Raw genomic sequence first — 115343 nt, 5'->3', positions numbered from 1 at the left:
CTATGCGCAACAAGGCATTATTAGCATGTTTAGCATGAATGGGTTTTATGAAAAGGCCAAAGTAGAACGCGACGCGCTAATTAAAAAAATGAAAAACCTTGGACTAAATGAATTTTTGTCGAACGAATATTACAATCAAGCCCTCGATTATAAGAAAATGGGCAAGGACAAACTTGAATACCAAATGCTTCTTTTAGCCGAAGAAAAATTTGACCACAGCGCTTCAAATCAATCAATTTACATTGGCATTATTTCTAGGATTATAGAATATTATTGCGACCAAAATGAATTAATTAACGCCAAAAAATATGTAGGCATTTTAGAAAACTTAGATTTTGATGTTTCGGGAAATCCGGTTGCCGAACTTAATTATTTAAGTGGAAAAGCAAAATACCTGCAAACCACAGGAGATTTGGAAAAAGCTTTGGCACTTACCCAAAGAAAACTCAATATCGCAAAAAAGCTTAAAATTGAAGATGAAATTATGCAAACCTATTCTCTTTTATCTGAAATTTATTACGATATGGGTGAATACGAAAAAAGTGTAGCCAACCTTAAAACAACAACAACTTTAAAAGATTCTATTTACAACCGAAGCAATACGTTTGCCCTCGCCTATTTCCAGACACTCTACGAAACCGAAAAGCAGGAAAAAGAGTTGGTGAAAAAATCAACCAATATTAGCCTTCTTAAAAAAGACAACGAAAATTTTAAAAAAGTTATGCTTTTCGGTGGAATTTCTACCTTATTGTGTTTCGGGCTTATTTTGCTAACTAGAAATCAAAGGCATTTAAAAAGCAAGAAGGTGCTTCAAGAAAAATTTAGTCAGGAATTACTTATTTCGCAGGAACGCGAGCGCAGACGCATTTCAAAAGACTTGCACGATGGGATTGGCCAGCAACTATTAGTTTTAAAAAACAAACTGAACACCAGCGGCAATACCGATGCTAAAAAAATGGTAAACGATGCTATTGAAGAGGTACGCGCCATATCGCGAGATTTACATCCTTTCCAACTTCAGGAACTCGGGATAACCAAAGCCATTGAATACAACATAAATTTTATTGATGAAAATTCCGATCTTTTCATCTCTGCCGAAATAGATAATATTGACAATATATTTAGCACTGAAGATGAGGTAAACATCTATAGAATTATTCAGGAAAGCTTGAGCAATATTTTAAAACACTCCAATGCCGAAGCTGGAAAAGTATCAGTAAAAAAAATTGCAAATACTGTATTAATCTCTGTCCGCGACAACGGACTAGGTTTCAATTTTGCCGAAAAATACCAAGACGACAAGTCTGTGGGTTTAAAAACATTATTTGAACGTACCAGATTTTTAAAAGGACAAGTAAAAGTAACTTCAATAAAAGACACCGGCACCGTGCTGGAATTTCAATTTCCATTATGAACAATTCAAAACCATCCATTATAATCGCCGATGATCATCCCCTTCTTTTAAAAGGGTTAAGCGACTTTTTATTAGAAAAAGGCTATAATCTTTTAGGAAGCGGTACCGACGGCAGAGAGGCTTATAACCTGATAACCCAAAAAAAACCAGACATCGCCATACTGGATATTCAAATGCCATACATGTCAGGTATAGAAATTGCTCAGCAATGTAAAGGAGCCAACATCAGTACAAAAATTGTGTTAATTACCCTTCACAAAGAAAAAGAATTGTACCAAAAAGCTAAGGAATTAAACATATTTGGATACATTTTAAAAGAATTTGCCTTAGAGGAAATAGAAAATTGCATAAAAACAGTAAAAGAAGGCTCACCCTTTTTCAGCGAAAAAATAAAAGAATTTATAGGCGTGGTGCAAGCAGAAGTTAGCGAGCTCGATACCCTTACACCTTCAGAAAAAAAGATTTTAAAGTTAATTGCGCAAGATAAAACCAATAAAGAAATAGCCTCACAACTCTTTATTTCGTACCGAACCGTAGAGAAACACCGAAGTAATATAATTACAAAACTTAAAATTGAACCCAAAACAAACAGTTTGCTTATTTGGGCAAAAGAGCATCACGATAAATTGCTTTAACCATTATTCGTCCGCATCCACAAAATTACGTGTTAACACGTATTTCATATTTCTATTGATTATAAGATATTTACAATATGAAGGATTCGGTATATTCAGAGAATAAGAAAAATAATTACAGCAGCTTATTTACTGGTAAAAAACCAGCAGTTCTCGTGCTAATAATTTCGATTGTTATAATTCTTTTACTGAATCTAATTAATACAATTCTTTTTAATTAAAAAGTTGAATACTAGCTAACCAAAAAAAATCCGGCTCTACAGGCCGGATTTTTTATTGCAATCTATTTATATTTTTGATTTACAACTCCAACGCACGTTTAACATCGTTATTCATTAGTAAATCTTCAGGGCTTTCCAATGCTTCTTTAATAGCCACTAAAAAACCAACAGATTCGCGACCATCAATTATTCTATGATCGTATGAAAGGGCCACGAACATAACGGGTGCTACAACAATACCGCCATCGCGTACAATAGGACGCTCTACAATATTGTGCATTCCTAAAATTGCAGATTGCGGCGGGTTAATAATTGGAGTTGAAAGCATGCTTCCAAAAACGCCACCGTTAGAGATGGTAAACGTACCCCCCGTCATTTCATCTACGGTAATTTGTCCATCGCGTGCTCTAATTGCCAATCGTTTCACTTCGTTTTCAACACCTCTAAAACTTAAATTTTCAGCATTTCTTATTACAGGAACCATCAAACCTTTTGGCCCTGAAACAGCAATCGAAATATCTTTAAAGTCATAGGTTATCATATAGTCTCCATCAATCATAGAGTTTACATCTGGGTATAGTTCTAATGCGCGTACAACCGCTAACGTAAAGAAGGACATAAAACCTAAACCAACGCCGTGCTTTTCTTTAAACTGTTCTTTATATTGGTTTCGCAATTCAAAAATTGCGGTCATATCTACTTCGTTAAAAGTAGTAAGCATCGCAGTTTCGTTTTTCGCCGAAACCAAACGTTCGGCAACCTTTCTACGCAACATAGAAAGTTTTTTGCGTTCGCTACCACGGCTGCCAGTTCCAGGAGTTCCCATTGATGGCGTTGCAGCATTATTTGCATCGTCTTTAGTAATGCGACCATCGCGACCCGAACCTTTAACATCTTTGGCATCTATATTTTTTTCGTCAAGGATTTTCTTGGCTGCTGGGGATGGCGTACCAGTAGCATAGCTTTTTTTATCCTGCATCTGGTTTGGTGTAGTAGATTTTGAAGGAGTTTCTTTTTTTGCTTCTCCTTTTTTTGAAGTGTCCTCCTGTTTTTCTTCAGTAGTTTCCGCATCTTTTTCCTTCGACTCCTTCTCTTTGGTTTCACCTGGTTTTTCAGCAGATGTATCGATTAAACATACTACATCGCCAACGGCTACCAAATCGCCTTCTTCAGCTTTTAGTGTGATAATACCACTGGCTTCCGCTGGAAGTTCTAGCGTAGCTTTATCGCTATCCACCTCAGCAATGGCTTGGTCTTTTTCAACATAATCGCCGTCTTTAACTAGCCAAGATGCTATTTCAACTTCGGTGATGGATTCGCCCGGAGATGGGACTTTCATTTCTAATGCCATATTGCTATTTATTTATTGCAACCTAGTGGTTGCTTTTCTTTATTTTTTAATTCAAGTCGTTTTTTAAACGATATTAATAATTTTCAATTCTTTTCTGTTCTATCTGTGTTTTTTCAATTTCATCTTTGCGTCTCAAATACTTTGAACTCAAACACAAAACCGAATCTATAATTTGTGCAATTTCATTAAGTGAATAACACTTTTAAAAGTAATAAATTCATTTTAAGAAAACTAATCCATATTTTTATCAAACACGTTTTCAATCACTTTGGCGTGGCGTGCTTTTGACCTCACCGTGCTACCAGCAGCAGGAGCAGCATACATTTTTCTGCTACAAACTCTAAAACTTCTGGCTTCTTCAAAATGCATCATAATATGCGAATAGGCTCCCATATTTCTTGGTTCTTCCTGCGCCCAAACCACATCGTCTGCATTCTTGTACTTTTTAAGTATCTTTTTCATTTCGTCAATAGGCAATGGGAATAATTGTTCCACACGTACCAAAGCAACATCGTCTCTTTTTAGTTCTTCTCTTTTTTCAAGCAAATCATAATAGAATTTACCAGTTACAAAAACTAATGATTTCACTTTCGTCACTTTTGCTTCGGGATCGTCAATTAGCATTTGGAAACTTCCTTTTGCAAATTCTTCTTTTGTTGAAACCACTTTTGGGTGACGGAGCAGACTTTTAGGAGTAAACACAATTAAAGGCTTGCGATAATCGGTTTTTAATTGTCTTCTAAACAGGTGAAACAGGTTTGCTGGGGTTGTTACATCTGCTACAAACATATTGTCTGTTGCACATAATTGAAGATAGCGCTCCATTCGTCCCGAAGAGTGTTCTGCTCCTTGTCCCTCATAACCGTGCGGCAGTAACAATATTAACCCATTTTGTAATTTCCATTTATCTTCGGCCGCCGAAATATATTGGTCTATCATGATCTGCGCTCCGTTGCTAAAATCGCCAAATTGGGCTTCCCATATTGTGAGCGAATTTGGACTGGCCATAGCGTAACCATAGTCAAACCCAACGACACCGTATTCAGAAAGTAATGAGTTGTAGATGTAAAAATCACCTTGGTCGCCCTTTAAGTGGTTTAGCAGCACTACCTCTTCTTCACTATCTTCCACTTTTATAACGGCATGACGGTGCGAGAAAGTTCCGCGCTCCACATCTTGTCCGCTCATACGTACATCGTGACCTTCATTAAGGAGCGATCCGTACGCCAAAAGCTCGCCCATGGCCCAGTCTAGTTTGTTATCCTCAAAATACATTTTATGTCTCGCTTCTACAAGTCTGCTAATTTTTTTGAGGAATTTTTTATCTTCTGGTAAATTTGTTATTGCTTCGGCTATTTCGTCTAGTTTTTTTAAACTGAAAGTGGTATCAACCGGCTGCATCATTTTATCTTCTTCGGCATAGTTGTACCCTTCCCATTCGTCTTGCATAAAGGCGGTAATAGCCGTTTTATCTTCCTTCCTAGAGTCTTCCAGATTTTCTTCCAGTTTATTTTTGTAATCTTGCTCTAGTTTGTCTATATAACCTTTATCAATTACTCCTTCAGCAATTAATTTTTCGGCATAAATATTACTCGGGTTTTCGTGCTTAGCGATTGCTTTGTATAGTTTAGGCTGTGTAAAACGGGGCTCATCGCCTTCGTTATGCCCGTATTTTCTGTAGCCCAACAAATCGATAAATACATCGCGGCCAAATTCCATTCTAAAATCTAATGCAAAAAGCATAGCGTGCACTACAGCTTCAACATCATCTGCATTCACATGTAAGATAGGCGAAAGGGTCACTTTTCCAACATCGGTACAGTAAATTGAAGAGCGTGCATCTAAATAATTAGTTGTAAAGCCTATTTGATTGTTTACAACAATATGAATGGTTCCTTGCGTTCTATAGCCGTCTAACTGTGCCATTTGTACAATTTCGTACACTATGCCTTGCCCTGCAATTGCCGCATCGCCGTGAACAATAATTGGCAGCACTTTATTGGGATGCTCCTTATGATGGTCGTCTTGCTTGGCTCGCGCAATTCCCTGTACCACTGCGCCCACCGTTTCTAAATGCGAAGGGTTTGGTGCAATGTTTAGGTTTATTTCTTTGCCAGATTCTGTTTTACGCTTTGAAGTCCAACCTAGGTGGTACTTTACATCGCCATCAAATATATCTTGTGCATAATCTTTTCCGTCAAATTCGCTAAAAATATCTTTTGCGCTTTTTCCGAAAATATTTGTGAGGGTACTTAAACGGCCACGGTGAGCCATTCCCATCACAAATTCTTCAACACCTTTTTCGGCAGCATTTTCAATTAGAGTATCTAATGCAGGAATTAAACTTTCGCCGCCCTCCAGTGAAAATCGTTTCTGACCAACGTATTTTGTATGTAAAAAACTTTCAAAAGCAACAGCTTCGTTCAACTTTTTAAGAATATGCTTTTTGTGTTCGTTTGAAAAACTTGGTTGATTATCATTGATATTCAACTTGTGTTGAATCCATTGAATTTCGTCTGGTTTGCGGATGTACATATATTCAATTCCTATAGAATCGCAGTATATGCTTTCCAAATGTTTGATGATATTTTCGAGGGTGGCATCGCCAATGCCGATAATTTCACCCGCCCTAAAAGTTGCTTTTAAATCGTGTTGTGAAAGACCAAAGTTTTCAATAGCTAAAGTAGGCGTATATTTTCTACGGTCTCTAACCGGATTTGTTTTAGTGAAGAGATGGCCACGCGTACGGTATCCATCAATTAATTGTATTACTTGAAACTCCTTAATTACATCTGCACAGATGGCGCCAACATCGTATTCAGGGGTTTCAGCAGGTTCTGGCGAGCCAAAGAATTCGGCAACGGTATTTTCAGAGCCAAAGTCGAAACCTTGGAAAAAAGCGCGCCAACTAGGCTCAACACTGTCTGGGTAATGTAAATATTTTTCGTAAAGTTCAGCGATTTGAGATGGGTGAATCGCGTTTAAAAAAGAAAATTTATCCATGATAAATGTACAAAAGGGTCATTTTGATAAAACGGTACAAAAATACAACAATTACACAAACTACTCGACTTGATTCTATATATTTATAGTTAGAAAATCTTAAAGTATTCATAATGAAAAAGACTGAATTTAGGTATGTTAACAAATTATTTTGCACATTGCTTTTTCTTTTTTGCATTACTGCAGTTTTCAGTCAAAAAAATAAAAACGAATTTTGGCAACATGTGCGTTTTGGCGGCGGATTTGGTCTAAGTTTTGGCGATGGTTTTTTTAGCGGCACCATCGCGCCAAGCGCCATTTATCAATTTAACGACCAGTTTGCTGCGGGAGTAGCATTTAATGGTACGTATGCCAGTTTAAAAAACGACACCAATGCTACAATACTAGGTGGTAGCGTGCTAGCACTTTACAATGTTGTACCCGAAATTCAACTTTCGGCAGAGTTTGAAGAATTACACGTGAGTAGAAAATATAAATATTTAGGAAGCCCAGATGTTATGCGCAACTATTGGTATCCGGCCTTATTTTTTGGCGTGGGTTTCCGTAGCAATAACTTTACAGTTGGCATTCGTTACGATGTGCTTTATGATGCAGATGAGAGTATTTACGCAAACGCTTTTGCACCGTTTGTACGTATGTATTTTTAAACAACGCGCTCCATCAAATCTTTCCCAAACTCGCGTAGCATTGACTTTTTTTCTTCTGAAATTTCAATATCATTTAAAAACGAATCGGCTAAATGACTAAATTTCTCTATCTCACGTTGCGTCGCTTGGGCCGCACCAGATGTTAAGAATATTTCTTTTACCGTTGCAATTTTATCAGTAGGATCCTTAGGATTTATGCTAAAAAGGTGTTCCAATTCATCTGCTTGTGTAGATGTGCCTTCCCCTACAGCCATTAAGTATAAAAACGTTTTTTTATTCGAAATAATATCGCCTCCCACTTGTTTTCCGAAAGTTTCGGGGTTTCCAAAAACATCTAAATAGTCGTCTTGCAATTGAAATGCAATGCCCAAATTTCTTCCAAATTGATAAATTTTGTCCTGATCGCTTTGTGAAGCCTCCGCTACAATAGCCCCCATTTTCATAGCCGCGCCCAACAAAACTGCAGTTTTATGATCTATCATTTTAATGTATTCTACCAGCGATACATCGTCGCGGGTTTCAAAATCCATATCGTGTTGTTGTCCTTCACAAACCTGCAAAGCCGTTTCACTAAACAGTTTCGCCAATTCGCGAAACATTTTGGGTTCGTAGTTTTCAAAAAATCGATACGCCAAAATAAGCATCGCATCGCCAGAGAGAATGGCCGTGTTTACATCCCATTTTTCGTGCACAGTCCTTTTTCCCCTTCGCAACGGGGCGTTGTCCATAATATCGTCGTGGATAAGTGAAAAATTATGAAATAACTCTACAGCCAGAGCCGCGTTCATCGCTTTGTTAAAATCGGTTTCAAAAAAATCGCACACCATTAATGTTAATGCTGGTCTAATACGTTTTCCTCCCAGGGCCAGAATATAGTTTATGGGGTCGTAAAGTTGATGCGGGCCTCCTTGTGGAACAGCTTTTTGGAGCTGTGTTTTTAGCGCCGTGCTATATTTCAGTAAAATTTCCATTCGTCAAAAAAAATTTCGGCTAAAGTAAAACAAGCAAAGCAAAAGCGCACAGTATTCCGTCGAAAAATAGCGTTGCTGTTAAGCTTCTGTTAATAAAATAAAACTTTGGAAACTAAGATTGTTTTTAAAGTTTCCGCGACATATCTTTGTCACCCTTTATGAAAAATAAAATTGTTGAAAAGGCCACTGAGCTTTTTCTGAAACTTGGTTTTAAGAGTGTAACGATGGATGACATTGCCAACGAAATGGCGATATCAAAAAAAACCATTTACACTCACTTTAAAAATAAAACCGCATTAGTGGAGGAGTGTACCTGCACTGTAATGCACAGTATTACTGATGAAATAGACAAGATACGCTCACAAAACCAAAATCCAATCGCAGAACTTTTTGAGATAAAAAAATTTGTGATGTACAAAATTGAGGATGAGCACGCTTCGCCTCAGTTCCAATTACAAAAATATTATCCCGAAATAAGTGAAAGTCTAAAAGCGAATCATTTCGAAAAAATGATGGAATACACGCGTAATAATTTGCGCAGAGGTATTGAGCAAGGGCTTTACCGAAATAATTTGAACATAGAATTTATTGCCAGAATGTATTTTCTAGGTATTCACGGCATTAAGGATCAAAGTCTTTTTCCACCAGTAAATTTTTCTGTAAAATTTGTGAACGAGGCATATCTTGAATATCATTTAAGAGGAATTGTAACAACTGAAGGATTTAACACACTAAATAAATACATTAAAGCGCACCAAACCAATGATTAAAAAACTATTAATTTTCAGTTTTATAACAACTGTTACTTTCGGCTTTACGCAACAGCAGCAAGATTACCGTTTTAGTTTGCAGGAGGCCGTAACCTTTGCGCTAGACAGTAATTACGCTTCTATAAATGCACGCCGCGACATTGCCAAGGCCATAAAACAAAAATGGGAAACCACAGCACAAGGCCTTCCACAAATTGATGGAAACATTAGTTATCAAAACAATTTAAAACAGCCTGTAACACTTATTCCCAGTGAGTTTGGCGGAGGCGAACCCGGCACCTTTACCCCAGTAACTTTTGGCACAAAACAAAATGCAAATGCTGTGGCCACACTAAACCAACTTATTTTTGACGGCAGCTATTTGGTAGGACTCCAAGCTGCAAAAGCATTTTTAAGGTTTTCTGAAAATGCAAACGAAAAGACCCGTCTCGAGGTTAGAAAAGGTGTAATTAATGCTTACGGAAGCGTACTTTTAGCTCAGGAATTGGTCGCCATTTTTGAAAAAAATAAAACAAATCTTGAAGACAACCTTTTTGAAACCAGAAAGATTTTTGAAAACGGTTTAACCGAAGAGGAAAGTGTAGAGCAACTGGAAATCACCTTGCTAGATATTGAAACCCAACTCAATAATGCCCGCCGTAGCCAGAAAATAGCAAAACAAATGTTTAATCTTGCGTTGGGAATTGACGTAGAAACCCCAGTAACACTAACAGACAATCTAGACCAACTTGCAGACAATAACATAAGTCTTGCTTTATTGAACGCTCAATTAAATCTTGAAGAGAATGTTGATTATAAAATTGCTTACAATCTCACCGAGCAGCGCTATCACGAAATGAGGCTTGAAAAAAGTAAATATTTACCAAGACTATCGGCATTTGTAAATTATGGAACATCGGCCAATAATAATGATTTCAGTTTTTTAAATGGTGACCAAAAATGGTATCAGTCTTCGGTTTTGGGCGTGAGTTTAAACATACCCATTTTTAGTAGTGGTATGCGCAGTGCTAGCACACAACGCGCCCAAATTGCACTAGATCAAGCAAAAACCGAGTTTGAACAAAGTAAGCAACAAATAAAACTGGACCTTACTTCGGCTAGAAGCAATTATCAATTTGCTATTGAAAATTATGAAAACTCAAAGAAAAATCTCGCCTTAGCAGAGCGCATTGAAAACAAAAACCAAATAAAATTTACTGAAGGCTTAGCTGCAAGTTTCGATTTACGGCAAGCTCAAACACAACTTTATACTGCGCAACAACAATATTTTCAGTCGATGTTGCAAGTAATAAACGAAAAAGCAAATCTTGAAACTGTGCTTAATATTCCGCAGCTTCGAATAGATTCAGCAACCATCAAAAAGCAATATTAAAAAACCAATTTCAACATAAAGCGAAAATTCAATCCAATGAAAAAAGCACTTCTATTTTTAATAATCCTCGCCACTTTTGCTTCCTGTGGTCGTGATAATAAATCGGTAGATTCTGTTATCGACTCTGGCGACCTTTCCGCAGTAAAAGCTAAAAGAACCGAGCTTAATAAGCAACAGCGCGAATTAAAAAGTGAAATTGACAAACTCAACCAATTTATAGACAAGCACGAGAAAAAAGAACGTCCAACCTTAATAACTGCAGAAGTTATAAAAGACACCATTTTTAAACACTATGTAGAAGTTCAGGGCAATGTGGTTACAGACCAAAACGTGGTGCTGAACGCAGAATATTCCGGAGTGCTCACTAATATCTATGTAAAAGAAGGTCAAAATGTTTCAAAAGGGCAACGTCTCGCAAAAATTGACGACGGTGGGCTTTCAAGTCAAGTGGCGCAACAGGAAGCACAAATGGCTTTGGCAAAAACTACCTTTGAACGTCAGCAAAGACTTTGGGAACAGAAAATTGGTTCCGAAATTCAATATTTACAAGCCAAAACTAGTTATGAAGCCGCCAAAAATCTTACAAATCAGTTGCGCTCCCAATTGGCAAAAACTGTAATTACCGCACCCTTTAGTGGTGTTGTGGACGAAATAATTACAGATCCCGGACAAGTTGTAATTCCTGGCCAAAGTCCTATTATTAGATTAGTAAACTTGAGCAATATGTATGTGAAGGCTTCCATTCCCGAAACCTATCTTCGAAATATTAAAAAAGGGACGCAAGTAAAAGTAAAGTTAGCTTCAATAAACGAAGAATATAAAGGAACCGTTCGCCAAGTAAGTAATTATATAAACCCCAATAACCGAAGTTTCGACATTCAAGTTGAAATACCGAACGAAAACGGCTTGGTAAAACCAAACCTAATTGCTACGGTAAAAGTGAACGATTATAGCGCCGAAGATGCAATCACCGTTCCTGAGAATATTTTGCAGGAAAATGCAGCTGGCGAAACAATAGCATATCTCTACAAACCAGTAAATGATTCCGTAGGGGTTGCAAAACGCGTACTGCTAGAAACAGGGCTTTCTTATGAAAACCACACAGAAGTTAAAGCTGGAATTAAAAAAGGCGATACCATTATTAAAGAAGGTGCAAAAACCCTTCGCGATGGTCAAAAAGTAACCATCAAAAACTAAGAAACCCTTTGCACCATGAGCAAAAACCCGTACAAAGAATTTAGTATTTCGTCTTGGGCCATAGACAATAAAATGACGGTCTATGTAATTATGGCCATTGTCCTTTTTTTGGGGGCAATTGCTTATTACACGATGCCGCGCGAAGCTTTTCCCGAAATTATTGAAACCAAAATCTACGTGAGCTCTGTCAACCCTGGAAACTCCGCCGAAGATGTTGAAAAATTTATTACCGAACCCTTAGAGGAAGAATTTAAAAACGTTGGTGGTGTAAAGGAAATTACCTCAACAACGCTTCAAGATTACTCAATTATAATTGTTGAATTTGAAGAATCTGTAGATATTCCTGTGGCCAAACAATTGGTGAAAGACAAAGTAGATCTAGTAAAAGCCGAAACCACATGGCCCACACTAACCAATGGTGGAAAAGTAGAACCCAATGTTTTCGACTTAAACTTTTCTGAAGAAATGCCAATCCTAAACATCAATTTAACAGGCGACTACCCTGTACAACAGTTGAAGGATTATGCCGAATATCTTCAAGATAAAATAGAATTGCTGCCACAAATAAAAGAAGCCACCATTCGCGGCGCCGAAGAAAAGGAAGTTGAAGTTGCCGTTGACATCTATAAAATGACGGCTTCGCAAGTAAGTTTCGACAATATTATAAATGCAATAAAGGGAGAAAATAGTACCATTTCTGGGGGGAATATTATCACCAATGGCGTTCAGAAAAACATCCGTATTACAGGCGAAATAAAGGACCCAAAAGAACTGGAAAAGGTTGTAGTTAAAAAAGACGACGGAATCATTTTCCTAAAAGACATTGCCGATATAAAATTTAAGGAAAAGGACGCTACCACCTACGCCCGCGAATACGGCGAGCCAGTAGTAATGCTCGATGTAAAAAAACGTGCGGGAAAAAACATGATTGAAGCCGTTGAGCAAATTAAGGACATTGTAGCAGAAGAACAGGATAGTTATCTTCCAAAAAGCCTAGACATAACGCTCACTAACGATCAATCAATAAAAACCGAAAACCAAGTAAACGATTTGGTAAACAACATTATTTTCGGAGTTATTTTAGTTGTACTCGTTTTAATGTTTTTCTTAGGATTTAGAAATGCATTATTTGTAGGTTTCGCCATTCCGCTTTCCATGTTAATGTCGTTAGTTATTCTTTCGGCATTGGGCTTTACGCTAAACACAATGGTTCTTTTTGGGTTGGTCATGGGGCTGGGAATGCTTGTTGACAATGGCATTGTAGTGGTTGAAAACGTATATACTTTAATGAGTGAAGGCATGTCGCCCCGAAAAGCCGCCAAACAAGGTATGGGCGAGATTGCTTGGCCAATTATTGCCTCTACTGCTACTACATTGGCAGCGTTTTTCCCACTTGGTTTATGGCCAGGAACCATTGGAAAATTTATGATTTATTTCCCTATAACGCTTTCAGTTGTGCTCTCGTCGTCGCTTTTTGTAGCGCTGATTATTAACTCCATGCTTACTTCAGAATTTATGAAAACTGAAGAAGAACCAATGACAAAAAAGAAATTAATTCGTTGGAGTTTAATTTTGCTGGGAGTTGGTATTTTACTGGTAGTCGTTGGTTTTGCAATTGATATTGCAGCATTCCGTGGTTTCGGAAACTTGGCTATTCTCGCTGCAATTATGTTATGGGTTTACAAATACATCTTAGCGGGTGCAGTTGACTACTTTCAATATAAATCGCTTAAAAAACTTGAAAATTTTTATGAAAACACGTTAAAATATGCCTTGCGCGGTAAAAAAGCATACGTGTTCTTTTTCGGTACAATTGCGCTTTTATTAATGTCGTTCGTTTTGGTAAGATTGGTACAGCCAAAAGTACTTTTCTTCCCAGAAAATGAACCAAACCAGATTATAACATACATAGAATATCCACAAGGAACAGATATTGAAAAAACGAATAAATTAACCAAAAAAGTAGAACAGCGGGTTTTTGATGCTATTTCAAAATACAACGATAACGGTTATAATTATATGGTAGAATCTGCTATTTCGCAGGTTGGCCAAGGTGCCGGAAACCCTATGACCGACGGTGGCCAAAGCAACGACATGCCACAAAAAGGTAAAATCACCCTTTCTATGCGCGACTACCAATTGCGCCGCGGTGTAAAAAGTAGCGATGTTTTAGAAGAAGTGCGCGAGTCTGTAAAAGGTTTTCCCGGCGCTTCCATTATTGTTGAAAAAGATGCCGCAGGTCCGCCCGTGGGCTATCCCATTAATATTGAATTAGTGGGTGAAAATTACGAAGAAATGCTGCGTCAAGCCGAAAATCTACGTTCGTATATTGAAGGCTTGGGCATTAGTGGTATTGAAGAACTGAAAATAGACGTAAACAAAAGTAAACCCGAAATGGACGTGACCGTAGATCGTGAAAAAGCGGGACAACTGGGTATTTCCACTGGGCAAATTGGACTAACGTTACGACGTGCAATTTTTGGGGAAGAAGCATCAACCTATAAAGATGGCGATGATGATTATGAAATTAACGTACGCCTTTCAGACAAATCTCGTTATGATGAAAGTGCCCTCTTTAACCAACCAATTACGTTTAGAAACAATCAAGGAAAAATTGTGCAAGTGCCAATTTCGGCAATGGTTACAAAAAATAATACAGCATCTTTTAGCTCCATTAAAAGAAAAGATTTAAAGCGCACTATCACCCTTTATTCCAATGTTTTGGGGGGTTACAATGCCACTGAAATTGTAAACGATCTAAAAGCCGAATTACAAAATTATGAACTTCCCAAAAATATAAACCTCGCATTTACTGGCGAACAGGAAGAACAAGCAGACAATATGGGTTTTCTGTTGTTAGCACTCTTTTACGCCATGGGAGGTATTATGCTAATTCTGGTGGCACAATTCAACTCTATAAGTAAACCCTTAATAATTTTAACCGCCATCGTACTTAGTTTGGCAGGAGTGTTTCTAGGCTTGGTGATTTTTCAAATGGATTTTGTAATTATAATGACGATGATGGGTATTATTTCCCTCGCGGGAATTGTGGTAAATAACGCCATCGTGTTAATAGATTACACCCAAATTCTCATCGATAGAAAAAAATACGATCTGCAAATGGAAGATGATCAAATGCTCACCAAACGCCAGTATTTCGATTTGATAGTTGCGGGCGGAAAGTCGCGTTTACGTCCTGTTTTGTTAACTGCTATTACAACTGTACTTGGACTAATTCCGTTGGCAATTGGATTTAATATAGATTTCTTTGGCCTATTTACAGATTACAGCCCAAATATTTATATAGGTGGAGACAACGTAATTTTCTGGGGGCCGCTTGCGTGGACGGTAATTTTTGGATTAATTTTCGCCACATTCTTAACCTTGATTGTGGTACCTGTAATGTTTTATTTGGTAAACCGCGCCAAGATTAGATTCAGAAAAAAGCGCAGGATGAAGGAATTGATGAAGCTACGGGCGAATGGAGCTTCTAATAATAATCGTATTGTCTAAATAATATTGATAAAAGTAATTTAACAGATCTGCAAGGTTTACAAAACCTTGTAGGTCTTTTCTATTTAAATATTCCTGTACTTACCAATTGGCAGGTTCGTGGCAATCAAATAATCCCTTCAAAACCACAACAATTCATTTAATACTTGTTAAATTTGCACCCTCAATTTTTTTCAGAATAAAATGTACAGAACGCACAACAATGGTCAGCTTCGCGCTGCAGATATCAATAAGGAAGTAACCCTTGCAGGGTGGGTGCAAAAAACCCGCGATAAAGGTTTTATGGTCTGGGTAGACCTTCGCGACCGCTACGGCATTACGCAACTTATTTTTGATGAAGAAAGAACTTCAAAAGAAGTAATTGAAAAAGCTGCAAAATTGGGTCGCGAGTTCGTGATTCAAGTAAAAGGAACCGTAATAGAGCGCGAATCCAAAAACCCAAATATGCCAACCGGCGATGTAGAAATTTTGGTTTCGGAATTGAACATTCTAAACGAATCCCTAACCCCACCTTTTACCATAGAAGACGAAACCGATGGGGGCGAAGATTTGCGAATGAAATATCGCTATTTAGACATTCGCAGAAATCCAGTGCGTGAAAACCTTATTTTTCGCGCCAAAGTTGCCATTGCAGTACGCAATTATTTAGCAAACCAAGGTTTTGTTGAAGTAGAAACCCCGTATTTAATAAAATCGACTCCCGAAGGTGCGCGCGATTTCGTAGTACCTTCACGAATGAATGAAGGTCAGTTTTACGCGCTTCCGCAATCGCCTCAAACATTTAAACAATTGCTAATGGTGGGAGGATTGGATAAATATTTCCAAATAGTAAAATGTTTCCGCGACGAAGATTTGCGCGCAGACCGTCAGCCGGAATTCACACAAATAGATTGCGAAATGGCCTTCGTAGAACAGGAAGATATTTTAAATGCTTTTGAAGGATTGACAAAACATCTTTTAAAGGAAATTAACGGAGTAGAAATCTCCGAATTCCCAAGAATAACGTACGATGATGCCATAGCGAAATACGGAAACGACAAACCAGACATTCGTTTTGGGATGGAGTTTGGCGAGCTAAACGCAGTTGCACAGCACAAAGACTTCGGTGTTTTTAATCAAGCCGAATTGGTTGTAGGAATAGCAGTTCCTGGCGGAAATGCTTTCACGAGAAAAGAAATAGACAAATTAATAAACTGGATAAAACGCCCACAGATTGGCGCTTTGGGAATGGTTTATTCGCGCTGTAACGAAGATGGAACCTATAAATCTTCCGTAGATAAATTTTACGATCAAGAAGATTTGGCGAAGTGGGCAGAAGCAACTGGGGCTAAACCTGGCGATTTAGTTTGCGTACTCTCTGGAGATAAAAACAAAGTGAGAACGCAATTAAGTGCATTGCGTATGCATTTAGCCGAAGAACTTGGTTTGCGAAAAAACAACGAATTTGCTCCACTTTGGGTTGTAGATTTTCCACTTTTAGAATGGGACGAAGAAACAAATCGCTACCACGCTATGCACCATCCTTTTACTTCTCCAAAGCCCGGACAACTAGAACTTTTAGACACCAACCCCGGCGATGTTAAAGCAAACGCCTACGATTTAGTTTTAAACGGAAACGAAATAGGCGGTGGTTCTATAAGAATTCACGACAGAAAAACACAAGCAAAAATGTTCGATTATTTAGGGTTTACTCCTGAAGAAGCGAAAGCACAATTCGGTTTTTTGATGGATGCTTTCCAATACGGTGCGCCACCACACGGTGGGATTGCTTTTGGACTTGATAGATTGGTTGCAATTTTAGGAGGCCAAGAAACAATTCGCGACTTTATTGCTTTCCCGAAAAACAATGCTGGCCGCGATGTAATGATAGATGCACCAGCGCCAATTGATAAAAAGCAGTTGGAAGAACTTCATTTAAAAGTTGAAATAAAATCTTAAGAAAAAAATCCTGCAAAAGCAGGATTTTTTTGATAGCTTTAAAGATGCCTACGCAACAACGAAACATACTAACGCGCTTCCTAATCTGGAGGATTAAGCATATCCCTCAAAAGCAGTTTGTATATATAATGAGTATTGCGGTTGGCCTTTTAGCGGGAATTGGTGCCGTAGTTTTAAAAAACCTTACGCACCTGATACAAAATTTGTTGCAGGGTAAATTAATTGCTCATTATCAAACAGCTTTTTACTTTATTTTTCCATTAATAGGGCTTACACTGGCATTTTTGGCAATGCGTTATATAATTAGAAATAAAGTGAGCCACGGCATACCATCAACGCTTTATGCAATTTCAAAACGCAAAGGTTTTATGCGGCCTTTTCAAATGTTTGGCAGCTTAATCACTGCGCCAATCACTGTTGGTTTTGGAGGTTCGGTAGGGCTTGAAGGACCAACGGTCGCCACGGGCGCTGCAATAAGCTCCAACCTATCGCGGCTTTTTCATATGAATCAACCTACCAGAACGCTATTAATAGGTTGTGCGGGTGCGGGTGCGATGTCTGCCATTTTTAAAGCACCAATTGCGGCAATTATTTTCGCCGTTGAAGTTTTTAGTTTAGATCTTACGTTAATTTCAATGGTGCCACTTCTATTGGCTTCAGTTTCGGCTATAACTACTTCGTATTTCTTTCTTGGTACTGATATTTTGTTGCCGTTTAACATTACCGAAAAATTTACAATTAACGATATTCCTTTCTATATTTTATTAGGATTAGTAGCATCCATGGTTTCCATTTATTACACGAAAATGTATTCCAACATTCAAGATTTTTTCGAAAAAATAGCATCGCCAATCAAACGACTGTTAATTGGCGGGATTGGGTTGGGCATTCTTGTTTATTTTATTCCTCCACTCTATGGCGAAGGTTTCGATGTAATAAATAATTTGGTGCAAGGAAATCCGCAAGCTGCTTTAGAAAACAATTTTTTCAATTTAGATCTTTCCAGTATTTGGGTGGTAATACTGTTGTTAGCGGGTTTGGTGGTATTCAAAATTATTGCGAGTGCACTTACTTTTGGTGCCGGCGGAGTTGGCGGTATTTTTGCACCTACCCTATTTATGGGAAGTATCATGGGAAACTGCTTTGCAAAAATAATCAACAATCTTGGACTGTTGAACAATCCCGTTTCTGAAAGTAATTTCACGCTAGTAGGAATGACTGGATTAATGGCAGGAGTTCTCCATGCCCCACTAACAGCAATATTTCTCATTGCCGAGGTAACTGGTGGTTACGAATTGTTTATCCCTTTAATGATTACAGCAGCCATTTCATTTTCATTGACAAAATTTTTTATTCCACATTCCGTTTACACGATGGAATTGGGACGTAAAGGCGATTTAATTACGCACGATAAAGACCACGCAGTATTGACCTTGATGGATATAAAGACGGTTATAGAGCGTGATTTTATAGCTATTTCACCCAACATGACACTGGGTGATATGGTACACCAAGCTGTAATAAAATCTAAAAGAAACCTCTTCCCCGTTCTCGATACAAAGACGAACAATTTGGAAGGTATAATTTTGCTGGATGATCTTCGGCCAGTTATGTTCGATCAAAACTTATACGATAAAATAAAAGCTGCAGAATTAATGCACAACCCACCAGATATTATAGATTTAAACAACGATAAAATGACCGAGGTAATGCGAAAATTTCAAGATACAGGAGCCTGGAATTTACCCGTAATAAATGATGGGAAATATTATGGATTTGTGTCAAAATCTAAATTACTAACCGCATATCGCCGAAAACTAATTGATTTCTCTTCCAAATAAGTTTTAAAAAAATACTGAAATGAAATACGTTCTAACAATATTGTTCTTTCTTGTACTAATTAGCCTCGGCACTGGTTTTTACATAAAATCTGGAGATGAAGGCACGGGAAACTTAATTATCGGCCTTAGTTTAATGGTTGGCTTTTTTATATTAATGCCTTTATTTATCTATCACCGATGGAAAAATAGAGATGTAAAAGAATATATGCTTACTAAAGAAAACATTAAAAAAATGAAAGAGTATCAAAAAGAAAGAAAGATTTAACCGTGCCGCTTAACTGAGAATTTTTTGATTTTATTAACACTTAAATTCAAAAAATTATACATTTGTATTTAATTAATAATTTATTTTTTATTTAAAATGGAAGGAACAGTAAAGTTTTTTAATGAATCTAAAGGTTATGGTTTTATCACGAATGATGAAACCGGAAAAGACATTTTTGTACACGTTACCGGCTTAAACGGCGAAGCCCTTAACGAAGGTGACAAAGTAGAATATGTTGAAGAAGAAGGCCGAAAAGGACTTGTAGCAGGTCAAGTACGCGTTATTCACGACTAAAAAAATACTTGAGATTTGTTAAGAGCCTTTCATTTTTGGAAGGCTCTTTTATTTTTTAGAATTGCCAAAAACGACAGCATCGCTTATTCAGATCTTTTTTCAATAAAAAATTGTTTAAGTAATTGCGAAGCTTCTTGAGCCATCACCCCGCCCGTCATCACAGTTTTAGGGTGTAATTTTGTATTTAGTGCTATACACCCCCGCTGTTCATCTCGAGCGCCGTACACAATCTTAGAAATTTGACTCCAAAACAGAGCTCCTGCGCACATTTGGCAGGGTTCAATAGTTACATACAAGGTGCAATCTATTAAGTACTTTCCTCCTAAATAATTCGCTGCGGCAGTAATTGCTTGCATTTCGGCGTGAGCCGTAACATCGTTTAAAGTTTCTGTCAGGTTGTGTGCGCGTGCAATAATTTGGTTGTTAATAACCACAACGGCGCCAATAGGTATTTCCTTTTTTTCATAAGCAGACTCAGCTTCTTGCAGAGCGCGTTTCATAAAATAGGTGTCATCAAAAGGTTGTATTATACTCAAGGAATTACGTTTTAAAACGAAATTACAAATAAACGAATTCTCCGAGTAACAAATTCGCAATAACCGTATCTTTGCATCGTGCAAGAGAACATTTTAAATACCATAAAATTTCCTAAAGATTTACGAAAAGTTTCAGAGAAAGAATTGCCACAATTAGCAAAAGAGCTTCGTGAATTTATTATAAATATTATTGCTACAAAAGAAGGACACTTGGGTGCCAGTCTAGGCGTGGTAGAACTTACTATTGCCCTTCATTATGTTTTCAATACACCCGAAGATATTTTGGTTTGGGACGTTGGCCATCAAGCGTACGGGCACAAAATTTTAACGGGCAGAAAAGAAATTTTTCATACCAATAGGCAATTAGGTGGTATAAGCGGTTTCCCCAAAAGAGCTGAAAGCGAATACGATACTTTTGGCGTTGGCCATAGCAGTACTGCAATTTCAGCGGCACTCGGAATGGCTATCGCTTCAAAATTAAAAGGCGAAACAAACAAACAGCATATTGCTGTTGTTGGCGATGCCTCAATTGCCAGCGGAATGGCTTTCGAAGCTTTAAATCACGCAGGAGTTACAGACACAAATTTGCTGGTAATTTTAAACGATAACGCAATAGGAATAGACCCCAGTGTCGGGGCTTTAAAAGATTACTTCACCAAAGTAAAAGGCAATGGTGCCAAAGATGCCGATAATATATTTGAAGCATTAAACTTTAATTATACGGGGCCTATTGACGGCCATAATTTGCATTTGGTGATTTCAGAATTGAACAGATTAAAAAATGTTTCCGGGCCAAAAGTACTTCACATAATTACAACCAAAGGGAAAGGTTTGCGGCAAGCCGAAGAAAATCAAGTGGTATATCACGCGCCCGGCAAATTTGATGCACTTACAGGTGATCTCGCACCAAAAAGTAACAATGTTCAGCCGCCAAAATTTCAAGATGTCTTCGGAAAAACATTAGTTGAACTTGCCACAAAAAACGAAAAAATTATAGGCATTACCCCTGCAATGCCAACGGGAAGCTCTCTAAAATTTATGATGGATGCTTTCCCCGAACGCGCTTTTGATGTTGGCATTGCTGAACAACATGCAGTAACTTTTGCAGCAGGTTTGGCTACTCAAGGGTTTACTGTTTTTTGTAATATCTATTCCACATTTTTACAGCGGGCGTACGATCAAGTAATTCACGATGTGTGCTTGCAAAAAATCCCTGTGATTTTCTGTTTGGATAGAGCTGGAATTGTAGGTGAAGATGGCGCCACGCACCACGGAATATTCGATTTGGCATATTTAAACTGTATTCCGAACCTCATTCTTTTCGCTCCTCGCAATGAATTTGAATTGCGAAATATCATGTTTACAGCGCAAGAAGGGTTGGAATTACCAATATTTATAAGATACCCTCGCGGTAGAGGAACCCTTTTAAACTGGCAAAATCCTTTTAAAAAAGTTGAAATCGGGAAAGCTCATTTCCTTCAAAAAGGTACTGAAATTGCTGTTTTGACTATTGGAACTATGGCAAACAACGCTTTGGAAGCAATAGAAAAACTAACTACTTTACAACGAGAGAAGGTGGGATTGGTTGATGTACGCTTCCTAAAACCTATGGATGAAAGCTTGCTTCACGAAGTTTTCAGCAATTACAAAACAATCATCACGATTGAAGATGGTACCGTAGTAGGTGGTTTGGGATCTTCGGTCGTGTTATTTGCTTCAAAGCATCACTATAAAAACCCAATTGAAATTTTGGGTGTTCCAGATGTATTTCCTGAACACGGAACGGTTTCAGAATTACAGGAACAGTCGGGTATTTCTTCAGAAAAAATATTTATAAAACTTCAGAAATATTTATAAAAAAAAGAGGCTCTTTCAAGCCTCTTTTATATTTAAATCTATAAAACTTCTTAGTTAATAATTAACTTAGTTGTTTGAGAGCGATCTGCACTTTCAATCTGCATTAAATAAATACCAGTATTAAGTTGGCTCGCATTAACATTTGCAGTTGCGTGAAGTTCTATTTGTTGGGTGAAAACTTTTCTACCATTCATGTCGAAAATAGAAACTGTTGTTTCACCTACATCAACACGAGATTTTATAGTAATCTCTCCATTAGATGGATTAGGATAAACTACAAAATTGTTTTCTGTGTTGCCGTTATCAGCAGTTCCAAGAATACAATCTACTGGAACGTCGAATGCTTCAGTACCATCAGATCTGCTGTTAGAGCTTCCTTGAACAGCGCTTAAACCAAGACCTCTTTTAGCGAATGCTCTCCAGATAATACATCTGTTTGCTCCGCCATTGGCAATTAAATCGGCTTCAAGAATTGCATCACGACCGTCAATAAACCCTGGGCTACAAGGTTGTAATTTCATACCATCAAGAACGAGTTGCATAGAAATATTGTTTCCTCCAGTACCATTGTAAAGATCTGCATCAAAACCGTGCTCATCAATTAAATCCCAAGTAAGGTCCCACAACATCGTGGCCCAAACCGAACCAACTCCATGAGGAACTGATTGTGTTTTAATATCGTTATAAGTAAAGTCGTTAACCGCAAAATCTGAACTATACGGATTGGTTCTTAAACCTGCACCAGCTATACCTTGTCCTAAAGCATAGGTTCCAGTTCCACGAGCATCGAATCTAGTATCGCCTGGCTTCATTGTTAATATAAAGCCTAAATAATCACTCCAGCCTTCACCCATTTGTTCTTGGTTTTGAAGACAACCTGCAGAAAGGCGACCACCTGTTAATCGATTTGAAACACCATGGCCGTATTCGTGAGCTACAATACCATTATCTAAATCGCCATCGCGTCGAAAGTTATCGGTTCCAGATCCATCATCAACTAGAGTAGCGTTTATAGTATCTCCATTTAGAAGCGATGCGATAATTGCTTCTCCGTCAGATTTGTAGATCATAACAGCTGGGATAGTAATTTGTGCACCATTCCCACCCATTGAAATAGGATCAGTAGGTGTATCGTTTACAATAATTACAGCAATAGCACCTTCGTTCTGTGCATTAAGCACTTTTACGGTAAAGTTACATTCACCTCTTCTTATTACGGCTATTTTGCCAGTAATATCCGAACCATTGGTAATGTTATCGCAACCGTCATTTGCGTCTGTTGAAGGCCCTGAGTTATCGTCTTCTACTACAACAAGATCTGCTGTTATAGGTGTAGTTGTTAGAGGTGGCGCAAAATTAGAATCCATTGCATAATACTGTCCAGATAATGGACCATTATTAACGGTCAAAAATGTGCCCAATACTGTTCCTGGTGCGGTCCATAGGTACATTTGCATTCTTGGTGCACTACCGTCTGGAGGTGTTCCAAAGTTTGCGTTGTTCATTCCGCTTCCGTCCTGTGCATCTGCAAAAACATAATCACCTTGGCCTGGTGCTCCCGTATAGTTTTTAACTTGGAAGTTACCACTAGCTTCATCAAAACCATAATGATACATTACATCGTGCATCATATTATTCATATAAAATAAGTTGGTAATAGAACCATCTGTAAAACCATTTGGATCTTGCGGAAGGTTGAATGGAAAATCAAAAGTTAAGGTTGGACCACCTTCTGCTCTCGCACCAGAACCATTATTACCATTTTTATCTTCTTGAGCAATCACATTATTACCGCGAGTATACGTAAATTCTTCTCCTGCAACTCCATCAATATCGTGCCATCCAAAAGGAGAAGCAGCAGCGTCTGATGGGTCATTTATTAATTGGTCTGATCCATCGTGCGGACCAAGTTGTGGCAATGGAAACACGCGATAGGTTGCATTTGCCAACGTTGCGATAGGCATAAAAGCATCACTTTTAGTTGCTTCCAAAATGCTTTTAGTACTTGCGTGAGAATGTGCTTCGTCGCCAAAATTACAGCTAACAACCCAATCCATTGTTTCTAATAATGCACCCGTCATAGCATCTATGCGCACACTGTAATAATGTGATGCATCTAAAAGCGAAATGCTTAAATCCCAAGCTAGCTTTAAAGCGCCGGTATCTTCCATTTTTTGATACACTAGCTCAACAGGAATATTTTCTAAAGAAATGGATCCATTTGAAAAAATGTAGCTGTGATCGGAAGTTGTTTCTATCAAGTTTAAATTTGTAGGACTTTGCAAACCAAGTGCAGTTGCCGCTTTTCCTATTGCGCTTACCGCAGAGATTGATGGCGTAGTGCTGTTTACTTTTGCAGAGATATTTTCTGTAAATGAAATTTTAGCACTGTAGACGGCTCCATCTTTAATAACAAAAGGCGAAGTAGAATTATAAACCTTTATTCCTTGGTAGCGCTGTTCTACATATATATTATCCGCCTGCAAGCTTTTTGAAAAACTTTGTGACACAATTGATACATCTGTTATATCCTGTGGTTGCAACGAGTGCTGCGATCGATTTTGTTGAAGGTACGTTTTTACCAAATTACTGTAATCCTGCGCAAAGGATACGTTTACAGTTAAAATGATAAGTAAGTAAAGAACTTTTTTCATAAATTTTAAATTAAGTTTTAGGTGGTTTTTGTTTAGATATACTATCTAGAAAATTATGTTAAAATTTTCTCAAAAAGGAGAAACGATAAAAATATCATAAAATTGAGAATATAACCATCAAAAGTTTCACTTTTAACATTTAACGACTGTCATATTTATGAATTCTAAAGATTTCCCTTTATTTTCTGAAATATTTGAAGGGCATTTCCGTCAGTTAATCGTGAAATGTAATTGCAGCACTCCATCAAATAATTATATACTGTAGGTGTATTACTTAATTCAAAATCAATGGTTCGCAACAAAAGTTTGTCGTAATGACGCATTTGGTTGTTATGCTGATTTTCAAATGCCGTAGTGAAGGTTTCTAATAATGTTGATAGAATATTATAGCCGGCAATTTCCTTTTCTGAAACCTCTGCGCTTTGGTAAACTTTTTCAACACTAATTTTAATAATATCGGCAATTTGAACTTTGTACTCACTTTTGTCGAGCAAGGCTTCAGAAAATGTACCTTTTAATATTTCTTCCTCATTTTCAATAAAAATTTTTGCCGCTTCTGCAATCAAGGTATTTATGGCAAGTGCCCGTAAATATGCCAATCTATCCTGCGGTGTTTTTAATGAGGAATAAACTTCCTTTTTTAAAGTTGTGCGCACCAAATTAATTAAATATTCCAACGCCATGTCTTCATCAATCAAACCTAGGTTTATGCCATCTTCAAAATCTATCAATGTGTAGCAAATATCGTCTGCAGCTTCTACTAAGTATGTAAGTGGATGACGCGAATACCTGTTTTCGCCTTGGTTTAAAAGTCCCAATTCTGAAACTACTTCATTAAAAAAAACCGTATCACTTTGAAAAACCCCGTACTTTTTATCGGCAACATGTGCTGTAGGCTTTTTTGGAAGTGATTCTTTTGGGTATTTCATAAACGCACCCAAGGTGGCAAAAGTAAGCCGAAGGCCTCCTTCAACTCCATTTTTAGATTGCGTTAAAATTTTAAAACCGTTCGCATTTCCTTCAAAATCTACTAAATCTTGGTATTCTTTATCTGTGAGCTGTTCTTTAAATCGCCTTCCATTTCCGTTTAAAAAATAATCGCCAATCGCTTTTTCGCCACTGTGACCAAAAGGTGGATTGCCAATGTCGTGTGCCAATGCAGCCGCAGCCACAATAGCTCCAAAATCGTTAAAATGATAGCCGTGTACCTTTTGCAATTGTGGGCGTTTTTTAAGAATAGCTTTCCCCACCGTTCTACCCAAGGAGCGACCTACAACCGAAACTTCCAAACTATGCGTTAAGCGCGTGTGCACAAAGGATGTTTTAGACAAAGGAATAACCTGCGTTTTATCCTGTAAACTTCGGAAAGCCGACGAAAAAATTACGCGGTCGTAATCTACTTCAAAGCCCAAACGGGTGTCATTTTCTTCAATCCTGAGTCTTTTGTTTTTATCGCCTTGCTTCCGTAGCGAAAGCAGTTGTTCCCATTGCATCATAACGTGTGAAAATTTTGAAGGCAAGATACTATTTTCAGAAGGCAAATCAATCATTTTTTTTCATTCGCCTTAACCTTCAGCTAACCCTAATTTGACTAATTGGTAACCGCCAATTAACACCTTCTTTACACAAGCCTGGTTTCTTTGCACCAACAAATCAAACGACAAAAATGAAAACAATTTTAAAACTAACCTTCTTCTTTTTTACCGCAATAACCATTGCGCAAAATGGAACAATAGCAGGAATACTTACAGACAGCGAATACAATAATGAACCGCTCCCTTTTGCAAACGTATTTATAAAAAATACTACTATAGGTGTAACTTCAGATTTTGACGGTTTCTATACAATCAAAAATCTAAAACCCGGAATTTACAACGTTGTATTTAGTTATGTGGGATACGAAACGGTTGAAATACCAAATGTAGAAGTAACTGCAAACAATATTACAAACATAGATTTGCCAATGAAAGCGAGTGCCGCTGCCTTAGATGAAGTGGTAATTAAAACAACGGTACGTAGAGAAAGCGAAATGGCTTTATTACTGGAACAAAAAAAGGCAACGACCATTAAAGAAAGTATTGGCGCCGAACAATTATCAAAACTTGGTGTTTCGGATGCAGCGGGCGCCACAACAAAAATTTCGGGAGTTTCAAAAACTGATGGCAGTGGTGATATTTTTGTACGCGGATTGGGCGATAGATATTTGTACACCACGTTAAATGGGCTTCCAATTCCATCAGATAATATTGAGCGAAAAAATATAAACCTCAACCTTTTCCCTACGCGACTAATTGAAAGTATTGACGTTAGTAAAACTACGTCGCCAAACTTATCTGCAGATCAAGCTTCGGGAAATATTGATATTAACACTAAAGAGCTTTCGGGGAGTAGTTTATTATCTGCAAGCGCCAGCACCTCTATAAATACAAATGTATCGCGTAATGGTGTCTTTAAAAATTTTAAAATTTCACCAAATTACCAAGATGTATCCTTCGGGTTTTACAAGAAAAACGTGCCAACAAATCGCGCAATTGTAACACAAAGCTGGAGTCCTGAAATTGTAGATTTCCCACTAAACAGATTGTTTTCAGTAAGCGCGGGACAAAGAATTGGCGATAAACTAAGCGTTCTTTTTACTGCCGGTCAATCTCAAGAATTTGAATACAGCGAAGGAGCTTTTAAACAATACCGCTCCAACTATTTAGACGACAAAATTCCTGATGCAATTACGTGGAAAAAAGAAGTGGCAACTTCTGGATTATTTCATCTAAGATTTAGAGCAGATGATAACAACGATATTAAGTTTAATACGCTTTTAATCAATAAAATTGAAGACGAAGTATTTGAAGGCGGGCGTTCTGGCGCAGCGGTAATTTATGAAGAAACCGATCCAGAAGAAGGACTGTCGCAATTTATTCGCGATCAAAATTTAAAGAAAACACTGCTTTTAGTTACTCAACTTAGCGGAGAACATAATTTAGGCGAAAAGAATGAACTGGAATGGGCTGCGGGTTACAATTTTTTAAGCGCCGATGAGCCTAATCGTATTCGTAACGAAGTAAACTTTAATAGCGAAACTGTTCAACTTGGAAGAACCGGTGGTTTTCAACAGCGAAAAAGCGTCCAAAAAATTGAAGACACTGAATACAACGGTCGCTTAAACGATTTAATTAAAATCATTGACGAGGACGAGAACTTATTTCATATAAATATTGGCGGAACTCACCGAAACAAAACACGCGATTTTGGGTCGCAGTTTTTTGGAGTGGAGGAAACAATTACCAATGCTGTCAATCCGTCGTCAATTGATGAAATTTCAGAAATTTTTACACAGCAAAATTTCAGCAATGGACTTTTAAAAAGAAACACTCTTTCACCAGACTTTTATAAAGGTGAATTACAATCTACCGCTGGCTATACCAATTTCACAGGAGTACGAGGCAAATTAACGCTTCAGGCAGGGCTTAGATTTCAAAGCGATAATATTGATGTGAATTGGAACGTAAATAACTTCCCAGGCAGAAAAGGAAGCGTTACAAAAGATTACAATAGAGTATTTCCATCCATTAATGTGAAATATAATTTAAACGAGAAACACAGCATCCGTTTTGCAAATAGTTACACTACTACCCTCCCAGAATTTAAAGAAATCGCTCCTTTTGAATATGTTTCTCCTGTGGGGCAGGTTACACGTGGCAACCCGAATATTGAAGCTTCATTAAACCGAAATTTCGATTTAAAGTGGGAGTTTTTTCCATCACGAAACCAGCTGTTATCCCTCACCGGATTTTACAAATTAATTGAAGACCCTATCAATAAAGTTCAAGATAGAGGTTCAGCGGGCGTGTTTTCATATTTCAACGCAGGCGATGAAGCTGAAGTTTACGGTTTGGAAGTGGAAGGTCGCGTAAACCTTATTTCTGGCGATGAAAGACCAAATTTAAAACTGAATGTGAATGCTTCAAGAATGTGGCACAAGCAAGATTTAAAAGAAGTGTATGACAATGACGGAAACTTTGTAAGAACTTTTAGATATAAAGGCTTAACTGAAACAGGCCTGGAAGGAGCTTCAAACTGGATTGTAAACGGCTCTTTAAACTTCAACACAAATAATAAGAATCCTTTTGAAGCAACGCTTTCCGCCAATTATGCTTCCGATAGAATTTACGCCTTGGGAGCACCAGAATTTCAATCATCGGGAGATGTTAATTACAACGATGCTATTATTGAAACAGGAGTTGTTTCTCTCGATTTAATTCTAAACAAAAAGATAACCGACCATTTTAAAATAGGTATTTCAGGAAAAAATATTTTAAACCCTGAAATAAAAAGAACACAATTAATAAAACCGACTACCACAAATATTGAAACCGAAGAAACTGTTCTTTCTTACACGCGTGGTGCGCGCTTAGGCTTAAATCTTAACTATACTTTTTAACAACAAATGTTTAATTTAAATTAAAACCAAAAAATGAAAAACTTTAAAAAATTTGCAATTACCATTGCCGCATTAAACGCTTTATTCTTTATAGGATGTAGCAGTGATGATGACTTTACCCCAACCGAAGAAGAACAAGTAGAGAACACTCAACTTAGCGGAGTTTTAAATTCTGACAGGATTTTAGATGCTAACGTACAGTATTCAGTTACTGGGCCATATTTAGTAAAATCTGGCGCTAAACTAACCATTCCTGCTGGAACTGTGATAGTTTCTCAAAATGGCACTGACAGATATATTGCCGTAGAACAAGGTGGAAAAATTGATATTCAAGGTACATCTTCAAGTCCAGTTGTAATGCGATCAGAAGGAAATACTGCCGGTGACTGGGGAGGATTATTACTTTGCGGAAAAGCGACTACCACAGAAGGCGTAAATGTAACCGCTGAAGTAGGCGGACTAATTTACGGCGGAACTGATGATGCCGATAATTCTGGAAGCATTAAATATTTAGTTATTCGCGGGGCGGGTGCTCAAATAAATTCAGAGTCGCAATACAATGGGCTTACGCTTTACGCTGTTGGTTCTGGAACTTCAATTTCAAATGTTGCCGTTATTGATGGTGCCGATGATGGTATTGAGTTTTTTGGAGGAACGGTTTCAGCATCAAATTTATATTTTGAAAATAATGAAGATGACTCCGTAGACTGGACTGAAGGCTGGAACGGTACAATTACAAATACGTATGTAAGCAATACAAAGCCATTCTCAACTGCAATTGAAGCAGACGGCGACAACAAAAACCCTAAAATAATAAACTTTACAGCAGTTTCAACTGTTGGCGGAACAGCGCTTCAGTTTAAAAAACAATCTGGTGGAACATTTACAAATATCGCTTTAAGTGGATACACTAAAAATGTAGACATGAAAGATAACGGACCATTAGAAAATGTTATTGTAGATAACACGCCATTAACTTCACCTGAAGACGAAGTGTTCAATGGTACTCGAGTAGATATTACAGCATGGAATTGGATTAGCAACTAATCGTAACGTAATCTACGTTAACTGAAAAAGGGTCTCTTAAATTAAGAGGCCCTTTCAGGGTTTATAGAATATGGGAAAATCTTGATATCATCAATGATTAATATTTCTGGTTGTTACATTGGCAATTCGAGAATCTACAAATGAAACCTCTTGTAAAATAACACCTCGATAAAAAAACCATGTTCCTACTTTTTCACCATTTTTATAAGTAGCAATGGCGGTTTTGTCGCCTTGTAAATCATAACTTATCCATTCACCAGTAAGTTTATTGTCTTTTGTATAATAGCCAGTTTGTGCAAGCGTTCCATCCTGATTATATAGCGTAGCTTGAATTACATCACCTTCCAAAATGTAGCTATTATTTTTAGTGTTTTGTGATACCGCAACACTTGAAATTAAGACTAGTAGTAGCAAACTGATTATCTTTTTCATCTAAGTGATTTTTAATTGTTTATAATAATCAAATTTAAAGAATTAACACTTAAGATACAATTCGGTAACCTTAACTTAACATTAAAGCTGCAATTAGCTTATTTACAATTGTTTATAGTTTTGCGTTTAAAGTAAATTACTCCTTAATAATTTAATAACGTTCAATTCATTTAAAACAATCCACAATTCATTTTATTTGTAGACACCTATTTTTATAGGCACTTTTTGAAATCGTTTAGTTTTTGTCGACTAGATTTTCAAGCAAGGCTGTTCGTTCTGGACAGCCTTTTTTTTATCGTTTTACAAATTTAAAAACTGTATGCTTAACATTACGGAAACATTAAATTGCGGTTAAATTAAGTTCTTTGTACCGACATACAACCAAAATAAATTTCAAAATGCAACGCAAGCATTTCTATTTAAGCACATTGCTTCTTTTTTCTACAGTTGTGTTTTCACAAGAAACGCAAACGAATCCCTTTTCATTTAAATGGGATAACGGTTTTAAACTTACTAGCCAAGACCAGCAATTTGCATTGCAATTTGGTGGGCGAATAATGGTGGATCACGCCTATATTTTTCAGAATAATTCACTCACAGAAAACTATGGTCCATTAGTTTCTAAAAGCGGTACCGAATTTAGACGTGCGCGTATGTTTATGGCGGGCGATATTTATGAGAATACACATTTTAAATTTCAAGTAGATTTTTCAGGAAATAAAACTTCAATAAAAGACATGTTTATTGGCTTCAGCAATTTGCCTGTAGTTGGAAAAGTACTAATAGGACAATTTAAAGAACCATTCCGACTTTCTTCATTAAACAGTAGCAAATACACCACTTTTATGGAAGTTGCACAGAACGAAGCATTTGCCCAATCGTACAACAATGGTATTATGTTGCTGAATAATTTTTTAAACAACAGACTTTCCGCCCAACTTAGCAGTTTTAGAAATGCCAATAATAACAGTGACGATGCTTTTGCCGATGACGGATATATTGTAACAGGAAGAATTACTGGCTTAGCACTAAAAAATACTGAAAAAAACCATCTGCTGCATTTAGGCGTAGGCTATAGCTACAGAAAACCTGAAAGTAAAGAATACCAGATTGCCGCAAAACCCAGTGCTAATCTCGCTCCAAAATATATTAACACCGGAACATTAAAAAATGTTGACGAAATTAAACTCATTAATTTTGAAACAGCCTATGTTTACAACTCGTTTTCGTTTCAAGGTGAATTTTTAAAAGCTACCGTAAACACCGATATTGATGCCCTAAATTTTTCAAATTACTATGGCGAAGTAAGCTATTTTTTAACGGGTGAAAGCAAAAATTACAAAGGTTCGTATGACGGTTTTGGACGCGTAAAACCCAATAGAAACTTTAGTGGAAAGAACAAAGGAGCAGGCGCTTGGGAAATTGCGCTTCGCTATTCAAACACCGATTTAACTGATAAAACCATTTTTGGCGGAAAGCAAAATGACATCGCTTTAGGCTTAAACTGGTATTTAAATCCCGTAACGCGATTCATGATAAACCATATTTGGGTAGACATTGAAAATGAAGGCACTGCAAACATTTTACAAGGCAGACTCCAAGTTGATTTTTAAAGTACAAATAACAATTTGGTAACATTAAATACTATATTAAATAGGAAATTTGCACCAAATTAACTAATTATAGAATGGATAACATTTACTTATTAATGATAGTGGCCCTGGTGGCTTTGGCCATTGCAGACTTAGTTGTTGGGGTAAGCAACGATGCTGTTAATTTCCTAAACTCCGCCATTGGTTCAAAAGCAATTCCGTTTAAAGGTATTTTAATAATTGCAAGTTTGGGAATTTTCATCGGAGCCGTCTTTTCAAGCGGGATGATGGAAGTAGCCCGAAAAGGAATTTTTGTGCCCAGCGAATTCTACTTCGATGAAATAATGATCATTTTTATGGCAGTAATGATAACCGATATCCTGCTGCTCGATTTTTTTAACACTATTGGCCTACCTACTTCAACCACGGTTTCAATTGTATTTGAACTTTTGGGAGCAGCGGTAATAATGGCTCTAATAAAAATTAGCCATACCGATGGCGAATCATTTTCGGCACTCACAAAATACATAAACACCGAAAAAGCAGTCGAAATAATTATAGGTATCGTGCTGTCGGTCGTCATTGCCTTTACCATTGGGGCCATCGTTCAATATCTATCCCGACTTATTTTCACCTTTCATATTGAGCAAAGGATGAAATATTTTGGCGCCATATTTGGCGGGTTGGCTCTTACTGCAATTAGTTATTTCATTTTTATGAAAGGCTTAAAAGGCACACCATTCTACGGAAACTTTAAAGGAATTGTAGACAAAAATACACTCGTTTTAGTTGGAAGTAGTTTTGTTGTTTGGACAATATTTTCGCAACTGTTTATGATGGTCTTTAAAAAGAGCATTTTAATAGTTGTAATTGCCGTGGGAAGTTTCAGTTTAGCCCTAGCCTTTGCAGGTAACGATTTAGTAAACTTTATAGGTGTGCCAATGGCGGCTTACCATAGTTATATAGATTGGGCAGCATCTGGGGTAGCGGCATCTGCCTACAATATGTCTAGTCTTGAAGAAGCAGTTCCTGCCGAACCGTTTTTACTCTTTGCCGCTGGAGCAATTATGGTGCTTACATTATGGTTTTCCAAAAAAGCCAGAACGGTTTCAGATACCGAAATAGACCTAGCGCGTCAAGGCGAAGGCCACGAAAAGTTTAATCCAAATATGCTGTCAAGATTTTTTGTGAAAACAAGCACCCAAGTAGCCACCTATTTTGAGTTTGTACTTCCTAAATCACTTCAAAAGAAAATAGACAAACGTTTCGAAAAACCGGTTATCGACCTCCCAAAACACAAAACATACGAGCTTCCGGCTTTCGATATGATTCGAGCGTCTGTAAACCTTGTTGTAGCAGGTATATTAATTGCTTCGGCAACTTCTATGAAACTACCACTTTCAACTACTTATGTAACTTTTATGGTGGCTATGGGTACGTCTTTGGCAGATAGGGCCTGGGGACGCGAAAGTGCCGTGTACCGTGTTGCCGGTGTATTAAACGTAATTGGCGGATGGTTTTTTACAGCGTTTGTGGCTTTCTCAGCAGCCGGTACGTTAACCTATTTAATTTATATTGGTAGAGGTGCCATGATCGCCGTATTGCTATTGTTGGCTATTCTATTGTTAGTTAGAAATTACGTTTCGCATAAAAATAAGGTGAAACAGAAGCTGGAAAAAAACGGCTTGAAGAAAACCGAAAGTAAAACCGTTCAAGGTATAATTCAGGAGAGTGCCGAAAATATTAGCAACGTAGTTTCGCGTTCAAACAAAATTTATACAGATATGCTCCGCGGTCTCGCCAAGCAAGACACCAAGAAGCTAAAAAAGAGCAAAAAAGGAGTTAAAAAACTAAACGATGAAGTTGAAGAATTACGCGACAACATTTTCTATTTCATAAAGAATTTAGATGAAACCAGCGTGCGCGGAAGCAATTTCTACATTGTAATTCTGGGCTATTTAACAGATGTTGTGCAATCGTTGGAATTTATTTCAAAAGCGAGTTACAAACACGTAAACAACAATCACAAAGCGCTTCGTTTTAACCAAATTAAAGATTTACAGGAAATAGACCGACACCTGGAGCAACTCTTAAATGAAATTGAAGACATTTTTGACAAAAAAGAATTTCAACGCATTGGAAATTTACTTGAAAATAAAGATGAAATTTTTGGCAGCCTTTCAAACAAAATTGAAAAGCAAATAGCTCGTACCCGCACCGAAGAGTCGAGCCCTAAAAATACAACCTTATACTTTAGCCTCTTGTTAGAAACCAAAGATTTAGTAAAGGCGTTAATGAGTTTAATGGAAGAATACTACAGCAGTTATAAGAAGAAGTAGTAGTAAATACCAACTCTAATTAATTAAAAAACCCCAAAGATTATTAAGACCTTTGGGGTTTTATTTTTGAAAAAATATACGTGAATTCGCAATCTAAAAAATTAATTTATAAAATCAAACCCACAATACGGAACCAAAACTTCCGGAATTTTAATTCCATCTTCGGTTTGGTTATTTTCCAGTATTCCTGCCAAAACTCGTGGCAATGCTAAGGAACTTCCGTTTAGGGTGTGTAAAAGTTTGTTTTTACCATCTGTGTCTTTAAAGCGAAGTTTTAATCTATTCGCCTGAAAAGTCTCAAAATTTGAAACTGAAGAGATTTCTAACCAACGATCCTGCGCTGTTGAAAATACTTCAAAATCATAAGTCAATGCCGATGTGAAACCCAAATCGCCACCGCAAAGACGAAGAATTCTGTACGGTAATTTCAACTCGCGAAGAATATCTTTAACGTGTTCTACCATTCCGTCCAACGCTTTATAGGAATTGTCTGGGTGCTCAATTCGCACAAGCTCCACTTTATCAAATTGATGCAGTCTATTTAAACCGCGAACGTGTGCCCCGTAACTTCCTGCTTCTCTTCTAAAACAAGGTGTGTAGCCCGTACAAGTTATTGGCAAATCTGAATTATTCAACAATTCGCCACGAAACATATTAGTAATTGGCACCTCAGAGGTTGGTATCAAGTACAAATCGTCAACGCCAACGTGGTACATCTGCCCTTCTTTGTCTGGCAATTGCCCAGTTCCGTAGCCCGATGCTTCGTTCACCAAATGTGGAACTTGAAATTCGGTATAACCTGCAGACGTGTTTTTATCTAAAAAGTAAGCAATCATTGCTCGTTGCAAACGCGCGCCTTTCCCTTTATAAACAGGAAAACCGGCGCCTGTGATTTTTACACCGAGTTCAAAATCTATTAAATCGTATTTTTTGGCGAGCTCCCAATGCGGCAATGCACCTTCAATAAGTTTTGGGATTTCACCTTCTTTAAAAATTTCTTCATTATCTGCTTCATCAGTTCCGGTGGGCACCAAATCATTCGGAATATTTGGAAGCGTGTACAGCAATTGCTGAAGCTTTTCGGAGGCAGTGAGCATTTGCTCATTCAGTTGTTTTGAAGATTCCTTCAATTCAACCGTTTTTTCTTTCAGCTCGTTTGCTTTTTGTACGTCGCCACTTTTAAAAAGTTTCCCAATTTCTTTTGAATAGGAATTGCTCTGCGCCAAAACCTCGTCTAACTGTGCTTGCGACGAACGGCGTTCCTCATCTGCTTTTAAAACTTCTTCTAAAGTTGAAGCAGCATCAATACCGCGTTTGGCAAGGGCTTTTACGTATTTATCTTTGTTTTCGCGAATGTCGGTTACTTGTAGCATGTACTTATTTTTGGAAGCCGCTAAGTTACAACAGACCTCGCAAGTTTTCAAAGCCTGGGTGGCCTTATTTTGAAGATAAAATATATTTGTTTTTCTTTGGATTTTGACCAGTATCAAAAACACGAACAACATGCATTTTTGTATTACCAATCCGATACGTGATTTTGATAGTATTAATGATTAATTTTCTATAATTTCTTTTCAAATAAAAACGCCTCATCTTTAGCTCCAATTTTGGTGAAATCATATTCCCGGTTTTCTAAAACTTCTAAATATTCAAACAAACCATTAATAATCTCGCTTGCTATTTTTTCTCCGTGAGGATCGGTATTGAATTTCTTGGTTTAAACAATGTTTTTAATAGCTCGTTTGGTTAACCGGATACGTTTTACATTTCTTTCCAATTTGCAACCATTTTTTTTGCCTCATCTATAGAATATGGCCTTCCAGCTTTTATATCTGCTTCGGCTTCTTCTATCAGGGAGTCATCTTCCAAACCTTTTTCAGAATTCATCTTCAATATATTTTCCAAATCGTTAATTATGCTTGGCTCTTCAACCTATAGAAGCGCTTCAATAATTTTATATTTCTTTCCTTTTAAGTCCATAAAAGAATTAATTACATTTAAGGATAATTATTTTTCCACAGACTTCTCATTATAATCCTTCGGCGATGGCAAAATCCATTCGCTGTGTTTAAAATGGTGCCATTCTTCAGCAGCTAAATCTACATCGGGATTGGTAAACGGATGAAACTTTCCACGGTTTACTCGAACTCTCGCATCCATATAAACCGCCACATCGCGGCCTTTTTCAGCTTCAATAGTTTTTATTTTTTGTGCGAGCTGCCACATAATATCAGGTTTTGTAGCAACCGAGCCTTGTTGTTTGCGGCCTAATAATTGGCTGTAATTATAAATTGCTTTCACCCCATCTTCTTTATCGGCCACGTAAACCGTTAACGACCCGCTTTTTGCGCGAAGCATCATGCGCCAACTTAAACGGTGGCCTTCTTCTGTCCACAGTACATCGTCTTTAAAAAACCAGTGGCGCAACGGCAGCGCGAGTTGAAAGATGAAGTAAATTGAAAATATGCCAATAAGTACGTTTTTATATTTTGGAACGATAACTTCGTTGCCACCGTACAATTTTTTCTTCGGAAGAAATCGTTTTTGAAGTATTTCTGGAGAAAAGAAAAACAAAGCAAAAGCAATAGACATATACGGGAATATCCCAATTTGAAAAACGATGGAATTAAAAAGATGAAAAAACACCGAAATCACAAAACCTAATAGGCGCGTGCGTTTCCAAAGCAATAAGGGCACAATTAACAAATCGAAAAGAATTCCTGTGTACGCAATAGTCCAATGCACCCAATTTTGCTGTAGTAAATCGCCAATGAGCCAGTAGTGTTTTCTGCCTTCCATCAACAATGCCGCCATAGAAGCATCGAGCCAATCTGGATACAGTTTTGCTACCGAGGCGTAGGTATAAACTATCCAAACTTGAAGAATTAAAACCAATAAAACCCACCGTGGCATTGCGGGATTTTTAAGTTCGGGGTTTATTTTAACATCGAGCGAAAACCAGCGGTTAGCAGGTAAAAAAGCCATAATCCAGCACAGCAACATCATTAAATAATAGTGATTGTTGTAGCTAGATTTCTGCATTAAATATACAGCCGTCCACATAATTGCGTAGGCAATCATGCTAAATCTATATTTGTAACCTAGCATCACAAAAACGCCAAAAATGCCCATTATTACAAAATAATAGTACATTAAATCGCCTTGCAGATACTGCAAAAAATTAAAGCCAATAAAGTTGAATGTAAATGGCGGCTCTACCAAAGTACGGCGAAGCCAGCCAGTTAAAATTGCACCAAACGCTTCCGTAGCAATTAAAAGACCAAACACTGCCCTAAAAAGAACAAGCCCTATATTGTCTATTTGTTTGAACAGAATTTTATTCACGTGCCTTTAAATATTGTAATGCGAAGTTTTCATCTTTTAAAATTTCCTTTCGAAGCGCTTCCAAAGAATCGAAGGTTTCTTCGTTGCGAATAAACTTTAAAAACTCTACAGTGATATCGGTGCCGTATAAATCTTGGTTGAAATTTAAGAAATGGGTTTCAATAGTTTTCTCCTTTCCACCAACAGTTGGATTGGTGCCAATACTCGTTATTCCGAAGATTTTCTTCCCTTCAATATACGATTGCACAATATAAACACCGTTTTTTGGAACCAATTTGTATTTTTCTTTCAGCTTCAGATTTGCCGTTGGGTAATTGATGGTTCGGCCAATTGCCTTTCCTTTTATTACTTCGCCAGTAATCATAAAATTGTAGCCTAAATAGGTATTGGCAGTTTCAATATCGCCAGCGTCTAATGCTTTTCGAATTTTGGTGGAACTTACGGCAACGTCGTCAATTTCCTTTGCAGAAATTTCTACCACTTCAAAATTATAGGTTTGTCCAAATTCTTTTAAATCTTCAATATTGGCATTTCTATTTCTTCCAAAACGGTGGTCGTAACCAATAATTATTTTTTTCGCCTTTAGGCTATTTACCAAAATATCGCGCACGTATTCTAAAGCCGTCAATCGTGAAAAAGCGTGCGTAAATGGATGGATCACCAAATTATCGAGCCCCGTATTTTCAAGTAATAGAGTGCGTTCTGTAATGGTATTTAAAAGTTTAATATCTACATTTTGTTGCAGCACCATTCGTGGATGTGGAAAAAAAGTGAGCACGGTGGAATCTAGATTTTCCTTTTGGGCAGTTTCTACGAGTCGCTTCAAAATAGCTTTGTGGCCAATATGAACCCCATCAAAAGTGCCAATAGTAACCACACTTTGGCGGTCATTTTTATAGGTGGAAGCTGCCGAAAATTTCTTCAAAATTATTTACCGTTAAATGTATTCATAGTAATATTCATTCCCGCGAGGGCAAAAGATTCAATAATGTTACAACTTATTTCTAAACGTTCGGGTAATTTTTCTTCTTCTTCGGGCTCCCACTCGCCCAAAACGTAATCTACTTGCCTTCCCTTTGAAAAAGTGTCGCTTATCCCAAACCTAAAACGATTGTAATTTGTGGTTTGCAGCGTGTTTTGAATGTCTTTCAAACCGTTGTGACCTCCATCGCTACCTTTGGTTTTAATGCGAATGGTACCGAAAGCCAAATTTAAATCGTCTGTAATTACAAGCAGATTTTCCAACGGAATTTTTTCTTTTTCCAGCCAGTAATTTACGGCCTTTCCGCTTAAATTCATATACGTACTGGGCTTCAAAAATATTAGGGTTCTGCCCTTTACTTTATGCGAAGTAACATCGCCCAATTTGGCTGTTTCCCACGTAAGTGATTTTTTTTCGGCATAAAAATCGACCACTTTAAAGCCAATGTTATGGCGGGTATTTGCATATTTTGGCCCAATATTGCCCAAGCCTACTATTAAAAATTTTTTCATTGGATCTTTTTCTTCTGAAATAATACGGGTTGTTTTTGCCGAAAAAAGGTTTTTAAAAAATGAAAACATATTGCTATTAATCTTCGGTAAAAATAAAAAAAGCACCCTGAATTAACAGGATGCTTTTTACTTATCTTAAAAAAGAAATTATTCTTTTACTGCAGCAACATCGTCTGTTTCTGTAGCTGGAACTTCTTCTCCTTCTGCCCCTTCAGCTGTTTCAGCCTCATCGTCAACCTCATCAACAATAGCCGTACGCGACGTTCTTACTTGACAGATTACTGTATTTTCTGGGTGCATAATTTTAAATTTGTCACTTTCAACCGACTTGGTGTACATTTTGCTTCCAATTTTCATTTCGGTAATATCTGCTTCAATAAAATCTGGAAGATTTTCTGGCAATGCTTTTACACGAAGTTTTCGAGAAACAATACGCAATGTACCCCCGTTACGCACACCACGAGAGTTTCCTGTGGTACGTACTGGAATTTCCATCGTTACTTCTTTATCATCAAAAATTTGGTAAAAATCGATGTGAAGAATACGGTCTGTTACTGGGTGAAACTGGATGTCCTGTAGAATGGCGTTTACTTTGGTACCATCTAAGTTAATTACAACTGTGTGTACGTCTGGAGTGTAAACCAAGTCTTTAAATGCAATTTCATCTGCGGTAAAGCTAATTGGTTCTTCCCCTCCGTAAACTACGCAAGGAACCATTCCAGCATTACGTAGGGCCTTCGTTGCTTTTTTGCCCACGCTTTCTCTTTGTGATCCTTTAATTGTAATAGATTTCATTTTTTCTAAAAGTTATTTATTAATAAACATTCCCTAAAAAGCTGTTTTTAAGGGAGTGCAAAGATAGATTTTATTTTGGAATTAATGTTTTATGAATTATGATTTTTTTAACTCGGCACTTATACCGCTTCAATATTATTGTTTGCAGATGTACTGACCAATTGCGATTCTATTAAATTTTCACTTTAAAAAAGAGGCAGTTTTATTTTGACTGCCTCTTTTTTTATCTAAAATTATTAGAATTTAAGGACCTTTTGGTTTCACCATTTCAACAGTTAATGGGTTTTCAAGTGCCCATTTATCTTGGCGAGTACCAGTTATTTGCCAGCTAACCATTATTTCTGGGCTATCTGTTTTAATTACAAAGGAATTTGTTTCGGTATTTATCGTTTCCCAAATAATAGCTTGCGCAAAAGATTTATCTATAATAGTTAGTTGATATTTAAAATCTTTGTTTAATACACACATATATTCTGGCAAAATAACTGTTGCAAGTCCTTCAGAATTTGTAACAATATTACCGCTATACATATTGATGCGCTCATCACTTTCTATTGAATTGTGAATTAAAAATTTGTTCTCTGGATCAAGTGGGTGATCTATTTTAAACGATTTTGCTGCTGCAGTGAAACTTCCACCCACGAGCAAATCTGAAGTAATTTCAACATCTCCTGAGAAAACAGCTGCCAATTTTGTTGGATCCGCAGCTATGACTCTCAAAGCACTATGTCCGCCCGATGTAGCGCCAGATCTAATGAGCACAGCTGCATCTGCAGCTGTCGTAGCAGGATGAAGGTCAAAAACCGCAGTACGGCCCAAAGTAGAAACGGATGATAAATTACCTTGTTCAACATAAAGTGTAGATTCTACATCTACTCCAGGATTGTCATAACTATCTATATGTGCACCATGACCTGACCCATTATTTTTTATTTCTAATGTAGCAGCGGTGTTAAACCCATTGTCCGTTTCCAAAAAAGCACCTTCACCATATCCTTTATGTCTTACCCTTAGTGCGGCCTCCACATTGGAATCTAACCCAACTTCAAGATTTCCTAGCTCTATTGCTACGCCCTCTCCCATACCGTTGGAAACTACATTAATTACTGGGCTATCGTTTGCCTTACTTGTTAATTCGTCTGTTATAAAAAATTCGCCTGCGCTACCACCACCGTTATTATTTGCTATAATAGTAGATTCAAAATTTGTATTATTGTCTTCGGTAATAAACATTCCAACATTTCCTATTCCAGCGGTGGTAGCTAAAAGTACTTCGGATGGATTCCCTGGAACACCATTGATAAAATGAGCTGCTTTTCCCGGTCCTGCATTTTCCACCAAAAGCGCTGTACCACTACCAATTTGTTCAATTTTTTGTGCTGGGGCGCCATTGATTGGGTTTCCATTTATAATATGCAGGCTTTTTCCAGTCCCAGCATTATCAACAAAAAGAGCTGTTTTAGGTGCAGCCTGAAAAATTTTTACTGCTTCACCCGTTCCTGCAGGATCACTATTTGCTATGCCTAAGCCAAAGCCAGTACCATCGTTCATTATATCTACTGCATTTGCAGCGCCGTCCTGGGTAACCAAAATTGCGTTGCCGCCACCAGTATTATCAACAGCAAAGGCAATGCCGCCACCATCGTTTAATAGGTCAATTGCTATTCCACCCCCATCATTGTTTACAGAAACGGCAATGCCCCCAGTGCTATCTGTATTATCTATAAAAAGCGCATCGCCAGCTCCTGCATTGTCAATAGTAAGGGCATCTCCGCCCCCATCGTTCGCAATATCTATTGCATCGGCACCACCTGCATTATCCTCATTGTTAATTAATAGGGCTTTTCCTGCGCCATCATTATCTATGTCTAAACCATTTCCTGTTGCACCTACGGCAACATTTAAGTCTATCCCAATGCCTACACCTGCTTGATCTACAAGAAGTGCTTTACCGCCGCCGCCCGCAGCATTATTTATCACTACAGCATCGGCAGCACCAGCTTGAATAACTTCTATCATATTGCCACCACCAACACCTAAGTTTTGTAGGAATAATGCATCGCCTGGACCAGTCTGATCTACTCGAAGACCATCACCTGCACCTGTATTGTCTATATAAACACCATCGCCAATACCATCTTGAACGGCATGTATGGCATCACCTCCTCCCACATTATGTATTACGTAAATACCATCGCCAACACCTACTTGGGTTACGCTAATAGCATCTCCTGCCCCTCCGAAGGGAGCTAGTGTATTATCAACAAAGATACCATCGCCCGCACCTGCGGATTCTACTCTTAACACATTAGCATCACCCATTCCAGTTACTAAGAGACTTGAAAAGTCTGGGTCTCCTGAAATTTCCAGCCCAAGATTATCTGATGCGAGAATTTCTATTTTACCGTCATCTGCAAAAATAGTCCGAGCCGTGGGGGTGGTAGTCATTTCCTGATTATAAGCTTGATCTAGCGTATTACCTCCTCCACCAGATTTTGCATAGAGCGCATAGGGCACACTTAGTAATTGACTGGTACCACTAATAGAATAGCTTGTGCCTCCAGTAGGATCTGTTTCGGTTTTAATAAAGTATGCATCCGTGCCCCAGCCAATGGTTGAAAAATCACCGCTTAAAACGGTCCCCGCGCCAACTTCTAATGAAACAAGTCCGTTAGCATTGGTTGTAGCTGTCTGGATTTCCTCGTAAACGGGAGTCCCCACTGCTGTTGTTTTTAAAATACTAATTTTCATTCCAACAGTTGTGTTCGTTACAAGCACATCGCTTGCATCTCTAATGACGGCCTGATAGCTCATTTTTTCGGGTGCTTGTGCCCAAACAACCATGGTTGCTAAAAGCATTACACTGAGTATAAAATTTTTCATAATTATAAATTTTAGTTTTTGATTATTTTAAAGGTTTTTAAAAGGAGATTGTTTTTGGAGATCGCCAAAAAATAGGTTGCAGCGGAGAGTCCTTCCATAACAATAGTTGTTTGTGAGTTTTTAAGTAAATTGGTTGCTAGCACTCTTCCGGAAAGGTCATATAATGAATAAGACAGCTCATCATACTCCATGTTAGTTAGTTCAAGTAAAACGTTGTTCACTGTAGGATTTGGATATACAATCGCACTCAAGTTGATATTTTCAAACTCATCATTTCCAAGGATAAAAATTTCAAAAGGTTGCTGTACACCTTGATTAGCAGTGCCGCCAGAACCAACGGCTTCAATATAATCTACTTGTCCCACCGAATAACTCACAGAACCACCGCTGCCTGTTCCGTTACCACCTGAAGCCGTAGTATTGTTTTGCGCAATTAAGCTTCCGCACAATAAACAAAACAGTACTGCGAACCACGGTTTGTTTGTTAGTTGTTTCATTTTTTTTTGTTTTAAATGGTTAATATTCTTTTCAATTTCACATGAAAACTCAGATAGCATCATTCTGATTGATTAAAATTCAGAACACAAAAATTTCTGATATTAGAATGCTATTTATATACCTATGTCATTTTCAAAATTGCTTATGTAACCACTTTTTACTTTTTTTTTGATACTTTTATTACAAATCGCACTTTAAAACTGACTAACTATCAAACAAGTACACTCAGACATAGCACTTGTATCGTTATTAAAAGGCACGACTAATGAAAGAAACCGAGCCTTAAAGTTTGTTTATGGAAGCAATCGCGCAAGGTTAGTGGCAATGGTAGTGGCCAATAATGGCAGCGAAGATGAAGCGGAAGATATTTTTCAGGAAACGATTATCGCTTTTTATGAAAACGTAATTCGAGGAGTTTTTAAAGGGGATAGTGCTATTGGCACTTACTTATATTCTATTGCGAGGTTTAAATGGCTCAATCAAATTAAAAAAGACAAAGTGCGAAAAAGCCACAATATTGCCGACAATCAAAAAGCTAGAATACAGGAAAACGCATTGACGAAATATATTAGAAATGAAAGGCAAGAAAAAATACAGGAAGTCCTTGCTTTATTAGGCGAAAGCTGTAAAAACTTATTGATTGCTACCATATACCACAACCAAACTATGCGAGAAATAGTAGCAAATTTTAATTATAGCAATGAGCAGGTTGCACGTAACAAAAAATATAAGTGTCTTAATACTTTAAGAAAATTACTTGAAACTAGACCTGCACTTTTAAAAATATTGAATCCTCATGAATGAAGCAGATACTATATTAATTGAAAAGTACATTCAAGGCGTATTAACTGCTAAAGAGAGAATGCTTTTCGAAAATCGGTTAGCAAATGAAGCATCATTATCAGAAGCCTACCAAAGCACCTTGGCAGCATACGAGTTAATAAATATAGCTGGAAGAACGGAATTGAAGAACAAACTAAAGTCTTTTCAAAAAAATAATTCAAAATCAAAAAAATCGCTACTGAGCTTCAAATACTTTTATTACGCAGCAGCCCTATTTATTTTATTAATCGGTTCGTATGTTTTCAATAATTATTTAAACACAATGAACTCTTCGCAGGTTTTTAAAACTTATTTTAAAGCCTATCCAGCACCCTCTGTATTACGAGGAAATGATACAATTGAAAACGTAAATTGGAATTCCGCTATTCTATATTATGAACAAGAAAATTATAAAGAAGCAATTGCAAATTTTGAAAAAACTGAGAATACGATTCCCCAGTATAAAGTAGATTTTTATAAGGCAATATGTTATTTGCAGTGGGACGATACGTATTTAAATTCTGCCATTAATTCATTTAAAAAAATAAGTCAACAGAAATCAGATTTTCAGGAACAGGCTCTTTGGTATTATGGCCTAGCTCTTTTGAAGGATGGCGACATAACAGAAGCAACAAAAACATTTGAATTTATTGTAGAAAATAAAACATTCAATTACAAATTAGCTTCTGAAATTTTAAAAATTAGAGTGAAAGATTAAGTAGCGTTTTTTCTTCTATAAATTATAATTCCCAACAGTAATAGAAGCAATCCCGCTCCTCCGATAATATAATATTTTTCAAAATTCCTTTTAAGCGGAGCGGTATTTCCTGAAAGTTTAAAACTGCTCCAATAAAACGGATGTACTTTTTCGGGATTTGCAGTTTCAATAAATGCAAGTTTTGCTTGTTGTAGCGCCACATCTTTAGATTGACCTGTTTTTAAGTTTATTAGAAAATTTTGGGTAATTTCAAAACTTGCAGCATCATCCACACTCCAAAGTGTTGCTACCATAGATTTGCTTCCAGCATATTGAAAAGCCCTTTCTAAACTTAAAATACCCTCCCCGCGCTGTAATAAGCCCGAAGCGGTGTTGCATGCACTTAAAATAACCAATTGAGCAGGAATGTTAAGGTTATAGACTTCATAAGTGTTAAGCAAACCATCTTCATTTTCCGAAGTATTAAAATACAGTTTAGAGAGTAACGGGTGTTCATCTTCTACCTCTCCGTGCATAGCTAAGTGTAAAATACCTGCATTTCCTGAGTGTTCTTTCAACAAATCTTCTGTAACATTTTCACCTGTCCAACTTTTACCCTTAAACAATTGCGCAGCGAAGGTTACTTCGGGCTGATTATAGTTCAGTTTCTTTTGCTTTTTTCGAAGTGAGCTAGTTATATCCATATCATATTCTGGTGCGAATCCATAATAATCGATTGAATGTGTTTCATTTTCATAAAAATGTAATGCAACCGAAGTAGATGGACAATATGAAACTGCCGTTTGTTTTAATAAATACGGTAGCCTGGCATATTGAGGGTTTTCAATTTCCACGTTTTCAGTCAAAAGCGTTTCAAAAGGAATATAGGCAAGTACTCCGTCGGGTATAATTATAAGTTGTTCAGGAATAGATTTTTTAAACTCGGGTTGAAGTAATTGCTGATATAATAGAAAAGCATTTTGAATATACTTTTTATATAGTTCGTTATTATTTTTCGAATTAATATCGGTAGAACCAACGAAATTTAATAATGCTTTAGCTTGGTTATTTAGTTCCGGTTTATTTGTTATTCTGCGAACAGTAATATCTTCGGGGGTTATATAAAATACAAAACTGTTTTCTATACCTAAAAAATAGCTAAGCAAGTTTCTAGATTTTGTAAGCAATTTTTCCTGTATTGTCGTTAAACCAGGTATTTCAGAATCATATTTTAACTGGTAATAATCTGGATAGTTATGTTCAATTTCAATAATAAATGCATCATATTCATCTTGCAGCGTATTCAACCTATCTGTATACAGTTTCAGCATTTTTTCGCGAACCTCAGCACAGCGTTTTTCTTCGCTCTCAATTCGGCCTGCATACTGAGTTATTTCTTGTTTCAATTGATTTTCAGTTTCAACTAATTTTTCTGGAAAATTGACGAATGAAGATATTTCACGGCTGTTAAGAGTGGCCAATAACAAAAGTGCTTTACTGCGTTCACTAAAATTGAGGGCTTTTTCAAAATACTTATTATCTCCTGTTTTCTCTTGAACCAACAAGGCAGTATCAATAGCATTTTCAATAAGCGAGATTGTTTTATTACTCCAAAACAATTTTGAGCTTTCAGACATTTGATTGTTTTTGATTTTTTCTAAAACTTGAATTGCTAGTTCTTGCGTTTCTAAGGCCGCCATTAAGTCTCGCATTTCCTTATTTTGATGATATAAATCCTTTAGCAAACTTCCTTTCGCCATAAGCGCTTCTAACAAATATTGAGGAGACTGAATACGCATATTTACCGTAGGATTAGCGTACCATGATAAGTCTTCAAAATCTTTAACCAGAATTATGATTGCTTCTTGGTATGCGGTTAAAGCATCTTCTTTATTACCAGCAGAATTAAGCGCTCTCGCTACAAAATTTTTACACGCACCTGTGAGAATGTGGTTTTTACCATACGTTTGTTCTCGCCATTTTACAGCCTCTTCATAATAATTAATAGCCGCAGCATACTCTCCGCTATTTAAAAGACTGTCGCCTGCGTTTAGTGCACCTTCACTGGAATCATTATTTATCATTTCTTCATATACCACAGCATAGTTAAAATATTCCAAAGCCTTTTTAGGATCGTCTAATTCCCAATACATATCTCCCATCGCTTCATTGAGGCCACGCATACGAGGATTTTCGGGCTGATATACATTTTTCCATACCTTATGGGCTTTTAGGTAGTGGTCTAACGCATTTTGATATTCTAACTTTTCATAATAAACGCAGCCAATACTATAGTGGCTTGTAGCAATATTAAAATGGTTGGTATTATACACCTTACTCCAAACAGCAAGTTCTCGATTATAAAAATCTAACGATTTATCAAAATCGCCTTGGGTTCTGTAAAAATGACCAAGACTTCTTAAAATAAGAGAACGGTGGTAAACAGGCACCTTTTCATCGGCTTCAAAATAGGATAGCGCTTTATAGATATGATCCATGTGTTGTGATGAATAACGGTCTCTATCCATATTAAAGCTTTTTACATATTCGAAATGCCCAAGTTTAAAATTATCGTCAACCTTAACTTGAAGCATTTCCGCTTCAATCTTTGGAAGTAATTTTCGGTAGTTTTCTATTTCGCCATTAATAGCAAAGCTTTCAGCAAGTAAGAGGTTGAAAGAGATGGGCGGTTCCAAACCTATTTGTTTATAAAGTAGAGAGGCTTCTATCAAATAGTCTAAGGATTCCTTAAATTTTAAACTATTTCTATGCAATTTGTGTTGCAGAACACAGAGTACTATTTTATCTTCAACACCAATGTTTGCGCATTTAATGAGCGGTTCAGCAATCAAAATTGCCTCGCTAAAGTTTCCGGAGAGATTTAACTCCGAAATTTTTTCAAACTCCTTTTTTATATTGCATTGTTGTGCCCGGCAAAAAAAAGAAATTAAAAAGAAAACAGCTATGACGTTTATTAGTTTCATAAAACAAGAAGATGAATAATCTTATAAAAGTACACATAATTACCTTAAAATGAAGTTCTTATGATACGAAACAGCGTTTTTTCTATTAAATAACACAGTAACATAACTCAGTAATAACTAAATTATTAGCACAAAAAATGAGGTGTTAGAGTTTAAAATATTAAACTATAACACCTCATTCTCATGGGATAGATTCCTAACTAAATGTTTTCACAATTTAAAACAAAAGTAGCAATACAGCATGCTACCCTTTATACTACATCAAAAACTTACTGCTGATGGATTTATTGGAGTTTACGCTCAACATAACATCGGCAAAAAGATTAGCGCAACTTATTACCCTAATTTTTTTACTTGGCTTTGTTGGGATGGAGTCTGAAACAATAAGCTCCAACATTTGCGACTTTTCGATGCGCTCATATGCGTTTCCAGAAAGTAGCGGATGCGTACAAACGGCACGTACACTTAAAGCACCGCGCTCAATCATTAAATCTGCAGCTGTGGTAAGGGTTCCGGCGGTATCAACCATATCGTCTACCAAAACAACATTCTTTCCTTTTACGTCGCCAATGAGTTCCATATGCGAAATAACGTTGGCCTTTTCACGCTGTTTGTAACAAATTACAACATCGCTGTTTAAAAATTTTGAATAGGCGTATGCGCGTTTTGAACCTCCCATGTCTGGCGAAGCAATTGTAAGATTGTCTAAGTTTAAACTTCTTAAATACGGCAAGAAAATAGTAGAGGCAAAAAGGTGATCCACGGGTTTTTCAAAAAAACCTTGAATTTGATCTGCGTGCAAATCCATTGTAATTATACGTGTTGCGCCTGCCGTTTCTAGCATTTTTGCAACTAATTTTGCTGCAATAGGAACACGCGGCTTATCCTTTCTGTCTTGGCGAGCCCAACCAAAATACGGTAATACCGCAGTAATATGACGGGCAGAAGCACGTTTTGCAGCATCAATCATTAAAAGCAATTCCATTAAATGATCACTATTTGGAAAAGTGGAACCAATTAGAAAAACGCGACTTCCACGAACTGATTCTTCAAAAGAAGGTTGAAATTCGCCATCGCTGTAATGCGAAGTAATTACTTTACCCATGGAAATTCCGAAGGCGTCAGCAATATCTTGAGCTAGGGCTTCACTTTGTTTACAGGCAAAAATCTTGGGGTCTGGTGCGAGAGATGGCATTTTTTTATGGTTTTGTTTGAATAGGCTACAAAGGTAAAAATTAATAGTTACCGATATTTAAAAAAATAGCCGGATAATAAATAAAGTAATTTCCAAATATTTGTTTATTTTTGCCTCCCGTTTGCTCGAGTGGCGGAATTGGTAGACGCGCTGGATTCAAAATCCAGTTCTTTCGGGAGTGTGGGTTCGATTCCCACCTCGAGTACTTAAAAAAAGCCTTAACAGTAATGTTGAGGCTTTTTTGTTGACAACAATGTAACAAAATGGAGGTCTCGCTATTGCATTTATTACGGCTTCAATTTTTTTAAAATAGTTTTAATTACAACGTTGAGTCTTTATATTTTTACGAATTTCTCAATACTTCTTTTTCCTTCGGAAGTTGTTACTTCAAGAAAATACATTCCTTTTTCCAAGGAAGAAATATCCAAAGCACCACTAATTGGCCCATTTTCCAAAATTCGCTTGCCCGCGATAGAATAAATTACTGCTGACGCAATATTGTCTTTACTCGATTTTATGAAAAGTTGGTCCGAAGCTGGATTTGGATAGATTTGAAATTTTTCAGCATTATTTTCAACAGTAGATAAGGGCTCTCCCGCTATAAAGTTTAGCACTAAACCAAAAGGATTATTTGTATAATGCATATGCTGTAAGCCATCTGATGAGTCGATAAAAATATGATACCAGTAATCATCTTCAGATGAAAAAAAATCAAAGTAATAAAATTCAAAGTCGTTCCATATCTGGTGTTCACAAGTTTCCGTGGTTTGAGTGTAATTAATCGGTCTCAAATACTCAGAATTGCCCATAAGAATGAAGTTTCCCGAAAAAGAATTACAAGCTCCAAAGCCTTCGAACGAAAGATCGTAATTTACTCTTAAATATGGATTAATGGGCGGATCTATTTCTGAAATAATTGCCGGATGGCCAAAATCTGGTATAATACTATAAAGTTGCCACGTTTTAAAAAGTTCTGGATCGGGATCTTGGCCAAAGCCTTGAAGCCCAAATAGAATTGTAACTAATAATATCGTAAATTTCTTCATAATTAAATCCTTTAGAAACTGAATTAAAGATACATAATCTTCACCAAAAAAAATCCCCAGAAAATTTCTGAGGATTTTTTAAACTTGAAAAAGTCGATTTTAAACAGTCGATTTTCAGAAAAATTATTTCTTAATAATCTTTTTTGTAATTGTTCCTTCCGCAGTACTTATTTTCAAAATATAAACACCAGCCGAAAGGTTAGCTGCATTTACTGTTGAGACAGTATTGTCTAAAATTCCTTTAGAAATCAACGCCCCAGTATAGCTATAAATGCTATAAGATTGTAACCCCAAAGTTGACGAAACGGAGAAAGTGTTTTCAAAAATAGTAGGATAAACTTTTACTGAAGCAGCATCTAGATTGTTGTCCTGCACACTTAGCACAGCATTTAAAACTGGGTACCCATCATTTCTACTAGCGTCCAAAGACCACGGTGCAGCTGTTGAACCTGCGTTTAATAAATCTACTAATTCGCTAGTTTTCATTTCTGTCGTGGTTTTTCCTGTAATGTCTGGCGTAACTGGAGGTCCTTGAATAACGCCCACGCCTTCAGTCATTCCAGAAGTTTCAGTATCGAAATACAAATTCTCAGCATTAATCATTCCCCATAAACCAATAACGGCACCTGCAATATCGGGAGAGCTTACTGTTCCTGTCGCATACGAATTTTTAATAAGCAACGCATTGTCTCCGCCACCAATTAAACCACCTGCACGTTCTGCAAGCGCAACTACTGAAGATCTGGAATAGCTGTTATCTACAACACTCTCGTCGGTAAAAGCAAAAGGAAAAGAGCCAATCAACCCTCCTGTTAAAAAATCTGCAGTAACCGTACCTTCAGAATAACATTCAGTAACTGTAATACTGTCCCACCCTGTGCCAGCAAGACCACCAACTTGACCGTAACCTACTACGTCACCTATTGCGTGACTTTTAGAAATGGAAGAGTTTGTTAAAAATCCACCAACTAATCCGCCAGTAGAATACTCGCCAGTAACGTTAACATTAATAGCGCTGCAGTTTACAACTGAACCATTATCAAAAAGATTGGCTACCAGAGTTCCTGTATTGTCATCGCCTATAATATTTGCTGTATCAACGTGAATATTGGCGAAAGAAGCACTCTCAGTATGGCCAAAAAGTCCAGCCATTTCTTCGGTAGGCATATTCACCCATAAATTGCTAATTGTGTAATCGTTTCCGTCAACAGTACCCGAAAAAGGAATATTCACATCTACTCCAATTGGGCGCCATAGGTTACCGTCAAGGTCTATGTCTGCTCCTATTAAAATGGTTTTACCTTCAAATGAATTTCCATCGGCTACTAATTGAGCCAAACCAGCCAATGTTTCGGCAGTGGAGAGGGTGAATTCATCTTGAGCGGCATCGTACCAACTTACATCGGCAAGATCGCTCCAATTTGTTGTGGGGTAGGTTTGTGCTTGGGCAACCGTAATGGAAACCAAAAGCAATACTAAATAGATTTGTAATTTTTTCATCATTTTGTTTTAAGGATTTTCCGCAAATATATCAAACAACCCTACCCGTACCAAGCGTTTTAGAAGGCTAAAAACTTGAGCCAATATTCGCGTTTTCAACTAATTTGAACCTAATTTTTATGATGTTGACAGCTTAGGTGTTAAAGGAGTAGCGTAATGTCAAAAACACCGTAAAATAAAAATGAAAAACACAGTGCCACTTAGTTGAAATTATTTTTGAAGTGCAACCCGCAAGAAACTGATTTATTGCGTTTTACAACCATTAATAGAAACAATTATTTTTTTAGAAACTTCCGCGCTCCATTCCGGAGAAATGAAAACATAACAACCTTTGCAAAAACCTCAATCTTGAGTGAATTCATTGATATCTTCCTTACAAAACTGTATATTTGAACAATTTTGAAAACCAATCCCCTTAATGACTGATTTCTGGCTCTACTTTAATCTTGGCCTCCACCATGTTTTGGACTGGAAGGCATACGATCACATTTTATTTTTAATTGTTTTATGCGCCGCTTATAATTTTTCTTCGTGGAAAAAGTTATTGATCTTGGTAACTATGTTTACCATTGGCCACACACTTTCGTTGCTTTTGGCTGCGTACAATGTGGTTAGTGTCTCGGGGAAACTCATTGAGTTTTTAATACCCGTAACCATTTTAACTACCGCACTCTTTAATCTCTTTACTGCGGGAAAAGAGAAAAAGGTTGAAAAAATGGGCATTCTTTATATTGCTACTATTTTCTTTGGAATAATACATGGTTTGGGCTTCGCTTCATTTTTTACAGCCTTAGACAGTGGCAGAGATTTTTTACCATTGCTTGAATTTGCCCTCGGTATTGAAGCTGCTCAAATTATTGTTGTAATTATCATTTTAATTATCGCTTTTATCTTTCAAACTATATTCCGTTTCAATAAAAGAGATTGGGTGCTAGTGGTTTCTTCGTTGGTAATAGGAATGGTAATTCCCATGCTTATGAACAACTGGATTTTTTAACAACTATGTAGAATACTTCAACAGTAGTAGCATAAGCGATCCTTTTTCGAAATATTAAAACAGTTAAAACACTTAATTCAACACGCACCGTTTTTCTTTAGCAAGAAGTTAACATCATTTTTTTTGGCAGTGGTGTAACTTCAAAGTAATTTCGTTGTCTATTTAAAAGAAAGAAATGCTCCCTAACTATTTGCAATCCAACTGAAATAATTAATTTGGGCATTTTCCTATTTCTAGAATATTTTATACCAATGAAAGACAGTAAACAGCGCAAATACGATATTGCGTATCTTAGAATGGCGTTAGAGTGGAGCAAACTTTCCTATTGCAAAAGAAGACAGGTTGGCGCGCTTATTGTAAAAGATAAAATGATAATAAGCGATGGTTACAACGGCACCCCCACAGGTTTTGAAAACATTTGCGAAGACGATGAAGGTTACACAAAGTGGTACGTACTTCACGCCGAAGCAAATGCCATATTAAAAGTAGCCTCAAGCACCCAAGCCTGTCAAGGCGCAACACTTTATATTACAATGTCGCCCTGTAAGGAATGTAGCAAATTAATACACCAAGCAGGTATAAAACGAATGGTCTATCTTAACCAATACAAAGACAACGCTGGCATCGCCTTTTTAGAAAAAGCAGGCGTGAGCATTCAGCACATTTCAGATTTGGAATCAGCATAATGGAAAATAAAACGTCAACTACATTTAGCAAACAAAAAAAATACCTGCCTTTGTGGATTGGATTGGCGCTTGCCATTGGCGTACTAATTGGCTCGAAACTCAATTTTAGCGACAAAACCGAAAAAATATTTGCCACTAGTTCCAAAAAAGACAAACTCAACAGACTTATAGATTATATAGACTACGAATACGTAGATAAAGTAAATACAGACAGCATTGTAGATGTTACTGTTTACGGTATTCTTTCAAATCTAGATCCGCATTCGGTTTATATTCCTAAAAAAGAATACCAGCATAGCGCAGATGATATGCGCGGCGCTTTTATTGGCATTGGTGTGAGTTTTTATATTTATAAGGATTCTATCGCGGTAATTCGCGCTATTAAAGGCGGACCGGCCGAAAAAGCTGGAATTAAAGGCGGCGATAGAATTATTTATGCAGATGGCAAAAAACTCTTTGGCGAATTGATACAGCGCGACAGCATCTCAAACTACTTAAAAGGCGAAATAAATAGCAAGGTCGCACTCGATGTTTACAGACCAAGCGAGAACAAAGTGCTAGAATTTAAAGTGCGAAGAAAGCAAGTTCCATTAGTGAGCGTTGACGCGTCTTATATGATTGAAGACGGCTTGGGTTACATAAAAATTAATCGTTTTTCCGAAACTACTTTTAGAGAATTTGAATCGGCACATGATAAACTAAAAGACCATGGCGTCAACAGACTGGTTTTGGATCTTCGCGATAATCCCGGCGGCTATATTTCAACAGCCGAACGTATTGTAGATGAATTTTTAGAAAATGAAAAACTGGTACTTATTACAAAAAATAAAAGTGGCGAAATAAATAAAACCTACGCCACCCGTCGCGGCGATTTTGAGCACGGAAGATTATATGTGCTTATCAACGAAAACTCTGCTTCTGCGAGCGAAATTGTAGCCGGCGCATTGCAAGACAACGACAAAGGAACCATAATTGGTCGTCGTTCTTTCGGAAAAGGTTTGGTGCAGCGCGAAATGTCGCTTGGCGATGGTAGCGCAGTGCGTTTAACCATTGCGCGCTATTATACTCCTACCGGTCGTTCTATTCAACGTCCGTATGGAAAAGGAAACGACACTTATTACAACGATTACGAAAAACGCTACCGCAATGGTGAGCTAATTCACGCCGACAGCATAAAAGTGGCAGATTCGCTAAAATACACAACGCCAAAAGGCAAAGTAGTTTATGGCGGTGGTGGAATTATTCCAGACGTTTTTGTGGCAAAAGACACCAGTGTTGAAAACGAAACACTCCAATTTGTTTCGCGAAGCGGATTTATGAGTTATTTCATCTTTGAATATCTCGAAAAAAATCGAACACAATTTAACGACATGGATTTTGAGGATTTTAGAAGAAACTTTAAAATAGATAAAAGTCTTTCCGAAGAATTTATTGAATACGCTAAGTTTAACGAAGCGCAAATAGATCTTACAAACTACGCCGAAGAATTAAGAAGAACCTTAAAAGCCAATATTGCACAACAACTTTTCGGCCCAAACGAATACGAAATTATTCTAAACGAAAACGACCCAATGCTCCTAAAAGTTTTAGAACTGGAGGCTAACAAACCAATAGCTGAAAACTAAAATTTTTACTTTTTAGACTGTGCTTCAATTCTTTTTGAAATAAGCAGAATAGTTAAAAGCAGCATAGCGCAAAAACCTGCCAACGTACAAATAAATGCTACTGCACTATCGCCAATCAATAGGTTTTCAAAATCTAATTTTGTGATGTTAAAAACTACCAATCCAGCAGCTAAAGCGAGCATTATATAAATTAAAATTTTCATAATATCAATGATTAAATAATTCTTGAATATTTGAAGTGAAAAGCTTCACCGCAATCGCAAGCAAAATTACACCAAATATTTTTTGAATCACCGCAATTCCATTTTTTCCTAAAAAACGCTGCAATTTACCCGAAGTTTTTAGCACGACATAAATAACAATAATATTTACAATTATCGCAACAATTATATTTTGAATTGCATACTCTGCGCGCAAAGATAACAAGGTGGTTAAACTACCCGGCCCTGCGAGCAACGGAAAAGCCAGCGGAAAAATAGAAGCCAAATCCGGACTCGTGTCGCCTTCTTTAAAAAGAGTAACGCCCAGAATCATTTCTAAAGCAATAAAGAAAAGTATCAGCGATCCCGCAACGGCAAATTCGTTTACGTTAACCCCAATAAGATGCAGAATACTTTCTCCCAAAAAAAGGAAAACCACCATAACTACCGCAGCAATTATTGAAGCCTTACCCGAATTAATATGACCGGCTTTTTCACGCAGCCCAATTATAATGGGGATACTACCCACAATATCAATTACTGCAAAAAGAACCATAGTGGCGGTTGCTATTTCTTTGAAATTTAAAGTCATACCTTTTTTTTGAGGGGGCAAAATTATAAAATATAATCGGTAAGAACAGAATTAATACAGGTTAATAAAAGCATAAATTTTACTATGTCCAATTGGTAAAACAAGCTATCTTTGCCGCATGTTTCAACTGGGCAAAACAATAGTTTCTGAAGATATAATCGAAAAAGATTTTGTGTGTAACCTTCACGCATGCAAAGGCGCATGCTGCATTGAAGGCGAAGCCGGCGCACCTATTACCGAAGAAGAGGTTTCAATTCTTAAAGAAATATACCCAAAAGTAAAACCATTTCTACGCCCCGAAGGAATTGCCGCTATCGAGAAACAAGGCACCCACATTAAAACTAAAAACAACGAATTGGAAACCCCATTGGTGGATGGTAAAGAATGTGCATACGTAACATTTACCGACAGTGGAATTGCAAGCTGTGGTATTGAAGATGCCCACAATGCCGGTGCTATTGATTTTATAAAACCAGTTTCTTGCCATTTATATCCTGTGCGCGTTCAAGAGTACAGCGAGTTTTCTGCCGTTAACTATCATCGTTGGCCTATTTGCGACGATGCTTGTACTTTGGGAAAAGAACTACAAGTGCCCGTTTATAAATTTGTAAAAACGGCCCTCATCCGAAAATTTGGCGAAAACTGGTACACCCAACTTGAAAAAGTTGCTTCAGAAATGTAACATTTTTAACTTTCTTCCTTTTCTTAATTCTCTTATCTTATTCATATTAACTATATTAGTGTTTCAAATTAATTTATTCACTAACTAAAATTTTTAATGATGAAAAAATATGTATTATCCTTACTCGTTCTTGCGGCCTTTGTAAGTTGTAAAGACAATCCGGTGAGCAAGAAAATAAAGGAAACAAAAGATGCTGTTTCCAACACGACCAATGCGGTACAAGAAATGACCAATATGCAGGACGATATACAAGAACTGCAAGAAATGACTCCACTTACTAACGAAGAATTAAAATCTTGGATGCCAGAGGAGGTAAACGGAATGAAACGTATAAGCTACAAAGCAGGACAAGCGGGAATGATGAACATTTCGTCTATTGAAGCTACCTATGCCAACGAAGACAAATCGAAAAAATTTTCAATAAATATAATCGATGGTGCCGGGCAAGTGGGCGCTGCCGCAACTATGGGCATGCGCATGGTAATGTCGCAGGATTTTGAAGAAGAAGACGAAAACGGCTCGCGAAGAACGGTTACTAAAAACGGTAAAAAAGCAATTGAAGAATACCGCAATAGCAACAATCGCAGTAATATTCAATTAATGCAAGGCAATCGTTTCTATTTGGAAGCCAAAGGCACCAATATGGACATTGATGAAACTTGGGACGCAATAGATGAATTAGACATAGAAGATCTCGGGTAAAAATCATCCGCAATAAAATTAAGCCGAGAACACCTGTGTTTTCGGCTTTTTATTTTACCCAAATAAGTTTCTAAAAAAATTGCGCCACTTCGCTATCGTGGCTTTCTTTTTGATAAATTTTACAAGAATCCTGTAGCTATCGGGTCATTTGTTTATATTTACGACATGCGCAAAACTCTATTTATATTATTCTTTTTTACCGTAACAGCGAGCTTTTCACAGAGCGATGCATTGGCGAAAAATTATTTTGAACAAGGCCAGTTTGAAAAATCATTGCGTATTTATGAAAAGCTGAATAAAGAAAACCCATATCGGCTAGACTATTTTATGGGTGTAGTGCAAAGCAATCAACAGCTAGAAAATTTTACCGAAGCCGAACGCCTCATAAAAGAAAAATTGAACACCGGTCGTAATTACCCACAACTTTATGTAGAATTAGGCTATAATTATTCGCTTCAAAATAATACGGAACTCGCCACTTTAAATTATAACAAGGCCATTAACGCTATTGAAGAAAACCCTAATTTCTCCTACAGTATTGGCAATACTTTTCAAAAATATAGCCTTTTAGACCAAGCCGTTACAGCTTATGAAAAAGCAATGGCGCTGAGTGATAAATTAGATTTCAATATGCAACTCGCGCAGATTTACGGCGAACAGGGCAATTTAGAAAAAATGTTTAACAGCTATCTGGGGCTTGTGGAAAAGAACAATTCATTTAAAGGAAATGCGCAGCGTTATTTCAGTCTTTATACTACTGAAGACCCCAATAACGAAGCTAACTTGCTCCTGCGAAAAACCCTTTTGCAACGGTTGCAACAAAATCCAGACATACTTTACAATCAATTATTAAGCTGGTTATTTATTCAGCAAAAAGAATACAACAAAGCTTTTACACAGGAAAAAGCAATTTACAAACGCATTGGCGATGACCTCAGCGGAATTACAAACCTCGCGTATATTGCCATTGCCGATGAAGATTACGAAGCCGGAAGGGAAATTGTAAATTACATTATTGAAAATTCATTTACGCCGCAAAATAAGTTGCAGGGCAATCAAATTTTGATGAAAATGGAGGTGAAAACCGCCACAGCCAAACAATACCCCGAAATTGAAGAAAAATTTGAAAAGCTTTTAGATGAATTTGGACGCAATCGCGAAACCTATTTGTTGCAAGTAGATTACAACCATTTTTTAGCCTTTCAAGCAAATAAAAAAGAATTGGCAATAGACAATTTAAAGGCTTTGGTGAAACAAAACTTAACTAGCTATCAGGAAGCTCGTGTAAAAATGGAACTGGCAGATATTTTGGTTTTTGATGAAAAATTTAACGAAGCCCTTATTTATTATTCGCAAATTCAGAAAAAAGTACAGAACGACGTTTTGGCGCAGGACGCACGTTTTAAAGTTGCTCGCACCAGTTATTTTAAAGGCGATTTTGAATGGGCGCAAGTACAATTAGATGTGTTAAAAAAATCTACTTCGCAATTAATTGCTAACGACGCAATGGAACTCAGTTTGTTAATTCGCGATAATTCACTCGAAGATTCTACCCAAACTGCACTTAAAAAATACGCACGTGCAGATTTGTTATCTTTTCAAGATAAAAACACAGAGGCCATCGTCGTTTTGGAAGACATTTTAACCAATCATAAAGGTGAAAAAATTGAAGACGAAGCCCTTCTTAAACAAGGCCAGATATATGAAAAACTGCACGAATACGCAAAAGCCGAAGCCAACTATTTAAAAATAATTGAATTTTACAGCGACGATATTCTGGCCGACAATGCCCACTTCCGACTTGCAAAAATTTATGAAGAAAATCTAAATCAACCCAATAAAGCGAGGGCGCAATACGAAGCTATTATCTTTAATTATGCCGATAGTATTTATTTTGTGGAAGCGCGTAAAAAGTATCGGTCTTTGCGCGGAGATGCTATTAATTAATCCAAACCTGCAAGGTTTTAAAAAATTTGTAGGTTTTCTCAATTCGAAATTTAGAACCCAAAATTTAAAATTTTAAAAATATGTATATCTACAACGTAACAATAAATATAGACAAGGCCGCCCATGACACTTGGCTCCAATGGATGAAAGCCGAACACATTCCCGCCATGTTAGCTACTGGAAAATTCCAAAAAGCATTAATGACACGGGTCATGGTAGAAGAAGAAAAGGGCAGCAAAACCTATTCAGTACAATACACAACCGACAGCAAAAAAACCCTCGAAAAATATTTTTCTGAAAATGCTGAAGAACTGCGCGCACAAAGCAAACCTTTTGAAGGAAAGTTTGTAGCCTTCCGCACCGAATTAGAAGTTATTGGCGAAGCACACAACGAACTTTTCAATAAATAGTGAAGTTACGCAGTACTTTGCAGGAACCAAGGTTGTAAATTTTTAAATGAAAAAGGAAAATTCAAATAAGCTCAGAGAAAACGCTGACACAGGAACCGTTCGCGCCAAAAAACACCTTGGCCAACATTTTTTGAAGGATGAAGTTATTGCCGAAAAAATTGGCGATACGCTTTCGATGCAAGGTTATAAAAACGTGTTGGAAATAGGTCCCGGAATGGGCGTACTCACCAAATATCTTATTAACAAAGATGTTGATGTAATTGCAATGGACCTCGATACAGAGTCCATTGCCTATTTGGAAGAAAAATATCCGAACAAAAACCTAAAAATACTTGAAGCCGATTTTTTAAAATACGATCTTTCGCAGCTTTTTGGGGAAGCCCAATTCGGTATAACGGGAAATTTTCCGTATAATATTTCAACACAAATTGTTTTTAAAATGTTGGAATGGAAGGAGCAAATTCCAGAATTTACCGGAATGTTTCAAAAAGAAGTAGCAGAGCGCATTTGCGAAAAAGAAGGCAGCAAAGCCTACGGTATTCTATCGGTTTTGGCACAAGCATTTTACGATGCCGAATATCTTTTTACCGTTCCGCCTACGGTTTTTAATCCCCCGCCAAAAGTAGATAGTGGTGTACTCAGGCTTCGGCGTAAAGAAAACTTCGCAATTGCTTGTAGCGAAAAAATGCTTTATAAAGTAGTGAAAACCGCTTTTCAGCAACGCCGGAAAACGCTTCGCAACAGTTTAAAATCCTTCAATCTTTCCGATAAAATAAAAGAAGATGCTATCTTTGGCCAGCGCCCGGAACAGCTTTCCGTTTCACAATTTATAGCACTCACCCAAAAATTAGAAAATGATGCAATTTCAACTCACAGATGAATTTATCGAGCAAGTTGAACAGCTCATTGCCAACAACGATGATGAAACGCTTACCTCACTTTTAGAAGAATTTCACTTTGCCGATATTGCCGAATTACTGCACGAACTCAATACAGACGAGGCTACGTACATTGTAAAATTACTGGATAGTGAAGTAACTAGTGAAGTTTTAATAGAGCTAGACGACGATTATCGAGAGCGAATTTTAGACAATCTTACGCCCTCCGAAATTGCCGACGAGCTAGATGAAATGGACACGGATGATGCTGCAGATATTATTGCAGAGCTGGATGACGATGTTCAAAAGCAAGTAATTGGGCACATTGAAGACGAAGAACACGCTGCCGATATTGTTGATCTTCTTCGTTATGACGAAGATACTGCGGGTGGTTTAATGGCAAAGGAGCTTGTTCGTGTAAAGGAGAGTTGGACCGTCGCAGGTTGTGTACGCGAAATGCGCAGGCAAGCCGAAAACGTAACGCGCGTCCACTCTATTTACGTAACCGATAAACACGGAAAACTAAAAGGAAGACTCTCCTTAAAAGATTTGCTAACAGCGCCAGGACGTGCGCATATAAGCGAAGTTTATATTCCAAAAGTAGATTATGTAAACGTACACACCGAAGCCGAAGACGTAGCGCGAATCATGCAAAAATACGACTTGGAAGCCATCCCCGTAGTGGACGATAACGGTATTTTAGTGGGACGAATCACCATTGATGATATTGTAGATTTCATTAAAGAAGAAGCCGAAAAAGATTACCAAATGGCTGCTGGTATTTCTCAAGATGTAGAGGCAGATGACGGTGTTTTTAAACAAACCCGTGCCCGCTTGCCATGGCTGTTAATTGGAATGTTTGGCGGTTTGGGAGCTGCCAGTATTATCTCTGGATTTCAGGAAATTTTAGAAAGTTTTCCGCGAATTTTAATTTTTGTTCCGCTTATCCAAGCAACCGCGGGTAATGTAGGGGTACAATCAAGTGCTATTGTTGTACAAGGTTTGGCAAATAATACCTTAAAAGGCAATATTCTTGCGCGCCTTTTTAAAGAATCTGGGTTGGCATTGGTCAATGGTTGTTCTATTGCACTAATTGTTTTACTTATAAGTCATTTTGTATTTCACACCAGTTATTTAGAATCTATTAGTATAGGTGCGGCGCTTATTTCGGTTATACTTTTGGCCGCACTTATTGGTACGTTTATTCCTATTATTTTAGACAAAAGAGGAATTGACCCTGCCGTAGCCACCGGTCCATTTATTACTACCAGTAACGATATTTTTGGAATACTTACCTATTTTCTAATCGCAAAATTAATTTTAGGGTTTTGAAATCAGATATTTTTAAACAGCGCTTTACCGTTCCGGCTTCAGCTATCGACGAGTTAAACCATGTTAACAACGTAACCTATTTACAATGGTGTCTCGATGCTGCCGAAGCACATTGGATTTCAAAAACTTCGGAAACCCAACGCACAGAAAATGTTTGGGTAGTTTTAAACCATTTTATTTCATATAAAAATCCTTCCTATTTAGGTGAAGAACTCGAAACCCAAACCTGGATTGCAAGCTACGACGGCGTAAAAAGCGAACGCCACTACAAAATTATCCGCCCTGCAGATGGCAAAACCATTGTTGAGGCGCAAACACTTTGGTGCTTTTTAGACGGAAAAACATTTCGACCTACAAAAATTCCGAAAGAAATTGGTGAGATTTTTCGTTGACATCCAATAACTTAATTAATTCAATCCCCAATATTTTCAATACTTTTACGCTATAAAACCGCACCCTATTGAGCGTTTTCAAAAAACTTTTTAAACAGACTTTTATTTACGGGCTTGCCACTGTACTGCCGCGCTTATTGACTGTTATACTTGTGCCGCTTTATGTAAAAGTATTGTTGCCCGAGGAATACGGAATTTATTCAACCGTGATGGCTTTTCTTATTTTAGGTAATGTGCTGCTCAGCTACGGAATGGAAACGGCGTTTTTTAGGTTTATTACCAAAAACGTTTCCCAGCAAAAAATTGTGCAATCTACGACCCTCACTTCTCTTACAATTTCGTCTTTCGTTTTTTTAGGAATTACATTGCTCTTTAGAAATAATATAGCCGAAATTGCAGAGTTCAAATCCGAATACGTAACCTACGGCTTGATAATTTTAGCTTTAGACGCTTTGGTAGTTTTGCCTTTTGCATGGTTTCGAGTTAACGAAAAACCTACTCGATATGCCGTAATTAAAATTTTCAACGTTGTAATAAATCTCGCCTTTAATCTGTTTTTCCTATTAGCCCTTCCAAAATTGGCAGAAACCAGCGCATATTGGAATTCATTGTGGTTTCCCGAAAACAAAGTGGCCTATGTCTTTATCGCTAATTTAATTGCGAGTGCTGTAACGTTGTTGGTGCTGCTTCCGCTTTATATTAAAATAGGTTTCGGCTTCAGCAAAACCATTTGGAAACAAATGATGAAGTACGCATTGCCAGTACTTTTCGCTGGGATTGCTTTTAGTATAAACGAAGCTTTTGACCGAATTCTTCTAAAATATTTACTACCCGAAAATATTGCCGAAGTTCAAGTAGGGCTTTATTCGGCTTGCTACAAACTGGGAATGTTTATGACGCTTTTTGTGATGGCTTTTAGATTGGGGATTGAACCCTTCTTTTTTAATCATTCTAAAGAGAGCAACGCAAAAACTACCTATGCTACCATCACAAAATATTTTACACTTTTTGGGTGTTTAATACTTTTGGGAGTGGTTGTTTATATCGATATTTTCAAGCAAATTTTAATCCCGAATAGCCAATATTGGGAAGCGTTAAAAATTGTACCACTCATCCTTTTGGCAAATTTATTTTTAGGAATTTACCACAACCTCTCTGTTTGGTATAAAGTGACGGACCGCACAAAATACGGCGCATATATCTCGGCATTCGCCGCCATAGTAACACTTGTGTTAAATTATATTTTAATACCTTATATGGGTTATATGGGTTCCGCAATTGCAACACTTGCGGCCTATGGCAGTATGATGGTGCTTTCGTATCTTTATGGCCGTAAATATTATAACGTGCCTTACGATGTGAAAAAAATAGCCTCGTACTTAGTGTTGGCAATTGTATTTGCTGCAATTTCCTTTTACATTTTTAACGGAAATATTTGGATAGGAACAACGTTAATATTAGTATTTGCAGCTATTATGCTTTATTCTGAAAAGAGTGAATTTTTAAAAATAATTAGAAAATAATCATTTCGGCTCCGTTCAATAATCGTAATTGTTCCCTGAGCGGAGTCGATTGGAACCATTAAAAAATATATGAAAATTAAAATAATCAACAAATCAAACCATCCGCTGCCTTCGTACGAAACCATTGCTTCGGCAGGAATGGATTTGCGGGCAAACGTTGACGCGCCTTCAACTTTAAAACCATTGCAGCGTGCCATTGTAAAAACCGGACTTTTTATAGAATTGCCGATTGGTTATGAGGCGCAAGTTCGCCCACGAAGCGGTTTGGCAGCCAAAAAAGGAGTCACGGTTTTAAATTCCCCCGGAACCATCGATGCCGATTACCGCGGCGAAATTGGAGTGATTTTAGTAAACCTTTCCAACGAAGATTTTACCATAGAACACGGCGAGCGCATTGCCCAATTAGTAATTGCAAAACACGAACGCGCCGTTTGGGAAGAGGCAGACGAATTGAGCGATACTTCGCGCGGTGCTGGGGGTTTTGGCTCTACTGGAACAAAGTAATTGTAGAGACGCGATTTGTGGCGTACACATTAAAATAAATAATCAATTTAATAAAACACCTGCCTTTGGCAGGGCATATATATGAAGATAATTGTACCAATGGCCGGGAGAGGCTCACGTTTAAGACCACATACACTTACAGTACCAAAACCTTTAATTCCCGTTGCAGGAAAACCAATCGTTCATCGTTTGGTTGAAGATATTGCTGGAGTTTTAAATGAAGAAATAGATGAAATCGCTTTTATTTTGGGCGATCCCGCCTTTTTCGGCGATGATGTAATTAAAGAACTTGAAGCGCTTGCTAAAAATCTAGGCGCTAAACCTACTATTTATCGCCAACTTGATCCCAAAGGTACGGGCCACGCTATAATGTGCGCCAAAGATTCACTTTCGGGATCAGCGGTCATCGCGTATGCCGATACTTTAATTCGCGCCGATTTCGATTTAAACAAAGAAGCAGATGCTGTAATCTGGACCAAAAAAGTTGAAAATCCGGAAGCTTACGGGGTAGTAAACCTCAACGAAAAGAACGAAATAATTGAACTAGTTGAAAAACCCGAAGAATATGTAAGCGACCAAGCCGTTATAGGTATTTACTATTTTAAAGATGTGTCGCAACTTAAAAATGAATTACAGCACGTTTTAGACAATAACATTATCAACGGTGGCGAATATCAAATTAACGACGGTATTAAAAGAATGATGGCTGCAGGGAAAATTTTCAAAACCGGAACGGTTGATGAATGGATGGATTGCGGCAATAAAGAGGTAACTGTAGAAACCAATCAGCGAATGTTAGGCTTTCTTTCCGAAGCAAACAGTCCGTTGATTTCAGAAAACATTTGCAATGAAAATTCAAAAATAATTGCGCCTTGTTTTATAGGCAAAAATGTAACGCTAAAAAATAGTACTGTTGGCCCATTCGCCTCTATTGGCGAAGGCACGGTAATTGAAGATAGCACGATTAAAAACAGTATTATTCAAACTAATTCAACAATTAAGAATGCAAATTTAGACAACGCAATGATCGGTAATTATGCTACTTTTAATGGCAAGTTTACCAATGTGAGTATTGGCGATTATTCTGAATTGAAATAAAATTCCTGCGAAAAAAGGATTCATATAATTTGAAGCTAAAACATAAATACATATTTTTAATTCTCTTCGGGATAATTCTTCCTAAGCAATTTGTCGCGCAAGAAATTAAAAACGATTCCATCCACAACCCAATGGATCAATTGGGTGATGTTACCGATGATTTTCAGGAATACTTTTTTGAAGCTTTAAAACAAAAAGGCATAGAAAATTATGAATTGGCGCTCACTGCTTTGCACAAAGCAGAAAAAGCTGCAAAAAGTGAAGAAAACAAAGCGGTTGTGTATTTTGAAATGGGTAAAAACCACACCTATTTAAAACAATACGACGAAGCCGAAGCAGATTTCAACAAAGTATTGAAAAGCCAAGGCGATAGGCTTGATGTTTTAGAGCAGTTTTACGAATTATATCACCGACAAAAAGAATACAAAAAATCCATTCCGCTCGTACAGCGGCTAATTGCTTTTGATGAAGATTACAGAGAAGATTTAGCCAACCTTTACACGTTAACAAAGCAATATGACAAGGCTTTGGAACAGTTAGATGCATTAGACGACGATTGGGGTGAAAGCGACATTCGCAATGCCTTACGCGCTCAAATCTATCGTGCTACGGGCAATACCGAAGGCGCCATTGAAAATCTGGAGGAAAAGATAGACAACAACCCTAAAAATGAAAAAGAATACCTAAACCTCATTTTTCTTTATAGCGAGCAAGGCAACAAAGAAAAAGCTTTCGAGGCCGCTAAAAGCCTGCTAAAAAGTAATCCAAAATCGCAGTTGGTACATTTAGCACTTTACAAGTTTTATTTAGATGCAGACAATTCTTCGGAAGCTATAAAGTCTATGAAAATTATTTTTTCTTCGGAAGATGTTGACAAAGAAACCAAGTATAAAGTGTTGGGCGATTTTATTCAGTTTGTGAACGAAAACCCCACATTTGAGTCCGAATTAAACGAAATTGTAAATCAATTTTCAGTTGAAAATGGACGCGTTTACGAAAAACTGGGCGATTACTACTCCACAAAAAATAGAAAAGAAGATGCGCTAAATGCCTACGAAAAAGGAATCGCTCGAGACCCCGATAATTACAATCTTTTAAAAAATACGCTTCTGTTTCAAATTGATTTCAAAAAATATGAAGCCGCGGCAAAACTGAGTTCGGAAGGCCTCGAAATATTTCCTGCTCAAGCACTTCTTTATTTGCTAAACGGCGTTGCTAATAATGCACTCGAAAACAGCAATGCTGCGATTGAAAGTTTAGAAACTGGTTTAGATTTTATTTTGGAAGACCCAAAAATGGAACAAGACTTTTACAAACAGCTCGCATTTGCGTACACTGCAAAAGGCAATGCTGAAAAGGCAAAAATGTATTCTGAAAAAGCCGCAGCAACAAAATTGCCCAACTAAAATTCTATGAAACTAAAACCCTACTATTTATTGATTTTATTGGTGCTCGCTTCCTGCGGTGGTGCCAAGAATATTGTAAATATTGAAAGTGCTTCGGCAAAAGAAGTAATTTCTGCTCACCAAGCTGCAGCTCCAGATTTTACAACTTTAGCCGGGCGTGTACAATTGGTGTACGATACCGAAGATAAATCGCAGAGTATAACGGTAAGTCTTCGGATGGAAAAAGATAAAAATATTTGGATAAAAGCTTCCATTTTAGGAATTACCGTTGCCAAAGTTTTAATAACACCAACAAGTGTAAGTTATTACGAAACCATCGGGAAAACTTATTTTGAAGGCGATTTCGCTCTATTGGGCGAATGGCTTGGCACACCCATTAATTTTCAGCAAACGCAAAATTTACTTTTGGGACAGTCAATTTTCACCTTAAATCCTTCAGAATATAAATCGGAAGTTTCTTTGAATAAATTCAAAATACAACCCAAACAACAACCGCAAGATTTTATACATTCCTTGCTTTTAAATTCTGAAAATTTCAAAATTGCATCTGAAAACCTGTACCAACCCAGCGCGGAGCGTCTGTTGAGTATTCGTTATGGCGATTATCAAAATATTGAGCGGCAATATTTTCCTTCAACTATATTGATAGACACTTCGGAAAAAGGTTCAAAAACAAAAATAGAAATCAATTACAGAAAAATAGATGTAAATGCAAACGTGAGTTTCCCGTTTGAAATTCCACAAGGTTACGAAGAAATCCAACTTAATTAAATGAAGCAGTTTCGCACATATCTTATTTTATTCGTTTGTATAATTTCGGTTTCTGTTTCTGCTCAAATAGATAAACAGAAGCAACTGGAAGAAAAACGACAAGCTATTCTTGAAGAAATAAAGCAGATAAATTCGCTTCTTTTCAAAACAAAAAAGGAGGAAAAATCTGTGCTTTCGCAGGTAGAAGATTTAAACCAACGCATTTCGGCAACCGAAAATTTAATTCGCGTCACCAATCAACAAGCCAACTTACTTACCCGAAATATTAATAATAATATTGAGAAAATTAGTACGCTCCGCGAAGAATTAAAAATAATGAAAGCAGATTATGCTGCGATGATTCAGAAATCTTACAAAAGCAAAAATCAGCAGAGTCGGATAATGTTTTTACTGTCTTCACAGAATTTTTTACAGGCGTACAAACGCGTTCAATATATGAAGCAATATGCTAAATTCAGAAAAAAGCAAGGCGAAGGAATTCGAATAAAAACAGAGGAGCTGCAACAACTGAACGCAGATTTAATTTCACAAAAGAAAAGAAAACAAAAACTAATAGCCGAAAACGAAGTTGCCAAAGCGCAATTAACCGAAGAGCGAAAAGATCAACGCACATTGATAGCTACTTTGAAAAAAGACGAAAGTAAGTTTGCCGCACAAATTAAAACAAAACAAAAACAAGCAGATGCCATAGACAAACAGATAGATGAACTTATTAGAGCTGCAATTGAAGAAGCCAATAGAATTGCCCGCGAAAAAGCACTTGCAGCAGCGAAGGCAAAAGGCAGCGGATCTTCCTCACCCGATACAAAAAATGTGATTACCAAACCTGCAAAAGCAGAAGAGTTTGCCTTAACAGCTGAAGACAAAGCTTTAGCAGCAAGTTTTACAAGCAATAAAGGAAAACTTCCGTGGCCGGTGGAAAAAGGAATGGTTGTAAAAAGTTTTGGAAGACATCAACACCCACAGTTTCCGAATGTAACCACAAACAGTAGCGGTGTTGAAATTGCAACAGCAGATAACGAGCAAGTTCGCTCTATTTTTGAAGGGCAGGTTATGTCTATTCAAATTATTAAAGGCGCTAACAAGGTAATCTTTATTCAACACGGCGATTATATTTCGGTTTATAGCAATCTTGCTTCCGTTACAGTGAAAAAAGGCGATAAGGTTGCCACCAAGCAAACCATTGGCACTGTGGCCAAAAGTCCAACCGAAGGACGAACCGTTTTAAAGTTTTATATTTATCAAAATAAAACAAAAATAAATCCAGCGGATTGGATTTATAGAATGTAAAAAAAGGGAGCCGCAATGGCTCCCTTCTTAATTTGAATTATAAATTGATTTGATTATTGAACTATCAATTTTTTGGTTGCAAGCTTCTCTCCTGCTTTAATAGTTATAAAATAAACGCCGCTTGCATACCCTGAAACATTTAGTACACCCACCGTTTTCCCAGCCATTTGGCTTTCTGAAACAGTTTGAAGGCGTTGCCCCAAGCTGTTGAATAAGCTAATGGAAACATTGTCTTGCACAGCATTATTTAAATTAATAAATACTTCGCTCGAAGCTGGATTTGGATAAACTGCAAGCTTTGCAAAATCTTCTTCCACAACGTTTAAAACACCGCTTACATTAATATTATCGATAAATGTACCATTACCATAACCATTGATATTTACAAAACGAAATTGAACATTTTCTCCCAAATAAGGAGCTAAATCAATAGTTTCAGTACGCCAATCTCCAGCAGAGGTAGGACTCCAATTACTAGTTACATATCCTGAAACAGTAGATAAATCTAGCCCATCTTTATAATAGATTTGCGTGAAAGTGGCGCCACAATCAACCGAAATATCAACTCTAAATGCGTCTGAGAAACCAGATGAATATTGAGCTTTTGCTAAATCAAAATCTAAAGCAGCTGAGCTTGCCATTGTTAAATCTATAAACAATGTTTCTAAACTGTCTTCTGCACCTTGCCCATTATAACCAAAGTTATCTATATAAGCAGTTACCGTCTGAGAGCCATCGCTACCCACAGTTGTACGTTGAACCCAAGTATCTTCATTATCTGGATTTATAATAGTCCATCCAGCTGGTGGCACTCCGTTTACATCAAATGGTTCGGCATAATCTAACTGTTCGGCGCTGGTGGCAGCATAAAAAGTAAGTGCGTCTGTGTCGTTATTCGGGTTTTCATCGCCACTTAAATCTACAGATACATTAAGAGTATAAGTGCCGGCAGTTGTAATTTCTAATGGAGTAGTAAAGTCATAAACCTCTTGTTGGCCCGAAGCAACGGTTCCAGAAAAGGTTTCAGTTACAACAGATCCGCTATCTAATTGATAACTAACAGGAAAATTACTTTGCGAAGCTACACCTGTATTAATTATTAATACCGAAACAATTGCAGGTCCAGGATTACAAACTAAGTTGAAATCGCTCGGGTCGTTATTACTAACAATTCCCACATCATTTGCTAACGAACAATTTAATAATCCACCCGCATAATAAGTAGCAATAGTTCTTCTACTTTCCCAATTATCGGTTGCATTTTTTGCAACAGCTGCAAACCACATTGGCTCAGTTGGATCGGTGATTGGAACTGTAATACTATTGGTAGCAGAAGTACCAACTACTTCCATATATTTATCACCCAGAATATATAAATCATACGATTCAGCTCCAGTTACTGCACTCCATGCAAAGGTTGCTTCATCTGGACAAACTTGGTTTAATTGTAATCCAGTAACCAATGGTGCGATAGAGAAATTTTCGTCGCTAACATCTTGCGAAGCTCCGTTACTAACCCTAATTAAAGCACTCCCTGTTACAGAATTAGGAACATTCCAACCATAATTGGTAGTTGTGTTTGACACTGTTGCAATGGCATTCCAACTCCCTCCGTTGTCAACTGAATACTCAAGTACAAAGTCTGAAGTAGTGTTTACAGGAACCGCATCCCAATGAATTGATTCTGTCTCGCCCGGAACAAAACTTTCACCCGCATTTGGGTAGGTAACTGTAATGTTATCTGAAATAATTTCATAAACTACAAAATATTCCTGAGGACCAACGGGAACATTAAATCCGTCAACATTAATTGTGTAATTACCCGCCGCCGGATTATTAATAAGAACTTGTTCCATATTATTTAAATGGTCGGGACCATTGGTGGCAGGAAGATTCAAGGTAACCGGATTTGGTGTTGGATCTAAAATAAAAGGCTCTAAAACCGTGCTTGACGGATCTGTAACCAATAAATCTAAATCGTTTACCAATGCAGGATTTGCTCCTGGTGAAGCCGGAGTATCACTCCAATAAACCATAAATCGAACTTGTTTGGTTCCTGCAGGCACATTTATGTTGTGGTTGTTTGAATTGCCCTGTGTAACTTGATCAGATAGAAAACGGTTATCTTCAATAAGCTTTGCAGCGCGCAGACCGTTTACAATTCCCCAACCAAATTTATAATCGGGCCCTACATTTCCGGCGTCGTTTGCAGTGTTAAGCATTGCTGCCTTAATAAGTGCAGACGGTGGTAACACATTGCCGTTTGCTTCGGAATATGCTTGATAAAGCTGCGCAGCCACACCCGCAATTCCAGGTGAAGCACCCGAAGTACCACCAAAACTTTGATACGTATTATTTTCAGCAGTAGAAATTTGGTTTTGGCCATTAGCAGCAATATCGGGCTTAATGCGGCCATCGTGTGCTGGACCACGGCTACTTGAATTTACCAATGAACCATCAAAAAATACGTTTGCAGTTGCAATTACGTTTTTTCCTTGTTTGTGCCCACCTGTAATATTACCCCATTGATTGCCGGCGCCATATCCACAATTGTTATTGTTAGAATTTCCAGCCGAAAAAGTATGTTGTAAATTCGGTAACGTTTTTACTTGTGTATCTACCGTTTGGGTAATAGTAGTATACCCTGCGTTACATCCGTTACTATATGAAGAATTGGTAATTACAGCATCTCCACTATTAATAAGTGAAACAGTTGGAGTATCTAAAAAGTTGGGCTGATAGTTCACCACATATAGCATTGACCCCGCGGCCATTCCTCTATTAGACGGATTAAGATTTCCGGCTCCAGCCATAATACCCGAAACACCATCGCCGTGGGTTTGGCCCGTACCAGTTGCCATAGTATTGTCTATTCTTCCTTGAAAATCAATGTGTGGTCCCACAATACCATCATCACGGCACATTACGCCTATATCAAGACCTGTGTAATTTCTTCCAGCTGTAGTTTGCGTATCTAAATTGCTGGAGCGGTGCAAGCTTCGGCCACGCGTATCATCCTTAACAGATGGCGCCACTATTAATTCAACCCATTTTACGAAAGGCATATTTGCCAAATCTTCTAAACAATTATTTGGAATGGAAAGGTCTATGTTATTTGCACCCTTGTATTGTTGTTTTACCGCTATTTGATGCTCCGCCAATTGCTGAATTACATAATTAACATCAACAAATTTGTGAAACTGAAGCGTAACCAAAATATTATCGCCGTCCATCGCCCAGTTATCATACGGCGGATTTTTTAAAGTTGAAGAAATTTTTGCACTCGCTGCCACCGGAACGATAGTACGCACACCGCTATTTCTTAAATAGCTTACAGCAGTATTATTCGGAAAATAGAAAAGATAAGTTTTGTGCGGAATATATTCTAATAACTTTAAGTTGTTCCTTTTAAAATCATCTTGAATTTGCTGGGTGGGAGTTTCATAAAATTGAACCCAACCCACATAACCGTTGGCCAGTTTTGAAGATTCTGGCATTTGGCTCCATTGAAAATTGGCAATATTTTCAGGCATTGAAATGGTTTCACCCTGAAAATTAATGTCTGTTGAATTTTGACCGAAAGACATTGTAAACACCAATGTCAACGATAAAATGAGGATACTTCGAAATGAAGGAATGGTAGTTTTTCTCATAGTTGATATAGATTTTGAAATAGATTCGAAAAAATCCCTTAAGAAAAATTCTTGCGAAATTTTCAAGAAAGGATTCCAAATATATTTAATACCACTATGATAGCCATCATTATTTTGATGAAATATTCAAGTTTTAACTAAAAAGCTCTCACTTTAGTCCAACTAAATCACCAATTTGCGAAAGAATGCTGTTCTATTGAAATAAAGCTTTAAGCTCAGTAGCATCTTTCGGTTTCATTTTGCCAGCAAGTACTAAGCTTAATTGTTTTCTTCGAAGTGCAGCTTCAAATCGAGCTTTTTCAAGTTCTGTTTCAGGAACAATTTCGGGAACACGTACGGGATTGCCAGTTTCATCTACAGCCACAAACGTATAAATAGCTTCGTTTGAAAGACTCCGCTCGCCACTTTCGCGATCTTCAATAAACACATCCATATACACTTCCATTGAACTACTAAAAGCCCTTGAAACCTTGGCTTCGACCGTAACCACACTCCCCAACGGAATCATTTTATTAAATGCCACGTGGTTTACCGAAGCGGTAACTACAATTCTGCGACTGTGGCGGCGTGCGGCAATACTGGCTGCACGATCCATGCGCGCCAAAAGTTCGCCCCCAAACATATTGCCAATGGGGTTTGTTTCGCTGGGCAATACCATATCGGTATAAATGGTTAAAGACTGTTGCGGTGTTTTGGCTTGCATCTGTGAAAATTTTTGCAAAGATACCTAAGTATAAAATTAAGGAGAAGTAAAAATTGAATAAAGTAACACTACTTGATTTCCTGTACCAAGAGCCAAGCATCGGCATTTTCGGTTTTTTGAATTTCATGCAGTTTACGCTGTGCTTCTACTTTATCATCAAAACTTGCATAGAGCACTTGATGAAGTCCATAGCGATTAGCATCCATTTTTAAAGGAGAGTATCCCTTTTCACGTAATTGTTCAACTTTTTTAGAAGCGTTTTCTTCCATACGGTAAGCACCCGCAACGAGGTGATAAATTCCCGTGTGTTTTGGAACTTGTAAACTCAGCACCGGAAGCGGATTTTCAATTACAAACGTAGCTTCCTGAATTTGGTTTTCAACAAGCGAATTAGCCTTTTCTCGTTCCGCATAATTATACTTTTGAACCTGACCTTCGTACATTTTCATACTTCCGAAACCGATGGCTGAAAGTGCAATAACCGCAATTGCAGCGTATTTAAGATACGGTTTTGCTTCTCGCCTAGTAGGTGTAAAATGAATTGGAGCTTTTTCTTCCAATGCAGCAACTTCTTCTTTGTACGCTTCGCGACTTATTTTTGGCGAAACAAACGACGATAACCCAAATGCAGTTGTACTGTAATTTTGCTGCTGAATAGGTTCAAACTGCAACGATTTTTCGGCATTTAGGGAGAATTCACCAATATTTTTAAAGACAACATTTTTACCGTCTGCAAGTTCGTTGGAAATTTGAGCCGTAAAATTTCGAATTCTCTGCAAAGCCGTCTCATAGCTGCATTTTTCAACCGAAGCTACATAATTTGCAAACAAGCCATCATTCGCCTGTAATTGTTTATTAAACGAAACAATTTTTGAAGGCGGATTAAATGTATTTGAAGTCTCGTCAATTTGTGCAGATTTGTAACGCGTTAAAAATGCGCCAAACCCAGGAATAATAACACATTCGTAACGATAAAGCAGATCGGATATGTAGGTTGTAAGTTGCATATAAACAAAATTAGCCTTTTTTTAAAGCAATCCAATTTTTGTTTTGGTAATTTATTAACAACTTAAAAATTTCGTATTTTTAACAAGATTCCCCCGTTTTTAAATTTTAAATTATGCTTTCGAAAAACGAACTGCGTTATACACTCGCTTTACAGCGAATACCAAATATGGGCGATATTTCGGCAAAAAAACTTCTGCGAAAACTAGGTTCTGCGGAAGCGGTTTTTAAGGAGAAAAAAAGCAATCTCGCTAAAATTGATGGAATCGGTATTATTCGGTTAAAGGAAATAAATCTGAAATTACAGTTGGATCAAGCAGATGAAGAATTGCGTTTTATTGAAGAAAATAATATTGAATACCGCTATTTTAAAGACAAAACCTATCCCGAAAAATTAAAACATTGCATCGATGGACCCATACTTTTTTTCCACCGTGGAAATATAGATTTGGTAGGGAAAAAGATAATAAGCGTCGTTGGCACACGTAAAATTACGAGTTATGGCAATACATTTTGTCAAAATTTAATTGAAGAAATTGCGCCGTTAAACCCAGTGATTGTTTCGGGTTTGGCATACGGAGTTGATATTTGTGCGCACAAAGCAGCCATAGAAAACAACTTGCAAAACATTGCGTGTTTAGCGCACGGGCTGAATCAAATATACCCGAAAGATCACAAAAAATACGTTCAAAAAATCGAGGAAAATGGTGGTTTCATTTCAGAGTTTTGGAGTAGTGATGCCTTCGACCGCAATAATTTTTTAAAACGAAACCGAATTATCGCCGGTCTTTCCGAAGCAACCATCGTTATTGAATCTGCCGAAAAAGGAGGAAGTTTAGTGACAGCAGATATTGCAAATTCATACGACCGTGAAGTATTTGCCGTTCCCGGAAGAGCAACCGATAGCCAAAGTCGTGGCTGCAACAATTTAATAAAACAGCAAAAAGCGCACTTACTTACAAATGCCGCAGATATTATTTATATGCTCGGTTGGGAATTGAAAGAAAACCAAAAACCCAAGCAAACCCAACTCTTTGTAGAATTAGACGAAGCGGAAAAAGTAATATTTCGATTTTTAAAAGAAAAAGAAAAAGAACTGTTAGACACCATTGCGTTGGAATGCAACATTCCGGCCTATAAAGCTGCGAGCATTTTAATGAATATGGAATTGAAAGGTGTTGTGCGGCCACTGCCGGGGAAGTTGTTTCAGTTGGTTTAAAACAAATTCTAACAACTGTTGGTCGCTGAACGAAGCCAAAGCTAATACCCAACTTTCTCCCGAACTCTTTTCAAAACGCCATCGGCAACTTTTCGGGCCTTTTCGGCGCCGGCAGCTAAAGCAGCATCTATTTCTGGAAGGTTTTCCATATAATATTTATAACGACTGCGCTCTTCAGAAAATTTCTCAACTATTAATTCAAACAAAGCTTGTTTTGCGTGACCGTAACCGTAGTTTCCGGCTTCGTAATTTTTTCGCATCTGCACAACTTCTTCTTTTGAAGCCAATAATTTATAAATACCGAAAACGTTGCAAGTATCAGGATTTTTGGGTTCTTCCAGCGGCGTGCTATCGGTTTCAATACTTAAAACTTGCTTCCGAAGTTGCTTGTCGTTCAAAAATATGTTTATATAATTTCCTTTAGACTTACTCATTTTGGAGCCATCAGTTCCCGGAACATACATTGTTTCTTCGTGAACTTTTCCGGTTGGCATCACAAAAGTTTCACCCATTTGTGCGTGAAAACGAGAAGCGACATCGCGGGTAATTTCAAGATGTTGCATTTGGTCTTTCCCAACGGGAACAATTTCGGCATCGTACAAAAGTATGTCGGCTGCCATTAGCATCGGGTACGAAAAAAGGCCTGCATTTACATCTTCCAAACGATCGGCTTTGTCTTTAAAAGAATGTGCTAACGTTAATCGCTGAAACGGAAAAAAACAACTTAAATACCAACTTAGCTCTGTGGTTTGTGGCACATCACTTTGCCGGTAAAAAACCACACGCTCAATGTTTAAGCCAAAGGCCAACCAAGTTGCTGCGACGCTATATGTGTTTTCGCGAAGTGTTTTGGCATTTTTAATTTGCGTCAACGAGTGCATATTTGCAATAAAAAGAAACGAATCGTTTTTTGGATCGTTTGTCATTTCAATTGCTGGAATGATTGCTCCCAAAAGGTTTCCGAGATGTGGCGTGCCTGTGCTTTGTATTCCTGTGAGTATTCTAGACATTGTTTTAAAAAATTTCAGCAAAGGTACTTTATTTGATTTATTTGCATCGTTCAAATTGTTACTTTTGAACTTCAATGAAACTATTTCAAAAAATATTTGCAGCATTTTACCGTTTTTGGTTCTACTTAGTAATTGCATTAGCTACCATTTTACTGTTTCCATTTCTTATAATTAGCATTTTAAAACATTCTTGGTACCCGCTTTTCTTTAAGGTTGCGCGAACTTGGTCGGCATTTATTATTTATGGCATTGGCTGTTACCCTATTATTAAACGCGAAGTGGAATACGAAAAAGGGAGAAGCTATATGTTTGTGGCCAACCACACATCGATGACCGATATAATGTTGATGTTTTACGCAACCAAAAATCCATTCGTTTTTGTTGGAAAAAAGGAATTGGCGAAAATTCCACTTTTCGGATATATTTATAAACGCACCTGTATTTTAGTAGATCGCGGCAATACAAAGAGTCGCGTTGAAGCTTTCCGAAGAGCCGAAAAACGGTTGGATGAAGGATTGAGTGTTTGCATTTTTCCCGAAGGCGGTGTGCCCGAGGATCTTTCACTGCTTTTAGACGAATTTAAAGATGGTGCTTTTAGGCTTTCAATAGAACACCAAATTCCCATTGCACCAATGACTTTTCACGACAATAAAAAACGTTTTCCATATTCCTTTTTTAGAGGCGGGCCCGGAAAAATGCGGGTGAAAATACACAAACTTATACCAACTGCCGGACTCACTTTAGAAAATAGAAAAGAATTGAAAAAAGAAACCCGCGAAGTAATTTTGAGTGAATTGTTGCAGCCCACGGTTTAAGATGGTTCTTTACCTAATTACAATGGGCTGCCAAATACTACGCAGTTTTTTGAAATAAAATTCCAGACATTCGTTTACCGTTAGTTGTGAAACTGACTTTTGAGATTCCTGCCTTCGCAGAAATAAAAAAACCGTCCTATGGCGCAGAACGGTTTTCTCAATCATTTTGCTTGAAGTATATCAAACAAGTTCAACTAAAAATTAACCTAAAACTTGAAACTCAATCCACTGTAAACGCCTAAATAGTATGGCTTAAAGTTTACAGCCGAATCGGTATAAGGGTTGAGCTGGTATTTAAACATGGGTTCAATATTAAACGTAAATTTTTTGGACAATTTGTAGTCCACTCCCAGCCCTACGTTAGTTGAAAAACTTACTGATGAGAGATTATTTGCTTCTCCCAACACACTATTAAAATTATCAGCATTTACCGAAATTTCATTATTACCCAAAAATAAAGTACTTAAACCTCCAATTACATTAATGCCAAATCTGCTATCAATTACGGCGTATTTAAGTTCTACAGGCACTTCGTAATAGTTTATATTTTGAATAAGTCTCGCTTCTCCTTTTGTAGATTTCGGCATAATTTCGCCAAAACCATTTGATGGCGCGGCATTGGCCAAGGCACCTTTATCAACCGCGGTAAGCACTATTTCTCTACCGCCGTAATCTACAGTGCGCAGCGCCAGTGCAACAGGGCCTGAACCTATCTCAATGCCCCCCGTACTATAACTTAAATCTACATTATTTATCCCCGTGCGAACGCTCAATCGGTTATTTAGTGCATAACTCACTTGCACGCCATAACTCATATTAACATCGCCCTCCTGCGGATTGTCGCCAAAAGTTGGATCTATGGAAGAACCATTGCCTAAACTACTATAATAAACTGGCGCAACGTTTGGTGCAATATTCCAGCGGCGCTCCGGTTTTTGATTTATTTTCTTTTCTGAAATTATTTCTTCGTCTTGTTCAGCGATTGCTTCAAAAATTGACTTTTTGTTTTTATTCTCTTCTGCTAATTGTGCCTCGGTTTTAACACTACTTTCTTCGGAAGAGTCTTTTTTTGAAGGTTTGTTAACAGCGAGGTTTTCCTTTTTGGAATCAAAAATTGGGTCGTCTTTTCTGATAATATTCTCGTGGGTTTTATCTGAAATATTATCGACTTTTACTTTTTCAGAAATATTTTTTGAAGTGGCAATTCCTTCCTCCAAATTATTTTTTGAAGTGTTTTTTTGAATTGCATTTTTATTCGAATTTTCTTCAGAATCGTTTGAAGCAATTACAGAGCGGTTTGTTTTTTCAGCATTATTTTTGAAAACTTTATTCGAAGATTTTGTTTCGGTAATGTTTTCTGAAGTGTTCGTTTTTGAAGCAGTTTCGGTTTCAACGGCCTTGCTTTCTATTATTGTTTCTTCCGAAGCTACTTGCGAAGCATTATTAAAATCTTCAATTTCAGATTTATCTTTCTGAATTTGATTTTCTATTTCGTTTACATTTTCATTTGAAATTGAAGGAGCAGTAGAATTTGAAGAATTGTAAAGTGAATCGCCAACAGTTAACAACAATGCAATTAACGCAGCAACACCGCCAAGTTTAATCCATAGCGGAATAACCTTGCGATCTTTTTTCTCCTCTTTCAACGATGCTTGGATGTTTTCCCAAACGCGCGACGAAGGAGTGGCTTCAAAATTTTTGAAACCTTCGTTAAAAATGTTGTCTATGTTTTTCTTTTCTTTCATCTTTAGTTCCCGCGAAGGCGTGAATCTTTTTAAAAAAACCCCAAACCCTGAAGCAGGGGTTTTCTCTTTCAATCTAAACAATCATACAATGCTTTAAGTGTTATAATTTTTAGCATTATATTCTTCAATTTTATTTTTCAAAATCGCTCTGGCACGTGCTAGATTTGATTTAGACGTTCCATCGCTAATTCCTAACATTTCTGCTATTTCTTTGTGCTGATAGCCATCCATAACATACATACTGAACACCAATCTGTATCTGTCTGGCAGCTCTTGCACAATTTTCAGCAAAAATTCCAACGGAATTTCTTCACTTTCAATTTCAACCTCGGCTTCATCTGCTATCTGGCCTTCATCAACAATATCAAAAGTGCGTTGCTTTCGGTATTTCTGAAGTACGGTGTTAACGGTTACCCGTTTCATCCAGCCTTCAAAAGAACCTTTGCCATTATACTGCTCCACTTTTTTAAAAATGGTTATAAAAGCATCCTGCAAATTGTCCTCAGCCTCTGTATAATTAGGCGAATAGCGAAGACAGATGGCAAAAAGAACGCTATTGTACTTTTTGTACAATTCGCCCTGCGCCGTTGCATTCTGCTTTTTGCATTGTATTATGAGCTCGTCTAATGTCAAATGCGGTACCGTGAGTTATCGTTCCGTTGTAAATACCTCTTTTTTTAGAGGGCAACCGTACTAATCAAGGTTCCTACACTTTGTAGATACCACAGTATCAAAAGGGTTGCGTGGATTGCTGAATTTTTATTCGTTAATTGCAGCAATGGCGGCTTTAATTTTAGTTTCTAACTCGTCCATCAATTCAGGATTGTCTAGTAGAAGTGTTTTTACAGCATCGCGACCCTGCCCTAGTTTTGTATCGTCGTAGCTAAACCAAGAGCCCGCTTTTTTAACTATTTCAAAATCAACACCCAAGTCTATAATTTCACCAACTTTAGAGATTCCTTCGCCATACATAATGTCGAATTCTACTTGTTTGAAAGGCGGTGCTACTTTGTTCTTTACAACTTTAACGCGTGTTTTATTACCCGTTGCCGTACTAGAAGTATCTTTAATTTGTGTAGAACGACGAATGTCCAAACGCACGGAAGCGTAGAATTTTAAGGCGTTTCCACCCGTTGTGGTTTCTGGATTTCCAAACATTACACCTATTTTTTCACGCAATTGGTTAATGAAGATTACCGTACATTTTGTTTTGCTGATGGAACCCGTAAGTTTTCTAAGTGCCTGGCTCATTAAACGCGCGTGGAGCCCCATTTTACTGTCGCCCATTTCGCCTTCAATTTCGCTTTTTGGCGTTAATGCTGCAACCGAGTCAATTACTACTATATCTATCGCACCACTTCTAATTAAGTTGTCTGCAATTTCCAAAGCTTGCTCCCCATTGTCGGGTTGCGAGATTATTAGGTTTTCAACATCCACCCCAAGTTTTTCGGCATAGCCACGATCAAAAGCGTGTTCTGCATCAATAAAGGCTGCTATGCCTCCTTTTTTCTGGGCCTCAGCCATTGCGTGAAGCGTAAGTGTAGTTTTACCCGAAGATTCAGGACCGTATATTTCAATAACTCTTCCGCGTGGGTAACCGCCAACGCCAAGGGCAACGTCCAGACCCAATGACCCGGTGGGGATTACATCTACATCTTCCACGGCCCTATCGCCCATTTTCATTACAGTTCCTTTGCCGTAAGTCTTGTCTAATTTATCGAGAGTAAGCTTTAAAGCTTTTAGTTTTGCGTCTTTTTCAGTGCTCATTTTCAGTGTGTTTTATGATGGAATTTTAAGTAGCTAAGATACTATTTCTTTGGGCGTGGGGCAAAATTTTAATGGAAGGCAGTAGGATATTTGTTAACAAAGGACGCTCTGACCCAAAACGGTTTGAAACACGACCCTAACTTTGACAAAGTTTAAAACTTTGTCAAAGTTGCAAAAAAATAAACAGCCGTTTGGATAGCGGCTGTTCGAGAATTAATGATTGTTTTAAATTTATTCCATTACGAATTTTTTGATGGTGGTGTTGCCGTTTTCATCTTCTATGTTTAGAAAGCAGATGCCGCTTGTTAAGCTTGAAACATCTATGGAAGTTTGATTTGCAACTTCTAAATTATGGGTGCTTAATAGTTTGCCTTCAATGTTGAAGATTTTGATTTTTAGGTTTCCTGTGGTGTTTTGGGCAGTAATAAAGAGTTCGTTTTTGGCGGGGTTAGGATGGATGGTAAATATAGAAGAAGAATTATCATTTAGTCCAGCAGTACAATCCTCTGAATAGATGGCCATAACATCCCATTCTGAATAGGGAAATTGATTGTTTTGGGCTGCATCCACATCATCTACCATAAAACATGGGAAGGGTTCACAGTTAAACCCGCCATCCAAAGTGCATTCTACAAATACATCTGTAAGAATGTTATTGCTTCCCGAACGTAAATCGACTATACTTAAATATTCCAAGTTTATCAATTGAAGTTTAATCAAAGCGCTATGTACACTCAAGTCTAGAAACTCTATTAAATGATTACCCGCGGGAGAAGGCTCCCCGAGAACTAGTTCCACAAGGTTTGGGTTGTTTGTTAGATCTAATTGGGTAAGTAAGGAATAACTACTGCGCAACGTTTCCAAATTAATATTATTAGAAATATCAATGTTTAGAAGATTGAAGCTAGTGTTAAAAATCAATTCTTTAAGGTTTATATTATTTGTTAATGTTAATGAGGTCATCATATTAAAAGAAACATTTAAATTTTCCAAGGCTGAAAAGTCTTCAAGACCTGTTAAATCCTGTATGCCTTTACTCGCAACATTAAGATCGGTTACAAATTCAATATCACTTGTTAACACTTGCCCGTTAACGATGCCATCGCTGTCGATACCGAGGTCAATTAGGGCCTGTTCAAAGTTGGGATCTGGGATTTGGGTTATTTGGGCAAAAAAGGTAGTTGTAAAGCCCAGTAAGAGTATGGTTATAAAAGTTTTCAGCATTTGGAGTGTGGGTCTGGGGGAAAGTGGGCGTGTGGGCGTGTGAGCGTCTGGGCGTGAGTTTTCATATTTTGTTCGATTAAAGTTAGTCGATCTGTTAAATCTAGCCTAATATTTTATGATATAAAACAGGATTTTCCCTGTTTTTTAAGGGGGTTTTTCCTGTTGCTGTATGGGATTTCCCCTTTTTCATTAAAACCCGTACATTTGCAGGATTCAAAAACTAATTCTTTTCACTCTAAAAAAAGTATAGCATGCAACTGTACAATAAATTAAGTGCAAAAGAGAGGGAAACACTTTTGGAACAGGCCGGCGAAGAACGGCTTACCCTTTCTTTTTATCAGTACGCCAAGATTGGCAATCCGCATCTTTTCAGAAATCATTTATTTATTGCTTGGCACGAGCAGGATGTTTTGGGCCGTATTTACGTTGCCCACGAAGGCATAAATGCCCAACTATCTGTTCCGGCAAAACGCTTTAAGGAATTCAAGGAATTTCTGGACGGTATTTATTTTCTGAAAAATGTGCGTTTAAACATCGCCATTGAGCAGGATTTAAAATCGTTTTTAAAACTGAAAGTAAAAGTGCGCGATAAGATTGTTGCCGATGGATTGAACGACGAAACCTTTGACGTTACCAACAAAGGAATTCACGTAGATGCTTCCAAATTCAACGAACTTATTGAAGATCCTAACGTGGTTTTGGTAGATATGCGAAACCATTACGAAAGCGAAATAGGCCATTTTAAAAACGCCGTAACGCCAGATGTAGATACGTTTCGCGATTCATTGGATATAATTGAGGAAGACCTAAAAGACCACAAAGAAGATAAAAAACTGGTTATGTACTGCACGGGCGGCATCCGTTGCGAAAAAGCCAGCGCTTACTACAAACACAAAGGTTTTAAAAACGTATTTCAGCTTGAAGGCGGCATTATTGAATACGCGCGACAAGTTGAAAACCAAGGTTTGGAAAATAAATTCATCGGGAAAAATTTCGTTTTCGACCATCGCCGTGGCGAGCGTATTACCGAAGATGTTATTAGCCATTGCCACCAATGTGGAGAACCTTGCGATACGCACACCAACTGTGCAAACGAAGCCTGCCACTTGCTTTTTATTCAATGCCCAAAGTGCGAAGCAGCTATGGAAAACTGTTGTAGCGAGGAGTGTATCGAAATTATTCACCTGCCCGAAGAAGAACAAAAAAGGCTTCGACAAGGTATTCCGAATAGCAACAAAATATTTAAGAAGGGGCGTTCAGAAAAATTGAAGTTCAAAAAGTGATAATTATAGTGAAAAAGTGATTTTGTGTAATTTGTTATATTTGTTTTTCATCATAAAAAGCCTCAAATGACAAGTAATAAAAACATATTATTCTTTTTGTTTTTCTCAATATTATTTTCAATCTCGGCATTCTCCCAAAAAAATGAATCACCAGGTTTCGGCGAGAAAGAGAAGCTTAACATTTTGATTGATAGTCTGAAATTAGATTCTACAGCAATTAATCGCATTGCATCTAAAGACACTATAATTTCAGAATTATATCTTACAATTAAAGATTCTGTGAAGGTCCCTAGAATAAAACGCAGGTTGGATTCCTTTTTATTGGATAACTATTCTGAAACACAATTGTTGATGTCTTTGAAAATGGAAAGACTTATGGGCGATAATGATCGTTTTGAGTTTATAGATTCACTTAGCCCAAACAACAGCTTACGTTTTGAAACCATGGAAGAATTTACTGAATTTTTCAACAAAGAATTAAATATAAATTTTCAGTCCAAAAGAAATGACACCATTGATTAAAAGCTGAATTATTACTTCATTATTTTAAAAATTGAATTTCGAATTCGTAATTAATTATTGGTATCTTTACCGATTAACTCTTTTGTTTAATTTTCGTCCCTCTTCATTTGGAAAAGGGCTTTATATATAAAAAATATGGGCTGTACCAGCTGTGCCACAGGCGCCAACGGCCAGCCAAAGGGATGCAAGAACAATGGTACTTGCGGAACCGATGGCTGTAACAAACTAACGGTGTTCGACTGGCTTTCAAATATGCAACTTCCCGCAAATATGGAACCCTTCAATGCGGCCGAAGTGCGTTTTAAAAACGGAAGAAAAGAATTCTTCCAAAATTCAGAAAATCTTACTTTAAGCATTGGCGATATTGTAGCCACCGAAGCTGCACCAGGACACGATATTGGTATAATCACGCTTACCGGCGAATTGGTTCGCGTGCAAATGAAGAAGAAAAAAATTCCATTAAAAGTTGAAGCATTGCCCAAAATTTACCGAAAAGCTTCACAAAAAGATATTGATATTTGGCAAGGCGTTCGCGATAAAGAAGCCGACGTTCAAAAACGTTCGCGCGAAATTGCAATCCGCCACGGACTTCAAATGAAGATTAGCGATGTGGAATTTCAGGGCGATGCTTCAAAAGTTATTTTTTATTACACCGCCGAAGAGCGCGTAGATTTTCGTGAGCTAATTAAAGAATTTGCTCGTACTTTCAACACGCGAATTGAAATGAAACAAGTAGGTTTCCGCCAAGAAGCCGCTCGTTTGGGAGGAATTGGAAGTTGTGGTCGCGAGCTTTGTTGCTCTACGTGGTTAACAGATTTTCGTTCGGTAAATACTTCCGCAGCGCGTTATCAGCAACTTTCTTTAAATCCGCAAAAACTTGCCGGGCAATGTGGAAAACTCAAGTGCTGTTTAAATTATGAACTAGATACGTACTTGGAGGCTTTGGAATCGTTCCCAAGTACAGATACCAAACTTCAAACTGAAAAAGGATACGCTACTTGCCAAAAAATAGATATTTTTAAAGGTGTATTGTGGTACGCTTATGAAAAGGAATTTATGAATTGGCACGAATTAACCGTTGAAAAAGCCAACGAAATAATTGAACTGAACAAAAAAGGCAAGAAACCAATAGCACTGGAAGAGTTTATAATTGAAGCTCCAAAAGAGGAAAAAGAGCCGTATGGCAATGTTGTGGGTCAAGACAGCCTAACGCGTTTTGATAAACCGAAAAAAACGAATAAAAAACGCCGAAGTAAAAGCCGAAATAAAAGAAGTAAAACTGAAGTAACTGCAGCAAATTCTCCTAGAAATAAGCCAAAAAATAAAGCTTCCAAACAAGGAGGAAACAGGCCCCATAAAAACAGAAACCGCAAGCCTAAAAAAGATGAATAAAGTATTGGCATTTTTTTTGATTACCATCTTCTTCGTTTCCTGCGAATCTAATACAGTGTATAGCGAAATTCGAGCAATGGACGACCATTGGGGTGCTGAGGAAGTGGTCGCGTTTACCCTTCCACAGTTAGATTCGCTTAAACAATATAATTTATTTGTAAATATTAGAAATACGAACGAATACAAGTTTAATAATTTATTTTTAATAGTTTCAATGAATTTTCCACACGGCAAAACCGTAACTGACACACTTGAATACCGAATGGCAAATCCAGACGGCTCATGGATAGGTCAAGGAATTGGCGATGTAAAAGAAAACAAACTGTGGTATAAAGAAAATGTAAGGTTTCTTGAACCCGGAAATTACACGGTAACCATAGGCCAAGCAATGCGCAATAATGGCGAAGTAGAAGGCGTTACAAAACTAGAAGGCGTTACAGATGTTGGTTTCAGCATTGAAGAAGCCACCATCAAGTAAACATATATATGGCAACAAAAAAAGCAGCTCCGAAAAAAAAGAAACAACGCGATGTGAGCCGTCACATTAAGACTTTTTGGAAAATATTTGCAGGGTGTATTCTCGTATTTATATTATTCTTTCTATTTGCTTCTTGGGGCCTCTTCGGAAGTCTTCCCGATGAAACGAGCCTTGAAAATCCCGAAAAAAATCTCGCAACTGAGATTATTTCTTCAGACGGAAAAACAATCGGTAAATTTTATAAAGAAAACAGAACACCCGTACCTTACGACTCCCTTCCCGATCATTTAATAAACGCTTTAGTTGCCACCGAAGACGTACGTTTTTACGAACATTCGGGCATTGACGGAAGAGGTACCGTACGCGCAATTGCATTTTTAGGTTCACGGGGCGGTGCAAGTACAATCACCCAGCAGTTGGCAAAATTGTTTTTTACAGACCAGCGCGCTTCAAACAAAGTTGAAAGAGTACTTCAAAAAATAAAAGAATGGATTATCGCCACTCGTTTAGAACGTCGTTATACAAAAGAAGAAATAATAACTATGTACTTTAATGAGTACGACTTTTTAAATCAAGCGGTAGGTATAGAGAGTGCAGCACATATTTATTTTGACAAGCCCCCTTCGCAACTATCAACTGCCGAAGCTGCTATGTTGGTGGGTATGTTTAAAAACTCTTCACTTTTCAATCCGAACCGAAGACCAGAATTGGTTCGCAACCGAAGAAACGTAGTTTTGGCGCAAATGGAGAAGTACAATTATATTTCAGAAACCGTAATGGATTCACTTCAAGCGCTCCCGTTAAACTTAAATTTTACCCCCCAAGGTCACGACGAGGGAAGCGCAACATATTTTCGTGAATACGCCCGCCAATTTATGGAAGATTGGATAAAGGAACATCCAAAATCGGATGGTAGTAAATACAATATTTATGAAGATGGTTTAAAAGTTTACGTGACCATAGACAGCAAAATGCAAGAATATGCCGAACAAGCTGTTAAAACACATATGACCAGGCTGCAGAAAGCTTTTGACGAGCAAAACGAAAAAAATAAAACCGCTCCCTTTCGCGATATTACCGAAAAAGAAACTGAGCATATTATGAACTCAGCCATGCGAAAAAGCGACCGCTGGCGCGAAATGACAAAGCAAGGAAAGGATGAAGAAGAAATAATAAAGAGCTTTAAAAAGAAAGTGCCCATGCGCGTCTTTTCGTGGAAAGGCGATATTGATACTATTATGACGCCAATGGATTCCATCCGTTATCACAAATCATTTTTGCAAGCCGCAATGATGTCGATGACCCCCCAAACTGGCGAAGTAAAAGCTTGGGTTGGCGGTATTGACTACAAACATTACAAATACGATATGGTAAAAAAAGGAAGACGCCAAATAGGCTCCACCTTTAAACCGTTTGTATATGCTACTGCTATGGACCAAATGCATATGTCGCCCTGCGATACTTTACCCAATACCCTTTATACCATTCCCGCAGGCAAACACCATCTATTAGAGCCGTGGACTCCTAAAAACTCTGGTGGTGGCTACGGCGGAATGGTAACACTTAAATACGCACTGGCAAATTCAATAAATACAATTACCGCCAGACTAATAGACCGTGTTGGTCCAGAACCCGTTATTGATTTGGTGAAAAAGATGGGCGTCGATACCAAAAACATGCCCGCCGTTCCATCTATTGCATTGGGTACCGCAGATCTGTCGGTTTATGAAATGGTTGGCGCTTACAGTACTTTTGCAAACGAAGGAGTTTATATTGAACCTATTTTAATTCAAAGAATTGAAGATAAAAACGGGACGGTACTTTATCAAAATGTCCCCAAAACCAAAGACGTTATTAGCAATGAAACAGCCTATGTAACCGTAAGTTTAATGGAAGGGGTAACCCAGTCTGGTACAGGTGCGCGTTTAAGAGGCACATGGGCAAAAGACAACGCCTACTATAAAAGTGTAATTACTGGTTATCCATACGATTTTAAAAACCCAATTGCCGGAAAAACAGGGACAACCCAAAATAACAGTGACGGTTGGTTTATGGGAATGGTCCCTAATTTAGTAACTGGAGTTTGGGTAGGTGGCGACGATCGCGCAACTCATTTTGGATCTACCCGTTATGGCCAAGGCGCAACCATGGCGCTTCCTATTTGGGGTACTTATATGAAAAGTTGCTACGCAGACGAAGATTTAGACGTTTCAACCGGTAACTTTAAACGTCCGGCAAATCTTTCAATTGAAACCGATTGTTCTAAATGGCGCCAAGGCAACCCGGAGGTAGAGGAAATTCCAGATGAATTCGATTTCTAATTAATCCTACTTTATTAAAGTTAAACCTCACTTGTTTTTACAGACTGTGAGGTTTTTTTATAGGTTGAAATTTTGTAATTTTCAGAAAATTTTAAAAATGATAAAAAAGACAGTTGCAAACGTTCGCGAAGCCTGTGAAGGCATTGAAGACGGAATGACTTTTATGCTTGGCGGCTTCGGTCTCTGTGGCATTCCCGAAAATATTATTTCAGAATTGGTTCGAAAAAATATCCAAAACGTTACCTGTATTTCAAACAATGCGGGCGTGGATGATTTTGGACTCGGACTTTTGCTGAAAAAGCATCAAATAAAGAAAATGATTTCTTCGTATGTAGGAGAAAACGCTGAATTTGAACGCCAAATGCTCAGTGGCGAAATGGAGGTTGAACTGGTTCCGCAGGGAACTTTGGCACAACGATGCGAAGCCGCACGAAGTGGAATTCCAGCTTTTTTCACCCCCGCGGGCTACGGAACCGAAGTTGCGGAAGGAAAGGAAATCCGCGAATTCAACGGAAAAATGTACGTAATGGAAGAAGCTTTTAAAGCAGATTTCTCCTTCGTAAAAGCTTGGAAAGGCGACGAAGCCGGAAACCTCATCTTTAAAGGTACTGCTAGAAATTTCAATCCAGCGATGTGCGGCGCCGGAAAAATTACGGTTGCCGAAGTAGAAGAACTTGTTCCTGCTGGCGAATTAGATCCCAATCAAATTCATATTCCTGGCATATTTGTGCAGCGCATTTTCCAAGGAGAAAAATTTGAAAAGAGAATTGAGCAATTAACAGTTAGAAAACGAAACTAATGGCTTTAACTAAAGAACAAATAGCACAGCGCATTGCAAAAGAAGTAAAGGATAGGTATTACGTTAACTTAGGGATCGGAATTCCAACTTTGGTTGCTAATTTTGTGCGCGACGATATAAATGTAGAATTTCAAAGTGAAAACGGAATACTCGGCATGGGGCCTTTTCCTTTTGAAGGCGAAGAAGACCCCGATTTAATCAATGCGGGAAAACAGACAATAACAGCACTTCCCGGCGCTTCCTTTTTCGATTCGGCAATGAGTTTTGGAATGATTCGCGGACAACACGTAGATTTAACAATACTTGGGGCAATGGAAGTTGCGCAAAATGGCGATATCGCCAACTGGAAAATCCCCGGTAAAATGGTGAAAGGCATGGGCGGCGCCATGGATTTGGTCGCTTCGGCAGAAAATATAATTGTTGCAATGATGCACACCAATAGGGCAGGAGAATCAAAACTGTTAAAAGAATGTAGTCTTCCTTTAACCGGCGTACAATGCGTTAAAAAAATAGTAACCAATCTCGCTGTTCTCGAAATTAAAGACGGAAAATTCCACTTGCTTGAACGCGCTCCGGGCGTAACTGTTGAAGAAATTCAAAAAGCTACAGAGGGAGATTTAATTGTAGATGGAGCGATTGCAGAGATGAAATTTTAAATACAAAATAAAAATCACGCTATCAAAAACCATGATTTTCATGGTTTTTTTATGTGATATAAGTATGAACCCTCCTTAAATGTTAATTTTTAATGCATTTCATCGAATTTATATGCGTTTTGTCGTTTATATTAAATAATACATGCATCTTTACAGTCCCAAATCTTACCAACTTAACCTCATATGGAAAAAGTAATCAGATCATTAAAAAGCACAATTGGATTGTTACGTAATGTACTTATCCTCTTTAAAAAAGTGTTTTTTTTAGTCTGATCTTTTTTTATGGTTTTTTTACCCCAAATCTGTCATAGTTACAGATATAATTTAAAACCCGTTCTTCGTGAGGTTAGAACGGGTTTTTAAATATTTAACAAACTCGTCCGAAATTCTTATATGTTTTATAAATTGTACTAAATGTGAATTTAAAAAATGAGCTCTCAAATTTATAACTGTGAATAATTTAACATTATTTTAAGACAGATAGCACTAAAAATACATCGATATGTTAAATATAAATGTATTTCATCGATTATATATGCTTTTTGTCGTCTATGTCGAATTTAAGTCACATCTTTACAGTCCCAAATCTTACAAATCCTAATTTAATAAAAGTAGTCAGATCATTGAAACAATACTGGAGTTTGTACAGCAACCTACTTTGCATCTCTAAAAAAGTATTATTACAAATCTGATTTCTCTTAATGGTTTTTTTGCCCTAAATCTGTCATAAGCAGATTTATTACAAAACCCGTTCTTTTTGACAGAACGGGTTTTTATTTTTTTTTAAAGCGCTGCTTCATTTATTTTTCTTCTATAGTTTCTATAAAAATTAAAAAACGATTTCAGCAAATCAGGTTTACTGGAAATTGACTTTCGTATTTATACAGTTATATCAATTTTATAAAAGTTATTTAATATTGAAAATAATATTTTTCAGTAGCGGATTTAACATTCAATTAAGATAATATAGGTGAAATAATTTAAATTATGTTAAAGTTATGTGCATTTCATCGAATTTATATGCTTTTCATCGTTTATATAAACTAATACATGCATCTTTACAGCCCCAAATCTTACCAGCTTAACCTCATATAGAAAAGTGGTTGGATCATTAAAATACATACATGAATTGTAACCTACGACATTTCATTATTTAAAAAAATGTTTTTAACAGTCCAATCCTTTTTTATGGTATTTTTTGCCCCAAATCTGTCATAAGCACAGATTGTTCTTAAAACCCGTTCTCTCAGAGGACGGGTTTTATTTTTTGTCTAAATACCTTTTGGAATTGCAGCTATTAACCTTTTTGTATATTCGGTTTGTGGGTTTTCGTAAATCTCGTCTGCATCGCCTAATTCTTCTATCTTCCCTTTATTCATAACCAAAAGCTGATCCGACATATATTTTACCACTGCCAAATCGTGCGATATAAATATATAGGTAAACCCGAAATCGTTTTTTAGTTCATTCAATAAATTAAGCACTTGCGCCTGCACCGAAATATCCAGCGCAGAAACAGATTCGTCGCAAATAACAAGTTTTGGTTCCACAACAATAGTACGTGCAATGCCCACTCGCTGGCGCTGCCCACCGGAAAGTTCGTGCGGATATCGATAAAAATAACTCTCGTCCAACCCTACTCTATCAAGTAACGAAAGTACGCGTTTCTTGCGTTCCTTTTTAGAATTTCCCAAATGATGAACCTCCATTGGCTCCATTAAAGCTTGGCCAATCATTATACGCGGGTTTAATGATGAATACGGATCCTGAAAAATAATTTGTATTTCTTTCCGGAGATTTCGTATTTCGGTTGTGGAAAGTTTTGTGAGTTCCTTTCCGCGATATTTTATGTTTCCGGATGTAGCTTTTTCAAGTTGAAGAATTGTTTTACCCAAGGTAGATTTTCCGCAACCCGATTCGCCAACCAGCCCTAAAGTTTCCCCCTCAAAAACCGCAAAGCTAACATTGTCCACGGCTTTCACTATTTCCTTCCTAGCAAAGAGGCCTACATTGCTGAAATAATATTTTTCTAAATTGTCAACCTCCAAAATTGGTTTTTGGGTATAAATATTTTTGTGTCTTTTAGCACGTTCTACAGGTTTGACCTCCCTCGCTTTAAAACTTTCGTCAGAAATTGAAGCAATGGTTGGCAATTTAGCCAAACGTACGTTCAATGCCGGTCGTGAGGCCAACAACGCTTTTGTGTATTCAGCTTTGGGGGTTTTAAAAATCTCAGTTGTGGTAGCATTTTCAACGATATTTCCTTTATACATAACCACTACGCTATCGGCAATTTCGGAAACCAAACTTAAGTCGTGCGATATAAAAAGCATCGCCATTTTTGTTTCCTGTTGAATGGATTTTAAAAGTGAAATGATCTCCTTCTGCACCGTCACATCGAGCGCGGTGGTGGGTTCGTCTGCAATTAACAATTTTGGTTTGCATGCAATTGCCATCGCAATCATAACCCGTTGCATTTGTCCGCCGCTAATTTGATGCGGGTAACTGTTGAAAATTTCATCTGGTCGTGGTAATTTCACTTTTTTGAAAAGTGAAATGGTTTCTTTTTTTGCTTCCGAAGAATTCATATTTAAATGAAGTTGAAGTATTTCGGAAACTTGATATCCACATTTTAACGATGGGTTTAAAGCGCTCATCGGTTCTTGAAAAATCATTGCAATTTCGCTGCCGCGTATTTTTCGAAAATCCCTTTCCGAAGTTTTTAAAAGATTTTTTTCTTCAAACGAAATAGTTCCCGAAAGCACACTCTGTTTTTTGGGCAGCAACCCCATAATTGCGAGCGAAGTTACAGACTTTCCCGAACCAGATTCGCCAACAATCCCGACGATTTCGTTTTTAAAAACTTCAAAAGAAATACGGTGCAAAACTTCTTTGAAACCTTTCTTATTTCCAAAGGAAACCGATAATTCTTTAACCGATAATAAGGGAGGATTTTTCATTATTTCAAAGATAGAATAATCGGCGGAATATTTATTTAACAGTAGTTGGTCGAATAAAATTTTATTTTCACAATTATTGTCGTTCTTTTATATGTTTTTAATAAAACAACAAACCCTTTTATTCACTTAACCTTAATTATTATGAAAAACTTTAACAATTTCGTATTATTATTTTCATTGTTAATCTTTGGGACTTCGGCGGTTGTTTCCGCCCAAAACAAAGACGATGAAAAGAAAAACGTCAAGCAGCATCAAAGCCTTGTAGTTTTTGATGCTTCACAATCGTACTCGCTTCAAAATTCTGCACAAATTTTCAAAGAAGTTTTAAATCCAGCATCCCCCACTTCTTTCACTTCGCTAAAACAAGAACACGACCCTTTAGGATTTACACACCAAAAAATGCAGCAGTATTTTAATGGTGTAAAAGTAGAATTTGCCACCGTTACGCTTAGCAGCAAAAATGGCACGGTACAAACCTTAAATTCTGCCTACGCTCCAATTGCTGAAGATTTTAATGTAACACCAAACGTTAGTAAATCGCAAGCTTTTAACAGCGCCATTGCCCACGTGGGAGCCACAAAATATATGTGGCAGAATCCTGTAAATGCGGCTTTGGCAAACTATCAAAAACCAACGGGCGATTTGGTGATTTTTCCAGCTATGGAGAATATTTCTGAAACAAATCGGCTCGCGTACAAATTTGACATTTATGCCACCTCGCCTCTTTACAGAGCCGACGTTTATATTGACGCAAAAACGGGGCAATTTATTATGGAAAACAAAAGAATCCATCACGCAAACGTGCCTGCTACCGGAACCAGTCTTTACAATGGAAACGTTTCATTTACGGCAGATAATGCTTCGGGGCCGTACCGTTTGCGACAAACTGCAGACGGCAATGGAATTCAAACTTTCGATTTAAACAACAGCACCAATTATAACAATGCGGTTGATGTTACAAGTAATTCAACAAATTTTACATCGAATGCAACAGGAGTTCAAGCACATTTTGGAGCAGAACGCACGCATAAATACTTCAGCCAAAAACACGGCAGAAACTCATACAATAATGCGGGAGCTGTAATAAAATCGTACGTTAGCTATTCATCTAATTATGTAAATGCATTTTGGGACGGCAGTAGAATGACCTATGGCGATGGCGATGGTGTAAATTACGGTCCATTGGTTTCGCTAGATATTTGCGGTCACGAAATAACCCACGGCGTAACTGAGTATTCAGCAAACCTTGTTTACAGTTACCAATCTGGAGCTTTGAATGAATCGTTTTCAGATATTTTTGGAGAATCAATTGAAAAATTTGCCTCTGGCTCAAACGATTGGTTAATGGGTGACGACATTGGTGCTGGCGGAAGCGGTGGCGCACTTCGTTCCATGAGCAATCCCAATGCATACGGCGATCCAGATACCTACCAAGGAACAAATTGGTACGGAGGATCAGGAGATTCTGGCGGTGTTCATACAAATTCTGGCGTTCAAAACTTTTGGTTTTACATTTTAAGCGTAGGTAAAAGTGGAACAAACGATAAAGGAGACAGCTATAACGTTACCGGATTAGGAATGGATAAAGCTGCTGCAATTGCTTATAGAAATCTTACCGTTTATTTAAACTCAAACTCACAGTACAGCGATGCCCGAAACGGTGCTATACAAGCTGCTAGAGATTTATACGGTGCAGATAGCCCCGAAGAAATTGCAACAACAAACGCTTGGTACGCAGTTGGCGTAGGCGCAGCTTATGGCGGCGGTGGCGGCGGAAGCGGCTATTGTACTTCGCAAGGAAATAATGTGAATGACGAATATATTAGCCGTGTACAATTAAACACAATTGACAATGCTTCGGGCCCGCAGTTTTATTCAGACTTTACGAGTATTTCTACTTCTTTAAATGAAGGTTCTTCTTACACTATTACTGTAACCCCAACTTGGACCGGGTCTACTTGGAACGAAGGTTACGCGGTGTGGATTGACTATAACGGAGATGGTGATTTTGGCGATGCCGGCGAATTGGTTTGGTCTAAAGCCGCTTCAAAAAACACTCCCAATAGCGGAACGTTTACAGTACCCTCGGGCACAGTAGACGGAGAAACTAGAATGCGGGTTTCTATGAAATACAACGGAATTCCAACTTCTTGTGAAACATTTAGTTATGGCGAAGTAGAAGATTACACCATCAACTTAGGCGGCGGCGGTGCAGATACCCAAGCGCCTAGCGCGCCATCTAGCTTAGCAGCTTCAAATGTAACACAAACAACGCTTACACTTTCGTGGAATGCTTCCACAGACAATGTGGGTGTTACAGGTTACGATGTTTTTGAAGGCAGTTCAAATTTAGGAAGTGTTTCGGGTACTTCAGCAAATATTACTGGTTTGTCGCCTTCAACCGCGTATTCCTTTAAAGTACGTGCGCACGATGCAGCTGGCAACAATTCTGGTTTCAGTAATACGGTAAATGTTACTACACTCTCAAACACTGTAACGTATTGTACTTCTAATGGAAACAATACAAATGACGAATACATAGACAGGGTTCAATTAGGAAGTATCAACAATCTTTCTGGCAATAATGGTGGTTATGCAGATTTCACGAGTATGTCCACTACATTAGCCAAAGGAAGTAGTAACACCATTACCATTACTCCAAGATGGACTGGAAGAAAATATCGTGAAGCTTATAGAGTTTGGATTGACTACAATCAAGATGGCGATTTTAACGACTCTGGCGAACAAGTGTATTCACGTTCCCGAACCACTTCTACTTCTATCTCTGGAAGTTTTACTGTGCCGTCATCTGCACTTTCAGGAGCGACGAGAATGCGCGTTTCTATGAAATACAATTCAAATCCATCTTCTTGTGAAACCTTCAGTTATGGCGAAGTGGAAGATTATACCGTAATTATCAGCAATTCGGTCAATCAAGGAATTACAGGCGATACAGGTTTTAACAATTCTGAAATTTCCATCTATCCAAACCCTGCTAAACACACGCTAAATATTTCACTGGTTAACGCAACTGGGGCAGATTATGTTATTTATAACGTAATTGGGCAAGTAGTTGGTAAAGGTGCGTTTTCGGCAAGCTTAGATGTTTCAACTTTGCAAAGCGGTGTTTACATACTTGAAGTAAATACCAACACGAACAAACTTATGAAACGATTTGTGAAAGAGTAATTAATTAATTGAAACAAACAAAACGGCCCGCTTCACAATTGAAACGGGCCGTTTTTTATAAATAAGTTTTTCTTAAAGCGGATCGCCTACTTTAATATCGCATCTGTGTCCTGGTTGTCCGTGAGGTGGATTTAAACCACTTCCCGAAGCTGGTGTTGAAACAGGCACGGCATTAGTCGAATTTATTGCTGGCGTAGCATTTGTGCTTCCCGCAGCAGCGTTCAAAGGCGCACCTACTGGAATATCACAACGGTGACCCGGTTGTCCGTGGGCAGGGTTTATTCCACCCGCAGTATTTGTTGTGGTACTTGTATTTGAAGTAGGAGCTACATTCTGTAACGCTTGTTTCTTTTGTTCAAGAGTTGCTTCCTGTACGGTTGCAGGTGCTACTTCTTCACTGGTTTTATTGTCTTTACAAGAAATAAAGAATATAGACACTGCAAACACTGGAATTAAAAATAATTTTGAATTGAATCTTAGACTAGTCATAAAAATATATTTTGAATATAGCTGGTAAATCTACTAAATTTTAGATAGAATACCATACCGAAAGATTTAGCTTCAAAAAAAGGGGCCTAAACTGAAAGTATTTCGTCATTATCCAAAATTTCTTCATTCCGAAGTCTTAAAAAAATTTGCGCAACCGTAACGGTGTCCTTTTCGCAGTAAATAATAATTCTGTCAATATCCTTTTCTTCGTAAAAAACATTGCGCACTTCGCTCCCGTCTATATCGTCTTTTGGCGAAGGAATGCCTAAAACGTGAGCCATTAATTTAAGTGAAGTATAGGTTTTGTAGTCCCCGAATTTCCAAAGTTCCAGCGTATCTAAATGCGGAACTTCCCAAGGCTTTTTTCCGAAGAGATCCAGTTTAAACGGAATGTCTATTCCATTAATTATCATTCTTCGGGCAATATAGGGAAAGTCGAATTCCTTGCCGTTGTGTGCGCAAAGCAAATGATGCGGCTTGTTGAAATGTGTTTCAAGCAGGGTTTTAAAATCCTTCAGAATTTTCACTTCATCGCCGTGAAAACTGGTAACGCGAAAATTGCGAACGTCGCCCCTTAACACAAAATAACCTACCGAAATGCAGACTATTAAACCAAACTCCGCCCAAATACCGGCGCGTTCGTAAAAGTCTTCTGCCGAAATATCGTCTTTGCGTTGGTACTTGCTTTTCAGTTCCCAAAGTGTTTTTGAAGTATCGTCAAGGTCGTTAAAATGTTCTTGCTGCGGAACGGTTTCAATATCCAAAAAAAGGATGTGTTCCAGATTAATACGCTTAATCATATTTCGAAATTTACAATCGGGAAGATGCTTAAAGCTACGTAAAATTATTGATTTTCACCAAGCATCTTGTATACTTCATCCACATAAACATAAAAATCTGAACTAAAAGGCATTCCATTTTTACTTCCTCGTTGATGGCCCAAACGCACAATTATCAAGTTATCTTCGGGTATCACGATTACATATTGCCCGAGAATTCCCTGCATTACAAAAATGTGCTTCTCTAAAAAATCGCTTAACCAAAACCCATAGCCATATTCTGGACTTTTCGGAAATCTCGGCGTAATAGATTTCGCTACAAAAGCAGAATCCAAAATTTGCGCGTCATTCCACTTGCCGTAATCTTTATAGAGTTTTCCAAAGCGCGCAAAATCCCGCGCATTACTTCCAATACAGCAATAAGCTTTTACCAATCTGTTCTTTTTATCGTCAATTTGCCAAAGTGCGGGTTGTTCAAAACCCATGGGTTGCCAAAAGCTTTCCTGTAAATATTCACTTAAATCCATACTTGCATTTTGAAGTGATTTCTGGATAACCATCGCCAAAAGCTGTGTGTTTCCGCTTAAATATTTGAAGCTTTCACCCGGTTTTTCAACTACTTTTAACTTTAAAATAGTTTCAGCCAAATTAGCGTCGTAATAAGCGCGCGCCGTCATTCCAAAAGGATTGGAGTAGGATTCATCCCAATCCAATCCCGAAGCCATTGAGGAAAGATCGCCCACTGTTAAACCAGTATTTGCATACTGCGGGTAAAAATCGCTAACGGGTTGCTTCAAACTTTTTATAAAACCATCATCAATAGCCTTCCCCAGTAAAGCAGAAGTAATACTCTTCGCCATAGAAAAAGAGTTGGTTTGCGAGTTTTTTCCGAAGCCTTCAAAATATTCTTCAAACCAAATACTATCATTCTTAATGATTAAAAAAGCAATCGTTCCCAACGAATTGTTCGTCTTTGAAAGCGTTTGCGTAGCTTCAACGGAGTTGTAATTTTTATAAATAGGCCAAGGCTGTGGATTGGTACTTGCGGGAATTTTTTCAGATTCAAAAAATTTAAAATCATCAATATAAGCAGTCGTGTGCCCGTGAAGATAAACTACCCAAACCCCTTTAAAAATATAGCCGTAGCCAGTAATGTAAAGGCCAATTACTAAAACAAACACTAGTGCCAAAAACCACTTCAAGAATTTCTTAAACTTTTTCATCTAAAACAAAGTTTGCTGTGGCGAGGGATTTTCGTGTTCCAACAACCACTTTTTACGGTGAAGTCCGCCCGCATAACCCGTGAGCAATCCGTCGCTTCCAATAACTCGATGACACGGAATAATTATAGAAATCGGGTTTTTCCCATTTGCTGAAGCTGCCGCTCGAATTACTTTTGGATTGCCGAGTTGGTTCGCCATTTGTTGGTAGCTCATAGTTTTTCCGAAAGGTATTTCCTGTAATTGTTGCCAAACTCGCTTTTGAAAATCGGTTCCTTCCGGAGAAAGTTTTAAATTGAATTTCTTCCGTTCTCCATCAAAATACTCCTGAAGTTGAACAACTGCATCTATTAATTCATTCGGAATTTTTTTAGGATTAGTAACCGTTTCAGCATCCTTAAAAAGTACAGATGTAAGCCTTTCAGCATTTCCTTTTAGCTCCAAAACTCCAATTGGTGATTGTATAAAAACCCTTTTCATTATTGGTCTTTCTCCTCATCCTTTTTTAGAATATCTTCATTTATTTGAATACCCATTCGTTTGGCACGTTTTTCCCAGTTTTTACGGGCTTGTAGTTGCATATCTTCAATACTGTCGCTCTCGTCCATAATTTCGAGCCCCAAAAGGGTTTCAATAATATCTTCCATTGTCACCACGCCAATGGTATTTCCAAAATCGTCAACAACAGAGGCAATATGCACCCGTTGTTTTATGAAGGTTTCAAAGAGTTCGGGGATTGGTTTTTCGGCCGAAACCACAAAAATTTCCCGTTTTAAGTCGCTCAACAATTTATCGCCGCGATCTTCCACAATTTCTTCAAGCACATCATCGCGAAGTACAAATCCTGTAATGTTGTGCGATTTATCTTTATATACCGGGATGCGCGAAAAACGCAGACTTTTATGGTTTTGGTGAAAAGCTTCGAGACTTTTTGTTTCATCTTCTAAAGTAACCACGGTAAAAGGCGTCATTACATCTTTTGCGTGTACACTTTTAAACACCAGCAAGTTTTTAATTACGGTTGTTTCGTTTTCTTCAAAAACCCCTTCTTCTTCGGCGGCATCGGTTATTGCCATAAATTCTTCGCGGCTCATAGTGCTCACGTGAGCAGATTTGCCAACCATGCGCGTTACGAGCATAAGTATCCAAAGAATACCGGTATATTTTAAGGGAAAAATAATTAGTTTTAAAAAAAGAGCTGTAAACGACCCTAACTTTTTCCAATAGGTAGCGCCAATAGTTTTAGGGATAATTTCAGAGACTATTAGAATTAGAATCGTCATTATAGCTGAAACTATTCCAACTATATTCATGCCTAAAATTTCAACTTTAAAAGGAAGTTTTTCGGCTTGCACTCCCACCAAAATTGCACCAACTGTATGGGCAATGGTATTTAAAGTGAGAATGGCTATTAAAGGTTTGTCAATATCCTTTTTAAAATTAGTTAATGAAGTGGCATACGATTTTCCTTCAGTAGTTTTCATTCGCAGATAAGTGGGTGTAAAGCTTAGCAGCGCCGCTTCTAAAATGGAGCACAAAAAAGAAATGAAAATAGAGATAAATGCATAGACGATTAATAATGTCATAAGTAGCTGAGATAATTTTCATCTAAAATAAAGATTTATAACAATTTTTAAGTGCAACACTTTGTTAATTACATAAAAAAACCGCCATAAGGGGCGGTTTGTAGTATAATACAATTTATTACGAAGCTTTAAGCAACGGTTTTAAAGTGATTTCCCAGCGTTTGGCATCTTGCAAACATACATAGGGATCTTTTGTGAATTCTTCGTCGTTTGTTTCAATATAGAAAGGAATTTCGAACCGGCCCGTTTTTGCAACAAACTCCAACCCTACCCAATCAAGGATTTTGTCAGATTGTTTTATACTTTTAGCACGGCAATCCTTCATTTCTGTCATATCGATAATCTTAAAATCTGCCGTTGGATTAGATTTTGAAGAATAGATTAGTTTCTTAGAATTTTCATCCACGGCAATAATGCAATTGCCAATAAAATCGATGTTTTTTAATTGAATACCATTGTTCAGCGAAAGTTGCGAAATAGCCTTTCTAATTTTCTTTTCTTTCCCTGTAGTTTTAATAACTAAATATATAATTGGCACAAAAACTAATAATAGTATAACTACCCCAACTAGGGTTGTGTTTAATTCCATGATAAATAAATTTTTAAGTGAATAAATTTGAATAAGTAAATGCTTGAATAAGTAATTAAACAAGCTGAAGAACCATCAAAAACTCACCAAAAAAAATGGAATGGAAACAGATGCTTAAAGATAAGCTCTCGCTTGTCTTTTGAAGCGTAATAACATTTGTAGTTTAACGAAACATGGGCAAACGGAAGGTTTTGGTGCGTTACAAACGCTCCCCCCAAATCTAAACCTAAATATTCATTCTGCGAAACAGTCTGCGAAACTTCGCCAACAGAAATTGCATCAAAAACAAATGGTTTACCTTGGTCTTCATCTTGAAGCTCAGATAGAACGGCCAATTGGCTATTAATTGTAATAGCTTCATGAGCAAAAACCACATTTCCGAAAACCAAAAAGATGGCAATAGAAATGAAAAGTCTATCGATATGTTTTTCGATGTGTTTCACAGCACAAATGTATTCGAAATATGCATCCGATGTAATAAAATTTTGCTAATTAATCAGTTTCGCAACATCTTTTGCAAAATAGCTGGCAATAAGTGACGCACCCGCTCTTTTTATTGCGGTAATTTGCTCCATCATTACAGCATCGTGATCTAGCCACCCTTTTTCTGCGGCAGCTTTTAGCATTGCATATTCGCCACTAACTTGATACACCGCCACAGGAACGTTTACAGCATCCTTAATTTCGCGAACAATATCTAAATAGCACAGTCCGGGTTTTACCATCACAATATCGGCGCCTTCGTCAATATCCATTATAGTTTCGCGGATAGCTTCTTCGCGGTTTGCAAAATCCATTTGATAGGTTTTTTTATCCTTCGGAATATCCTTTACATCTACTGGGGCTGAGTCCAACGCATTGCGGAAAGGGCCGTAAAAAGCTGAAGCATATTTTGCACTGTAGGCCATAATTCCCGTATTGAAGAAACCTTCGTCTTCTAAAAGTGTTCGTATTTCAAAAATGCGACCGTCCATCATATCGCTGGGCGCAACAACATCGGCACCAGCCATGGCGTGACTTAACGACATTTCTGCTAAAACTGCATTGGTGTCGTCATTAAGAATTTGTCCTTCAGAAACAATTCCATCGTGACCAAAATTGGAAAAAGGATCCATAGCCACATCAGTCATTACAATCATTTCTGGCACTGCATTTTTCACTGTTTTTATGGCTCGCTGCATCAAACCATCAGGGTTTAATGCTTCTTTACCAGTATTGTCTTTCAGCTTATCATCCACTTTTACAAAAAGCAAAACAGATTTTAAACCAAGTTTCCATAGTTCCTTTACTTCCTTTTCAAGCAAATCTAAACTCAGTCTAAAATAATTGGGCATGGAAGCAATTTCTTCTTTTACGCCCTTTCCTTCCACCACAAAAAGTGGCGCTATAAAGTCGTTTGGGCTAATGATAGTTTCGCGAACCAAGCTTCGCATACTTTCATTGGTTCGCAATCTTCGGTTTCTTCTTAACGGGTACATATTTCTAGTTTAAAGTTAACAGCTTAAAGCATAAAGCTTTTAGAGTTGTTTTTTTATTGTTTGAATTAATGCGTAAAGCATTTTTTTTATTTCAGCAACTTCTGATAGTAATTTTAAAGATTCATTGGAGTCAATAAAATTGAGTTCGGTAGCAGCTTGAATTAAATATTCTAATTCGTGTGCAGAACCTGAGGAAATATATAAAAACCTTACTAATTCCTTTTGAGTTTCTCGACCACAACCTTCAACAATATTTATTGGAATTGACAGCGCCGCCCTGTTAATTTGTGAGGTAAAGTTAAATTGTTCGCTTTTAGGAAATGAAGCAGTGGTTTTATATATATCAATGACTAATCTATGTGATTTTTGCCAAACTATATAATTTCTATAATCAACCATGCTGTAAACTTTAAGCTGTAAACTTTTAACTTTTCACCCAATTTTTTGGATTCTCCAGAACCTCAACAAGCTTCTCTTCTTCACTTCCTTTTTCTGGATGATGATCGTATTTCCATTGCACGTGTGGTGGCAAACTCATCAAAATACTTTCAATTCTGCCATTGGTTCTCAATCCGAAAAGCGTTCCTTTATCGTGAACCAAATTGAATTCAACATAACGTCCGCGACGAATTTCCTGCCAATTTCTGTTTTCTTCGGTATATAAAATATCCTTTCTTTTTTCAACTATGGGAAGATAGCAATCTAAAAAGCTGTTGCCAATTTCGGTTACAAAGTTATACCAATCTTGCATTTTCATGGTATCAGTTTCTTTCAAATAATCGAAGAATAAGCCGCCAATGCCACGCGCTTCATTGCGATGTGTGTTCCAAAAATATTCGTCGCACCGTTTTTTATAAGTTTCGTAAAACGCTGGATTGTGCTTATCGCAAGCGGTTTTGCATATTTGATGAAAATGTATTGCATCTTCTTCAAACAAATAATAGGGCGTTAAATCTTGTCCGCCGCCAAACCAACTATCCACGATATTTCCTTCGGAATCGTACATTTCAAAATAGCGCCAGTTTGCATGCACTGTTGGCACCATCGGACTTTTTGGGTGAAGTACTAAACTCAATCCACAAGCGAAGAAATCGGCGTCTTTTACACCAAAATATTGCTGCATGCTTTCGGGTAATTTTCCGTGCACTTCACTGATGTTTACGCCGCCTTTTTCAAAAACAGCTCCGTTTTCAATTACCCGGGTTTGGCCACCGCCTCCTTCGTCACGTTTCCATTTATCTTCTTTAAACGTTGCTTTCCCGTCAATTTCTTCCAAAGCTGAAGTGATTTCGTTTTGCAAATTTTTTATATATGCTACAAATTGTTTTTTCATTGAATATTTCTTTTTATTGCCTTCGAATTTTCCAAAACTCTTAAAGTCTCGGTACTAGCCGCTGTTACTGAAAGTGGTAAAACTAAAATTATTCCCACAACGGGAATTAAAAGCATGAGCATAAAAACAATGCCATTGCCTATTGCCAAACCCCGATTTGCGCGCACAAATTGAATGCTCTCCGAATATTTATAATGCCGTTCCAACGTGTAATCCATGTTTCCAAAGCCTGCGTAATAGCACTGCACCAAAAACAAAAGCACCGACGAAATAATTCCTATTACAGGTATAAAACCTATCAAAATTATTGGAATTGTAAGCAATAACTCCATTACTAAATTCCGAACGTTTATTCGAACGCCACGCCATAGCTGTGCTGCGTTTGAAGTATTCCTGTGCGAATGGTTTGTTCCAAAAAGATGCTTTTCAATTTTTTCTGAAACTGGGCTCATAAACGGTGCGCTTAATGCCATTACAACGTGGCGGTAAATTATAAGTCCAAAAGCAATAATTATAAGTGCTCCAATAAATTCGCTGATTGTTCTAAAAGTTTCTGCACCCCATTCCCAAAACCATATTTTTGAAATGAATGCCCCCAGATTATCACTCAAACCCCAAGCCGAAAATCCAATTAATACAGCAGTAAAAAAACTGATGGCCATTGGCACGCCAAAGTACTTCCAAAGCCCAAGTTTATTGATGAGATTGAAAGTTCCTGTGTAAGCTTTTATTCCTTTTAGAATGTTTTTTATCATTGGTCAAACTTCTGTCTGGTCGAGCGCAGTCGAGACGGAGTTCTCGACTGCGCTCGAACGGACAAATCATACTATGTAAATTAAATCTGTCTCAATATTCTCAACGTCGTTCACAGTTTTAATTTGCACTGCTTCCGAAGCTTTTCGTTTTAAAAAGGAAACAATTTCTGCTTCACTTTTATCTTTTATTTTTTCAAAAAGAATAACTCCCACCGCATTATTGTGCAAATCCATAGTGCGTTCCAAAGCTTCGTTGGGCGAAAAATCTTCGTGCCAATCGGTAAATGCTTTCGCCCACGTCTTAACTTTTTCTTCGTTGTCGCGCCATTTTAAGCATCTTTTGATTATTAAAACAACCCAAAGCGCATGTCTAAATGCGTTTGCTTTATTGCTTAAATGATGCTTACTTCCGTATTCGCGATACGCAATATTCATACATCGTTTTGTAGCAAAAATAGTGGGTAACGCATAAACAGGATTTTTTAGAAACAACCAAAACAAGCCGAAAAGCTGCATAAAATCCAGCTTCTTAAAAATCCGCCAAAGCATCTAATCTTGTTTGTATTCCTTCACTGCTTCAATAAAAGCACCTGCATTTTCCAGCGGAATATTTGGTAAAATACCGTGACCTAAATTCACAATATATTTATCTTTTCCAAATGCATCTATCATCTGCTTTACCATTTTCTTTATTTCCGATGGCGGACTAAAAAGACGTGTGGGATCAAAATTTCCTTGCAAAGTAATATTGCCGCCAGTTAAATAACGGGCATTTCTTGGCGAACAAGTCCAATCTACACCCAATGCCGAAGCGCCACTTTTTGCCATAGTATCTAAGGCAAACCAGCATCCCTTTCCGAAGGCAATTACAGGTGTTTCGCCCTTTAATGCATCTATAATCTGTTGTATATATTGCCAGCTAAATTCTTGATAATCTACTGGCGATAACATGCCGCCCCAACTGTCAAAAACCTGCACGGCATTTACGCCCGCTTTTACTTTTTCCTTTAAATATAAAATTGTAGTATCGGTTATTTTCTGAAGCAACTCGTGTGCTGCAGCGGGTTGGGTAAAACAAAACTCTTTTGCTTTGTCGAAATTTTTACTGCCTTGGCCCTGCACACAATAACATAAAATAGTCCACGGGCTACCTGCAAAACCAATTAGAGGAACTTCGTCATTCAACTTTTCTTTGGTCATTTTTATGGCGTCCATAACGTAACCAAGTGTTTCATTTATATCTGGAACAATTACGCGTTCCAAATCTTTTTGTGAACGAATTGGGTCTGGCACCCACGGACCAAAATTTGGTTTCATTTCTACGTGAATATTCATTGCTTGCGGAATTACCAAGATGTCGCTAAACAAAATTGCCGCATCCATCCCGTATCTGCGAATGGGTTGCACGGTAATTTCACTGGCAAGTTCCGGCGTTTGGCAGCGTGTAAAAAAGTCGTATTTCGCCTTTATTTCTTGAAATTCCGGTAAATATCTTCCGGCTTGGCGCATCATCCAAACTGGGGGTCTTTCAACAGTTTCGCCGCGAAGGGCCTTTAAAAATAAATCGTTTTTAATCATAGCATTAGTTTTTGTCTCTTTGATTGCAGTTGCGAGGTGTACGTATTACTCTTCTGCCCTCAATCCAGTCATTCGTTATTTAATATTTTTACCGCTTTTGCAATTACGCTTTCTACGGTTGTAGTGTTTGATATCACCACATTTTCTGTATATTTTTTTGCTTCGGAAGCAGTTGTTGTTCCTATGCAGATGGCTGCGCTGTTATTAATTTTGTTTTCTGAAATAAAGCTTCGAACGCCACTCGGGCTAAAAAACAAAATTGCGTCAAACTGTCTTTCAATTTTTTTAGGGTTTAACGCGGTTCTATACACTTCTATTTCTTTAAATGAAATGTTATTTTCTTTCAATTTTGAAGGAATTTCTTCGCTTCTAATATTTCCGCAGAAAAAATGAAAGGTGTCGTTTTTATGATTTTTTACCAAATATTCAGACAATTCCGAAGCGTATTCGGTCATTTTCATCACTTTTAAACCATTTTCTTCCAAAAGTGCTTTTGTTTTTTCGCCAACGCAAAAACAATTTTTAATAGAATTTATAACTGGTGAAGTGGCATTGTTTGAACGCACACTCGCGAAAAAAGAATTCACCCCATTTTGACTCGTAAAAATAGCGTTCACTATATTTTTAGGAATTGTAAAAGGCACAAATTCAATTTTTATGGCGTTGTATTCCACCAAAGAGACATCCGCATTAAGCAGAAGTGACCTTTGATTTTCTTTTAATTTTTTAGTTGCTAAAACCGTCGGCATGGTTTTTTAAGTATTTTTTTATATCTGCATCTCTTCCAAAAACAGCCAATATATCTCCGTGCTGAAAAACCATATCTGGCGTGGGAAGCCCAACGACTTCACGTTTTTGAACGGGTCTACCCAATAAATTGGTATGCTGTTTTTTTCGAATAATAGTTATAATATTTAAGTTGAATTTTTTGCGAAAATCTAATTCCTGAATTGTCTTTCCAACCAAAGTTTTAGAAACTTCTATTTCTGAAACCAAGTATTCATCGTCAATTTCAAAGTTGTCTATACTTCCTTTTAAATTTATTTTTTTGGTGAAACGTTCTGCGTATTCCTGCTCCGGATGAATAATTTGATCTACCCCCATCGCTTCCAAAATCGTGTCTTCCAAAGCAGATGCGGAACGTGAAATTATTTTTGCTTTAGTGAGTTTTTTTAAAATAGCGGTACTCATAATAGAGGCGCCATTTTTCTGACCAATAGCAATAATAGCCAAATCTGCATTGTTTAGTGGCAGCGCTTGATAGGCACTTTCATTAGTAGCGTCTATGGCTACTGCGTGTGCTACTTTGTCTTTTATTTGTTCAATTTTTTCGAGGTCGTGATCTGCTCCTATCACCTCGTTGCCGGTGTTTGAAAGATGAATGGCTAGGGACATCCCAAAATTTCCAAGTCCTATAACTACTACCTTCATATTGATTCTTTTTTATAAAAAATTCGTTGAATTTAGTTTATTAAAATGTTTTCTTCGGGATAGGTATAATCGGTTTTTGCTACACTTTTTAACAAACCAATCATTAAGTTAAGCAAGCCAATTCTTCCAAAAAACATTAAAAATATAACAACGTATTTGCTGTATTCAGAAAGTTGGGAAGTGATTCCCATAGAAAGCCCTACGGTTGAAAAGGCAGAAAACACTTCAAAAGCAATCTGTAGCAGCGAAAATTCAGGGTTAAAAATAAGCAATAATAGTACACCCATCCCTATGCTTCCCAAAGAGATGGAAATAATGGCAAACGCGCGATGTACTGCTTCAACAGCAATTCTGCGAGTTCCTATTTCTATGTATTTTTTATCGCGCGCGATGGCGAAAATATTTAAGGTAGCCAGTGCAAATGTAGAGGTTTTAATACCACCCCCGGTTGACGCTGGCGATGCTCCAATCCACATTAAAAAAATCATAAACAATACGCCTGGAATGGTAAAATTAGTCATATCTACCGTGCTAAAACCAGCGGTACGTGATGTTACCGAAGAAAACATAGCGGTGGTAAATTTTCCGAATGCCGTTGTATGTGGTAAAAGATTAGTTTGTTGTTCCGAAAATAGAAAGAAGGTTGTTCCGGCAACAATTAGAATTAATGTTGTGTAAAGAACAATTTTAGTATTTAGATTAATAACCCGCGAAATAAATAAACGGTCGTCTCTTTTACTGAAAATATTGGTTACAAATTTTTTAAAATATTGAATCACGTTGTAAGCAATATGATACCCAAGTCCACCAAAAATTATAAGCCCCATTAGCACCCACTGCATGTAGTAGTTAAAACGAAGTCCCGTGTCCATTAACCCATCTGAAGCTAGTGAAAACCCTGCGTTACAATATGCCGAAATAGCGTGAAAAACTGCAAAAAATCCTCTGCTACTATAGGAATCTATATGAGACAGAGATTGATAAATTAAGAAGGCGCCGATGCCTTCCAAAATCAATGAAAACACCACAATCTGCATCACGGTTCGCATGACGCTGTTCAATTTGTCGTGGCCTAAAATATCTTTCATATACAGGCTTTCTTTAAACGAAGCACCACTTTTAAAAAAATAAGCAAAGAACGAAGTGAAAGTTAGCATTCCCAAGCCACCAATTTGAAAAAGCACCATAATTATTGATTGCCCGAAAGGTGTAAAATCTTTGGCAGTATCAAGTACAATTAGGCCCGTAACTGCAGTAGCGCTAGTTGCCGTAAAAAGTGCATCGGTAAAAGTAATTCCGTGCGTAGTGGCACTTGGAAGCATTAGCAAAAAAGTGCCAGCTAAGGCTATAATTGCAAAACTGCCAACAAAAAGAATGGCAGGGTTAAAATACATACTGTAAACTCTTCGAAGCAGTAAGGTAAGCCGAATAAAGAAGTAAAACAGCAACCCGTATTCTATAACGTAACGCGCGTTAAAGAATGTTTCAACGAGTGATGTTTCGTAATTAGCCGAAATCATTATTATTTCCAGCACAATTAGCAACAAAAGAATTAATAGGCTAATTCTACTGCTTCGGTTTACTTCGGAATCTTTTCTGTATTTGTAATATTTGTAGGAGTTAAAAGCAATAAGCGCCAACAATAAACTGGGTAGGACAATGAGTTTGTATTTTCTAAAATCTTGAAAGTTTTCAAAACCAAAGTCGAAAATTAAAAAAGCCAACAAGCCAAGGTCCAAAAACCAAACGACGATGTTCGTCAGACTCGTTTTTTTCCAAAGGCTCATTTCATTTGTTCTTTTATGGAAAGCATGAGTTTAGTTCCACCATTATTTAGAATAAAAGTAGCACAATCCTTTCCAAAACCTTTGTATTTCGATGTTAAAACTTTCCTTTCAATTTCTAGTTTTGTCTTGCCATCTAAGGAGAAAAGACATCCTTTAAAGAGCACCTCATCGCCAATTATTTCTGCGAAAGCGCCAATAGGAGCTGAACAACCGCCTTCCAATTTTCGTAAAAACTCACGTTCAATATGCGTACAAATTTCGGAAGCAGCATTGTTCAACTTTGAAGTTGCTTCTTTACAAAAATCATCGTTTTCTAAAGCCACAATTACCATTGCGCCTTGAGCTGGCGCGGGAAGCATCCAATCTAAAACATCTGCTTTTCCTTCAAAAGCAGGACTTTTTACTTGTTCGCCTTTAATAAATCCTAAGCGTTCCAATCCGGCTTTCGCAAAAATTGCACCTTCCCATTTATTGTCTTTTAACTTTTGAAGACGGGTGTTAACGTTTCCGCGTAAATCTACAACTTGATGGTTTGGATATCTGTTAAGCCACTGCGCTTGACGCCTTAAACTTCCGGTGGCAATTACGCTTGGTTTTTCAAAATCAATTTCGTGGTTTCTCACCAAAACATCGTGCGAAGTTGCGCGTTCCAAAACGGCTGTTTGCACAATGCCGTTGGGCAATTGGGTGGGTACATCTTTCATGCTGTGCACAGCAATATCTACGGTGCCATTTATCATAGCAACATCTAAGGTTTTGGTAAAAATACCAGTGATGCCCATTTCATAAAGTGGCTTGTCTAGTACAAGATCGCCAACAGATTTTACGGGAACGAGTTGTGTGCTATAACCTAAACTTTCTAGTTTAGCTTGTACAGTATTGGCTTGCCAAAGTGCAAGTTCACTGTCGCGGGTACCAATTCGGATTGTTTTTTTCAAGATTAGGCAGTTTCAAGTTGGAAAACTCTTCGTATAAGTTCTATACTTTCGGCGGAACCTTCTTCACCTTTTAAGTGGTTGGCGAAATGAGTAGTAATTTTTTGAATAAGTCGGTCACTGATAATCTGGGCTTGCTCTTCGTTAAAACCGTCAATTTTTTTGCGCTGATAGTCTATTTCACCCGCTTTAATTTCAACCAGTTTATTTTTTAAAGCATTTATGGTCGGCGCATATTTTCTGTGATCTGCCCACTTGTTAAAATCTTTTTCAATTTCAGCTATAATTCTTTTCGCAAGCGGAAGTTGTGCCGCGCGTTGCTCCAAAGTATGATCGGTTAATGCTGAAAGTTCGTCCATGTGCACCAAGGTCACAAATTCATTTTCTAACACATCGTCTGAAACATTTTTGGGAATAGAAAGATCTAAAATAAGTAACGGTCTTTTTAGATACAAAAGTTCCTGCGAAATGGTGGGTAACTGTGCGCCAGTAGCCACAATAAGCACATCGGCTTGGGCAATTTCACTCTGAATATCGGCGTAATCTTTAACTACTAAATTGAATTTTCCCGCAACTTTTTCAGCTTTTTCCTTTGTGCGATTAATAAGAGTTATATGATCGTTTTTGGTGTGTTTTATTAAGTTTTCGCAGGTATTTCTACCAATTTTCCCAGTTCCGAAAAGCAAAATGTTTTTTTCAGAAATGTGTGGCACATGCGACATAATATATTGCACTGCCGCAAAACTGACGGAAGTAGCACCAGAAGAAATTCCAGTTTCATTTTTTATACGTTTACTAGCCTGAATAACCGCATTGGCAAGTCGTTCCATAAACGGATTAATCATCTCGTGTTTTTTCGACTCACGGAAAGCATTGCGCAATTGGCTAATGATTTCAAAATCGCCCAATATTTGGCTGTCAAGGCCGGTTCCTACCGTGAAGAGGTGCGAAACGGCATCGCGATTTTTATAAATATACGCTACTTTTTCAAACGCTTCAACAGTACCGTTGGTGTGCTCGCAAAGTAATTTTATAAGTTGGTATGGGTGCTGGGCAAACCCGTAAAGTTCGGTGCGGTTACAGGTAGAAATTACGGTAAGAGAAGGAATTCCATCTGCTTTGGCCTGCACCAATATTTTTTCTTTCGCAATATCGTCAATGCTAAAATGGCCACGAATTTCGGCATCTGCTTTTTTGTAGTTAAGGCCAATGGCATAAAAATTACCTTCGAGGCCTTCCCCAGAATAAGTCTTCAAATTAGTTTTCATTCACAGATTATATTTGAGAAATTGGAATGCTAAGACTCCGGCTGAAAAGAAATGCAACGTCCAAAGCATTTCTTTTGGTTAACTTAAATTTTGTAGTTGGACATTTCATATAAAAACAAAGCAAATGTAAGTGCATTGTTTTTTAAAAAGTAACGCCAGCGGTATCTTTTATGTCGATGTCTGTTAAAAATAACTAAAAAATGACTTTTATCATACTTTTGCCCTAAATTCGCGGTTTCCAACCAAGTTCAACAGTTTTTTATTTAGAACAATTCTAAATAGAATTATTTTAAAAACGATATGGAATTACAAAAAAATGTCGCTCAAGGTTTTTATAAAGAAACAACAATAGAATCAGGGTTTTTCATTTTAAAATTCAATAACGAAAGCAATGAAAATCAAACTTTTAAGCGGGAGGTGAGCTCTAATTTTATTCAGTTTCACTTTTGTATAAAAGGATCGGCTTCTTTTGTTTTTAATGAAGGAAATTACAAGCTACCAATTCAGGAAGGAAATTCGTTATTACTTTATAATCCACAGCGCGATTTGCCACTAGATTTGTCGTTAAACCCCAATTCGTGGGTACTTTCGGTTTTGCTTCCTATTAATAAGTTTCACAGTCTTTTTTCTACTGAAGCTAATTATATAACCTTTTTAAGTGAAGAAAATAAAGATCGCAAATATTATAAAGACGCGCGTATTTCGCCATCAATGGCAATTGTGTTGAACCAATTGATGAATTACAATTTGCATCCCACTATAAAACCCCTTTATTTTAAGGCGAAAGCATACGAATTGCTAAGTCTTTATTTTAATAGACCTTCAGATGTCGATGTGGAACAATGTCCGTTTTTAGCAGATGAAGACAATGTTTCAAAAATAAAAAGGGCGAAGCAAATTATGATTAACCGAATGACCGAACCACCCACTTTACAGCAATTGGCAGACGAAATAAACTTGCCGCTAAACAAGTTAAAGGAAGGTTTTAAGCAAATTTATGGCGATTCGGTTTTCAGTTTTTTATTTGATTATAAAATGGAGGTAGCCCGCCAACTTTTAGCAACAGGTTCGCATAACGTGAACGAGGTAGGATTGAAAGTGGGTTACAGCGCCGCCAGTCATTTTATTGCTGCTTTTAAAAAGAAATTTGGCACCACACCCAAGAAGTTTTTGATGGGGCTGAATACATAAATAAACAAAATAGCTCCATTGTTATTAAATACCACGCTTTTTGAGCATTGTATTTTAAAAGAGTATTTTTGCGAAAAATTTTTCTGCTATGAAAGGAGTCCTCCTTGTAAATCTCGGTTCGCCAGACAGCACCGACCCCAAAGATGTTAAAAAATACCTCGATGAGTTTTTGATGGACCCTCGGGTAATCGACGTGCCGTTTTGGTTGCGTTCATTTATTGTTCGAGGCATTATTTTAAATACACGCCCTAAAAAATCTGCTGAAGCGTATCAGAAAATTTGGTGGGACGAGGGCTCGCCGCTTATTGTCCTTTCTGAAAGACTACAGAAAAAAATTCAAGATAAAACCACTATTCCGGTAGCATTAGCAATGCGTTACGGCAGTATGACGCTAAAAAAAGGATTACAGGAATTAGTGGATCAAGGCGTAGATGAAGTTTTGACTATTCCACTTTATCCACAGTTTGCAATGGCAACTACCGAAACTATTGATGTGAAAGTTGAAGAGCTTAAAAAGAAGTATTTTCCACAATTAGAAATTACATCACTTCCTGCATTTTACAACAAGCCGGAGTACATTGAAGTACTGTCAAGAAGTATAGCCGAAAAACTGGAAGGTTTAGACTACGAACATCTTTTGTTCAGCTATCACGGCGTTCCAGAAAGACATATTTACAAGCGAGACATAACAAAAAGTCATTGTAAAATTGACGGTAGCTGTTGTGTAACAGAATCGCCAGCACACCAATTTTGCTATCGCCATCAATGTTTTAAAACCACTGCTTTAGTTGCCGACAAACTGAATTTGAAACCCGGCACCTACTCCAATGCGTTTCAATCGCGTTTGGGTTTCGATCCGTGGTTAAAACCCCCAACAGACAGAACCATTGAGCGTTTAGGATTGGAAGGAACTAAAAAAATGGCAATCGTTACACCCGCATTTGTAAGCGACTGTTTAGAAACTTTGGAAGAAATTGCAATGGAAGGAGAAGAAATATTCCACGAAGCTGGCGGAAAAGAATTTACAGTTATTCCATGCTTAAACGACCGCGATGACTGGGCCGAAGTTTTGACAGGATGGATAGATCAATGGCGCATCGTCGATGTAAAAACAGCAATCGCTTAATTATTCTATATTAACTATTGTTATTTTTTATTAAGCTAAAATTCAATTTGTAAGAAATAGAAAATAATAATAAACAATGAACAATAAATCCGCCGCTTTAGGAACCGATTCCATTGGAAGTTTATTAATTAAACAAGCCGTTCCAGCTTCCATCGGTATTTTGGTGATGTCGCTAAATATATTGGTGGATACTATTTTTGTGGGCAACTGGATTGGCTCTATTGCCATTGCTGCAATTAATGTTGTTTTACCAGTTTCTTTCTTTATTGCTGCACTTGGGATGGCAATTGGTATTGGCGGTTCTTCAATTATTTCGCGTGCTTTAGGAGCCAACAACAAAGCGCGTGCGCTAAAAACTTTTGGCAATCAAATTACATTAACACTGTTGCTTACTACGGCAATGGTGGTTTTTGGTTTAATTTTTATAAACGAACTTATTCCCGCATTCGGTGGTAAGGGTGATATTTTTGAACCTGCAAAAATCTATTACCGTATTGTACTTTACGGGGTGCCACTTTTGGCGCTTTGTATGATGGGAAACAACGTAATTCGCGCCGAAGGTAAACCCAAGTTCGCCATGATTGCCATGATAATCCCCTCCGTTGGGAATCTACTTTTAGACTATATTTTAATTTATCAATTAGATATGGGAATGGCAGGTGCCGCTTGGGCTACAACCATTTCGTATGGTTTGTGTTTTCTATATGTACTTTGGTTCTTTTTAAGCGATAAATCTGAATTGCAAATTAGTCTACCCCACTTTGGATTAGATTTTTCTATTTTAAAAGAAATGTCGGCACTAGGTTTTGTAACCTTAGCCAGACAGGCCGTTGTAAGCGTCACCTATCTTTTAATGAACAATATTTTATTCGATATAGGGGGCGAGTCTTCGGTCGCATCTTACGGCATCATCGCCAGAATGTTGATGTTTGCACTCTTCCCTGTTTTAGGGGTTACGCAAGGATTTTTACCAATTGCAGGTTATAATTATGGTGCACATAAATTTCAGCGGGTTCGCGAAAGTATCAACAAGGCAATCCTGTATGCGGGTGGTTTGGGACTCGTCATTTTTACCGTAATAATGATTTTTCCCGAAGCAATTGTTTCAGTGTTTACAAATGATCCCAACATACTTTCTAAAACACCGTATTATATGCGATGGGTTTTTGCAGCAACGCCCGTTATTGCAATTCAGTTGATTGGCTCGGCGTATTTTCAGGCCATTGGAAAAGCTGTTCCTGCTTTACTACTTACTTTAACGCGACAAGGATTCTTCTTTATTCCATTAATTTTTATACTGCCACATTACTTTGGAGAGCTCGGAGTTTGGATTTCCTTTCCTGCCGCAGATGTACTTTCAACCCTTGTAACAGGTTATTTTTTAAATCGGGAAATTCGTAAGACACTTAAAGATTAAAGCTGAAATTTTAGTATATTTAATTACTAATCTTTCAGTTATGAAAAAACTTATACTTCTTTTCGCCATCTGTTTTTCGATCCTGACTTCTTTTGCTCAGCCAGCAGGATTGCTGAACGAGACTTTCAATTTAAAATTTATTGAAACAAATGATCTTTTTTTCACCCCAAATGGAGAAACCCCAACTGTGGCCTTTTACGATCTTCCAAACAGTTATGTTTTAGAAGCTGAAGGTATTTCAAATGTGCTGAATGCTGGAGCAAATTTTAATGGTAATTCATTAACGCTTCATTCTTACGGCGTCACGTTAAACGATTGTGTGGAGCCAAATTGTTATTACGAAGACCTTTATTTTTATGAGATTTTAACCACCCAAAATCTCGAATCTAAAACCTTCACCTATTATTACAATGAAAGAAACGGTTATAAATACCTATCACTGAGGGATCCTGACTACAATTGGGCATATTTTAGCACAGAGCCAGCTCCAGTGCCAGATACAAGGTTATTTCAAACTTGGTATTTATATATGACTGAAGTAGATCTTGGCGATCCGGTTTTTTATCCAGGCCCCAATCCTCCACAATTTACCATAAACCCAGATTTTACATATACGGGGATTGAAGGCTGTGCTTTAATAAGTGGAGATTTTATTTTGGGAAATGGGGAGGATTATGATTTTAAGTTGCAAGCACAAAACTATCAACAGGATGAAAGTAATTGCCCGCCCGGATCCGTTGGTTATGTATTATATGACCTAATGTATCGCAATCCGCCTTTGGGCTGTACTTTATATACAGGAAACGACGGAATAGACTATTTCCAATATGAAACCTTTGCTGGCTTTATTTCCTATTTCTCCAGTCAAATATTGTCAGTAAATGAGAATAGTTTGGCTGAATTGGTTATTTATCCAAATCCCGCTCAAGACAAACTGATTATTCAATCTGAAACCAATAATTTCGATTCCGTTTCCATTATGGATATTAATGGAAGAATTGTTATTGCATCAGAAAAAT

Annotated in this window: 96 protein-coding genes and 1 tRNA gene (1 of these 97 running past the window's edge); 49 read left to right on the top strand and 48 right to left on the bottom strand. The window is 37.6% G+C overall.

From position 1 onward, the window contains the following. On the top strand, positions 1-1414 hold the 3' portion of the coding sequence (locus K8089_RS01540; RefSeq protein ID WP_237601504.1) for an ATP-binding protein. The gene continues 596 nt to the left of window position 1, outside the view; 1414 of the gene's 2010 nt are visible here — the last part of the coding sequence; its start codon lies off the left edge, out of view; its stop codon occupies positions 1412-1414. Continuing rightward, complete coding sequence (locus K8089_RS01535; RefSeq protein ID WP_237601503.1) at positions 1411-2049, top strand: response regulator; 639 nt, start codon at positions 1411-1413, stop codon at positions 2047-2049. Before K8089_RS01540 ends, K8089_RS01535 begins: the two co-directional genes overlap by 4 nt. Positions 2050-2349: 300 nt before the next feature. Here the strand turns inward: K8089_RS01535 and odhB are convergent, their stop codons facing one another. Next, positions 2350-3621, bottom strand: a complete 1272-nt coding sequence (gene odhB, locus K8089_RS01530) for a 2-oxoglutarate dehydrogenase complex dihydrolipoyllysine-residue succinyltransferase (protein ID WP_237601502.1) — start codon at positions 3619-3621, stop codon at positions 2350-2352. 231 nt (positions 3622-3852) lie between these two features. After that, on the bottom strand, positions 3853-6624 hold the full coding sequence (locus tag K8089_RS01525; protein ID WP_237601501.1) for a 2-oxoglutarate dehydrogenase E1 component: 2772 nt from the start codon (positions 6622-6624) through the stop codon (positions 3853-3855). A 113-nt stretch (positions 6625-6737) separates the two neighbouring features. On the opposite strand from K8089_RS01525, the gene K8089_RS01520 reads away from it, so the two are divergent. Further along, complete coding sequence (locus K8089_RS01520; RefSeq protein ID WP_237601500.1) at positions 6738-7271, top strand: alpha-ketoglutarate decarboxylase; 534 nt, start codon at positions 6738-6740, stop codon at positions 7269-7271. On the opposite strand, the gene K8089_RS01515 is transcribed toward K8089_RS01520, so the two are convergent. After that, on the bottom strand, positions 7268-8242 hold the full coding sequence (locus K8089_RS01515; RefSeq protein ID WP_237601499.1) for a polyprenyl synthetase family protein: 975 nt from the start codon (positions 8240-8242) through the stop codon (positions 7268-7270). The genes K8089_RS01520 and K8089_RS01515 overlap by 4 nt on opposite strands. Before the next feature lie 158 nt (positions 8243-8400). On the opposite strand from K8089_RS01515, the gene K8089_RS01510 reads away from it, so the two are divergent. From K8089_RS01510 to K8089_RS01475, 8 genes are all read left to right on the top strand, one after another. Then, positions 8401-9012 carry a TetR/AcrR family transcriptional regulator gene (locus tag K8089_RS01510; protein ID WP_237601498.1) on the top strand — a complete coding sequence of 204 codons (612 nt, stop codon included), beginning with the start codon at positions 8401-8403 and terminating at the stop codon, positions 9010-9012. Continuing rightward, positions 9005-10384, top strand: a complete 1380-nt coding sequence (locus K8089_RS01505; protein ID WP_237601497.1) for a TolC family protein — start codon at positions 9005-9007, stop codon at positions 10382-10384. The genes K8089_RS01510 and K8089_RS01505 overlap by 8 nt, the downstream gene beginning before the upstream one ends. Positions 10385-10420: 36 nt before the next feature. Further along, positions 10421-11581 (top strand): efflux RND transporter periplasmic adaptor subunit, encoded by a 1161-nt coding sequence (locus K8089_RS01500; protein ID WP_237601496.1) that lies wholly within the window; start codon positions 10421-10423, stop codon positions 11579-11581. Between the two features lie 15 nt (positions 11582-11596). Then, complete coding sequence (locus tag K8089_RS01495; protein WP_237601495.1) at positions 11597-15094, top strand: efflux RND transporter permease subunit; 3498 nt, start codon at positions 11597-11599, stop codon at positions 15092-15094. A gap of 183 nt (positions 15095-15277) precedes the next feature. Then, a complete protein-coding gene (aspS, locus tag K8089_RS01490; RefSeq protein ID WP_237601494.1) occupies positions 15278-17032 on the top strand; it encodes an aspartate--tRNA ligase in 1755 nt (584 codons plus the stop codon). Positions 17033-17076: 44 nt separating this feature from the next. Next, positions 17077-18873 (top strand): chloride channel protein, encoded by a 1797-nt coding sequence (locus tag K8089_RS01485; protein ID WP_237601589.1) that lies wholly within the window; start codon positions 17077-17079, stop codon positions 18871-18873. A gap of 19 nt (positions 18874-18892) precedes the next feature. Further along, complete coding sequence (locus K8089_RS01480; RefSeq protein WP_237601493.1) at positions 18893-19138, top strand: hypothetical protein; 246 nt, start codon at positions 18893-18895, stop codon at positions 19136-19138. Positions 19139-19234: 96 nt separating this feature from the next. Then, on the top strand, positions 19235-19432 hold the full coding sequence (locus K8089_RS01475) for a cold-shock protein (protein WP_237601492.1): 198 nt from the start codon (positions 19235-19237) through the stop codon (positions 19430-19432). An 83-nt stretch (positions 19433-19515) separates the two neighbouring features. Here K8089_RS01475 and K8089_RS01470 read toward each other — a convergent pair whose 3' ends face one another. Beyond that, on the bottom strand, positions 19516-19962 hold the full coding sequence (locus K8089_RS01470) for a nucleoside deaminase (protein ID WP_237601588.1): 447 nt from the start codon (positions 19960-19962) through the stop codon (positions 19516-19518). Between the two features lie 84 nt (positions 19963-20046). Between K8089_RS01470 and K8089_RS01465 the strand changes: the two genes are divergently transcribed. Next, positions 20047-21825 carry a 1-deoxy-D-xylulose-5-phosphate synthase gene (locus K8089_RS01465; RefSeq protein WP_237601491.1) on the top strand — a complete coding sequence of 593 codons (1779 nt, stop codon included), beginning with the start codon at positions 20047-20049 and terminating at the stop codon, positions 21823-21825. Between the two features lie 50 nt (positions 21826-21875). Here the strand turns inward: K8089_RS01465 and K8089_RS01460 are convergent, their stop codons facing one another. Continuing rightward, positions 21876-24479 carry a T9SS-dependent M36 family metallopeptidase gene (locus K8089_RS01460; RefSeq protein ID WP_237601490.1) on the bottom strand — a complete coding sequence of 868 codons (2604 nt, stop codon included), beginning with the start codon at positions 24477-24479 and terminating at the stop codon, positions 21876-21878. A gap of 164 nt (positions 24480-24643) precedes the next feature. Next, positions 24644-25972 carry a deoxyguanosinetriphosphate triphosphohydrolase gene (locus tag K8089_RS01455; RefSeq protein ID WP_237601587.1) on the bottom strand — a complete coding sequence of 443 codons (1329 nt, stop codon included), beginning with the start codon at positions 25970-25972 and terminating at the stop codon, positions 24644-24646. A gap of 173 nt (positions 25973-26145) precedes the next feature. Here K8089_RS01455 and K8089_RS01450 point away from each other — a divergent pair, with 173 nt between their 5' ends. Together K8089_RS01450 and K8089_RS01445 are read left to right on the top strand one after the other, a co-directional pair. Next, positions 26146-28917, top strand: a complete 2772-nt coding sequence (locus K8089_RS01450; RefSeq protein WP_237601489.1) for a TonB-dependent receptor — start codon at positions 26146-26148, stop codon at positions 28915-28917. Between the two features lie 33 nt (positions 28918-28950). Continuing rightward, the gene (locus K8089_RS01445) at positions 28951-29964 is read left to right on the top strand and encodes a hypothetical protein (RefSeq protein ID WP_237601488.1); all 1014 of its coding nucleotides are present in this window, start codon (positions 28951-28953) and stop codon (positions 29962-29964) included. 90 nt (positions 29965-30054) lie between these two features. Here the strand turns inward: K8089_RS01445 and K8089_RS01440 are convergent, their stop codons facing one another. After that, entirely contained in the window at positions 30055-30396 is a 342-nt protein-coding gene (locus K8089_RS01440) for a toxin-antitoxin system YwqK family antitoxin (RefSeq protein WP_237601487.1), read from the bottom strand. A gap of 398 nt (positions 30397-30794) precedes the next feature. Between K8089_RS01440 and K8089_RS01435 the strand changes: the two genes are divergently transcribed. Both K8089_RS01435 and K8089_RS01430 read left to right on the top strand, forming a co-directional pair. Then, the gene (locus K8089_RS01435) at positions 30795-32009 is read left to right on the top strand and encodes an OprO/OprP family phosphate-selective porin (RefSeq protein ID WP_237601486.1); all 1215 of its coding nucleotides are present in this window, start codon (positions 30795-30797) and stop codon (positions 32007-32009) included. Between the two features lie 74 nt (positions 32010-32083). Further along, positions 32084-34327 (top strand): inorganic phosphate transporter, encoded by a 2244-nt coding sequence (locus K8089_RS01430; RefSeq protein ID WP_237601485.1) that lies wholly within the window; start codon positions 32084-32086, stop codon positions 34325-34327. Between the two features lie 101 nt (positions 34328-34428). On the opposite strand, the gene serS is transcribed toward K8089_RS01430, so the two are convergent. The 8 genes from serS to K8089_RS01395 form a co-directional block, all read right to left on the bottom strand. Further along, positions 34429-35700, bottom strand: a complete 1272-nt coding sequence (gene serS / locus K8089_RS01425; RefSeq protein ID WP_237601484.1) for a serine--tRNA ligase — start codon at positions 35698-35700, stop codon at positions 34429-34431. 388 nt (positions 35701-36088) lie between these two features. Next, complete coding sequence (locus K8089_RS16500; protein WP_262913880.1) at positions 36089-36214, bottom strand: hypothetical protein; 126 nt, start codon at positions 36212-36214, stop codon at positions 36089-36091. Positions 36215-36334: 120 nt separating this feature from the next. Continuing rightward, positions 36335-37672, bottom strand: a complete 1338-nt coding sequence (locus K8089_RS01420) for an HTTM domain-containing protein (protein WP_237601483.1) — start codon at positions 37670-37672, stop codon at positions 36335-36337. Further along, positions 37665-38597 carry a bifunctional riboflavin kinase/FAD synthetase gene (locus K8089_RS01415; protein ID WP_237601482.1) on the bottom strand — a complete coding sequence of 311 codons (933 nt, stop codon included), beginning with the start codon at positions 38595-38597 and terminating at the stop codon, positions 37665-37667. The genes K8089_RS01420 and K8089_RS01415 overlap by 8 nt, the downstream gene beginning before the upstream one ends. Positions 38598-38599: 2 nt before the next feature. Continuing rightward, positions 38600-39235, bottom strand: a complete 636-nt coding sequence (pth, locus tag K8089_RS01410; protein WP_237601481.1) for an aminoacyl-tRNA hydrolase — start codon at positions 39233-39235, stop codon at positions 38600-38602. A 78-nt stretch (positions 39236-39313) separates the two neighbouring features. Further along, a complete protein-coding gene (locus K8089_RS01405) occupies positions 39314-39961 on the bottom strand; it encodes a 50S ribosomal protein L25/general stress protein Ctc (RefSeq protein ID WP_237601480.1) in 648 nt (215 codons plus the stop codon). A gap of 243 nt (positions 39962-40204) precedes the next feature. Beyond that, positions 40205-42844: an autotransporter outer membrane beta-barrel domain-containing protein gene (locus K8089_RS01400; protein WP_237601479.1), complete on the bottom strand. Its 2640-nt coding sequence runs from the start codon at positions 42842-42844 to the stop codon at positions 40205-40207. An 11-nt stretch (positions 42845-42855) separates the two neighbouring features. After that, positions 42856-43341, bottom strand: coding sequence for a T9SS type A sorting domain-containing protein (locus K8089_RS01395; RefSeq protein ID WP_237601478.1), 486 nt, complete (start codon positions 43339-43341; stop codon positions 42856-42858). 211 nt (positions 43342-43552) lie between these two features. Here K8089_RS01395 and K8089_RS01390 point away from each other — a divergent pair, with 211 nt between their 5' ends. Together K8089_RS01390 and K8089_RS01385 are read left to right on the top strand one after the other, a co-directional pair. Continuing rightward, positions 43553-44146, top strand: coding sequence for an RNA polymerase sigma factor (locus K8089_RS01390; protein ID WP_338149233.1), 594 nt, complete (start codon positions 43553-43555; stop codon positions 44144-44146). Further along, positions 44139-44882: a hypothetical protein gene (locus K8089_RS01385; protein WP_237601476.1), complete on the top strand. Its 744-nt coding sequence runs from the start codon at positions 44139-44141 to the stop codon at positions 44880-44882. The genes K8089_RS01390 and K8089_RS01385 overlap by 8 nt, the downstream gene beginning before the upstream one ends. Here the strand turns inward: K8089_RS01385 and K8089_RS01380 are convergent. Further along, positions 44879-47845, bottom strand: coding sequence for a CHAT domain-containing protein (locus K8089_RS01380; RefSeq protein WP_237601475.1), 2967 nt, complete (start codon positions 47843-47845; stop codon positions 44879-44881). The two genes, K8089_RS01385 and K8089_RS01380, sit on opposite strands and share 4 nt — an antisense overlap. A gap of 256 nt (positions 47846-48101) precedes the next feature. Beyond that, entirely contained in the window at positions 48102-49040 is a 939-nt protein-coding gene (locus tag K8089_RS01375; RefSeq protein ID WP_237601474.1) for a ribose-phosphate pyrophosphokinase, read from the bottom strand. A gap of 123 nt (positions 49041-49163) precedes the next feature. Between K8089_RS01375 and K8089_RS01370 the strand changes: the two genes are divergently transcribed. Then, positions 49164-49245: transfer RNA gene (locus tag K8089_RS01370), tRNA-Leu, on the top strand. 130 nt (positions 49246-49375) lie between these two features. Here the strand turns inward: K8089_RS01370 and K8089_RS01365 are convergent. Further along, positions 49376-50086, bottom strand: coding sequence for a T9SS type A sorting domain-containing protein (locus tag K8089_RS01365; RefSeq protein WP_237601473.1), 711 nt, complete (start codon positions 50084-50086; stop codon positions 49376-49378). Positions 50087-50209: 123 nt separating this feature from the next. Further along, complete coding sequence (locus K8089_RS01360) at positions 50210-51589, bottom strand: T9SS type A sorting domain-containing protein (protein WP_237601472.1); 1380 nt, start codon at positions 51587-51589, stop codon at positions 50210-50212. 415 nt (positions 51590-52004) lie between these two features. On the opposite strand from K8089_RS01360, the gene K8089_RS01355 reads away from it, so the two are divergent. The 3 genes from K8089_RS01355 to K8089_RS01345 all read left to right on the top strand — a co-directional run bounded on the left by K8089_RS01355 (position 52005) and on the right by K8089_RS01345 (position 54894). Continuing rightward, on the top strand, positions 52005-52583 hold the full coding sequence (locus K8089_RS01355) for a HupE/UreJ family protein (protein ID WP_237601471.1): 579 nt from the start codon (positions 52005-52007) through the stop codon (positions 52581-52583). Between the two features lie 251 nt (positions 52584-52834). Further along, on the top strand, positions 52835-53269 hold the full coding sequence (locus K8089_RS01350) for a deoxycytidylate deaminase (protein WP_237601470.1): 435 nt from the start codon (positions 52835-52837) through the stop codon (positions 53267-53269). Further along, entirely contained in the window at positions 53269-54894 is a 1626-nt protein-coding gene (locus K8089_RS01345) for a S41 family peptidase (RefSeq protein ID WP_237601469.1), read from the top strand. Before K8089_RS01350 ends, K8089_RS01345 begins: the two co-directional genes overlap by 1 nt. A 5-nt stretch (positions 54895-54899) precedes the next feature. On the opposite strand, the gene K8089_RS01340 is transcribed toward K8089_RS01345, so the two are convergent. Next, positions 54900-55097: a hypothetical protein gene (locus K8089_RS01340; RefSeq protein ID WP_237601468.1), complete on the bottom strand. Its 198-nt coding sequence runs from the start codon at positions 55095-55097 to the stop codon at positions 54900-54902. Positions 55098-55101: 4 nt separating this feature from the next. Beyond that, positions 55102-55686: a MarC family protein gene (locus K8089_RS01335; RefSeq protein WP_237601467.1), complete on the bottom strand. Its 585-nt coding sequence runs from the start codon at positions 55684-55686 to the stop codon at positions 55102-55104. Positions 55687-55804: 118 nt separating this feature from the next. On the opposite strand from K8089_RS01335, the gene K8089_RS01330 reads away from it, so the two are divergent. From K8089_RS01330 to K8089_RS01270, 13 genes are all read left to right on the top strand, one after another. Then, positions 55805-56368 carry a DUF3109 family protein gene (locus K8089_RS01330; RefSeq protein WP_237601466.1) on the top strand — a complete coding sequence of 188 codons (564 nt, stop codon included), beginning with the start codon at positions 55805-55807 and terminating at the stop codon, positions 56366-56368. A gap of 96 nt (positions 56369-56464) precedes the next feature. After that, positions 56465-57070, top strand: coding sequence for a hypothetical protein (locus tag K8089_RS01325; protein ID WP_237601465.1), 606 nt, complete (start codon positions 56465-56467; stop codon positions 57068-57070). 165 nt (positions 57071-57235) lie between these two features. Next, positions 57236-59017: a tetratricopeptide repeat protein gene (locus tag K8089_RS01320; RefSeq protein ID WP_237601464.1), complete on the top strand. Its 1782-nt coding sequence runs from the start codon at positions 57236-57238 to the stop codon at positions 59015-59017. 80 nt (positions 59018-59097) lie between these two features. Next, on the top strand, positions 59098-59427 hold the full coding sequence (locus K8089_RS01315) for a DUF4286 family protein (protein WP_237601463.1): 330 nt from the start codon (positions 59098-59100) through the stop codon (positions 59425-59427). A gap of 46 nt (positions 59428-59473) precedes the next feature. After that, a complete protein-coding gene (gene rsmA, locus K8089_RS01310) occupies positions 59474-60307 on the top strand; it encodes a 16S rRNA (adenine(1518)-N(6)/adenine(1519)-N(6))-dimethyltransferase RsmA (RefSeq protein ID WP_237601462.1) in 834 nt (277 codons plus the stop codon). After that, positions 60282-61637, top strand: a complete 1356-nt coding sequence (gene mgtE / locus K8089_RS01305) for a magnesium transporter (RefSeq protein ID WP_237601461.1) — start codon at positions 60282-60284, stop codon at positions 61635-61637. Before rsmA ends, mgtE begins: the two co-directional genes overlap by 26 nt. After that, entirely contained in the window at positions 61634-62029 is a 396-nt protein-coding gene (locus K8089_RS01300) for an acyl-CoA thioesterase (RefSeq protein ID WP_237601460.1), read from the top strand. The genes mgtE and K8089_RS01300 overlap by 4 nt, the downstream gene beginning before the upstream one ends. A gap of 68 nt (positions 62030-62097) precedes the next feature. Next, the gene (locus K8089_RS01295) at positions 62098-63552 is read left to right on the top strand and encodes an oligosaccharide flippase family protein (RefSeq protein WP_237601459.1); all 1455 of its coding nucleotides are present in this window, start codon (positions 62098-62100) and stop codon (positions 63550-63552) included. Between the two features lie 69 nt (positions 63553-63621). After that, on the top strand, positions 63622-64056 hold the full coding sequence (gene dut, locus K8089_RS01290; RefSeq protein ID WP_237601458.1) for a dUTP diphosphatase: 435 nt from the start codon (positions 63622-63624) through the stop codon (positions 64054-64056). 81 nt (positions 64057-64137) lie between these two features. Then, positions 64138-65154, top strand: a complete 1017-nt coding sequence (locus K8089_RS01285; protein ID WP_237601457.1) for a sugar phosphate nucleotidyltransferase — start codon at positions 64138-64140, stop codon at positions 65152-65154. 29 nt (positions 65155-65183) lie between these two features. Further along, positions 65184-66560, top strand: coding sequence for a tetratricopeptide repeat protein (locus K8089_RS01280; RefSeq protein WP_237601456.1), 1377 nt, complete (start codon positions 65184-65186; stop codon positions 66558-66560). 6 nt (positions 66561-66566) lie between these two features. Then, positions 66567-67331, top strand: coding sequence for a DUF4292 domain-containing protein (locus tag K8089_RS01275; RefSeq protein ID WP_237601455.1), 765 nt, complete (start codon positions 66567-66569; stop codon positions 67329-67331). After that, positions 67332-68621, top strand: a complete 1290-nt coding sequence (locus K8089_RS01270; RefSeq protein WP_237601454.1) for a murein hydrolase activator EnvC family protein — start codon at positions 67332-67334, stop codon at positions 68619-68621. A 53-nt stretch (positions 68622-68674) separates the two neighbouring features. On the opposite strand, the gene K8089_RS01265 is transcribed toward K8089_RS01270, so the two are convergent. The 3 genes from K8089_RS01265 to K8089_RS01255 form a co-directional block, all read right to left on the bottom strand. Beyond that, entirely contained in the window at positions 68675-72274 is a 3600-nt protein-coding gene (locus K8089_RS01265) for a S8 family serine peptidase (protein ID WP_237601453.1), read from the bottom strand. 193 nt (positions 72275-72467) lie between these two features. Beyond that, positions 72468-72977: an acyl-CoA thioesterase gene (locus tag K8089_RS01260; RefSeq protein WP_237601452.1), complete on the bottom strand. Its 510-nt coding sequence runs from the start codon at positions 72975-72977 to the stop codon at positions 72468-72470. 68 nt (positions 72978-73045) lie between these two features. After that, positions 73046-73984: an HU domain-containing protein gene (locus K8089_RS01255; protein WP_237601451.1), complete on the bottom strand. Its 939-nt coding sequence runs from the start codon at positions 73982-73984 to the stop codon at positions 73046-73048. Between the two features lie 113 nt (positions 73985-74097). Between K8089_RS01255 and dprA the strand changes: the two genes are divergently transcribed. Next, positions 74098-75201, top strand: coding sequence for a DNA-processing protein DprA (gene dprA, locus K8089_RS01250; protein ID WP_237601450.1), 1104 nt, complete (start codon positions 74098-74100; stop codon positions 75199-75201). Positions 75202-75242: 41 nt separating this feature from the next. Here the strand turns inward: dprA and trpS are convergent, their stop codons facing one another. Then, complete coding sequence (trpS, locus tag K8089_RS01245) at positions 75243-76211, bottom strand: tryptophan--tRNA ligase (protein WP_237601449.1); 969 nt, start codon at positions 76209-76211, stop codon at positions 75243-75245. Between the two features lie 74 nt (positions 76212-76285). Between trpS and K8089_RS01240 the strand changes: the two genes are divergently transcribed. Further along, a complete protein-coding gene (locus tag K8089_RS01240; RefSeq protein WP_237601448.1) occupies positions 76286-77026 on the top strand; it encodes a lysophospholipid acyltransferase family protein in 741 nt (246 codons plus the stop codon). Between the two features lie 206 nt (positions 77027-77232). Here the strand turns inward: K8089_RS01240 and K8089_RS01235 are convergent, their stop codons facing one another. The 4 genes from K8089_RS01235 to K8089_RS01220 all read right to left on the bottom strand — a co-directional run bounded on the left by K8089_RS01235 (position 77233) and on the right by K8089_RS01220 (position 81762). After that, positions 77233-78771, bottom strand: a complete 1539-nt coding sequence (locus K8089_RS01235) for an outer membrane beta-barrel protein (RefSeq protein WP_237601447.1) — start codon at positions 78769-78771, stop codon at positions 77233-77235. A 93-nt stretch (positions 78772-78864) separates the two neighbouring features. Then, positions 78865-79404, bottom strand: coding sequence for an RNA polymerase sigma factor (locus K8089_RS01230; RefSeq protein WP_237601446.1), 540 nt, complete (start codon positions 79402-79404; stop codon positions 78865-78867). Between the two features lie 126 nt (positions 79405-79530). Continuing rightward, on the bottom strand, positions 79531-80538 hold the full coding sequence (recA, locus tag K8089_RS01225) for a recombinase RecA (protein WP_237601445.1): 1008 nt from the start codon (positions 80536-80538) through the stop codon (positions 79531-79533). A gap of 231 nt (positions 80539-80769) precedes the next feature. Continuing rightward, a complete protein-coding gene (locus tag K8089_RS01220; protein ID WP_237601444.1) occupies positions 80770-81762 on the bottom strand; it encodes a T9SS type A sorting domain-containing protein in 993 nt (330 codons plus the stop codon). 251 nt (positions 81763-82013) lie between these two features. Between K8089_RS01220 and trhO the strand changes: the two genes are divergently transcribed. The 7 genes from trhO to K8089_RS01185 all read left to right on the top strand — a co-directional run bounded on the left by trhO (position 82014) and on the right by K8089_RS01185 (position 89213). Next, a complete protein-coding gene (gene trhO / locus K8089_RS01215; protein ID WP_237601443.1) occupies positions 82014-83045 on the top strand; it encodes an oxygen-dependent tRNA uridine(34) hydroxylase TrhO in 1032 nt (343 codons plus the stop codon). A 66-nt stretch (positions 83046-83111) separates the two neighbouring features. Continuing rightward, positions 83112-83567 (top strand): hypothetical protein, encoded by a 456-nt coding sequence (locus K8089_RS01210; RefSeq protein WP_237601442.1) that lies wholly within the window; start codon positions 83112-83114, stop codon positions 83565-83567. Between the two features lie 135 nt (positions 83568-83702). Beyond that, positions 83703-84959, top strand: coding sequence for a PSP1 domain-containing protein (locus K8089_RS01205; RefSeq protein ID WP_237601441.1), 1257 nt, complete (start codon positions 83703-83705; stop codon positions 84957-84959). Then, positions 84952-85437: a gliding motility lipoprotein GldH gene (locus K8089_RS01200; RefSeq protein WP_237601440.1), complete on the top strand. Its 486-nt coding sequence runs from the start codon at positions 84952-84954 to the stop codon at positions 85435-85437. Before K8089_RS01205 ends, K8089_RS01200 begins: the two co-directional genes overlap by 8 nt. Positions 85438-85445: 8 nt before the next feature. Next, entirely contained in the window at positions 85446-87758 is a 2313-nt protein-coding gene (locus tag K8089_RS01195) for a penicillin-binding protein 1A (protein ID WP_237601439.1), read from the top strand. Positions 87759-87855: 97 nt separating this feature from the next. Further along, positions 87856-88557 (top strand): CoA transferase subunit A, encoded by a 702-nt coding sequence (locus tag K8089_RS01190; protein WP_237601438.1) that lies wholly within the window; start codon positions 87856-87858, stop codon positions 88555-88557. Beyond that, complete coding sequence (locus tag K8089_RS01185; protein ID WP_237601437.1) at positions 88557-89213, top strand: CoA transferase subunit B; 657 nt, start codon at positions 88557-88559, stop codon at positions 89211-89213. Before K8089_RS01190 ends, K8089_RS01185 begins: the two co-directional genes overlap by 1 nt. Positions 89214-90484: 1271 nt before the next feature. Here the strand turns inward: K8089_RS01185 and K8089_RS01180 are convergent. Then, the gene (locus tag K8089_RS01180) at positions 90485-92173 is read right to left on the bottom strand and encodes an ABC transporter ATP-binding protein (protein ID WP_237601436.1); all 1689 of its coding nucleotides are present in this window, start codon (positions 92171-92173) and stop codon (positions 90485-90487) included. 141 nt (positions 92174-92314) lie between these two features. On the opposite strand from K8089_RS01180, the gene K8089_RS01175 reads away from it, so the two are divergent. Continuing rightward, on the top strand, positions 92315-95362 hold the full coding sequence (locus tag K8089_RS01175) for a M4 family metallopeptidase (protein ID WP_237601435.1): 3048 nt from the start codon (positions 92315-92317) through the stop codon (positions 95360-95362). Between the two features lie 72 nt (positions 95363-95434). Here the strand turns inward: K8089_RS01175 and K8089_RS01170 are convergent, their stop codons facing one another. The 18 genes from K8089_RS01170 to hemA form a co-directional block, all read right to left on the bottom strand. Continuing rightward, positions 95435-95851, bottom strand: coding sequence for a hypothetical protein (locus K8089_RS01170; protein ID WP_237601434.1), 417 nt, complete (start codon positions 95849-95851; stop codon positions 95435-95437). A gap of 86 nt (positions 95852-95937) precedes the next feature. Further along, the gene (locus K8089_RS01165; protein ID WP_237601433.1) at positions 95938-96651 is read right to left on the bottom strand and encodes a 3'-5' exonuclease; all 714 of its coding nucleotides are present in this window, start codon (positions 96649-96651) and stop codon (positions 95938-95940) included. Positions 96652-96695: 44 nt separating this feature from the next. Beyond that, on the bottom strand, positions 96696-97853 hold the full coding sequence (locus K8089_RS01160; protein ID WP_237601432.1) for a serine hydrolase domain-containing protein: 1158 nt from the start codon (positions 97851-97853) through the stop codon (positions 96696-96698). Next, positions 97854-98330, bottom strand: a complete 477-nt coding sequence (locus K8089_RS01155; RefSeq protein WP_237601431.1) for a methylated-DNA--[protein]-cysteine S-methyltransferase — start codon at positions 98328-98330, stop codon at positions 97854-97856. Further along, the gene (locus K8089_RS01150) at positions 98330-99436 is read right to left on the bottom strand and encodes a CNNM domain-containing protein (protein ID WP_237601430.1); all 1107 of its coding nucleotides are present in this window, start codon (positions 99434-99436) and stop codon (positions 98330-98332) included. Before K8089_RS01150 ends, K8089_RS01155 begins: the two co-directional genes overlap by 1 nt. A gap of 118 nt (positions 99437-99554) precedes the next feature. Next, positions 99555-100025, bottom strand: coding sequence for a hypothetical protein (locus tag K8089_RS01145; RefSeq protein WP_237601429.1), 471 nt, complete (start codon positions 100023-100025; stop codon positions 99555-99557). A gap of 83 nt (positions 100026-100108) precedes the next feature. Continuing rightward, complete coding sequence (locus K8089_RS01140) at positions 100109-100468, bottom strand: hypothetical protein (protein ID WP_237601428.1); 360 nt, start codon at positions 100466-100468, stop codon at positions 100109-100111. 45 nt (positions 100469-100513) lie between these two features. Then, positions 100514-101503 carry a porphobilinogen synthase gene (gene hemB / locus K8089_RS01135; protein ID WP_237601427.1) on the bottom strand — a complete coding sequence of 330 codons (990 nt, stop codon included), beginning with the start codon at positions 101501-101503 and terminating at the stop codon, positions 100514-100516. Between the two features lie 39 nt (positions 101504-101542). Next, the gene (locus K8089_RS01130) at positions 101543-101902 is read right to left on the bottom strand and encodes a four helix bundle protein (protein ID WP_237601426.1); all 360 of its coding nucleotides are present in this window, start codon (positions 101900-101902) and stop codon (positions 101543-101545) included. A gap of 25 nt (positions 101903-101927) precedes the next feature. Beyond that, positions 101928-102836, bottom strand: coding sequence for an oxygen-dependent coproporphyrinogen oxidase (hemF, locus tag K8089_RS01125; RefSeq protein ID WP_237601425.1), 909 nt, complete (start codon positions 102834-102836; stop codon positions 101928-101930). Beyond that, positions 102833-103591, bottom strand: coding sequence for an EI24 domain-containing protein (locus tag K8089_RS01120; protein ID WP_237601424.1), 759 nt, complete (start codon positions 103589-103591; stop codon positions 102833-102835). The genes hemF and K8089_RS01120 overlap by 4 nt, the downstream gene beginning before the upstream one ends. A gap of 66 nt (positions 103592-103657) precedes the next feature. Continuing rightward, positions 103658-104140 (bottom strand): DUF6973 domain-containing protein, encoded by a 483-nt coding sequence (locus K8089_RS01115; RefSeq protein ID WP_237601423.1) that lies wholly within the window; start codon positions 104138-104140, stop codon positions 103658-103660. After that, the gene (gene hemE / locus K8089_RS01110) at positions 104141-105169 is read right to left on the bottom strand and encodes a uroporphyrinogen decarboxylase (RefSeq protein WP_237601422.1); all 1029 of its coding nucleotides are present in this window, start codon (positions 105167-105169) and stop codon (positions 104141-104143) included. It lies immediately after the preceding gene. Between the two features lie 68 nt (positions 105170-105237). Next, positions 105238-105918: a uroporphyrinogen-III synthase gene (locus K8089_RS01105; protein ID WP_237601421.1), complete on the bottom strand. Its 681-nt coding sequence runs from the start codon at positions 105916-105918 to the stop codon at positions 105238-105240. Further along, positions 105896-106600, bottom strand: coding sequence for a potassium channel family protein (locus tag K8089_RS01100; protein ID WP_237601420.1), 705 nt, complete (start codon positions 106598-106600; stop codon positions 105896-105898). The genes K8089_RS01105 and K8089_RS01100 overlap by 23 nt, the downstream gene beginning before the upstream one ends. 32 nt (positions 106601-106632) lie before the next feature. Then, positions 106633-108387: a TrkH family potassium uptake protein gene (locus K8089_RS01095; RefSeq protein WP_237601419.1), complete on the bottom strand. Its 1755-nt coding sequence runs from the start codon at positions 108385-108387 to the stop codon at positions 106633-106635. Next, entirely contained in the window at positions 108384-109325 is a 942-nt protein-coding gene (gene hemC, locus K8089_RS01090; protein WP_237601418.1) for a hydroxymethylbilane synthase, read from the bottom strand. Before hemC ends, K8089_RS01095 begins: the two co-directional genes overlap by 4 nt. Positions 109326-109327: 2 nt before the next feature. Next, the gene (gene hemA, locus K8089_RS01085) at positions 109328-110590 is read right to left on the bottom strand and encodes a glutamyl-tRNA reductase (RefSeq protein WP_237601417.1); all 1263 of its coding nucleotides are present in this window, start codon (positions 110588-110590) and stop codon (positions 109328-109330) included. Positions 110591-110890: 300 nt separating this feature from the next. Here hemA and K8089_RS01080 point away from each other — a divergent pair, with 300 nt between their 5' ends. The 4 genes from K8089_RS01080 to K8089_RS01065 all read left to right on the top strand — a co-directional run. Next, a complete protein-coding gene (locus K8089_RS01080) occupies positions 110891-111781 on the top strand; it encodes an AraC family transcriptional regulator (protein ID WP_237601416.1) in 891 nt (296 codons plus the stop codon). Between the two features lie 88 nt (positions 111782-111869). After that, positions 111870-112907, top strand: coding sequence for a ferrochelatase (gene hemH / locus K8089_RS01075; protein WP_237601415.1), 1038 nt, complete (start codon positions 111870-111872; stop codon positions 112905-112907). Positions 112908-112983: 76 nt separating this feature from the next. Beyond that, positions 112984-114324, top strand: a complete 1341-nt coding sequence (locus tag K8089_RS01070) for an MATE family efflux transporter (protein WP_237601414.1) — start codon at positions 112984-112986, stop codon at positions 114322-114324. Positions 114325-114364: 40 nt separating this feature from the next. Beyond that, on the top strand, positions 114365-115343 hold a 979-nt coding region (locus K8089_RS01065; protein WP_237601413.1), incomplete at its 3' end, for a T9SS type A sorting domain-containing protein.

It is taken from the genome of Aequorivita vitellina (genome assembly GCF_022008365.1).
Classification (GTDB): Bacteria; Bacteroidota; Bacteroidia; order Flavobacteriales; family Flavobacteriaceae; genus Aequorivita; species Aequorivita vitellina.
Note: the sequence above shows the minus strand (reverse complement) of the source record. Positions and strands in the feature narration are given on the sequence as shown.

Coding starts and splice junctions, on each gene's coding strand:
- K8089_RS01285 (WP_237601457.1), top strand. CDS start 64,138: ATGAAGATAATTGTACCAATGGCCGGGAGAGGCTCACGTTTAAGACCA.
- K8089_RS01270 (WP_237601454.1), top strand. CDS start 67,332: ATGAAGCAGTTTCGCACATATCTTATTTTATTCGTTTGTATAATTTCG.
- aspS (WP_237601494.1), top strand. CDS start 15,278: ATGTACAGAACGCACAACAATGGTCAGCTTCGCGCTGCAGATATCAAT.
- K8089_RS01460 (WP_237601490.1), bottom strand. CDS start 24,479: ATGAAAAAAGTTCTTTACTTACTTATCATTTTAACTGTAAACGTATCC.
- K8089_RS01450 (WP_237601489.1), top strand. CDS start 26,146: ATGAAAACAATTTTAAAACTAACCTTCTTCTTTTTTACCGCAATAACC.
- K8089_RS01205 (WP_237601441.1), top strand. CDS start 83,703: ATGGGCTGTACCAGCTGTGCCACAGGCGCCAACGGCCAGCCAAAGGGA.
- K8089_RS01485 (WP_237601589.1), top strand. CDS start 17,077: ATGCCTACGCAACAACGAAACATACTAACGCGCTTCCTAATCTGGAGG.
- K8089_RS01115 (WP_237601423.1), bottom strand. CDS start 104,140: ATGCTTTGGCGGATTTTTAAGAAGCTGGATTTTATGCAGCTTTTCGGC.
- K8089_RS01320 (WP_237601464.1), top strand. CDS start 57,236: ATGCGCAAAACTCTATTTATATTATTCTTTTTTACCGTAACAGCGAGC.
- K8089_RS01535 (WP_237601503.1), top strand. CDS start 1,411: ATGAACAATTCAAAACCATCCATTATAATCGCCGATGATCATCCCCTT.
- recA (WP_237601445.1), bottom strand. CDS start 80,538: ATGAGCACTGAAAAAGACGCAAAACTAAAAGCTTTAAAGCTTACTCTC.
- K8089_RS01340 (WP_237601468.1), bottom strand. CDS start 55,097: ATGAAAATTTTAATTTATATAATGCTCGCTTTAGCTGCTGGATTGGTA.
- serS (WP_237601484.1), bottom strand. CDS start 35,700: ATGCTACAAGTAACCGACATTCGCGAAAACAAAGATAAATACGTAAAA.
- K8089_RS01275 (WP_237601455.1), top strand. CDS start 66,567: ATGAAACTAAAACCCTACTATTTATTGATTTTATTGGTGCTCGCTTCC.
- K8089_RS01080 (WP_237601416.1), top strand. CDS start 110,891: ATGGAATTACAAAAAAATGTCGCTCAAGGTTTTTATAAAGAAACAACA.
- K8089_RS01105 (WP_237601421.1), bottom strand. CDS start 105,918: ATGCCGACGGTTTTAGCAACTAAAAAATTAAAAGAAAATCAAAGGTCA.
- K8089_RS01360 (WP_237601472.1), bottom strand. CDS start 51,589: ATGATGAAAAAATTACAAATCTATTTAGTATTGCTTTTGGTTTCCATT.
- K8089_RS01100 (WP_237601420.1), bottom strand. CDS start 106,600: ATGAAGGTAGTAGTTATAGGACTTGGAAATTTTGGGATGTCCCTAGCC.
- K8089_RS01165 (WP_237601433.1), bottom strand. CDS start 96,651: ATGATTAAGCGTATTAATCTGGAACACATCCTTTTTTTGGATATTGAA.
- mgtE (WP_237601461.1), top strand. CDS start 60,282: ATGATGCAATTTCAACTCACAGATGAATTTATCGAGCAAGTTGAACAG.
- K8089_RS01160 (WP_237601432.1), bottom strand. CDS start 97,853: ATGAAAAAGTTTAAGAAATTCTTGAAGTGGTTTTTGGCACTAGTGTTT.
- K8089_RS01445 (WP_237601488.1), top strand. CDS start 28,951: ATGAAAAACTTTAAAAAATTTGCAATTACCATTGCCGCATTAAACGCT.
- K8089_RS01430 (WP_237601485.1), top strand. CDS start 32,084: ATGGATAACATTTACTTATTAATGATAGTGGCCCTGGTGGCTTTGGCC.
- dprA (WP_237601450.1), top strand. CDS start 74,098: ATGCTTTCGAAAAACGAACTGCGTTATACACTCGCTTTACAGCGAATA.
- K8089_RS01175 (WP_237601435.1), top strand. CDS start 92,315: ATGAAAAACTTTAACAATTTCGTATTATTATTTTCATTGTTAATCTTT.
- K8089_RS01350 (WP_237601470.1), top strand. CDS start 52,835: ATGAAAGACAGTAAACAGCGCAAATACGATATTGCGTATCTTAGAATG.
- pth (WP_237601481.1), bottom strand. CDS start 39,235: ATGTTTTCATTTTTTAAAAACCTTTTTTCGGCAAAAACAACCCGTATT.
- K8089_RS01235 (WP_237601447.1), bottom strand. CDS start 78,771: ATGAAAGAAAAGAAAAACATAGACAACATTTTTAACGAAGGTTTCAAA.
- odhB (WP_237601502.1), bottom strand. CDS start 3,621: ATGGCATTAGAAATGAAAGTCCCATCTCCGGGCGAATCCATCACCGAA.
- K8089_RS01435 (WP_237601486.1), top strand. CDS start 30,795: ATGCAACGCAAGCATTTCTATTTAAGCACATTGCTTCTTTTTTCTACA.
- K8089_RS01380 (WP_237601475.1), bottom strand. CDS start 47,845: ATGAAACTAATAAACGTCATAGCTGTTTTCTTTTTAATTTCTTTTTTT.
- K8089_RS01325 (WP_237601465.1), top strand. CDS start 56,465: ATGATGAAAAAATATGTATTATCCTTACTCGTTCTTGCGGCCTTTGTA.
- K8089_RS01495 (WP_237601495.1), top strand. CDS start 11,597: ATGAGCAAAAACCCGTACAAAGAATTTAGTATTTCGTCTTGGGCCATA.
- K8089_RS01500 (WP_237601496.1), top strand. CDS start 10,421: ATGAAAAAAGCACTTCTATTTTTAATAATCCTCGCCACTTTTGCTTCC.
- K8089_RS01150 (WP_237601430.1), bottom strand. CDS start 99,436: ATGACATTATTAATCGTCTATGCATTTATCTCTATTTTCATTTCTTTT.
- K8089_RS01130 (WP_237601426.1), bottom strand. CDS start 101,902: ATGGTTGATTATAGAAATTATATAGTTTGGCAAAAATCACATAGATTA.
- K8089_RS01145 (WP_237601429.1), bottom strand. CDS start 100,025: ATGGAATTAAACACAACCCTAGTTGGGGTAGTTATACTATTATTAGTT.
- K8089_RS01195 (WP_237601439.1), top strand. CDS start 85,446: ATGGCAACAAAAAAAGCAGCTCCGAAAAAAAAGAAACAACGCGATGTG.
- K8089_RS01345 (WP_237601469.1), top strand. CDS start 53,269: ATGGAAAATAAAACGTCAACTACATTTAGCAAACAAAAAAAATACCTG.
- hemE (WP_237601422.1), bottom strand. CDS start 105,169: ATGATTAAAAACGATTTATTTTTAAAGGCCCTTCGCGGCGAAACTGTT.
- K8089_RS01240 (WP_237601448.1), top strand. CDS start 76,286: ATGAAACTATTTCAAAAAATATTTGCAGCATTTTACCGTTTTTGGTTC.
- trhO (WP_237601443.1), top strand. CDS start 82,014: ATGCAACTGTACAATAAATTAAGTGCAAAAGAGAGGGAAACACTTTTG.
- K8089_RS01365 (WP_237601473.1), bottom strand. CDS start 50,086: ATGAAGAAATTTACGATATTATTAGTTACAATTCTATTTGGGCTTCAA.
- K8089_RS01190 (WP_237601438.1), top strand. CDS start 87,856: ATGATAAAAAAGACAGTTGCAAACGTTCGCGAAGCCTGTGAAGGCATT.
- K8089_RS01185 (WP_237601437.1), top strand. CDS start 88,557: ATGGCTTTAACTAAAGAACAAATAGCACAGCGCATTGCAAAAGAAGTA.
- K8089_RS01400 (WP_237601479.1), bottom strand. CDS start 42,844: ATGAAAAATTTTATACTCAGTGTAATGCTTTTAGCAACCATGGTTGTT.
- K8089_RS01095 (WP_237601419.1), bottom strand. CDS start 108,387: ATGAGCCTTTGGAAAAAAACGAGTCTGACGAACATCGTCGTTTGGTTT.
- trpS (WP_237601449.1), bottom strand. CDS start 76,211: ATGTCTAGAATACTCACAGGAATACAAAGCACAGGCACGCCACATCTC.
- K8089_RS01525 (WP_237601501.1), bottom strand. CDS start 6,624: ATGGATAAATTTTCTTTTTTAAACGCGATTCACCCATCTCAAATCGCT.
- K8089_RS01265 (WP_237601453.1), bottom strand. CDS start 72,274: ATGAGAAAAACTACCATTCCTTCATTTCGAAGTATCCTCATTTTATCG.
- K8089_RS01510 (WP_237601498.1), top strand. CDS start 8,401: ATGAAAAATAAAATTGTTGAAAAGGCCACTGAGCTTTTTCTGAAACTT.
- K8089_RS01385 (WP_237601476.1), top strand. CDS start 44,139: ATGAATGAAGCAGATACTATATTAATTGAAAAGTACATTCAAGGCGTA.
- K8089_RS01355 (WP_237601471.1), top strand. CDS start 52,005: ATGACTGATTTCTGGCTCTACTTTAATCTTGGCCTCCACCATGTTTTG.
- K8089_RS01520 (WP_237601500.1), top strand. CDS start 6,738: ATGAAAAAGACTGAATTTAGGTATGTTAACAAATTATTTTGCACATTG.
- K8089_RS01155 (WP_237601431.1), bottom strand. CDS start 98,330: ATGAAAAGGGTTTTTATACAATCACCAATTGGAGTTTTGGAGCTAAAA.
- hemF (WP_237601425.1), bottom strand. CDS start 102,836: ATGAAAAAACAATTTGTAGCATATATAAAAAATTTGCAAAACGAAATC.
- hemH (WP_237601415.1), top strand. CDS start 111,870: ATGAAAGGAGTCCTCCTTGTAAATCTCGGTTCGCCAGACAGCACCGAC.
- K8089_RS01260 (WP_237601452.1), bottom strand. CDS start 72,977: ATGCAAGCCAAAACACCGCAACAGTCTTTAACCATTTATACCGATATG.
- K8089_RS01255 (WP_237601451.1), bottom strand. CDS start 73,984: ATGCAACTTACAACCTACATATCCGATCTGCTTTATCGTTACGAATGT.
- K8089_RS01455 (WP_237601587.1), bottom strand. CDS start 25,972: ATGCAATGGGAACAACTGCTTTCGCTACGGAAGCAAGGCGATAAAAAC.
- K8089_RS01315 (WP_237601463.1), top strand. CDS start 59,098: ATGTATATCTACAACGTAACAATAAATATAGACAAGGCCGCCCATGAC.
- K8089_RS01200 (WP_237601440.1), top strand. CDS start 84,952: ATGAATAAAGTATTGGCATTTTTTTTGATTACCATCTTCTTCGTTTCC.
- dut (WP_237601458.1), top strand. CDS start 63,622: ATGAAAATTAAAATAATCAACAAATCAAACCATCCGCTGCCTTCGTAC.
- K8089_RS01120 (WP_237601424.1), bottom strand. CDS start 103,591: ATGATAAAAAACATTCTAAAAGGAATAAAAGCTTACACAGGAACTTTC.
- hemA (WP_237601417.1), bottom strand. CDS start 110,590: ATGAAAACTAATTTGAAGACTTATTCTGGGGAAGGCCTCGAAGGTAAT.
- rsmA (WP_237601462.1), top strand. CDS start 59,474: ATGAAAAAGGAAAATTCAAATAAGCTCAGAGAAAACGCTGACACAGGA.
- K8089_RS01440 (WP_237601487.1), bottom strand. CDS start 30,396: ATGAAAAAGATAATCAGTTTGCTACTACTAGTCTTAATTTCAAGTGTT.
- K8089_RS01070 (WP_237601414.1), top strand. CDS start 112,984: ATGAACAATAAATCCGCCGCTTTAGGAACCGATTCCATTGGAAGTTTA.
- K8089_RS16500 (WP_262913880.1), bottom strand. CDS start 36,214: ATGAATTCTGAAAAAGGTTTGGAAGATGACTCCCTGATAGAAGAAGCC.
- K8089_RS01405 (WP_237601480.1), bottom strand. CDS start 39,961: ATGAAATCTATTACAATTAAAGGATCACAAAGAGAAAGCGTGGGCAAA.
- K8089_RS01330 (WP_237601466.1), top strand. CDS start 55,805: ATGTTTCAACTGGGCAAAACAATAGTTTCTGAAGATATAATCGAAAAA.
- K8089_RS01515 (WP_237601499.1), bottom strand. CDS start 8,242: ATGGAAATTTTACTGAAATATAGCACGGCGCTAAAAACACAGCTCCAA.
- K8089_RS01375 (WP_237601474.1), bottom strand. CDS start 49,040: ATGCCATCTCTCGCACCAGACCCCAAGATTTTTGCCTGTAAACAAAGT.
- hemB (WP_237601427.1), bottom strand. CDS start 101,503: ATGTACCCGTTAAGAAGAAACCGAAGATTGCGAACCAATGAAAGTATG.
- K8089_RS01220 (WP_237601444.1), bottom strand. CDS start 81,762: ATGCTGAAAACTTTTATAACCATACTCTTACTGGGCTTTACAACTACC.
- K8089_RS01505 (WP_237601497.1), top strand. CDS start 9,005: ATGATTAAAAAACTATTAATTTTCAGTTTTATAACAACTGTTACTTTC.
- K8089_RS01475 (WP_237601492.1), top strand. CDS start 19,235: ATGGAAGGAACAGTAAAGTTTTTTAATGAATCTAAAGGTTATGGTTTT.
- K8089_RS01395 (WP_237601478.1), bottom strand. CDS start 43,341: ATGAAACAACTAACAAACAAACCGTGGTTCGCAGTACTGTTTTGTTTA.
- K8089_RS01480 (WP_237601493.1), top strand. CDS start 18,893: ATGAAATACGTTCTAACAATATTGTTCTTTCTTGTACTAATTAGCCTC.
- K8089_RS01180 (WP_237601436.1), bottom strand. CDS start 92,173: ATGAAAAATCCTCCCTTATTATCGGTTAAAGAATTATCGGTTTCCTTT.
- K8089_RS01335 (WP_237601467.1), bottom strand. CDS start 55,686: ATGACTTTAAATTTCAAAGAAATAGCAACCGCCACTATGGTTCTTTTT.
- K8089_RS01210 (WP_237601442.1), top strand. CDS start 83,112: ATGACAAGTAATAAAAACATATTATTCTTTTTGTTTTTCTCAATATTA.
- K8089_RS01170 (WP_237601434.1), bottom strand. CDS start 95,851: ATGACTAGTCTAAGATTCAATTCAAAATTATTTTTAATTCCAGTGTTT.